This is a genomic window from Tepidibacter mesophilus, assembly GCF_002724055.1.
Taxonomy (GTDB): Bacteria; Bacillota; Clostridia; order Peptostreptococcales; family Peptostreptococcaceae; genus Tepidibacter_A; species Tepidibacter_A mesophilus.
On sequence record NZ_BDQY01000015.1, the window covers coordinates 1 to 85,327 of the forward strand.

At 28.8% G+C, this 85,327-nt stretch carries 67 protein-coding genes, 1 other RNA gene, 3 pseudogenes and 1 riboswitch; of the genes and pseudogenes, 15 read left to right on the forward strand and 56 right to left on the reverse strand.

Features of this window, described 5'->3' with window-relative positions; genetic code table 11:
- A partial coding sequence (locus tag Tmeso_RS10035; RefSeq protein ID WP_145993156.1) for an IS3 family transposase occupies positions 1-88 on the forward strand: 88 nt, incomplete at its 5' end.
- A gap of 58 nt (positions 89-146) precedes the next feature.
- Here the strand turns inward: Tmeso_RS10035 and Tmeso_RS10040 are convergent.
- The 5 genes from Tmeso_RS10040 to Tmeso_RS10060 form a co-directional block, all read right to left on the reverse strand.
- Positions 147-1,394: an HlyC/CorC family transporter gene (locus Tmeso_RS10040; RefSeq protein WP_099190776.1), complete on the reverse strand. Its 1,248-nt coding sequence runs from the start codon at positions 1,392-1,394 to the stop codon at positions 147-149.
- A gap of 222 nt (positions 1,395-1,616) precedes the next feature.
- Entirely contained in the window at positions 1,617-2,882 is a 1,266-nt protein-coding gene (locus Tmeso_RS10045) for an ABC transporter permease subunit (protein WP_099190778.1), read from the reverse strand.
- Between the two features lies 1 nt (position 2,883).
- Positions 2,884-3,924, reverse strand: coding sequence for an ABC transporter permease subunit (locus Tmeso_RS10050; RefSeq protein ID WP_242967910.1), 1,041 nt, complete (start codon positions 3,922-3,924; stop codon positions 2,884-2,886).
- On the reverse strand, positions 3,925-5,526 hold the full coding sequence (locus tag Tmeso_RS10055) for a sugar ABC transporter ATP-binding protein (RefSeq protein ID WP_207653851.1): 1,602 nt from the start codon (positions 5,524-5,526) through the stop codon (positions 3,925-3,927).
- 204 nt (positions 5,527-5,730) lie between these two features.
- On the reverse strand, positions 5,731-6,861 hold the full coding sequence (locus tag Tmeso_RS10060; protein WP_099190780.1) for a DUF3798 domain-containing protein: 1,131 nt from the start codon (positions 6,859-6,861) through the stop codon (positions 5,731-5,733).
- 310 nt (positions 6,862-7,171) lie between these two features.
- Between Tmeso_RS10060 and Tmeso_RS10065 the strand changes: the two genes are divergently transcribed.
- Complete coding sequence (locus Tmeso_RS10065; RefSeq protein WP_099190782.1) at positions 7,172-7,834, forward strand: nitrite/sulfite reductase domain-containing protein; 663 nt, start codon at positions 7,172-7,174, stop codon at positions 7,832-7,834.
- 36 nt (positions 7,835-7,870) lie between these two features.
- Here Tmeso_RS10065 and Tmeso_RS10070 read toward each other — a convergent pair whose 3' ends face one another.
- Both Tmeso_RS10070 and Tmeso_RS17190 read right to left on the reverse strand, forming a co-directional pair.
- A complete protein-coding gene (locus Tmeso_RS10070) occupies positions 7,871-9,316 on the reverse strand; it encodes an alanine/glycine:cation symporter family protein (protein WP_099190784.1) in 1,446 nt (481 codons plus the stop codon).
- A 177-nt stretch (positions 9,317-9,493) separates the two neighbouring features.
- A riboswitch (glycine riboswitch) is annotated at positions 9,494-9,587 on the reverse strand.
- Between the two features lie 130 nt (positions 9,588-9,717).
- Positions 9,718-9,864, reverse strand: a pseudogene (locus Tmeso_RS17190) (hypothetical protein); the annotation flags it as partial.
- A gap of 345 nt (positions 9,865-10,209) precedes the next feature.
- Between Tmeso_RS17190 and Tmeso_RS10075 the strand changes: the two are divergent.
- Complete coding sequence (locus Tmeso_RS10075) at positions 10,210-11,004, forward strand: methyl-accepting chemotaxis protein (RefSeq protein WP_099190786.1); 795 nt, start codon at positions 10,210-10,212, stop codon at positions 11,002-11,004.
- Positions 11,005-11,168: 164 nt separating this feature from the next.
- Here the strand turns inward: Tmeso_RS10075 and Tmeso_RS10080 are convergent, their stop codons facing one another.
- Together Tmeso_RS10080 and Tmeso_RS10085 are read right to left on the reverse strand one after the other, a co-directional pair.
- Positions 11,169-13,241 carry a DNA gyrase/topoisomerase IV subunit A gene (locus Tmeso_RS10080; protein WP_099190788.1) on the reverse strand — a complete coding sequence of 691 codons (2,073 nt, stop codon included), beginning with the start codon at positions 13,239-13,241 and terminating at the stop codon, positions 11,169-11,171.
- Positions 13,242-13,256: 15 nt separating this feature from the next.
- Positions 13,257-15,227: a DNA gyrase/topoisomerase IV subunit B gene (locus Tmeso_RS10085; RefSeq protein ID WP_099190790.1), complete on the reverse strand. Its 1,971-nt coding sequence runs from the start codon at positions 15,225-15,227 to the stop codon at positions 13,257-13,259.
- Positions 15,228-15,458: 231 nt separating this feature from the next.
- Here Tmeso_RS10085 and Tmeso_RS10090 point away from each other — a divergent pair, with 231 nt between their 5' ends.
- From Tmeso_RS10090 to Tmeso_RS10100, 3 genes are read left to right on the forward strand one after another with little or no spacing between them, the layout of a single operon-like run.
- Positions 15,459-20,315: a nicotinate-nicotinamide nucleotide adenylyltransferase gene (locus tag Tmeso_RS10090; protein WP_099190792.1), complete on the forward strand. Its 4,857-nt coding sequence runs from the start codon at positions 15,459-15,461 to the stop codon at positions 20,313-20,315.
- Positions 20,316-20,331: 16 nt separating this feature from the next.
- Entirely contained in the window at positions 20,332-21,585 is a 1,254-nt protein-coding gene (locus Tmeso_RS10095) for a lactate/malate family dehydrogenase (RefSeq protein ID WP_099190794.1), read from the forward strand.
- Positions 21,586-21,609: 24 nt separating this feature from the next.
- Entirely contained in the window at positions 21,610-22,656 is a 1,047-nt protein-coding gene (locus Tmeso_RS10100) for a flavodoxin family protein (RefSeq protein ID WP_099190796.1), read from the forward strand.
- A gap of 34 nt (positions 22,657-22,690) precedes the next feature.
- Here Tmeso_RS10100 and Tmeso_RS10105 read toward each other — a convergent pair whose 3' ends face one another.
- From Tmeso_RS10105 to Tmeso_RS10115, 3 genes are all read right to left on the reverse strand, one after another.
- Positions 22,691-23,173, reverse strand: coding sequence for a GNAT family N-acetyltransferase (locus tag Tmeso_RS10105; RefSeq protein WP_099190798.1), 483 nt, complete (start codon positions 23,171-23,173; stop codon positions 22,691-22,693).
- Between the two features lie 234 nt (positions 23,174-23,407).
- Positions 23,408-24,442 carry an FAD:protein FMN transferase gene (locus tag Tmeso_RS10110; RefSeq protein ID WP_099190800.1) on the reverse strand — a complete coding sequence of 345 codons (1,035 nt, stop codon included), beginning with the start codon at positions 24,440-24,442 and terminating at the stop codon, positions 23,408-23,410.
- Between the two features lie 74 nt (positions 24,443-24,516).
- Positions 24,517-24,996: a QueT transporter family protein gene (locus Tmeso_RS10115; protein WP_099190802.1), complete on the reverse strand. Its 480-nt coding sequence runs from the start codon at positions 24,994-24,996 to the stop codon at positions 24,517-24,519.
- A gap of 155 nt (positions 24,997-25,151) precedes the next feature.
- Here Tmeso_RS10115 and Tmeso_RS10120 point away from each other — a divergent pair, with 155 nt between their 5' ends.
- Complete coding sequence (locus Tmeso_RS10120) at positions 25,152-25,742, forward strand: 3'-5' exonuclease (RefSeq protein ID WP_099190804.1); 591 nt, start codon at positions 25,152-25,154, stop codon at positions 25,740-25,742.
- 122 nt (positions 25,743-25,864) lie between these two features.
- Here Tmeso_RS10120 and Tmeso_RS10125 read toward each other — a convergent pair whose 3' ends face one another.
- Positions 25,865-27,745 (reverse strand): thioredoxin domain-containing protein, encoded by a 1,881-nt coding sequence (locus tag Tmeso_RS10125; protein ID WP_334293202.1) that lies wholly within the window; start codon positions 27,743-27,745, stop codon positions 25,865-25,867.
- Between the two features lie 37 nt (positions 27,746-27,782).
- Positions 27,783-27,944 (reverse strand): DUF255 domain-containing protein, encoded by a 162-nt coding sequence (locus Tmeso_RS17085; protein ID WP_330400341.1) that lies wholly within the window; start codon positions 27,942-27,944, stop codon positions 27,783-27,785.
- Between the two features lie 639 nt (positions 27,945-28,583).
- On the opposite strand from Tmeso_RS17085, the gene Tmeso_RS10130 reads away from it, so the two are divergent.
- Positions 28,584-29,879, forward strand: a complete 1,296-nt coding sequence (locus tag Tmeso_RS10130) for a GIY-YIG nuclease family protein (protein WP_099190806.1) — start codon at positions 28,584-28,586, stop codon at positions 29,877-29,879.
- 283 nt (positions 29,880-30,162) lie between these two features.
- Here the strand turns inward: Tmeso_RS10130 and Tmeso_RS10140 are convergent, their stop codons facing one another.
- Positions 30,163-31,701 carry a recombinase family protein gene (locus tag Tmeso_RS10140; protein ID WP_099190808.1) on the reverse strand — a complete coding sequence of 513 codons (1,539 nt, stop codon included), beginning with the start codon at positions 31,699-31,701 and terminating at the stop codon, positions 30,163-30,165.
- 268 nt (positions 31,702-31,969) lie between these two features.
- Here Tmeso_RS10140 and Tmeso_RS10145 point away from each other — a divergent pair, with 268 nt between their 5' ends.
- The gene (locus Tmeso_RS10145; RefSeq protein ID WP_099190810.1) at positions 31,970-32,176 is read left to right on the forward strand and encodes a helix-turn-helix domain-containing protein; all 207 of its coding nucleotides are present in this window, start codon (positions 31,970-31,972) and stop codon (positions 32,174-32,176) included.
- Positions 32,177-32,626: 450 nt separating this feature from the next.
- On the opposite strand, the gene Tmeso_RS10150 is transcribed toward Tmeso_RS10145, so the two are convergent.
- From Tmeso_RS10150 to Tmeso_RS17195, 6 genes are all read right to left on the reverse strand, one after another.
- Positions 32,627-33,259, reverse strand: coding sequence for a helix-turn-helix domain-containing protein (locus Tmeso_RS10150; protein WP_099190812.1), 633 nt, complete (start codon positions 33,257-33,259; stop codon positions 32,627-32,629).
- A 710-nt stretch (positions 33,260-33,969) separates the two neighbouring features.
- Complete coding sequence (locus Tmeso_RS10155) at positions 33,970-35,502, reverse strand: hypothetical protein (protein ID WP_099190814.1); 1,533 nt, start codon at positions 35,500-35,502, stop codon at positions 33,970-33,972.
- A complete protein-coding gene (locus tag Tmeso_RS10160; RefSeq protein WP_099190816.1) occupies positions 35,499-37,124 on the reverse strand; it encodes a VPA1262 family N-terminal domain-containing protein in 1,626 nt (541 codons plus the stop codon). Before Tmeso_RS10160 ends, Tmeso_RS10155 begins: the two co-directional genes overlap by 4 nt.
- Positions 37,125-37,188: 64 nt before the next feature.
- Complete coding sequence (locus Tmeso_RS10165; RefSeq protein ID WP_187296309.1) at positions 37,189-39,210, reverse strand: hypothetical protein; 2,022 nt, start codon at positions 39,208-39,210, stop codon at positions 37,189-37,191.
- Positions 39,211-39,244: 34 nt separating this feature from the next.
- Positions 39,245-39,511 (reverse strand): hypothetical protein, encoded by a 267-nt coding sequence (locus tag Tmeso_RS10170; RefSeq protein ID WP_099190820.1) that lies wholly within the window; start codon positions 39,509-39,511, stop codon positions 39,245-39,247.
- 1,258 nt (positions 39,512-40,769) lie between these two features.
- Positions 40,770-40,865, reverse strand: a complete 96-nt coding sequence (locus Tmeso_RS17195; RefSeq protein ID WP_207653852.1) for an HNH endonuclease — start codon at positions 40,863-40,865, stop codon at positions 40,770-40,772.
- Positions 40,866-41,081: 216 nt separating this feature from the next.
- On the opposite strand from Tmeso_RS17195, the gene istA reads away from it, so the two are divergent.
- Complete coding sequence (gene istA, locus Tmeso_RS10175; RefSeq protein WP_099190822.1) at positions 41,082-42,338, forward strand: IS21 family transposase; 1,257 nt, start codon at positions 41,082-41,084, stop codon at positions 42,336-42,338.
- Positions 42,331-43,083, forward strand: a complete 753-nt coding sequence (istB, locus tag Tmeso_RS10180; protein ID WP_099190824.1) for an IS21-like element helper ATPase IstB — start codon at positions 42,331-42,333, stop codon at positions 43,081-43,083. Before istA ends, istB begins: the two co-directional genes overlap by 8 nt.
- Before the next feature lie 113 nt (positions 43,084-43,196).
- Here the strand turns inward: istB and Tmeso_RS10185 are convergent, their stop codons facing one another.
- The 3 genes from Tmeso_RS10185 to mreB form a co-directional block, all read right to left on the reverse strand.
- Positions 43,197-43,586, reverse strand: a complete 390-nt coding sequence (locus tag Tmeso_RS10185; RefSeq protein WP_099190826.1) for a hypothetical protein — start codon at positions 43,584-43,586, stop codon at positions 43,197-43,199.
- Positions 43,587-43,777: 191 nt separating this feature from the next.
- Positions 43,778-43,960: a DUF255 domain-containing protein gene (locus tag Tmeso_RS10190; protein ID WP_242967911.1), complete on the reverse strand. Its 183-nt coding sequence runs from the start codon at positions 43,958-43,960 to the stop codon at positions 43,778-43,780.
- 137 nt (positions 43,961-44,097) lie between these two features.
- Positions 44,098-45,093, reverse strand: a complete 996-nt coding sequence (gene mreB, locus Tmeso_RS10195) for a rod shape-determining protein (protein WP_099190828.1) — start codon at positions 45,091-45,093, stop codon at positions 44,098-44,100.
- 287 nt (positions 45,094-45,380) lie between these two features.
- Between mreB and Tmeso_RS16950 the strand changes: the two are divergent.
- Positions 45,381-45,959: pseudogene (locus Tmeso_RS16950) on the forward strand (endospore germination permease).
- Positions 45,931-46,464, forward strand: a complete 534-nt coding sequence (locus Tmeso_RS16955; RefSeq protein ID WP_099190832.1) for a GerAB/ArcD/ProY family transporter — start codon at positions 45,931-45,933, stop codon at positions 46,462-46,464. The pseudogene Tmeso_RS16950 and the gene Tmeso_RS16955 overlap by 29 nt, the downstream one beginning before the upstream one ends.
- 173 nt (positions 46,465-46,637) lie before the next feature.
- Here Tmeso_RS16955 and Tmeso_RS10210 read toward each other — a convergent pair whose 3' ends face one another.
- The 10 genes from Tmeso_RS10210 to Tmeso_RS10255 form a co-directional block, all read right to left on the reverse strand.
- A complete protein-coding gene (locus tag Tmeso_RS10210) occupies positions 46,638-48,146 on the reverse strand; it encodes a YfcC family protein (protein ID WP_099190835.1) in 1,509 nt (502 codons plus the stop codon).
- Positions 48,147-48,164: 18 nt separating this feature from the next.
- Positions 48,165-49,508 carry a M20 family metallopeptidase gene (locus Tmeso_RS10215; RefSeq protein WP_099190837.1) on the reverse strand — a complete coding sequence of 448 codons (1,344 nt, stop codon included), beginning with the start codon at positions 49,506-49,508 and terminating at the stop codon, positions 48,165-48,167.
- A gap of 118 nt (positions 49,509-49,626) precedes the next feature.
- A complete protein-coding gene (locus Tmeso_RS10220; protein WP_099190839.1) occupies positions 49,627-50,310 on the reverse strand; it encodes a Crp/Fnr family transcriptional regulator in 684 nt (227 codons plus the stop codon).
- Positions 50,311-50,472: 162 nt separating this feature from the next.
- A complete protein-coding gene (locus Tmeso_RS10225) occupies positions 50,473-52,695 on the reverse strand; it encodes a diguanylate cyclase (protein ID WP_099190841.1) in 2,223 nt (740 codons plus the stop codon).
- Positions 52,696-52,909: 214 nt separating this feature from the next.
- The gene (locus Tmeso_RS10230; protein ID WP_099190843.1) at positions 52,910-54,274 is read right to left on the reverse strand and encodes a diguanylate cyclase; all 1,365 of its coding nucleotides are present in this window, start codon (positions 54,272-54,274) and stop codon (positions 52,910-52,912) included.
- Between the two features lie 45 nt (positions 54,275-54,319).
- Entirely contained in the window at positions 54,320-55,351 is a 1,032-nt protein-coding gene (gene cheB / locus Tmeso_RS10235; RefSeq protein WP_099190845.1) for a chemotaxis-specific protein-glutamate methyltransferase CheB, read from the reverse strand.
- 87 nt (positions 55,352-55,438) lie between these two features.
- Positions 55,439-57,667, reverse strand: a complete 2,229-nt coding sequence (locus Tmeso_RS10240) for a hybrid sensor histidine kinase/response regulator (RefSeq protein ID WP_099190847.1) — start codon at positions 57,665-57,667, stop codon at positions 55,439-55,441.
- Positions 57,668-57,684: 17 nt separating this feature from the next.
- On the reverse strand, positions 57,685-59,727 hold the full coding sequence (locus Tmeso_RS10245; protein WP_099190849.1) for a methyl-accepting chemotaxis protein: 2,043 nt from the start codon (positions 59,725-59,727) through the stop codon (positions 57,685-57,687).
- 25 nt (positions 59,728-59,752) lie between these two features.
- Entirely contained in the window at positions 59,753-60,241 is a 489-nt protein-coding gene (locus tag Tmeso_RS10250; RefSeq protein WP_099190851.1) for a chemotaxis protein CheW, read from the reverse strand.
- Positions 60,225-61,649: a CheR family methyltransferase gene (locus Tmeso_RS10255; protein ID WP_099190853.1), complete on the reverse strand. Its 1,425-nt coding sequence runs from the start codon at positions 61,647-61,649 to the stop codon at positions 60,225-60,227. The genes Tmeso_RS10250 and Tmeso_RS10255 overlap by 17 nt, the downstream gene beginning before the upstream one ends.
- Positions 61,650-62,044: 395 nt before the next feature.
- Here Tmeso_RS10255 and Tmeso_RS10260 point away from each other — a divergent pair, with 395 nt between their 5' ends.
- A complete protein-coding gene (locus tag Tmeso_RS10260; RefSeq protein WP_187296310.1) occupies positions 62,045-63,064 on the forward strand; it encodes a 3-oxoacyl-[acyl-carrier-protein] synthase III C-terminal domain-containing protein in 1,020 nt (339 codons plus the stop codon).
- A 92-nt stretch (positions 63,065-63,156) separates the two neighbouring features.
- On the opposite strand, the gene Tmeso_RS10265 is transcribed toward Tmeso_RS10260, so the two are convergent.
- The 15 genes from Tmeso_RS10265 to rpoN all read right to left on the reverse strand — a co-directional run bounded on the left by Tmeso_RS10265 (position 63,157) and on the right by rpoN (position 78,941).
- A complete protein-coding gene (locus tag Tmeso_RS10265) occupies positions 63,157-63,714 on the reverse strand; it encodes a nucleotidyltransferase domain-containing protein (protein WP_099190857.1) in 558 nt (185 codons plus the stop codon).
- Between the two features lie 128 nt (positions 63,715-63,842).
- Positions 63,843-64,192, reverse strand: a transfer-messenger RNA (tmRNA) gene (ssrA, locus tag Tmeso_RS10270).
- A gap of 5 nt (positions 64,193-64,197) precedes the next feature.
- Positions 64,198-64,656 (reverse strand): SsrA-binding protein SmpB, encoded by a 459-nt coding sequence (smpB, locus tag Tmeso_RS10275; RefSeq protein ID WP_099190859.1) that lies wholly within the window; start codon positions 64,654-64,656, stop codon positions 64,198-64,200.
- Between the two features lie 104 nt (positions 64,657-64,760).
- Positions 64,761-66,881: a ribonuclease R gene (rnr, locus tag Tmeso_RS10280; RefSeq protein WP_099190861.1), complete on the reverse strand. Its 2,121-nt coding sequence runs from the start codon at positions 66,879-66,881 to the stop codon at positions 64,761-64,763.
- A 147-nt stretch (positions 66,882-67,028) separates the two neighbouring features.
- Positions 67,029-67,202 carry a LiaF transmembrane domain-containing protein gene (locus Tmeso_RS16450; protein WP_187296311.1) on the reverse strand — a complete coding sequence of 58 codons (174 nt, stop codon included), beginning with the start codon at positions 67,200-67,202 and terminating at the stop codon, positions 67,029-67,031.
- Position 67,203: 1 nt separating this feature from the next.
- Positions 67,204-67,614 (reverse strand): PspC domain-containing protein, encoded by a 411-nt coding sequence (locus Tmeso_RS10285; RefSeq protein WP_099190863.1) that lies wholly within the window; start codon positions 67,612-67,614, stop codon positions 67,204-67,206.
- Positions 67,615-67,714: 100 nt separating this feature from the next.
- Positions 67,715-69,733, reverse strand: a complete 2,019-nt coding sequence (locus tag Tmeso_RS10290; RefSeq protein ID WP_099190865.1) for a sodium-translocating pyrophosphatase — start codon at positions 69,731-69,733, stop codon at positions 67,715-67,717.
- Positions 69,734-69,910: 177 nt separating this feature from the next.
- Entirely contained in the window at positions 69,911-70,138 is a 228-nt protein-coding gene (gene secG / locus Tmeso_RS10295) for a preprotein translocase subunit SecG (RefSeq protein ID WP_099190867.1), read from the reverse strand.
- A gap of 195 nt (positions 70,139-70,333) precedes the next feature.
- On the reverse strand, positions 70,334-71,623 hold the full coding sequence (eno, locus tag Tmeso_RS10300; protein ID WP_099190869.1) for a phosphopyruvate hydratase: 1,290 nt from the start codon (positions 71,621-71,623) through the stop codon (positions 70,334-70,336).
- Positions 71,624-71,673: 50 nt separating this feature from the next.
- Entirely contained in the window at positions 71,674-73,203 is a 1,530-nt protein-coding gene (gpmI, locus tag Tmeso_RS10305) for a 2,3-bisphosphoglycerate-independent phosphoglycerate mutase (RefSeq protein WP_099190871.1), read from the reverse strand.
- 13 nt (positions 73,204-73,216) lie between these two features.
- Positions 73,217-73,963, reverse strand: coding sequence for a triose-phosphate isomerase (gene tpiA / locus Tmeso_RS10310; protein WP_099190873.1), 747 nt, complete (start codon positions 73,961-73,963; stop codon positions 73,217-73,219).
- Between the two features lie 20 nt (positions 73,964-73,983).
- Positions 73,984-75,183: a phosphoglycerate kinase gene (locus Tmeso_RS10315; protein WP_187296312.1), complete on the reverse strand. Its 1,200-nt coding sequence runs from the start codon at positions 75,181-75,183 to the stop codon at positions 73,984-73,986.
- A 142-nt stretch (positions 75,184-75,325) separates the two neighbouring features.
- Positions 75,326-76,330 carry a type I glyceraldehyde-3-phosphate dehydrogenase gene (gap, locus tag Tmeso_RS10320; RefSeq protein WP_099190875.1) on the reverse strand — a complete coding sequence of 335 codons (1,005 nt, stop codon included), beginning with the start codon at positions 76,328-76,330 and terminating at the stop codon, positions 75,326-75,328.
- Positions 76,331-76,383: 53 nt separating this feature from the next.
- On the reverse strand, positions 76,384-77,406 hold the full coding sequence (locus Tmeso_RS10325; protein WP_099190877.1) for a sugar-binding transcriptional regulator: 1,023 nt from the start codon (positions 77,404-77,406) through the stop codon (positions 76,384-76,386).
- A 197-nt stretch (positions 77,407-77,603) separates the two neighbouring features.
- A complete protein-coding gene (rpoN, locus tag Tmeso_RS10330) occupies positions 77,604-78,941 on the reverse strand; it encodes an RNA polymerase factor sigma-54 (RefSeq protein ID WP_099190879.1) in 1,338 nt (445 codons plus the stop codon).
- A 227-nt stretch (positions 78,942-79,168) separates the two neighbouring features.
- On the opposite strand from rpoN, the gene safA reads away from it, so the two are divergent.
- Entirely contained in the window at positions 79,169-79,789 is a 621-nt protein-coding gene (safA, locus tag Tmeso_RS10335) for a SafA/ExsA family spore coat assembly protein (RefSeq protein WP_099190881.1), read from the forward strand.
- A gap of 339 nt (positions 79,790-80,128) precedes the next feature.
- Here the strand turns inward: safA and Tmeso_RS10340 are convergent, their stop codons facing one another.
- The 7 genes and pseudogenes from Tmeso_RS10340 to Tmeso_RS16740 form a co-directional block, all read right to left on the reverse strand.
- On the reverse strand, positions 80,129-80,662 hold the full coding sequence (locus Tmeso_RS10340; RefSeq protein ID WP_099190883.1) for a YcxB family protein: 534 nt from the start codon (positions 80,660-80,662) through the stop codon (positions 80,129-80,131).
- A gap of 209 nt (positions 80,663-80,871) precedes the next feature.
- Positions 80,872-81,117, reverse strand: coding sequence for a hypothetical protein (locus Tmeso_RS10345; RefSeq protein WP_099190885.1), 246 nt, complete (start codon positions 81,115-81,117; stop codon positions 80,872-80,874).
- 516 nt (positions 81,118-81,633) lie between these two features.
- A complete protein-coding gene (megL, locus tag Tmeso_RS10350; RefSeq protein ID WP_099190887.1) occupies positions 81,634-82,836 on the reverse strand; it encodes a methionine gamma-lyase in 1,203 nt (400 codons plus the stop codon).
- 148 nt (positions 82,837-82,984) lie between these two features.
- Complete coding sequence (hslO, locus tag Tmeso_RS10355; protein ID WP_099190889.1) at positions 82,985-83,863, reverse strand: Hsp33 family molecular chaperone HslO; 879 nt, start codon at positions 83,861-83,863, stop codon at positions 82,985-82,987.
- 126 nt (positions 83,864-83,989) lie between these two features.
- On the reverse strand, positions 83,990-84,733 hold the full coding sequence (locus tag Tmeso_RS10360; protein WP_099190891.1) for a class I SAM-dependent DNA methyltransferase: 744 nt from the start codon (positions 84,731-84,733) through the stop codon (positions 83,990-83,992).
- 6 nt (positions 84,734-84,739) lie between these two features.
- Positions 84,740-84,922, reverse strand: a complete 183-nt coding sequence (locus tag Tmeso_RS10365) for a small, acid-soluble spore protein, alpha/beta type (RefSeq protein ID WP_099190893.1) — start codon at positions 84,920-84,922, stop codon at positions 84,740-84,742.
- 208 nt (positions 84,923-85,130) lie between these two features.
- Positions 85,131-85,327: pseudogene (locus Tmeso_RS16740) on the reverse strand (hypothetical protein); the annotation flags it as partial.

The following is an 85,327-nucleotide window of genomic DNA, read 5'->3' on the forward strand; positions in this document are numbered from 1 at the left end:
AGATTATTATAATAATTATAGATATCAATGGAATTTAAAGAAGATGACTCCTGTATCATTCAGAAATCATCTTCTATCTGCTGCATAGTCTTTTTTTATAATGTCCTTGACAAAGGGTACATTTTAATTCCCCTTGGCATTTTTTGTTAATTTGTAAAAAGTCTTATACTCTTTATTCTATTTTTATCTAGACTCTCCACAATAAATTTGGTATTATCGAATTTTACTTCTTCACCTTCTTCTGGAAGTCTTCCTAATTTACCTATTAAGACCCCACCTATTGATTCAAACTCTTCTGATTCTATATCTGTTCCTATAGTTTCATTAACTATATTTATTCTTGTACTTCCATCTATAATATATTCATTCTCATTTACTATCTTTATTTCATCATCTTCCTCATCATATTCATCTTCTATATCTCCAACTATTTCTTCTATCAAATCCTCTATAGTTATAATACCAGCCGTTCCACCATATTCATCTAAAACTATAGCCATATGAACTTTTTCTTGTCTCATTTCCTGAAACAATTCAGTTATTTTCTTAAACTCAAATGTATAATACGGATCTCTCATATACTTTCTTATATCAAATGTATCTCTATCTTTATCAACAAATGCTAAGTCTTTAACATTTAAAATACCTATTATATCATCTATACTTTCCTCATATATAGGCATTCTAGAAAAATGATCTTGTTGAAATTTTTCTACTATCTCATCATAAGTATCTTCTACATCAATACCTACAACATCAGTTCTTTGAATCATAGCATCCTTTGCTTGTAAGTCTCCAAATTCAAAAACATTTTGTATCATTTCTTTTTCCTCAACCTCAAGAACTCCTTCTTCATGACTTACATCAACCATAGTTCTAAGTTCTTCCTCTGTTATAAACGGTTGATGAGCATCAGGATTGCCTCCAAACAACGTTATTATGAATTTAGATAAATAATTGAATACAAAAACTATAGGACTTAACATAACAACCACTATAGATATAATTTTTGAAACCTTCAAAGATACACTTTCTGAATTTTGCGCTGCCAATGACTTCGGAGTTATCTCTCCAAATATAAGAACTAATATTGTCATAAAGGCAGTTGCAATAACCGCTCCATTTTCCTTAAACAAACCTATGAACAAAGATGTAGCAATTGCCGAAGCTCCAATATTTACAACGTTATTGCCCACCAGTATTGCTCCTAATAATTTGTTTGGGTTTTCGATTAATTTACTTACAACATCCGCTCCTTTAACATTTTCTTCCTTCATATGTCTTATTTTAATCTTGCTTAAAGACATTAATGCAGTCTCTGAAGCTGAAAAAAATGAAGATATACCTAATAATATAAATAATATAAAAAATTGCCACAAACTACTCGGATCCAAAGATCATCACACTCCTAAAAAATATATATGACTATTATTATATCATAGTACTAAAATTTTACTATATATATATATTATGAATTATAAATAGATTTTTAACCATATATATTTAAACGCTATTATCAATACAATTTCCATATAGCTTTAATACTATAATGAAATAATACCTTCTAATTAGAAGGTATTATTTCATTATAGTATTAAAGCTATAATTAAAACGATCTAAGCTTTAAGTTTATTTTTTGCCTGTATCTGTTTTTTCCAAGCATGAAGTCCAAGCGATAAACCTATTACTCCATAGGCTACAAAAACTCTAAAATATTCTCCTATTTGAGCACTACCCAATAAATTTTTACCAGCCTGTGGAGATACTATAAATAAAGTATGGAATAGTATAGTTCCTATTATAGCTTGAGATATAGTAGCTCTTGATACGGATGCTCCTCCTATTAACAATGCTGCTATAGCAAACATTCCGACCTGTTCATGACTTCCATAAGTATTTAGAGTTCCTAAATTTTGTAAAAATATCAGTTGACCCCATCCAGCAAACACAGTAGATATTACTATAGATATTATTCTAATTTTATTGACAGCTATACCAGATACCTTAGCTACATGATTGTCCTGACCCACTGCCTTAAAATCCTGACCTAGCTTAGTTTTCATTATAAAAACATTAAATATGCAAAGTAACATTACAACCAATATAGTTACAACTGGTAATTTTATCATCTTAAATATAGGTTGAGACTGTATTAATACAATAGAAACTATATCAGTACCTAAGAGTATAGATAAATTTATGATCTGTTTCTTAGTGAATTTTTTATTTCTAAACCCTTTAAATAAAATATATAAAATGCTTATAATAGATATTACTACTAAAACCTCAAGTATAGGAAACTGTACTATATTATCAAGTGAATACTTGATTCCTCCACTTAAATCTATAGTATTTTTTATGCCTACTCCTCCACTAAGAACTAATATTGGATTATCCATAGGAATTAATGTTCCAATCAAAAATAAGAATAATAATTGATATAATCCATTTGCAAAAAATCCTAGTATCATACTAGCTATCATTTCCTGTCCTTTAGTCTTATTCAATAACTTTCCTGTTAAATATCCAAATAAAACTGCTATTGGAACTGTCAATAAAGCACATAATAAAAATCCCTGTATACCACCTATTCCCCAATGAGTTACTGCTATTAAAGCTATTTGACCTGCCATTGCACCTATTACTATACCAAAGTTAAGACCCATCCCCGCAAGCACAGGAATAATAAGAGAAATTACTAAAAATGAATTTCTTGAAATTCTATCAATTAACTCATTTACTATAAATATCATAGGTTGCCCAGAATACTTAACACCTATAAGACAAAGAATTACAAATAATATAGTAACTATATTATCAAACAATAATTCTTTTAACTTTATGGATTTACTTTTACCTTTAATGGAATTTTCTTCATTCATTCTACTTCCCTCCTTCTACTTTTGTTAATGCATATAAAATAATTCCATACTGCACTACAACTCTTGCTACCTCCGATAAGTTTCCTTCTGTAATTATTTTATTTGCCACAGGAAGAGCTATTGTTAAAAGTCCCTGAAATAAAAAAGTTCCAAGTATAACATGTGATATTTTTGCGTTTTGAGCACTTGCTCCACCTATTAAAATAGCAGCTACAGCCGCAAATCCCATCATCATAGGTGCTTGATATAGTTGAAAAAATCCATAACTTTGAGCATATGCAATTATTCCAACAGCACCCAAAATAGTTGATAGCATAGTTCCTATTATTCTACTTTTATCAACATCAATCCCAGATGCTATTGCAAATTTAGGATTATTTCCTACGGCCTTCATAGTAATACCCACCTTAGTATTTAAGAATATATAAACTAATAAGCAAGATACTATAAAGAATATTAAAAGACCAGTGGGTATATTAACTTTACCCATGTTAAATGATAAAAAATTGTTTAATACTTTATCAAACCTTGAGCTTAAAGAAATCGTAGTTCTAAGACCATCACCTATTGGCCACTTTATCTCTGAACTAGTAAAAGGAAGTATAAGCCATCCTATACACATCAAAGATATGGCCGAAAATCCTACATATGTAGATACCATCATTTCAGAGCCTTTTACTTTATTAAGTAAAACTCCATAAAAATATCCTACTATAGCAGCAATTGGTATAGATATAAGTACAGCTATAAAAAATGCACTAAATCCCCTAAGATTCATTTCAATACTTATAAGCCCTCCTAAAATTCCACATACTATTCCTAAAGGTATACCAAAGTTAAGTCCTATACCGCATAATATTCCAGGCACCATAGCTAAAACTAATATTCCATTCATTCCTGTTCTAACTAAAGTATCAGACAATAACATATATATTGGAATTTTTAAAAAAACAGCCATAACACAAAGTATTATCAAAAAAGCTATTATAGTAGTTCTTGCAAATCCTAATTTTTTTGTAACATCCTTTATAGTTTCAACCACTTATATTTCCTCCTTTGCATGAATCTTTTTATATTCTCCAGCCATCATAAGTCCAAAATCTACATCACTATCTTGAGGATTTAATACACCCTCTATTTTACCTTCTGCAACTATAGCTATTCTATTGCACACAGACCTTAACTCTCCAAGTTCACTAGATGTTACTACAATAGTCATACCAAACTCTTTATTTAGTTTTACAAGTAAATCAAGAACTAATTTTTTAGCTCCTATATCAATTCCTCTAGTAGGCTCTGATACAAATAATACATCAGGATTTAAGGTTAAGGCCCTAGCTATACAAACCTTTTGTTGATTTCCTCCGCTCAACCTTCTAGTAATCTGAGTAGGTCCTGTACACCTTATATCAAGATCATTTATCATTTTAATAGCATGATCTCTTATTTCTTTTTTGTTTCTTTGATTAAATAACCCATAATTTTTAATAAACTCTCCTTTAATCTGCATAGCTGTTAATACTATATTTGTCTCTATAGAAGTATCTAGTAGCAATCCAATTCCTCTTCTATCCTCACTTACAAATGCAATCTTGTTGTTCAAAGGATCTTTAGGTGAATTAAGACTCAGATTTTTTCCATTTAATAATACTTCTCCTTCACTTGGATAAAGTCCCATTATTCCATTTGTAATACCGATTTTACCTTGTCCGGCAAGACCTCCAATACCTAGAATTTCTCCTTTTTTAATATCTAAATTTACGCCCTTTACATATTCTCCGGGCATAGAGACTTTTAATTCTTTAATAGACATAATTACTTCTTTGTTTTCAGTATTACTTTCTTCACTTGTATTTAAGCTTTCAATTTTTCTACCAACCATTAATTCTGCAAGCTGCATTACATTTGTGTCCTTTTTGCTAAGCGCTGCTATGAATTCTCCATCTCTTAATATGGTTATATTATCAGCAGCCTCCATTACTTCATCTAATCTATGAGTTATAAATAATATTGCAATACCGGAATCAGATATTCTTTTCATAGCCTTTAATAAATTATCTGCTTCGCTTTCTGTTAAAACTGCCGTAGGTTCATCAAATACTAAAAGCTTTATGTTGCTCTTATCTATTTCTCTAGCAATCTCTATAAACTGCATATAACCTACCGGCAGCCCCGACACTTTAGACTTTTCATCAATATCTATTCCTAATTTATCTAGATCTTTTCTTGCATCATTATTCATACTATCAAAATCTAGACTCTTTAAACTAGATCCCATAATTTTACTTAGCATATTGTGTTTAGTAGTTTCTCGATTTAATTTTATATTTTCAGTTATATTAAATCCAGGAATAAGCATAAATTCTTGATGAACCATTCCTATTCCCATATTCATTGCTTCATTAGGAGATTTAATATCAACTTTTTCACCATCTATATGTATTTCACCTTCAAAACCGCCAGTAGAATGGATGACCGGCATACCAAATAATATGTTCATAAGTGTAGATTTACCAGCTCCATTTTCTCCTAAAAGAGCATGTATTTCTCCTTTTTTAGCCGATAAATTTATTCCCTTTAAAACTTGGTTACCAAAATAATTTTTTTTAATGTTTTTCATTTGAATTACATATTCTTCGCTCAAACCAACCCCCCCTTATATCTAAAAATTCGTCTAATGCTACGCATTGACTCATGTCGCCAACGAGTCCTACGGTCTCTGTTGCTCAAAATAATTGATACTGTAGTACTTTCAGCAATATTATCCACAAGTTAAAAAATATTATAATTTTTTATAGAGTAAATCAAGGTTGCCATAAAAAGGCAACCTTGTGCTTAATATCCTTATTTAGAAAGTTATATAATCTGAAAGTACCATAAAGAAATTATCAAATGTATTTCCTGTGCTTTCATTCGTGAATGTACTTAATTTCATTTCTATACCTGATACATTTTTGAATATCTCCTCTATTTTAGCTTTATCTACCTTACCATTAGTATTTCCTTCTAAGAATGCTTTAGCATACTCAACTCCACCTTCAACAAACATCATATTAACCGGAACTGGCCATGTAGAGAATTTACCTGTTCCACCCTTTTCAGCTATCTTAGATTTAATTTCCTCAACTACATAATCAATATCACCTTTTTTGTCATCAGGTATTTGGATTCCTAATGCTCCTGGGAATGCATGATATGGAGAAGGGCAGCATGGTTGTGGATATATAGCTCCTTGGTCTAAAGCTGCTTTTATAAGTGGTTCTTGCATAGAGCAATTAGTGCTAAAGAATGCTGTATCTGTTCCAAGCTCAGCAACTTTTCTTGGAACATCTTCTAATATAAATTGTTGTGCTCCTGGAACTCCTGCATCTCCCGTTGGATCTGGAGCTGTTGCATCTATAAATTCCATATCTAACTTTTCACAAGTTTCTCTAAGCAAATCTCTTCTCATTGCAAGTAATTGATACGACATATGTCTTGGGAATGAATAGTGAACAAGTTTTGTAGCACCCATTTTTTTAGCTTGTTCTGGTATAGACATACCCATTCCAAGTTCATCTGCTTGAAGTACTACATCTGCTTTTGATGCTATCATATCTGGGTCTTCTCCTGGAACTCCAACTACAAATAACATGTCTGGTCTTATTTCTCTAGCTTTATCTATAGCTGCTGATACCCCTGGTATACCTTGAACTATAACAATTGCTTTAACTTGTGGATCTGTTGCCATACTCATAACATTTGCTATAGTTGTCTCTTGTTCTTTCATAAAATTATCAGGATAAGTTTGAAGAACTATCTTATCACCATATTTTTTCTTCATTTTTTCTGCTGCTCTATACTCCTCTTCACCTTGAGATACAGTACCTGTCATAATTCCAATTTTAGAAATTTCTTCTTTTTTAGCTACTTGACCACATCCAACAAGTCCTATAATCATAGCGGTTGCCATAAGTATGGCTAAAATCTTCTTAAACATTTTTGACCCCCTTTTAATTTGTTAATATATAGATATGCATGTACTATATGTTTTCATGCATATTTATTTCTTTTTTTTATCAATATTATAAATTTTTATGAATTTTTAATTTTCTTCTATGTATCCTATTCTTTTTTTTAAATATTCAATCTTTTTTATGTTGCATAGAATTATTTATTGATATTTTTCAAGAAAATTATTTCTACTTTTAAAATTATGTGTAAAGTTAAATTTTTGTGTTTTGCAACTAATTTTTGGGGAATAATATATTAAGTAGCATTTTTATTATTTATTTAGAAAGGGGATTTTTATGTCTAAAAAAGATTTATTAGAAAAAGGGGCTGTACTTCAAAGGGATAAAGAAACTTACGCAATAGCACCACACCTTCCTGGAGGAATCATATCACCCGACACATTAAGAAAAATTGCAGATACTGCTGATAAATACAGCGCACAAGCAGTGAAAGTGACATCATCTCAGAGAATCGCAATTGTAGGTATTAAAGAAGACGATATAGATAACGCTTGGAAAGATTTAGGAATGAAGCCAGGAGCTGCTATAGGACTTTGTGTAAGAAGTGTTAAATTCTGTCCTGGCACAACATTTTGTAAAAGAGGACAACAAGATTCAGTAGGAGTTGGTATGAAGCTAGATGAACTGTATCATGGCATGAACCTTCCAAACAAGCTTAAAATAGGGGTTAGCGGATGTCCAAATTCATGTGCAGATAATCATTTTAGAGATATAGGTATAATGGGTACTCCTAAAGGATTTAGAATACAAGTTGGAGGGAAAGGTGGCTTAAAACCTAGATTAAGCAATACTTTATTTGAACATGTTGATGAAGATGAAGTATTTACAATAATAGACAAGGTAGTTAAGGTATATTCTAAAAATGCACAAAGACATGAGAGATTAGGTGCATATATAGATAGAGTTGGATTTGAAGAATTCAAAAAAGAAATAGAATAATTAAAAGACCCCATATCTAGATATGGGGTCTTTTAATTATTTAGTAACGCTATCAGTAGTATTTTCCCAAAACTCTGCATTCTCTATTCCATATTTTTTAGAATTAAATACAGGGTCTTTTCCTTGTTTTTTCTGATCTTCATAGTCTTTAAGTGCTATAAGAGCTGGTTTTCCCATTATAAGTATTGCTATAACATTTAACCATGCCATGGCACCAACACCAATATCTCCTAAAGCCCAAGCTAAGTTTGCAGTTTTTATAGCTCCGTAGAAAGTTGCTCCAAGCATTGCAAATCTTAAAACATTTATTAATGATTTGTTCTTACTCTTTCTAATTAAGTAAGCAACATTAGTTTCAGCAATATAGTAATATGCCATTAAAGTAGTAAATGCGAAGAAGAATAAAGCTATTGCAACAAATGCACTACCAAAAGAAGGGAATAACGTTTCAACTGCTTTTTGAGTGTATATAGGACCTATTTCAACATCTCCTAAATTATTAGCTATAAATCCTCCAGCTCCATCATAAATATTGTACATTCCAGTGATTAAAATCATAAATCCAGTAGCTGAACAAACGAATAAAGTATCTATATATACTGAAAACGCTTGAACTAATCCTTGTTTTGCAGGATGTGAAACCTCAGCTGCAGCTGCTGCATGCGGGCTAGTTCCCTGACCTGCTTCATTTGAATAAATACCACGCTTAACTCCCCAAGAAATAGCAAGACCTAGTATACCAGCAAACGCAGGCTGTACTCCAAACGCACTTTTAAATACTAATGCTATAACTGCAGGTAATTGAGAAATATTTACAACTATTATAATAAGTGCAACCAATATATATCCTGTAGCCATAATAGGTACTATTATTTCAGCTGCTTTACTTATACGCTTAACTCCACCAAATATTATAAGTGATAAAAATACAACTAATATTATTCCTGTAGCTGTAGCACTTACTCCAAATGCATTATCAAGTCCTGCTGCTATACTGTTAGACTGAACTCCTGGTAAAAAGAATCCCATTGCTACTATAGTTGCAACTGCAAATGTAGTTGCATACCACTTGTTATTCATTCCTTTTTCTATATAATATGCTGGTCCTCCACGATACTCTCCATCTTGTTCAACCTTATATATTTGAGCTAAAGTAGCCTCAACATAAGCTGATCCCGCTCCTAAAAAAGCGATTGCCCACATCCAGAATAATGCTCCAGGTCCTCCCATGGCTATAGCAGTTGCAACCCCCGCTATATTACCAGTTCCTACACGACCAGATACCGATAGTGCAAATGCTTGGAACGAAGAAACACCTTTTTCTGACGATCCTCCTCCAAATAATAGTTTTACCATATCTTTAAGAAGTCTAACTTGTAAAAAACGAGTTCTAATAGAAAAGTATATCCCTGCTCCTAAACATAAAATAATAAGTGCTTTACTCCAAATTAAGCCATTTAATATACCTACTATATTTTCCATATAATTCCTCCTTTTAGATTTTTTTGATCTTTTGATGAAAAAACAAATCTTGAAATTATACAACATTGAAAAGTAAATCTAAATTCTAAAAATGATAATTAAAACGAAAAGCTATAAAGACATGTAATCAAAAAAGTCAAATCATACATGATTTGATCTCTGGGATTTATTCCAATAAGAATAATCTCTGTCCTTTTACCTGAGAGTTTGACTAATTCATATTAGCTTTCCCCTTCGGTGCTCTTTATTGAGTCTCTCCAGAGGCTCGTCTGATAACGATTTTTCATTATCTTCATCCGAACTATTCGATTAACTCTATTATACTCTAATATATATTCTAAGTCAATTCATTTTTCTTAATTTTCTAATTATTTGGAATTTTTATAATTTGTTAGTTTTTTTTACCATTCATATTTAACTCTTATTACAATATCAGCTAATATCCATATAATATCGAGCTTTAAAAAAAATCCTACAGCTACTAAGAATATATATATTACTCTATAATTATTTATTCCCTTTATACCAAATAGATATTCTGTACATCTTTTCCCATAATAATTTCAACCAAGAATTATAGTAAATGCAAAAATTATAAGGACTATAGTTACTATATACTCTCCAAATTGAGGTATTGAAATCACTCTTTAAAATGCAAATATAGTTATTTCATAGATACAAGACACTGTCTAACCCAAGAGTTTGTCTTTGCAGCTGCTGATATTGGAGCAAATATAAGTCCTGATTCATTTAAAGCTTGTATCTTATTTGTAAAGTCAGTTTATTTTTTTCGAAATATTCTCAATTCTTAAGCAGCATTGTATATTGCCTTATAAAGCAATATGCTGTAGAATTAATATGTTAAATTTAATTATACTTAGGAGGTTTTTATCTTGAATATAGCATTAATTGGAGCTGGATCAGGTGGCAAAAATATTATTCAAGCAATAAACGATACAGAATCTATAAATCTTTCTTTGGTTATAGATAGAAATTTAGATGCACCAGGCATAGTTCTTTGTAAAACTTTAGGTATAGATTATTCTCAATCTATAGATGATTTAAATCATCACAATATTGATTTAATAATAGAAGCTACTGGAAACAATAATGTTGCTAAATCATTGCAAGAAAAATTTAGTCATAAATGCACTATAATAGATTCTACTGGTGCTCTTTTAGTAATGACTCTAGTAGATAAAAATATAGATACTCTATCTCAACTCAATAACCATATTTCTATAATTAGAAATACTTCTAATATAGTAAAAAATGAGCTAGATGATATATCTTCGTCAATAAACGATATGCACGGTATAAGCGATATACTTTTAACTTCTACTAAAACTTCTATAACACACATACAAGATACTGATAAAATAATAAAATACGTAAATAAAATAGCTCATCAAACTAAAATACTTGGCATAAACGCTACTATAGAAGCTGCACGAGCTGGTCAAGCGGGAAAAGGATTTTCTGTAGTTGCAAATGAAGTTCAAAAACTTGCTGCAAACAGCGAAGGATTTGCTAAAGAAATTAATGAAATATTAGCAAAAATAACAGATGAAATAAAAACCATAACATCAGAAGTAGACAAATTAAAAAATCTTTCAAAATCTCAAACTAATTCTTCTAATAAAGTACAAGTTGCAGTTGATAAACTTATAAATGAAACTTCTATTTAAAATTCGCTTCATGCTAACGCATGGCTCATGTCGCCAACGAGTCCTCCGGACTTCGTTGCTCAAAATAGTTGCAAGTGCAGATTTTTACTCAATGTTATCTATAGATTCAAAATTCTATAATTTCCTTAGATATTAAAAAATACGCCATGTCCATGGCGTATTTTTTATTCCTTAATCTTCACATCAGTCATATAACTTCGCTTTCCAAGTTTTAGAACTTCTATACCCTTAGAATTTTTAGTAGATTGAATCTCTATATCCTTAGTATTTATAGTAGAGAATTTTTTATTATTTTTATAAAGTTCTAAATCGACATCATCCTTTATAAAAAGCATACGAACTAATTCTGATTTGTTAGAATAAGCCTTCACAAGCTTTCTTCTATTGGTCTTAGTCTTATAATTTTCAATATGAGTCTTAGCTATCTTCGCATCTTTAAAACAATAAAGCATATACCCTTCATAATTATTAGAAAGGCACATATATATAATATTCTCATCTTCCTTCAACTTCAATAAATTAGTCAGGTACTCACCTAAAGAACTAGCCTTGCAATCAGCAATCTCATAAACTTTTAATTTATATAAGTTCTGCTTATTTGAAAAAAGTAAAATTTCATCCTTATTATTAGCATCTATTTCGTGTATTATAAAGTCCTCATCCTTAAGTTTTTGCTCTGAAAAAGATCTAAGAGACGCAAGAGAGATTTTCTTAAAGTAATTTTCATTAGTTAAAAACAACTTAACATTATAGTCATCTATTAAGTGTTCCTCTTTTATTTCTTTTATATCATCTTCGCTTATTATCTCAGTTTTTCTAGATTTTTTATATTTTTTAGGAACTTCTTTTAGGTCATTTATTATTATATTCTTTATTTTTTTGTCACTTTGAATAGTTTCATTAAGATCCTTCAGATCGGACTTCAATCTCTTTATATTATCTAACTGTTTTAATATATATTCTTTATTTAAATTTCTAAGCTTTATCTCAGCTATATATTCAGCCTGAATTTCATCTATACCAAAACCCTTAATCAAGTTAGGAATAACCGCTTTATCCTCTTTAGTATTTCTAATTATATCAATAGCCTTATCTATATCAAGAAGTATCTTCTCAAGTCCTAATAGAAGATGTAGCTTATCTGTCTTTTTCTCTATATCGTATTGTAGATATCCTTTAATACACTCTACTCTAAAATTAATCCATTCTTTTAAAACTTGCTTTATACCTAATACCTTTGGTTGTCCATTTATTAACATATTAAAATTGCAAGAAAAGCTATCCTCAAGAGTTGTCATCTTATAAAGCTTATTCATAAGTAAATCTACATCTGTATTTCTTTTCAAATCCAAGGTCACTTTTAAACCATGTAAATCTGTTTCATCCCTGACATCTGATATTTCTTTAATTTTATTTTCCTTAACAAGATCTATTATCTTATCTATTATAGTCTCTATATTAGTAGTATAAGGTATTTCATATATTTCTATGCAATTATTCTTTTTATCATATCTGTACTTAGCTCTTAATTTGAAACTACCTCTTCCAGTTTCATATATCTTATCCATTTGATCTTTTGAGTATATTATATATCCACCAGTCGAAAAATCCGGTGCCTTTATATAGTCACTTATATCTATATTTTCATTTTTAATATAATTAATAGTAGCATTACATACCTCTTCCAAGTTAAAACTACATATACTACTTGACATTCCAACAGCTATACCTTGATTTGCATTTACAAGTACATTAGGATATGTTGTAGGTAAAAGTACAGGTTCCTTTAAAGTCCCATCATAATTATCTATAAATTTCACAGTATTTTTATCTATATCTTTAAAAATCTCTTTACATATATCATCAAGCTTTACCTCTGTATATCTAGGAGCTGCAAAACTCATATCCTTAGAGTACTTCTTACCAAAGTTTCCTTTAGAATCTATAAACGGGTGAAGTAAAGAATCATTTCCCCTTGTTAATCTAACTAGAGTCTCATATATAGCCATATCTCCATGAGGATTTAATTTCATAGTTTGTCCAACAACATTTGCAGATTTTGTTTTGTTCGAATTTAAAAGACTCATTTTATACATAGTATACAGCAATTTTCTATGACTAGGTTTAAAACCATCTATCTCAGGAATAGCTCTTGATACTATTACGCTCATGGCATACGGCATATAATTTTCTTCTAGTGTTTTTGTAATCCTTTGTTTTTCTATATTTTCAACCATAAATCTTCACTCCCCTTAACTAACATCTGTCATATCCATATACTTATGTCCATACTCAGCTATGAATCTTTTTCTTTCCTTAATATCGTCCCCTAGTAACATATCAAATACATCTTGTGTTTTCTTAACATCTTCAGGAAGAACTTGAATAAGCCTTCTGCTTTCAGGATTCATAGTAGTTTGCCACATCATCTCAGGCTCATTCTCACCAAGTCCCTTTGACCTTTGTATTGTATATTTACCTTTTATCTTAGATAATATATTATTTTTTTCCTTTTCATTATAAGCAAAATAAGTTTTTCTCGATGTATTTATTTCAAATAATGGTGATTCAGCTATATATACCTTTCCCTGTTCTATTAACATGGGTACCAGTCTATAAAGCATTGTAAGTATAAGCGTTCTAATTTGGAATCCATCTACATCTGCATCCGTACATATTATTACCTTATCCCAGTTTAAATTATTTATATCAAATGTATTCAAATCTTTATTATGCTTAGACTCTATTTGAACTCCACATCCTAATACCTTCAACAAATCTGTTATTATATCATTTTTAAAAATTTTATCATAATCTGATTTAAGACAGTTAAGTATCTTTCCTCTAACAGGTATTATAGCTTGAAACTCTGAATCTCTTCCCATTTTACACGAACCAAGTGCAGAATCTCCCTCAACTATGAATAATTCTCTCTTACTAATATCCTTTGTTCTACAATCTACAAACTTTTTAACTCTGTTTTTTATATCTATGTTTCCACCTAACTGCTTCTTAATATTTATTCTAGTTTTTTCAGCTCTTTCCCTACTTCTTTTATTAACTAAAACTTGTTCACATATTTTATTTGCCTCTAATTTATTCTCTATAAAATATATTTCTAGCTTTTCTTTTAATAAATCAGTTATGCATTCTTGTATAAATTTATTAGTTATAGACTTTTTAGTTTGGTTTTCATAACTTGTAATTGTAGAAAATGAATTTGTAACTAATATTAAACTATCTGATATATCTACAAAACTTATTTTTTTCTCACCTTTATTGTACTTATTATTATCTTTTAAATACTTATCTATCATATATATAAATGCATTCTTAACAGCTTTATCAGGAGATCCTCCATATTCTAAAAAACTCGAATTATGATAGTATTCCATCAAGTTGATTTCATTATTAAAACAAAATCCTACTTTAACCTTAACCTTGTATTCAGGCTTGTCCTCTCTATCTCTACCACGTCTTTCATCTTCATATAATTGTATATCAGTAAATCCTTTTGAATTATTTATTTCATATATATAATCTAAAATATCATTTTCATAGCAGTATTCATAATTATTATCAGTTTCTTCATCACAAATTTTGAATTTAAGATTTGAATTTACTATAGCCTGTTTTTTAATTACATCTTTATAATAGTCTATATCTATTTTTATATCAGTAAATACCTCTATATCAGGCTTCCACTTTATTATAGTTCCAGTATGTTCATAATCACACTTTTCTTTTTTAAGTCCTCCTACATTCTCACCTTTTTCAAAATGAAGATCATACTTATATCCATCTCTATAAACTGTAACATCCATATATTCAGAGCTATATTGAGTAGCACAACTTCCAAGTCCATTAAGACCTAAACTAAATTCATAGTTCTCACCCGAATTATTTTTATACTTCCCACCTGCATATAATTCACAAAATACTAATTCCCAGTTATATCTATCTTCTTTTTCATTGTAATCAAGAGGTATACCTCTACCTCTGTCTTTTATTATTATAGAATTATCAATACATCTTGTTATCTCGATTATATCTCCAAATCCTTCTCTTGCTTCATCTATAGAATTTGATAATATTTCAAATATAGAGTGCTTGCATCCTTCAATACCATCTGAGCCAAATATTACACTAGGTCTTAATCTAACTCGGTCTGCCCCCTTAAGAGATGATATACTATTATTTCCATAGTCATTATTTTTGTTCATATATACTACCACCTTCTATTTTTGATTTCCTATTTTACACTACACAAAACCTATGTTCGTGTCAAGATTATTATTTTGTATATATAATTTAAATTATATGAATTTAACTATATTTAGAGTCAATAATACATAGTATAATTATTTAAAATACATTTATACAAAAGTTAAAAATTCAGTTAGAGTAAAACTCCAGCTGAATTAAATTCCGCTTTATATGGAGGTGTTTCATTGATGAAAAAAGATATTGTAATAGATATACATAAAGAAATACTAGATGCTGTATTAAATCTAGATTTTTCAAACGAAATTTCACGTTCATCTTTAAAGAATAATATAGACAATTATTTATTTATAGCAAACATAAATAATTTGATAAAAAATGGAGACTATACATGCAAATCCATATTAACTGTTTGTCAAAGTCTATTAGATAATATTCATCCAAATTTAATTAAATCAGATTGGCTAAACTATACCTATAATTTGCTTTTATACAAATCATTTCCAGACTCTGTAGAAATAGACATACAAAATATTCCTGAAACTATAAAACTTGCCTGTAACATATACATAGAAATTATCAGAGTATTTTGCAAATACGAGAAACTATCTAATAATTCAAGTTTTTATATTCAATACCCTCTAAATTTTTTAGATACTCATGAAATTGATTCCCTTGAAATGCAATCAGAGTATACACGCTTTTTAAGATATTTCAATAATGAATACATCTATGAAATGATGAAATTAAACCAAGAAATACTAAATCACAATACACTAGATCACATATGTGGAGTACATCATTTAGCTCTTAATATAGCAAGGCAAATTAAAAACATGGCCATTCCTATAGATTTAGGAAGAGTTTCAGGAAGTGCTGCTGGCCATGATCTGGGAAAGTTCGGATGTAAAAAAAGCGAATCAAAAAGAGTCGCTTATCTTCACTATTATTATACTGATAAATGGTTTAAAAAACACCACATAACGTACATAGGTCATACAGCTTTGAACCACTCTGTTTGGGATCTTGAGCTTGAAAATTTATCTATAGAATCTTTAATACTAATATACTGTGATTTTCGTGTTAAAAACAACGATAAATTCCAAATGAGCATATTCAGTCTAAAAGAGTCTTTTAATATTATACTTCAAAAACTTGATAATGTAGATGATTTAAAGAAAAAAAGATACGAAAAAGTCTATGCAAAGCTTAAGGATTTTGAAGATTATTTAATTCATATAGGTATAGATTTAGGTTATCAAGATATAAAACATGATAAATCTAAGCAAGCATACTACTCTTTAATAAGTGGAAATGAGATAATAAGGAACCTAAAATACCTATCAGTTCATCACAATATAAATTTGATGCACAAACTTAGAAGTGAACATTCTCTTAATTATATATTAGAACTTGCTAGAAGCGAGAATGATGGAGATAATATAAGAAAATATCTTCAAGTTTTTGAAGAATATTCAACTTATTTAACTCAAAATCAAAAAATAGTAATGCTAAAATTTTTATATGAGAACTTAATCCACCCTGATGAGGATATAAGAAAACAGTGTGCCTATTTAATAGGCAACTTAATAGCAGTGTTTGATGAAAACTATAGAAAAGAAATTCCTAATGATGTTAAATTAAATAATCCTCTTACTACTAGCTATTCTCTTTTATGCGATTATTTGAATTTATTCATAAATCCAGATCATAAGATAATAGATATTCATCAGAAATGGATCGGATATAATATATCTATTATGATTTCTTCACTATTTAGTAATTGCAATGAATCTCAAATACAAACCTATAAAAACATAGTATTTAGTTATTATAAAAAATATTTTAATAAGAATAACAGCATTCAGCTTTATCTAATAAATTCAGCAAAATATATACCTGTAACAAGTGATGATTTTGTACTTTTAGATTACATATTATCTTCTTTAAACAACGATAATGATAATATAAGAATATCCGCCTTGAATATAATTTATATACTTTTGAATAAAGAGAATAATAATTTTAACTTAAACCAGAATATAAATGAATTTTTTGAAACAAATATATTAAAATCCCAAATACCAGCAGAAAATTTCCTGAAATTTAAGATTTCAACTAAATTAAATTTAAAAAATATTACACTAAACAAATATAGATCTTTTTATTTAAGTGATGAATCTAAAATAGGTAACATATTCTTAAGTAACCTAAAAACTTTAACACCTTGGATTATAAAAAAAATCAATATAGACTTATTATTTGAATACAATGTAAAAAATTTAAACAATATGGCCTATACAGCTATGCATTTTTGTAATCTTTTAAAAGTTAGTAGCATAGAAAGTGTTCGAAATGCTGCTGGAAAAAACATCATAAAAATAATGCCTTACCTGTCACTCGAAGAAAGAAATGATATTGCAATAGAGCTTCTTAGATCTCTTGAAATAGAAAAATACCAATTTAGTAAATATATACCTGATTATTTAGGTGAAATTATACTTTATCTTCAACCAATCGAGCTAGATGAGATTATAGATGATTTTATTCAAAAGATAAAGCAATCAAACAACCAAATAACGTCTTTAGTTCTTGAAACAGTTGGAATAACTTTAAAGAATTATCCTAAATACAAAGATAGATTTTTGGAAAACGAAGATGCATCAAATAAAAGACTTATAAAAATCTTAGGTATTTTATTAAGTGGACTTGCCCATTATGATTATCATGTTAAACAAACTTCATTTAGGGTTATAGGAAGGCATTTATTTGCATCTAAAAAACTTAAAATTGAAAATAAAAAAAACATATTTAAGCTTATAGCTAAAAAACTATTAGTTTTAATAGATTCAGTTGAATCAAAGGACATAGTATTTTTTACTAATGCAGCAGCATTAAATCAAGTGTATAGATTTATAAATGCATATACATTTGCAAAAAAAGATATATCTATTAATGTTCCTTCTAAAATAGCTTTTTTTCCAGGAACTTTTGACCCTTTCTCTATTGGTCACAAGGAAATTGCTAAAGCTATTCAAAATTTAGGATTTGAGGTTTATCTTTCTGTAGATGAATTTTCTTGGTCTAAGAAGGCTCAACCTAATTTATTTAGAAGAAATATAATCAATATGTCAATAGCTAATGAGCCTAATATTTACTTATATCCAGATGATATTCCTGTTAATATTTCAAATCCTAAAGATTTGAAAATACTAAGTGAGAGTTTTCCTGAATCTGATATTTCTATAGTCATAGGCAGCGATGTAATAATGAACGCATCTGCATACAAAAAAACTGCTTCTAATAATTCTATACATAATTTTTCTCATATAATTTTCAAAAGAAATATAAACGATTCTACTAGCCTTAACGATAAACTTAAGTCTCAAATTGATAAACTAGAAAAAAACGCTATAGTGCTTAATTTACCTGCCCAATACGAAGATGTAAGCTCTAGTCAAATAAGAAATTATATAGATGAAGATAGAGATATTTCAGAACTTCTAGATCCTCTTGCACAAAAATATATATACGAAAAAGGATTGTACCAAAGAGAACCGCAATACAAATCTCTTATAAAGACAATGTCTATAGATATAAATATAGTTACTGATATATCTGATGATTTAATAGACAGAATAGATTTAGAGTTTTTCAATGACAATAATTACAATATCAAAAACCTATATAATAACTTAAAAATGTGTAATACCAAAATATTATATATTCAAGATTCTAGTAAAAACAATAAAATATTAGGATTTTGTTTATTTCATCAACTAAATTGGAGTATGCTTTATAAAGAATTTAAAAACCATACTACATCTGAATACGTACGTCAAAATGTAATAGGAAAAGCAGTTGTAATAGATTATATGCACTGTATAAAAGATTACGAAATAGGAAGCCTAGATCAAATATTAATAACAGAAGTATTATCTTTTTGTATTAAAAGAGACTATACTTATGCTCTATATAAAGACACTGATAACTACAGTTTAACTAAATCAACTCACGATATATTGAAGCTTCAGGGATTTTTAGAAGTATCAGATAAAGATTTAGACTCTATTTATATAGTTAATATGACAAATCCTTGTGTATTGACCTTAGATGTTGAATCCTTTATAAAAGCTCCATTTGTAGATAGTAATAGCGTAAAAAAAACCATATTAAAATCCAGACAAAAACTACAAGAAACTCTTAGCTGTATTTATCCAGGTAACCTCGTGTTATCATTTGATAAAACAGTTTTATATGAGAATTTGATACGAAAAGTATGCAAAGAAAATAAAGTTCCATCTATAGTCTTAAAACCTAGAAAATTAGGTGATTCCATGTGTGTTCCATTTGGTAACCTATTAAAAGGAATTGTAGTTCCAAACACAGTTACCAAATCTCTTCATACAGAAAAATTATTTAATCCTAGCTTGACTGATTTTTCTATTGCTTCATATCCTTACTACCTTGATCTTCATAGTCAAATTAAAACAATAGCATCATTTGATAGAAATGTAATTCTTATAGACGATATTTTGAATAAGGGGTATAGAATAAAAGCTATAGACCCTATACTAAAAGAACAAAACGTAAATGTTAATAAAATTATAGTAGGTGTACTATCAGGTAGAGGAAAGGAACTTATGGATATTCAAGATAGACCTGTAGATTGTGCTTATTTTATTCCAAACCTACGACTATGGTTTAATGAAAATGCAATGTATCCATTTATAGGAGGAGATACTCTTTGGAGAGGGGTTGCTCCTAAAAGAAATTTAATTCCTTCTATTAATATGATATTTCCTTATTCATCTTTATCATTTGTCAAAAATGCATCTAAATCGTCTTTATACGAACTATCAAGAGTTTGTATCCAAAATTCTATAGATATATTGAAATCTATAGAAAAAGAATACGAAAGAATGCACAAACGCAAGCTTACTTTGAATCATCTAGGAGAAGTATTAAAATCACCTAGATACCTCGATCATGGAAAAAATATGAATTATGATTTAAATTTAAATCCATCTCATTATTTAGAAAACGACTTAGAACTCTTAAAACGTATGGAGAATATAATAATTTAGAATTGGAGATGATTAAATGTTTTTTTATAAATTAGACGATATAGTACTATTTTCAAACTTTAATTACGATTTAGATGAAATATCAGAAACTGAAGCCATGAGTAACGAAAATATTATATATTTTTTAAATAGATTAAATCCATTAAATTCAAGAAAAATGTTTTGTGTATCACATCCTAGTTTGCTTTATTTAGAAGAAGAAAATATAAATCTAATAAACATATCCAATAATTCAGAATGCAAAACTCCATTATGGATAATGGATAAAACAAACGATAGAAAAGTTATAGGTATAAATACAAATTACTCTAATTGGAAAGAATCAATAAATTACACTTTACCTGAATCATGGAAAGTAAATATAGTTGGTCTTGGTGATGTAGGCTCTACTCTTTTAATAGGTCTCAAACTTTTAGGTACAAATACTATAGACTCTATAGGTTTATACGGATTAAACAAAAACAATCTTCAAAGATTGGAATACGAGATGAACCAAATAATAGATCCATTTTCTAATGAACACATGCCTGAAATAAATATAGTAGAAGAAGATAAATTGTTTGACTGCGATATGTTCGTATTTTGTGCATCAAAAGGAATCCCTCCTGTAGGGTCAAATGTGTCAGATGTTAGAATGATCCAATTTCAAGAAAATGCAAAGATAGTCAGTCATTACGCAAGAAAAGCTCGCCATTCTTCTTTTAAAGGAATATTTGCAGTTGTATCAGACCCTGTCGACCCACTTTGCAAGGTTTCGTTTATATCAAGCAATAAAGATGAAAATGGAAATTTAGACTTTCTTGGTCTAAGCTCAGATCAAATTAGAGGATATGGTCTTGGAGTTATGAATGCTAGAGCTATATATTATTCTCAAAAAGATTCTAATACAAAAAATTATATAAATGAAGGAAGAGCATTCGGTCCTCATGGAAAAGGTCTTATAATAGCAAATAGTATAAATGACTACGATGAAGAATTGTCTTTAATTCTTACTAACAAAGCTATAAATGCAAATATAGATGTTAGAAACACTGGATTTAAACCTTATATTGCTCCAGCTTTATCATCAGGAGCCTTATCTCTTATAAATACCATGAAGGGCAATTGGAACTATAGCTCAACTTATATGGGTAGTATTTTTATGGGAGCAAAAAACAGATTGACAAAGTCCGGGGTAGAAATAGAAATGCTACATCTTCCAGAACAATTATTAAGCAAAATAGAAAATACTTACAAAGATTTAAATGATATAGATTGCTTTAAATTCTAATATTTAATCGAGGGAAGTGTTATTATGGATACTCTTTATATTGTAATGCCAAGTGCATCAAAAGAGTTTAAGTCATTTATACATACTTTAACGAACGATTTGAATACGGTATTTATTGAAGAAGAATCAAACTTACCCGATCTTAGAAATAAAAAAATATTATTTGCATTAGAGCTTGATGATTGTGGGTTTAACAATATTTTATTCGGTATAATATCTAAATTATATAAAAGAGGAAAACATTCTCTAAATAACTCAAGTGCTATACTTATAGTTCAAAGTCCTACTGAACTATATACAAAGAGTTCCTCACAAAATATAATATTTCTACTAAATCAAATAGGATGTTCATTTATAGGACACCCTTTAGTTGAAGCTACTAAAGATTTAAATAATTTCATGACATGGAAGAAAAGATTAGACCTTGAACTTGATAATGTATATTTCCATTTGTCTAAAAAATTAATTAAAAACTTTATGAAGAAGCACTACGAGCCGATAGAAACTCCTAATATACTAGCACTTCATGCAAGCTCTTATGATACATCTAATACATTGATGCTTTGGAATATGGTAAAAAAGCACTTAACCAACTGCACAATAAACGAATTTCATGTTGAAAATGGAACAATAACAGATTGCAAGGGATGTTCTTATATAGCATGTAAGCACTACAGCGAAAATAATAGTTGTTTTTACGGAGGAACTATAACTAAAGAACTCTTACCTAGTATAAAAAAAGCTGATTGTATAGTATGGATATGCCCAAACTACAACGATGCTATATCAGCTAAACTTATGGCAGTTATTAATAGACTAACCGTGCTTTATAGAAAAATGAAATTTTACGATAAAAGTATATTTTCTATAGTAGTTTCTGGCAACTCAGGTAGTGATTCAGTAGCAAAGCAACTGATAGGAGCTTTAAATATAAATAAAGGTTTTCATATGCCACCTAATTTTTCTTTAATGGCAACAGCTAATGATCCAAAGAGTATACTAAATGTAGATGATATAGATTCAAAAGCAAAAGAATTCGCAGATCATATTATTGATAATATAAAAAAATAATCATAAAATAGCAATAAAGCTAATAACTTTATTGCTATTTTAGAAATTTTTCTACTTCATAAACCATTTTTATATCTACCTCTTCATAGTGACTATCGTCTAGAGCTACTTTTTTAAAACCCAGTTTCTCATATAGTCCAATTGCAGCTTTTAATTTGCTATTTGTATACAGAACTATATTCTTGTATCCTAATTCATAGGACTCTTTAATAGCCTTTTCCATTAGTTTGCTTCCAAGTCCCAATCCTTTAAAGTTTTTATCCACTGCCAATTTTAAAATCTCAACAGTATCACTTGATGATGATTTTAGAGCAACTGTCCCTATTATTTTTTCATCTTTTTTTAATAAATAAACTTTTCCATTCTTATTCAAAATTTCTCTTTCAACATTTTGAATTATTATCTCATCCTTTTCTTCAAGTAAGCCATACTCCAATAACCATTTCATATTAAGATCGATGTATTCATCTTTATATTTTTTATCGTATTCAATAATTTCTATCGTATTATTCTTCATTAAATCCTCCTACTACCTATAAGTTTATATATTACATAATCCCTCTACTTATATTTGCCCGATTTAACAATTTTCACTCTATTTCCACCCATTTAATTTTTCATAAATACATCAACTAAATACACAGTTATATCTGGACTAAAAAATAAAGCCCATTAAAATATTAGCTACTTTCTGGTAAAACCAGTAGCGTTATTTCAATGAGTTTCATTTTTGGCTAAAGCACTAATATATTTAGTTTTTATAAATAAACTCATCATTTGTAAGTTCAAAAATATTCTTAAGCCCAGACGTTGTATAAACTTTTTTATCCTTAGTTACAAATATAGCCTCCACACGATCTAAAGACTCTATAAGTTTTCTACCTTCATCAAGTCCCATTAGGTAAACACTAGTTGATAGGGCATCTGCATCGATCCCACTTTCTGTTATTATACTTGTACCTATAAGTTCATTATCTGCAGGATATCCAGTTTTAGCATCTAATATGTGATGATATCTTTTCCCATCTTTTTCAAAATACCTTTCATAGTTTCCAGATGTAACTATAGATTTATTCTCTACACTTACAACTCCAAGATATTCACCTCTAGTATCTAAAGGATTTTGTATTCCTATTCTCCATTTTGATCCATCTACTTTAGTCTCATAAGCCATTACATTTCCGCCCAAATTAACAAAAGCAGATTTTATATCATTTTCTATGAAAATTTTCTTTATTTCATCTCCAACATAACCTTTGGCTATAGCTCCAAGGTCTATTCCTTGATTTTCTCTTTTCAAGTATATAGTATTTTTAGCTTCATCAAATACAATATCATTATAGTCTATATTGCTTATAGCTTGATCTATCTCTCTTTGAGACGGAACTCTGGCATTTTCAGTTCCTATACCCCAAATACTGACTAAAGGATATACCGTAAGATTAAATCTCCCATTTGTAATATTACTATATTCAAATGCTTTTTTAGCTACATACATAGTCTCATCACTTACTTTAACACTTTGTTTACCTGCATTTTTATTTACAATTACTATTTCACTATCCTCTATATTTGTAGACATTTTTTGCTCTATATCCTTTATTCTTTGTATACATTTATCTATAACTTCATTTGACTTATCTTGATCTTTATCGTAGATTTTAAAATCTATTATTGTTCCAAGCGCAAATGTCTCCCTTGATACAGGATCTATTTCTTTTTTAGAACAACCTGTAATTCCAAGTAGTAAGCTTATCGATAAAACAAATAATATTATTTTTTTCATATGTCTAGTCCTTTCTTATTGTTTTTCATTCTAAAAAAGAAACAATTAGCTTGCTCTAATTGTTTCTTTTTATATTATTCTAGTTTAAGAGTTTTTAAAAAACTCTCTTTATTTAAAATAGTTTTAAATACTGGATATCCCAGTACTGTCACCACTGCAAATTCTCCAATTAATACATACGCTGCTGAACTTAAATACGGTAAATTAAACAAATAATGGAGCTCCGCTCCTATTATTAACCCATTTATTATACTAGGCCAAAGACTTGCTATTAATAAATTTTTACTTTTACTTATTAAGTATACACTTATAAGTGTAGCTATACTTCCAACTACAACATCCACCATTCCAAGTGGACTAAATAGATTGGCTATGATACATCCTAAAACTAAACCTGGTATATAAATAGGATTTATAAATGCAAGTAAAGTTAAGATTTCTGATATTCTAAATTGAATTGCACCATAGCTTATAGGTGCTATAGCTATCGTAGCTACAGCATAAATAGCAGCAATTATACCTATAGTTGCTATTTTTTTAGAATCTAATTTCATATTATTATACCTCCTTGTTTTCTTTTAGAAGTGGTTATGCAAGGTGAACACTTCAGCAGCATTTCATTATATCATAAATTTCTCAATTCAATCAATCTCAAATATAGTGTATAATTATAATAATCGTAGTAATAGTTTTAAAAGGAGAGATTTTTATGAAGAAAGTTTTTATAGATACAGAAACAACAGGATTAAACCCAGGGCAAATATTACAACTTACATATTGCGTATGTGATATTAATGATAAAGGTGAAGAAAAAGTTGCATATTCTAAGAACTTCTTTTTTGATGTTGAATATGTAGAACCATCAGCACAGCAAGTTCACGGATTCAGTGTAGATATATTGAAATCATTATCAAATGGTCAAAAGTTTAAAGATGTATATAAAGAAGTCGCAAATGATTTACAGGGAGGTATTTTTATAGCCCACAATGTAAACTTTGATAAAAAATTCGTAGATGCAGAATTCAATCGACTTGGTGGTGTAGTGTGGTATCCCCATGATTTTTTCTGTACTATGGAATATTTCAAACCTATAATCAATCTTAAAAACAAAAGTGGAAGAATAAAAAAACCTAGGCTTGAAGAGTCTATGCAATTTCTTCAAATAAAACCTGATAAAGTTCTAGATGGAGCTAAAAGACTTTTTAACTGTGATGATGTAAACTTCCACGATGCAAGGTATGATGTTGCAGCACTTGTATCTTGTTACTATAAAGCAAAAAAACTTGGTTATAATCTGTAATACACATTATACAAGTTGTTAACAATACTTTAAATAATTATCAAGAGTAGATATATTATAATTAATATAAAAAATCAGGTGAGTTAGTCTACCTGATTTTTTATACTTAACTGAAATTTATATTATAGATAATTAGCATCGTTTAATAATTTTATAAAATGTTCTACATCTGAAGTAGGTTTGTTACATGAAAAATCTTCACATACATAAGCTGTTGTTTTATCATCAATCATACCTTGATTCTTTATAAAAGGTACTTGATTATATAACTCTGGATTTTCATCATTGAGGATAAAAGTTGTGAATGGTAAAAAACTATCATTGATATTCCTCAACATATTTTGTGTATCTTTATTCCCTCTATCTCCTGCTATAATAACTTCCTTTGTAGCTATGTTAGCAAATAGAAATGCGATGATGAAATAACTATATGAGCTTGGATTTTCCTGAACCTTTCCACTGAATACATTAAATTGTAGCATAGCTTTTTCCTCTAATTCTGCATTTCCTGTAAGTTTTGCTAATCTTAACATGTTCATAGTAGCTACAGAATTGCCTGAAGGAGTAGCTCCATCATAGATTTCTTTTGGCCTTATGACTAATTCTTCACTGTCTTTCCCAGTTATAAATAATCCACCTTCATTTTCATCCCAAAATAAAGTTATCATATCATTATTTAAGTCTATAGCATTTTGAAGATATAATATATCAAAAGTTGTTTCATACAATTCTATTAATCCCCAAATCATAAATGCATAATCATCAATTGTCCCTATATGAGCTGCTTCACCATCTCTATATCTTGCTAATAATCTACCATCTTCTCTTTTTAAATTATTTAATACAAAGTCAGCTGCTTTTTTTGAGGCGTTAATATAATCTAAATTATTTAGAACCCTTCCTCCATATGCCATGGCAGCAATCATTAACCCATTCCAAGAAGTTAATATTTTATCATCTTTATGAGGATGTATTCTATCTAGCCTATATCTAAATAATTTATCTATACATTTATCTAATTTCCCTTTCAACTCTATATTATTCTCAATTTTATCTAAAGAAGTATTTATTAAATTCGGTATACTCTTTCCTTCAAAATTCCCCTCCTCTGTTATATCATAATACTTACAGAATAATTCTTTATATTCTCGTCCCAAAACTAACTCTATTTCTTCTACGCTCCATACATAAAACTTGCCTTCTTCTCCCTCTGAATCTGCGTCTTCTGCAGAATAAAACCCACCTTCTCCCGAAGTCATATCTCTAATAACATAAGTAAATATTTTATCTACAATTTCTTTATATCTATTGTTTCGTGTCAGTTGATATGCTTCTAAATATGCAATAGCAATTAATGCATTGTCATACAACATTTTTTCAAAATGAGGTACTAACCATTTTTGATCTGTAGAGTACCTGGAAAAACCAAATCCTATATGATCGAAAATACCTCCTTTGTACATACTGTCTAATGTTTTTTCAACAATTTCTAATGCTTCTTTTTTTCCTGTAGCTTTATAATACCTTAATAAAAATGAAAGATTATGAGTAGTTGGAAATTTTGGTGCATTCCCAAACCCTCCATATATATTATCAAACATATCCTTCATTTCACCAAATATATCATTTATAACATTCTTTGGCATCTCACTTTTTTCATTTGTAAATAATGATTCCGAAACTACACTATAAATATGTTGACTAGATTTTTCAACATCTTCTCTTTTTTCACTCCATATATTTAAAACTTCTTCCAATATATCTATTAGACCAGGTCTTCCATATTTACTTTCTTTAGGAAAGTATGTTCCTGCATAAAAAGGTCTTTTTTGTGGTGTCATAATAATAGTAAGAGGCCATCCTCCCTGTCCTGTTAAGGTCTGACAAAATGACATATATATAGAATCAATATCTGGCCTTTCTTCTCTATCTACCTTTATTGAAATAAAATATTTGTTAAGAATATCTGCAACGTCATTATCTTCGAAACTTTCTCTTTCCATAACATGACACCAATGACATGTAGATATTTGTAAGTCCTCAAGAGTACCCAATAGACAAGAATATTGGTTTATCCTCTTTTCTAGCCTTTTCAAAGGCTTCTTCACTCCAGCTATGCCAATCTACTGGATTATAAGCATGCTGTAAAAGATAAGGACTTTTTTCATTTATAAGTCTATTGGGCTTTCTGTTTGGATTCATAATATCACCTCCCTAAGATTATATTCATCCTTATAATACCCATAATTAAAAAACATATTATATTATATTTGTATATATTGTAATCAAAAAAAATAGCAGGCTAATACCTGCTAAAGATAAATATTAATAATTTATAATGTCTAAATAGATTTATTTCCATAATCTCTATCCTCACTATTGAAGTTATATTTTTTGAACTCTATTCCTATTCTTGCATCTAATACATCACAATCTTCTTCTGTATGCCACAATATATCGTTGATAATAAATTTTAACTTAAAATTATTTTATTCTGTATTCAGAGTATCAAAATTTTCAATAGTATAATCCACCTCTTCTATCAGTTCACTACAATCAACTTTTTTTACACCTTCTATATCATCTTTTATGTTAGATTCTTATAACTCTTAAATAAACATTTATAAATACAAAAAATACTTAGAACAAATGCCCCAATTTCTAAAAATATATAAATAATAATTTTTCTTTTTTTTGTCTTAACAGGCTACTTCAATACTTATAGAATTTCTTCATTAGATTATAATTGTTATAAGTTGGTAAATAAAAGTTAATAATAACTATATATATAAATAGATATACAAACTATTATGATAATCTGGATAAGAGGGTGAAAGTTACATGGGTACATCAGTACAAAAGTTTATTCATTATATAAAGCTAGAGGAACCTGGAATATATATCTTCATTAATAGACATACCAAAAAGTTTTATGTTGGAATGTCATCTAACTGTATTTTTGATAGAATAAGGTCACATTTACGTGGAAGCCACAATAATCAGATAACAACATTAGCTAATGATATAGCTACAGGTCTATATATATTTACTATTGATGATATGAATTTTGATAATATTATAGATTTTGATAGCGAACTAAATTTTATTGAATATAGTTTTATTAGATATTTAACAGAAGAAGGATATGAGAGCATTAATAAATTAAGAGCTTTTTCACATAATATTAGAAATAAGTATGAAGAATGTGGGCGATATTCTAATATAGATAACATAATTAGCTTTGATGTTAATTTATTCAAAGGTGGCTTTAGAGAACTTATTGTAGATAGAAGTTGTGTAAATAGCTTTAAAAGAAAAAATGACACATTACAATCTAGGCTTTATTGGCAGGTAGAGGAAAATAAAAAATTAAAAGAAAAAATTATTTCTTTGAAAGACCAAAAAAACAAAGATAATTTTAACCAATATCTTAGTTTAACATCTAAAATTGAAAGTTTAGAAATTGAAAATAAACATTTACAAGACAAAATTAAAAATTTAGAAATTGAAAATGAACATTTAAAATACAAACTAGATAATAGTAATAAATTAAATACCTCATTATATCAAAAAAACAATGAGAAGATACAAGAAATAGAAGAAAAATACAACAAGGAAATGTATGAAAGTAATAAGCATATTGAAAAATTAAGATATAAACTTAATTTTAAAGAAAATACCCCAACGCTAAACAAAGTAGTGAAAAATTCATTTTTAGATTCAATAAAGAGAATCCATAAAAGATTTAAAGAAGCAGAAATTTTTCTGAAAAAACCAACTCATTATAAACATTATAATGATAAGAAAGTAAAAGAAGTCCATAATGAATATAGAAAAGAATTAAATCGAATTTCATTATCATTAGAAGATATTATTAAAGGAGAAAATATATATTTTAATTTATGTGAATATACAGAACAAAAACATATAGATAAAACTATAACATTTTGTATGCTAATGTTTAACCAAGCAGTACTATTAGAAGAACTTGTACAAACTTTTATAGAGCATAAAAACGATACTAATGGTAAGGAAATGATTATCATACAGCTTAAACCAATATATATTAGTAATTTAAATACATATATACATGAATTTAATTCACTAATACATAATTGGCAAGACAATGTAATTTAATAAATATCGTCACAAGTGGATGTAGCTAGTTAATATTAAACAGGATGAAGTTAAAAAGGTTACTACTTATCCTCCTAATGAACAAGAATATGGGTTTATACTCTTTTCTATCCATTTCGAAGGCTTCTTCACTCCAGCTATGCTAATGTAGTAAATTATACGCATACTGCAAAAGATAAGTACTTTTTTCATTTATAATTCTATTAGGCTTTCTGTTTTGATGTATAATATCACCTCCATAAATTCAATTTTCAATAATATAATACAAAAAAATAAAGAGATATCATAAATAAATTATCTCTAAATCAACTTCATCATCTTGCCTGTTATAATAGATTTTATTTACTATAGCTTTTAATAAGTCATTTTGTTCTTTTGGAGTAGTAGCTTTATTCCAATTATTTTTAAAATATTTTATTCTATCCTCTAATTCATCTGTATTTAATATTCTTATTTTCCCTATTTCTTCTTCCAAATTAATAACTTCATTTTTCAGTTTTTCAATATCTTTCTCTACTGGTTCTTTTCGATTTAAAAACTGTTCTAAAGTATATACTCCCTTTTCATAAGCTTCCATTATTCTCTCTAGTTTTTTCTCATTCTTACTTAAGTAGTTTTTCTTTTGGATTAATAACACTTTATTAACATCTATTTCTTTTGAACTTTTCTCCATCTCTGTTAGTTTATCATCTATCAAGTAATTGTTTATTACATTACTATATAATACATCAAATAACTCTTCTGATAATTTCACACCTCTTTGCACACACTTATTCCCATAAGGATCTTTATAAGTACATTGTAAATATTTAGCTCTATATCCTCTTTTATCTTCTTTTCCTATTACTATTCTCATACGCTTACCACATTTTTTACAGTATACTAATCCACTTAATGCAAATGTACCTTTTCTACTCTTTCTAGGTATCTTTTGATTTCTATTCATAATTTCTAGTATTTTTTTATGCTCATCTTCCGTTTTTAACTTTTCATGCTCACCTACGCCTGTGCTCCATTCACTCTTATCTCTTTGTTTAATAACCTTTTTACGTCCTTCTCTATCTTTTCTCCATTCATTTTTTCCATAAGTAACAATACCCATGTGCAACTCATGTAATAGTATTCTCTGTACTGTATTACTGCTCCATAGCTTACTGTTCGGTGAAGATATGTTTTGATTATTAAGGTAAAACGATATAGCCTCAAACCCATGAGTACCTGATAGATACATATCCTTAATTGATTCATATACTTTACGTTTTTCTTCATTTACTACTAGTTTACCCCAAATTTGCTCTTTTCCCTTTGCATCAATTGAAACCTTTTTAATATATTCATATGGATATGGCGGAGTTCCATTTGTCCAATTACCTTTTTTAGCTCCTGCCTTTTTTCCATTAATAAGTCGCTCTATAATTTTTTTTAACTCCATATGCGAAAATGTACCTTTGATTCCTAATAATGCATTTTCTCCTATATCACTAACATCATAAGTTTTTGTAGGAGTTATTATAGGTATATTAGCATAATTTATTACCTCTATTATCTCTCCCAATTCTCGCATATTCCCCCTTGTTAATCTATCTATATCCATTACTAATATACCATCATATAACCCCTGCTCTATTAAGTCTAATACTTTCTGCATTTTTGGTCTATTTGCTAACCTCTCTCCACTTACCACTTCCTCAAATACATTGTATTTCCAGCCATTTTTATTCGCATACTCAACCAACTCAAGTTTATGATTATCTAATACAGTCATATCATCTCCTCTTGATTTTCTTAAATATATAACTACATTATTAATTTCCCTTTCCATTACATCCCCTCTCCTTTATAGCGTTTTTTAGTTTTTTATAAACAATAACTTTTGCCATATGCTAACAACAAGTATTGAGATTATAACGCTCTTCGTCTTTCTTTAACCCTTATCCTTATGTTATTTAAATTTACATATATAACGGTATTCCGTATCATAATTATATTACGGAATACCGTTGCATTCAAGTTTTTTTTAATATATAGTAAACTTATAAAAAATGTCTACTTACTACTCTTAACCGAAACTATTGAAAGGAGGGACTCTTTTGCCTGTAAAACTTCGATTAAAAGAAATCTTAGAAGAAAAGGGAGTATCTCAAAGAGAATTAGCAAGAATGATGGATACTCGTCCTGCTACTATTAGCCATCTTTGTTCTGAAAAATCTAAATCTGTGTATTATGAAACACTAGACCAGCTTTGTAAAACTCTTGATGTCCATTTACATGACCTTATAGTTATGGAAAATGACTGATAAATCCTATCCGCCGCCTCAGGCGGAAGCGTGACTCTGATTAAATGATTCTATTTTCTTTTTATATGATTTTTATTATTGAATATTATTAGTGTCATGTTTTATGAGTTACTTTTATATTTTCTTTCGTTTTAAAAAATATTTTTTTCGATATAGCGAAATATTCTTTTACAACTGAAATTTTTTTTCGTTCATCACTTCAATAGAGCAATTTCGACTACTTAACGCAAATTATTTTTGCTATTTTTTGAATTTTTTTGTTATATATCAAATTCTATTTTTCTCCATCACCACGATATCTAGGTAGCACCTACCGAAATTAATAACAAAATATCCAACAATCATAAAGAAATTAGTTTTAGTTCTAACATGTAAATTTTGTACTTCAGGACTTCTATAATATCCTCCTTTAAAATTTCTATTTTAGGTTATCAGTGGATAGCTTATTTCTTATAATACTATTTCAGGATATTCCCTGTTAAATTCTTCTGTCACCGCTTCACTGAATTGACCGAGTATTTCTTGAAAAATTGTTAACCCATTTATATTGTTATAAAACTGTTGCATTCCCAAATAGCTTTTATATTCTTTACAAAGTAAATTCAATTTTTCAATGTAAATATTACTTTTTAAAATACTTCTTATAAACTCATTGCTTTGTCTGTCTGATAATAACCCTGTTTTACTTATTGTACCTCTAAATCCATGTAATACTTCTGATAGTAGAATATACGGATTCAACTCAAGTCCATCAGGCAAATAGTATGTATTGTTACGCCTTCTCTTAACAATGAGGAATTTCTTTGCTTCTAGCTCTTTCATGTTAGCTTGTACTGTTACATGGCTCATTCCACAATTTAAAGCTATATCATCAATTGATGGATAACTATAATATTTATTCCCCATATAACTCACTAAATCAAACAGTATTATTTTTGGTGTACTGCCTAGATTTAAGCATCTTGATATTTTATGAGGTATAGGTGTATAAAGTGTATGGTTCTCTATCAACTCATTGTTCTGTGCTAGTTCCTGCATATAATTCCATCCTTTATTTTTTGAGATTTCTTTATTTTGTTTCATAGTAACGCCTCCTAAATTATATTAATTGTATAATTTCCCTTACTATATGGTGAACGTGGCTAACCTTTTACATGTACCGTCCACAATCTATTTAAGGGTAATTACCTCTTACATGCTAAAGGTCGATCCTAACGTGTGTTTTGTTGCATTAATAATATTATTATTTTTAAATAAGTCGTTCTAATAAAAAATTATAAGCTTTACTAAAAACAAAGAAAACTAAATTTGATGAAAATAAAATCAACTAGGGAAGTACATAATACAATATTTACAAAAAACGTAATCCTAATAATACCTATTATGTAGGTATTATTAGGATTACGTTTATATTTGATGAGTTTAGTGTTCCATTCATCAATGGAGTATCTGTTACTATATAAAAAGACAGCTACCTATTATGGATAACTGTCTAAATATTAATACTCTAATATAAAGATATGATTTTTAAACTTCAGCTCTTAAATAAAATTTAATTTTTCAGACATATCAAAAATTACCTAACCTTCATAATTTAATTACTTACGATATAGCTTTACCACTCACTCCACGTGTGTTGACTGTTGTATGTAATCAAATCTTAAAAAATATAGTGCGACGGTATCCTCAAATATAATATTATATATTTGAACAAATAAATTTAATAATCATATGCTAGGTAACTAAATGTTGTTTGGATTGACTCTACTGGTTGTCTATACATTCGAAAAGCTTTAAAACGTTCTTTCAATACTTAAACAATCATATATTTCAGTAATAATTTGAGGAATTTGATTACTTCTAAAGTAAAGTATCCACGTTCTTTCATCTAGCAAATATCCATCCATCTTCTTTTTTAAATCTCGTCTATCAGTAAATACAAAATTATTTTCTCTAAATACAATACTAAGAAAATATAATTTAGTAATGTAAATAAAAAAATGTGTGGTCTCTACGCTAAAATTATCTTTCCAAACATATCTTGATTTTAATAAATTATTTATAGCATCTTCTAATTTTCGATGTGCCTCATCAACATCTTTTAACTCAACAATTAAATATGTTATTACTGAATTTAAACAACTACTATAAAGAATTTCATTTAAATACTGTCCTTCTGTTAATACTTTCTCATTAAGTTGTTCCCACTTTTCATATATTATTTTACAAAACAAATTAACCTTATCACTACCTATCGAATACTTATCTAAGTATATCAAGAATTGTTTATTATCTTCTATTGAATGTTTATATTGTGTAACCTCAATAGAGTTAGCATATATTTCAATAAAAGACTTATCTAGTCTTGACAATGTAATCCCCAAAGCTTTATGAAAATCTATAAATTTTTTATAATAAGTAAGAGACTGTATAAAAAATTGTTCCTCTACAATAGAAATTCGCTCTAGTATATTAGCTATTTTTTCTATATAATTTTCAGGCATTTCTTTGTTTTTATACTCAGACAATATTTGTCTGATAACCTCAAATAAAATCCATTTATTATTAATTCTATCATCTAGTCCCAATTTAAGTTGTTCCTCTAAGTTTAGAGAAGACAAATAAAACTTAATGTCTACAGGTTTCTCTTTACATTTAATAATATCAATAAGTGCATCATAATCTATAAAATAAAGAAACTCAATCAATCTATTATTTATTCCTCCAAAATAGATATCACGTCCTCTTTCCAATGCATCTATAAGGTTATATACTTTATTGATGTTATTTTCTTCTAATCCAATTATATACTCATCAATAAATTGTCTTTCAGAATAAGGTAAATCATCGTATTTAGAAACCTTTAATTGAAGGTTTCCTAGTAAGTTTTTCAATTTCGTAGAAACAACCTTTATTTGACTCTCATCAAAATCAGATTTACTAATTAGGTCGCTAAAATCAATATCAAAATAACTGATTACCAATAAAAACACTATAATAATATTTATATCCTCTAGAGACTTATTTATAATATCTACTAATTTATTCAATACATTTTTAGCGTGAATTATATCCTGTTTTTTTATTTTATTATCAAAATAACTATATTTATATTGGTTGATAAAACAGAGCTCTCGATTTAATAATTCATAACAATCTTGCAACACTTCATTATTGTTCATAACTATTGATTCTAAGCTATTTTTTCTTACACTATTAGTCAATTCTTTAAAAAATACCTCAACGGGAGTTTTAATTGACATATCGTTTTTTAAATTAATCACTTCACTCATAAAGTTTTCATATAATTTATTTTCATTTTTCATTTTTTCCTCCATACAATGCATTCTGGATTATTTAGCTCTTCCCAAAGTTCATCAAAAGCATCTAATATTATTTGCGCATTATCAACCTTTTGTAAAATATGATGTTCCTTACCTATGGAATTGACAGATGTTCCTAATGACCATGCCAAAGGGCGCCCATTTTTCGAAGGAAATATTAGAAATCTGTCATGAAATTTCCATCCAAATTCACTATGCTGACATCTAAACTCCATGTTAATACCTACGTTATTACTGTTACTTTCAAACCCATTTTCTTGGGTTTCTTTCCACTGTTGAAAGTCATTTTTACTATTTACAATATTGTTTTCTATATTTACAGAATCTAAATGAACTTTTTTTGTTCTTTTTACATAAGAGCCTATTGCTCTCAGTTTAACTCCTCTTATTTCTGAATAGTATAACGTATTTACAATATCTTGATAATCAAGAAAAGGGTCCCATAAATAAATTCCGTATGTTCCATGTTTTTTAATCAAAGTTCTAATATCATGCAATGCTTTATTTCTTTGATTAGCATTTTTACCGTATTGAACAAAAAATAGACTCCTTTCCAATTTTTTCTTCTCATTCTCGTAAACTCTATTTGAAATATGCGAAAAATAATCTTTTTTTTCACTACCTGAATCAATACCTAAAGATTGTAATTCTATTTGATCTTCATTTAAAAGATTCCCTTCTTTATCAAAATACTTTACTATCCTTTTTTCAGAATGTTGAGTAGACATAAAACCTTTAAATGAAAACCCCTTCATAAAACTACCAGACAAATAAGCTACTATTAATTGGTTTTGACAATTAAATATTATTATATCATTATTCATGTTTGAATTTCCTGAATGTATGTTATTGCTAGCATTAGTAATATCTCTACTATATCCAAACCCTATTATACTAGAATCAAATTCACTCAAAACTTTAATACAAAAGTTTGATTTATCAATAACTTTTGTATGCCATCCATTATCCACATGTATACCGTTCCATTTTTCTAAAGAACTATGGTCTATTATTAATAAATTACTGGGAAATTGAAATATTATATTTCCTATTCTATCTCTAATATAACCCAAATCAATAGGTATCAAGTTATTTACATGTACACATAATTGATCAATTTCATCCTTATCTAGTAAATGATTTAATATATATTTATCTTCATCAAAAAATTCTAATATATAAGAGCCACTATAATAGTTGTTTTTTAATATTGAATTAAGTGGAACATCAAGAGTTCCATTTGGTTTAATAAACTGTTTTGGAACTGGTTCTAAATTACTTATTTCTAATTCATTTCCTCCATGAGACCACTTATTTTCATCAAGTAAAATATTAAACATTTGACGACATTTTTCAATGTCCTCATAATATTTAATTATTCCCATTGATACATATTCATTAATTTTTATTAATTTATCTGTTAAAAAAGTTTCCTTATTGTTTTGAAAAGGTTTCTCTTCTAAAACTACACTTGTGTAAAAGTTGTATGTTTTCTTATTTCTTTTATCATACAAAAATATTGTTAAAATTTCACAGCTTTCATAAAACCCTAAATTACTGGGATTAATAAGCAAATTAAAGTCATTTATAATACTTTGCTTCATCTCTTCCCCTCCTCAAATAGTACATGAATTGCTATTTGACCTACACTTACAGTTTTTGTTCACCCTATTTTGTAGGATAAAAATTGTCAATAGTTGTATTAGCACTTAATATACAAACATTATAATAATTTACTGGAATTTCTTTTTCCACTATATCAGTTCGATATTTTTGATAACTAATTTGCATTGAATTTTCTATGTACGTCAATAATTTGTGCGTTGTCATCTTTCCTTCAAACACATGACTAAGGCTTTTTAGTACAATAACCTTTTTTGTTTCCCCTCCTCTAACTATTGAAGGCAGTTTTTTTGAAATACAATTCATTAATATACTATCATCTACTAAAGTTACATCATCCTTTTTTTCAACTTCTCCTAACTTACATGAATAAATTACAAACCTATATACACGTCTTGGTTTCCAATCATGTCCTAACTTTAATGCCTCTCTAACGTAATGTATGTTTCTATCATAAAACGTACTTATGCGTTTTATCTGAGCGATATCCTCTAACTTTTTATTCTTAAACTCAAATCTTTTCCTCGGTGTTAGAGGTTGAAAGTTTTTCTTGCACTCACATAGAAATAGGTCTTTTCCTATAACGAAAGCCAAATCACACTCGTATTCGTTTCCCTGTTCGTCATTCTTTTTGATTCCACTAGCAAATATTCCACTTTCTCTAAATTCCTTAATTAGTTCTTTTTCATAGTTACTACCTTTAAATGCAATGTTATATCCTTTTCTCGACATTAACGAAATTAAAGAAATTGAAGCTTGAATGCTACAAGCATATGATGGCATAGTCAACACTTTATTGTCTTCAAACTTTATAAATGGACTATCAAATAAATCTATTGAATCTTTAGTAAAAATAAAATCATTTATCATACGTCTAGCATTGTCAGAAGCTATTCCATATTTCATAAATTCATCAACCCACTCATCAATAGTTAGTATAAGAAACCACTCTTTAGGTTTCATTTCTTCTGAGAATGTTTTTTTATTCAAGAAATCTTCATTTTTCTTCTTTATAATAGAATATGCTCTAATCCACTGACTTAAGGGTATTCCATTACACATTTCTTCTAACGTTTCTGATGAAAAATATGTTCCACAAGTGTGGATATCTGCTAACTCAGCTTTATGTAAAGCTACATTAGGGGGTAATTGTTTAGTATTTTCATCAATTTTAATCTTCTTTTTCAATCCTTTGAACCCTTCTACAATTCTTTCATTTTCAAAACGTTGTAATTCTATATTTTTATTTAAAAATTCCTTTTTGTTTACAGGTAATATTTTAAATAGATTATTAGATTTTATTTCTATACTATAATCATCAAACTTCCATTGCTCAAATAAGTTAAATACAATCTCTCTTATATCTATTACCTCAATATGCTTAATTGAATTTATAATATATTCAGTCTGTATTTCTTTGTCAATTATGCAATGTTTAAATTTTCTATTTTTATATAAATATTTATGGAATAAAAGGGCTTGTAGTACTTTACACGATGATCTCATAATATGTTCTATCATGCTTGTAAATTCTTCAATAGATAAATCTTTCAAATTCTTATTACAGTCTCCAAATGCTCTCCCCATATCTATATTTAATAAATATTTATCTTTATTTCTAGAATTATTAATTTTTATATCGTTTAATGTCCTTATACAAGCTTCTAATATCAATAAAAATGAAAATAGTTTATACTCATCTGGTATATCTTTTAATATTTCAAATTCTTCTTTTGAATAAAAATCAGAAAACAGCAAGTTCAAACACTTCACTTGCTCGATATATTTATTTAAAATTTTTTCATTCTCAGTATCTTTCTCTACATATTTTTTTAATAAATCAATAGATTTTCTAAAAAGCTCCGTGTACCTTCCTTTTTCTCCATATTGATTTATACCAATACCTGTAGTCTTTAACGCTTTAGTTGCACTTTTAATTCCATAATTATCAACAGTTTCTTTTAATATTGTAAGAAACTTACATGTATCAGATAAATTATTTTCTAACTCTCTAAATATTCCATATATTTTATACATATTAACTATCATTCCTTCTTCTGTGCTCAAGGCACAAAAATTAATAAAATTGTTTAAATCACTTTTAACCTTCTTTACTTTCTCTATGAGTTCTAATGGCTATTCCATAAAAAATTATAAACCAGAAAATGAGACTTCCTATACCAATGTTATGAGGATCACCTTCAACAAACTCATTAATAATATAAATCACTGTTCCTATTGCAGTAAATACATTCAACAAAAATCCCCATAAGTTTTTTTTAAAAGACAGTATCCCACTCACTATAAATATCATAGCAAATATAACTCCATAAATATATTGTGACCTACCATCCCCTAATGCAGACAAGCTATCCTCTATAAAAAAGCCCCTATAAGAAGTGATACTATACCTGCTTTTTCCTTCATGTTCTCCCCTTCCAAAGATTACATTTCTAGTTTATACCAATAAGAATAAATCTTCAAGTTTATATAAAATAGCAAGATACAAGATTTTTCATTCTTATCATACTCCTCTATTTAGACAGCTTATTTTTTACGTAAAGCTATAAGGCACCTTTTAGAATAGGTTTTAATTATGTATGGTGATTGTTAAAGTGTTTTAGAGGTAATATGTGAGTGTTACAGCGAACGCCCTCCCCTATTAATTAATGGAATAAGAAAATAGGTAAACCTTGCCGAAGGCTAATCTTAATATATTTACTCTTAATATACTTCAGGGCAGAATTTGGACTTCTGATTTGAATAGGCATAGAGACAACAAACATAAGTAAAATTCATAGATTAATAAAGGTAACTGGTGATTTTGGTATTAATTATAAATCAAGAGAAGTTCCATAGATATACTTTTACTAGAAGTATATCTATGGTAGCTTATTTATATGATAAAATTCAATTGTTTGTATTTGTAAGTTCTCATAATATATTATTATGGGTACTGGTGTAATTATTTATAGTAGAAATTTCTGTATCAGCCTGTACTTAAACCGCCCACTCAATAATAAAGTCTTATATGGCACTTTAGAACCCTATATTTTGCCATATAGGGCTTTTATTTATATAGTGTATAGTATCACACCCCCTATTCAAAGCATTTTATACTTTAATACTCTTCAATACCTGATTTTACAAAGATTACAACCCCACCATTAATTCTATATTTTTGATTTCACAAAAATTTCTCACGGAGAAAACAAGGATTACATCCTAGAAAACAAGCGAAACTTTTTTACTAGGCACTGGGTCACCTATATACTAACTCTAAAACCTTTTTTAGTCTAAAGAATAATTCACTCTATTTAAATACTTTATTCTTTAACTAATTAAGTAATCTCTTAATTTTTCACAACAAAAAAACCCTTACAGCGACTTAGATCGTGAAAGGGGGCTGATTGTATGAATAAAATCAAGTTTAATATAAAATCTATAAATAATCCATCAACAGAATCTATTGAAACTTTGCATAAAGTTGTTATTAATATAATGACATCTAAAAAACAAACAAATTAATATAGAACAATATTAATTCAGTAAGAAAACCACGATTTTTTTGTGGTTTTTCACGTTTTATATCACCTATTAAAAATTGATTTATTATTTTTATATAATTATAGTAATAAAACAGTATTTCTAATACCAAAATGTAGTCGTCTATGGCAATTTTGACAAACTGCTATTCCATTCTCTACAGTATCATCACCAATTGTATTTTATGATGAGAATATATAAAATATATTACTCGAGAAAAGGAAATGAATGAACTTAATATGTATCCTTTATATGTATATAAAAAAGATAACCCTTATCAAAGTAAAGGGTTTATAAATGTTTAAATAAGAGTACCCAATAGTATGCACGTAACTTTCCCCAGTTATAATCTATAGGTACTCTTTTGTTATAATCATTTTGAGGTGATTATAATGACAGAAATAATTGTTAATAATATTGAAAATATAAATGATTTAGCCATGTTTGCTGATTCATTTAAGAAAGGAAAATTGAAGTTGAACATAACTAAGCTTGCTAGAGAATTAAATAAAGATAGAAAAACAATTAGAAATTATTTGAATGGAAAAACGCCATCTGCTACAAGAAAAAGAGTTAAATATCTAGATGAGTATAGAGATTTGATTATAAAACTATTAACTGATAAATACAGAACTTTTGATTATATAGATCATCTTTATAATTATTTAGTTAGAGAACATAAAATCACATGTAGTAGTTCTACTTTAAACAGGTATGTAAGAATGGATGATGAGATTAATTCATTATTCAATAAAAAGAAAACACAAAAATTTTATGAAAGATTTGAAACTAATGCAGGAGTACAAGCACAGTTTGATTTAAAAGAAAGGATAAAAATAATCTATGAAACCGGAGAAATTGTACGCGTAAATGTTGCTACTCTAACACTTGGTTTTTCGAGGTATAACGTTAGAGAAATTGTTTTAGACACTAAATACGAGACAATAGTAAATTTCTTAGCGAGTGCATTTGAAACTATAGGAGGTGTTCCAAAAGAATTGGTTATAGATAACATAAAGTGTTTGGTCGATAAACCTAGAACAAAAGATAGAGATGCTGTTCTAAATGTTAAATTCGAAGAGTTCTTAAGGGATTATGACCTCAAGTGCAAGCCTTGCATGCCTTATAGGCCAGAAACAAAAGGAAAAACAGAAACTCAAAATAAAAAACCATCACAATTAGAAAATTATAATGGGATATATATTGATCTCTTAGATGTTCATGATAAGTTGAAAATTATAAACGATGAAGATAATAAAAGTATTTCACAAGCAACAAATTTACCACGAATATTTCTATTAAATAAAGAAAAAGGTGAGTTTTCCAACCTTCCACCACGAAGAATAAGCGAAAATTATCACCTTTCAATAAACCAAGTTGCTGTAACTAAAGATTCTTTGGTTTCATATAAATCAAATAAGTACTCAGTACCTAAAAGATTAATAGGATTCAAAGTAAATTTAATAGTAAAAAACAGTCAACTACATGTTTATTATAACAATAAAATTGTAACTATACATAATATATCTAAAAATAAATTAAACATTAAGGAGTCTCACAATCTATATTATCCATCGAAAGATGTGAAAAATTGTGATTCAAAGCAAGACATTATAATTGAAGAAATGAGGAATATTATTTATGATTAATGACGTATTAGATCAACTTGTATACCTTAAATTAAAGTCTGCACATTCGTATCTTAAAGAGTTACATATAAATGATAGCACATCACAGAGCGAATTAAAGGGATTAAATAAGGTGCTCAGAAAGGAAGTTGAGGCCAAAGAAGAAAATAATAAATTATATAATGTAAAAGTAGCAGCATTTCCATTTATAAGAAAAATTGAGGACTATGATTTTTCATTTCAACCAAATATTGATGAAAATAAAATAATAAATTTAAGTGAATCAAATTTCTATCAAGATGCTACTAATGTAGTTTTTATAGGAAATCCAGGGGTTGGGAAAACTCATTTAGCCGTTGCAATTGGATACTCAGTAGCGATTCAAAGAAACAGTGTTTATTTCATAAAATTTTCAAAATTAATTAGAAATTTAAAACAAGCACATAATGAGGGCCTGCTTGAAAAAAGACTAAAACATTATTATAAGTATAAATTGCTAATTATTGATGAGGTTGGATTTAGTGAAATCTCAACACTGGAATCAAAACTTTTTTTTCAGCTTATTGATATGAGGTACACAAAAAGGTCTACTATATTCACAAGTAACATTACTTTTGATAAGTGGTCAAATATACTTGGACAAGATGAAATGATCACTAAAGCAATATTAGATAGGATATTACACTATTCCTATTTATTTAACATAACTGGACCATCATATAGAATTAAAGACAAGTTAAAAGTGCATGAAAGTGAGGAATCTTAATTGCAAAGAATTGGGGAGAATTAACTTGACATTTATAGGGTTATCTTTTTCATACTATATTCCTATTTATCTCTTAAAAATATATACGTATTATCTAAAATTTCTTTTATATATTATATAACACCCTGTTCTCTATATTGATCTATAAGATTATATAAAAACGTATTTGAGTTGCTTTTCATATAATCATAAGCATGTTCCGGAAGTCCTTCTGGCATAAATTTAATAGCAAAACCAAATGCACGTAATAAATAATCAATAGGGTTTTTTCTTAATATAAATTCTTCATTGAGCTCATTATAATTTTTTAATATAACATCATCCACTTCTTTTAAAGCAAAATACATGTAGTATTGACCATCGTAATTTTCTTCTACAAAGTTTAATCTGCTTTTGAGGTCTTTTATACCTCTTTTATCTAATTCATCTTTTATTTCATACACCTTTCTATTTTCTATTGTATAATTATCATTAAATTCTTCATAAGTCATTTCTTTTTTCATTTATCTCTCCCCCTTTCTATTATTCATTAAATATATATGTTTGTCCTACTTAACTTAGAACAAATCACCAGTTCTAAATTCTAGTAATATAAAAAGCACTTTTATTGCCTTTTAATTAATAGAATTATCATTTAAATATAACTTTTTAAATTTAAATCATTATGTACAAAATAATATTACTTACAATTACTTCATTGACACCAGTGGCAAGTGCTGTAACCTATACTTAGAAATATTGGTTTATCTTCTTCCTTTGCTTTTCTAAAGGCTTCTTCACTCCATGAGTACCAATCTACTGGATTATATGCATGTTGAAGCAAATAAGGAGACTTTTCCCTAGATAATCTATTAGATACTCTAGTATTTATTTTCATATTTATAACCTCCTAATTAAATTTTAAATATAAATCCTTTTTATATAATGCCCATTTTATACTTATATATTGTTTATAATAAATAAATTCAAAAATAAATAATACCTTGATATATCGTAGAATAAATTACAACTTAATTAAATTTTATCTATAATGTCCAGGCACATCCCAGCACCAAGAACGGAACAATCAAGTGGATCTTCTGCAATATACACAGGTATATTTATTTCACTATATATAAGTTTATTTAATCCTTTTAGAAGTGCTCCCCCGCCTGAAATCATTATACCCTTGTCCATTATATCAGCTGTGAGCTCTGGTGGAGTTTGTTCAATGACAGCTTTAATAGCTTCAATTACTGAATTTACTGGTTCTTTCAAAGCTTCCCTTATTTGACTCTCTGTAATAGTAACAGCCCTTGGAAACCCAGTTACTAAATCTCTTCCACTTATTTTCATATTTCTTTCATCTTCATCCGCATATACAGAACCCACCTCAATTTTAACCTTCTCTGCTGTTCTTTTTCCTATAATTAGATTAAATTCTTTTTTTACATATCCAATAATTGCCTTGTCCAGTTCATCCCCTGCCACTTTTAAACTTTTGCTTATAACAATTCCCTGAAGAGAAATAACTGCCACCTCAGTAGTGCCTCCACCTATATTAATAATCATGTTACCAACAGGCTCATTTACAGGTAGCCCTGACCCTATAGCTGCAGCCACAGATTCCTCAATTAACATAACCTTACGTGCACCTACTTGACTTATTACCTCATTAATTGCTCTTTTTTCAACTTCGGTAATTCCTGAAGGATGTGAAATTGCAATTCTAGAGCTTTTAAAAACCCCTTTGCCATTAACTTTATCAATAAACTTTTTCAACATTTGCTCCGTTAAATCAAAGTTCGCAATTACTCCATCCTTTAAGGGTTGGATAGTTTCAATACCTTCTGGTGTCCTACCTGTCATATTCTTAGCATCTATTCCAACTGCTAAAACTTGTCTATTTTTGGTATTTACAGTTACAACGGAAGGTTCTCTTAATAAAATTCCTTTACCTTTTACATATAAAAAGGTATTTGATGTTCCTAAATCTATTCCAATATCCTTAGAAGTTATAAAAAATCTCATTAATATTTCTCCTTTCAAATTTACAACATATCTTTTTTACAAAGTCACTACCAGGTTACTTTTCTACTGTATATATCTTGACTTAATTGCTTTTCAAAGCACAAATAATTTATATTAATCTTTAATTTGTAAAAGCATTATTATTTATAAACAGTCTATTATATTATATATATACGAGATGTGGTTTGTTTTTAGAGAGTTAAATAAAAGATATTCTTTCTTAGAATTAAGCTAACCTAATTTAGGTTAAACTATAATATAACTTTTAACTGTTAGGAGAACAAGTAATGAATAAAGAAGTTATTTCAAATAAACAAGGTATATGTCTTATAATATTATTTATAACAGGAAGTACCTTTGTAGTGGGTATTGGTAGTAAAGCTGAAAATGACTCATGGTTAGCTATTATATTGTCAACTTTGTTTGCATTTCCGATATTAATGATTTATGCTCGCCTCCTTTCTCTTTTCCCCCAAAAAGACCTATTTGATATTTTGGAAATAATTTTTGGTAAATTTATTGGAAAATTCATTAGTATATTATACATTTGGTTTTCATTACATTTAGGAACATTAGTTTTAAGGAATTTCGGAGAATTTATTGGTACAATTTCATTATCTAAAACTCCAATGATTATACCTATGATATTTATCATTTTTTTATCTACTTGGATTATAAAAGGTGGAATCGAGCTTTTAGGAAGGTGGTGAGAATTTTTTTTATTAGTAATCATATTTTTATTAATTGTAGCAGTCTTAATTATGCTTCCTAATAGTGATATAAATAATATTTTCCCTATACTATATAACGGAATAAAACCTGTAATTCAAGGAGCTTTTGGAGTTTTTTCATTTCCTTTTTGCTGAAACAGTTTTATTCTGCTTAGTTTTTTCACCATTAAAAAACAGTAAATCACCATATAGAGTTTATACATTTGGATTAATAGTTGGCATATTTATAGTATTTATAACTTCGTTAGGTAACCTTTTAGTGTTAGGAAAAAATGCTTACAGCACTCTATTTTTCCCGGGGGAGCATGCTATGTCTAGAGCAAATGTCGGTAATTTTATACAAAGAATTGAAATAATTATATCTACAGCTTTTTTAATTGGAGGGTTTATCAAGATAAGTATATGCTTGTTAGGTGCTTGTAATGGAACTACTAAATTGTTTGGTCTTAATAACTATAGATTTGTAGTAACTCCAATTGCATTGTTAATGCTTAATTTATCTTATCTAATATATGATAGTATTTTTGAAATGATTGAATGGAGTTTTACGACATGGCCCTACTATGCTTTTTTATTTCAAGTTATTTTGCCTATTATAATATGGGTTGTCGCAGAAATAAAACATAAAAAATTCGTCTAGTCGCTACGTACACTCGTGTCGCCAACAATCCCTTCGGGTTACGTTACTCAAAAACAATTACAAATATAGTTCTTTCATCAGTGTTGTCCAGAGAGCCAAAATTTTATAATGCCTTCATACATAAAAAAAGGTTATAATGATTAAAAAATCATTATAACCCTTTTGATTTTATTTTAAATTAAAGCCTGTACTAATAACATAATTCCTGAAAATGCTGCTATCATACCCATTAAAGGCATAATAAACTTCAGCCACTTATCATATGTTACATCTACCATAGAAAGAGTTACTAATATAAGTCCTGTAGGAGTTATAAAAGCCATTAACCCTTGTCCATATTGATAAGCACTAACTATCACATCTCTTGGAAGTCCAACAGTATCTGCAAGAGGTGCCATTATAGGCATCGATAAAACCGCAAGACCTGATGATGATGGAATAAAGAATCCAAGAACAGAGAATATAAACAGCATTAATATAGCAAATACTCCTCCATTCATTCCTTGAACTACATGAGTAGCACTATTAAGTATTGAGTCAGAAATAAGTCCATTGTCTAGTATTAAGTTAACTGCTCTTGCAACACCTATTGTAAGTCCAACACCTACTAAATCAGCAGCTCCTGCAACAAAGTTATGAACAGCTTCTTTCTCACCCATTCCAGAAATAGCACAAATAATAATACCCACTACTAAGAATAGCGTTGTCATTTCTAAGAACCACCATCCTTGAGATGAAACACCCCAAATCATAACACCAAAAGCAGCTATGAATAAAGCCAACATAAGTTTACGTCTAGCAGTAAACTCAGGAACTTCTTTATTTTGATTTAAGAATTTCTTATCTAATTCTTCTTTTTGACTAAATATAAGAGACTTTGATGGATCTTTCTTAATCTTCTCAGCATACTTGATAATATATACAACAGTTATTATAGTAGCTATTACAAGACCAGCCATTCTAAACTTAAGCCCATTTGTAAATGCTATCCCTGCTGCATTAGATGCTATAACTGAAGAAAAAGGATTCACAGTTGAAAACATTGTACCAATAGATGAACCCATATATAAAGCAGCTATACAAACAATTGCATCATATCCTGCTACCATAAATACCGGAACTAGTATTGGATAAAGCGCTATCGTCTCTTCTGCTAATCCAAAAGTTGTACCACCTAAAGCAATTAAGAAAGTAACTATAACTATTAATAAATATTCTCTTCCTTTTGTTGCACGCGATAAACTTGCAAAACCTGCATCAAAAGCACCACTGTTGTTTAATACTCCTATTATACCTCCAATTATAAATACAAACAGCATAATATCTTTTGTTTCATAAACACCTTGAATAGGAGCTTGAATAACCTCTTTAATTCCTTGAGGATTACTTTTAAGTTGTTCATATGTATTAGGAATTGCCACAGCTTTATAAATACTTCCATCTGTAAATTTAGAAACGTCTATCTTAATACCTAATTTATCAAGAGTTTCCTGTGTTCCCTCATACTCCTTAGTAGAACCATTTGGTGAATTAACAACAAACTTTTGTGTAGAATCATCATATAACAGTTTACCATAAGAACCAGCTGGAACTATATGAGTTAATATTGCTGCTAAAATTAAAACAATAAATAATACCGTATAAGCAGTTGGAAAACTCATTTTTTTCTTGGCTTTTTGCATTTTAAATATCCTCCTTTGTTATTTTAATAATTTAACTAAAGCTGATGAATAAACCTCTATTGCTGTTTTTATTTCATCTAGCTCAACGTACTCATTTGGTTGATGTTCTGTCTCTTTTGTATATGGAAAAGCTGGTCCAAAAGCCACACAATTATCCATAGCTCTTGCATAAGTTGCCCCACCAGATGAGATAGGCTGGCTTTTTGTATCTCCAGTAACCTCTACATAAGATTCCATCAAAGTTTTTACTAATTGAGAATCAAGAGGAGTATATATAGATCTTAAATAATCATTTTCCTCAATAACAAAACCATATTTTTGTGCTACCTCATTCAATCTTCTTACAACAAAGTCCTTTTCAACCGTTACAGGAATTCTAATATCTATATTTAAGACTTCTTTTTCTTCATCAATACATATCTTACCAATATTAAACTTTAAATTTCCTGAAGCTTCATCAGCACATTCACCAAATATCTTAGTTGCAAATGCATCTTCCATAATATTATCTACCACAAAGTCTATAGCTTTTGATTTAAGACCTATTTTATCCATAGCTATCAATAATCTAGTTATAGCATTTATACCTTTTTCAGAATCTTTAGCATGAACACTTTTTCCAATAATTGTTATGTTATTGTCTTCTCTTTTATATTCAAAATCTAACTCTTTAAGAGCTTCTTCCAACTTGCATGAATCTTTAGATTCATAAGAGATATTTGAAGGAACAGAATTATAGGCATCTCCACCTTTTAACCTTATATCTGTATCATTTTTAGCAACTAAATCAACTTGTAAAAGACCTTTTTCTGCATATATTAGTGGAAAACTAGCATCTGGAGTAAATCCATAATCAGGTATTTTTTCTTTTTTATTGTATTCATTGATTCCCTTCCAAAGGTTTTCCTCATCTGTACCATATATAAATCTTATCTTCTTGTTAATTGTAGCATTAGAGTCTAGTATTGCCTTAAAAGCATACATAGCAGCAAGAGTTGGTCCTTTATCATCTTGAGTTCCTCTCCCAAATAATTTTCCATCAACAATTACAGGATAAAAAGGATTAGTATTCCATTTTTTTAAATCTCCAGCTGGTACCACATCTATATGACCTAATACTCCAACCATTTCTTCTCCACTACCATATTCGGCATACCCATAATATCCATTAGGATCATAATATGTTTTAAACCCTAATTTTTCAGCGATTGATAACATTTGTTTTAAAGCATCGTCTATATTTTTTCCAAAGGGATAATTACTATTATCTTCTTCATATACACTTGGTATTTTTATTAAGCTCTGAAGATCAGCAACAAAATCATTAAAATTCAATTCAATTTTCTCTTTTATATTTTTCATATGAAATCCCCTTCTTATATTTTTTATGTACAATAAAAATTTTATATAAAATTTAAAAATTTTTCTGTTGTCTAGGGAACATTTTGTCAAAATAAAAACAATCATGACATAGTCATGATTATTCTTCTAATGGTATATTTGTTAAATTTTTAAGACCTTGTATATCTTTTATTATTAATTTTCTATCTTTTACTTCTATAAGATCTCTATCTTTAAAAATTTTAAGCCCATTTGTAACAGTAGTTCTGTTAAGCCCTATTCTATTGGCTATTTCTTCATGAGTTAATACTATACTTATATGGTTTTTGAACTTTATATTTATATCTTCTGTATAATAAAGCCGTACCAAAAAGTCTGCTAATTTCCCAATAGAATCATTAAATTTAAAATTACTAAGTTCAATCATAATCATTCTTTGCTTTCTTATTATACTTTTTAAAAAATAATTATACATAATAGGTATTTCTTTTAACTTAGCTTCTAAGATTTCTCTATTGACAATAGATATTTTGGTATTTTTTAACGACTTATACATAACAAAAGTTCTGCTATTGTCAAAAAAATCTATCTCTCCAAATATATCTCCAGCAGTCATTCTAAAAAAAATTATTTCATCTCCATTTTTTGAATACATAATTTGATTAAACTCACCTTCCAGAATAATATAAATATTATCTGGATTCTTTTGATTTATAATCTGACCTTTTTTTAAAGTTTCAATCTTACCATAACCTGATAAATTATTTATAAAAAAATCATCCATTTCTTTTTGTATCTCTTGATCAAAAATCTTTTCATACATAATAATACCTCTCAAAATAATATTGACACTACATTGTAAATATTGATAGCAAAATTCTTTGTCGTTTTATATCTAGCGGTAATTTCATTTTATCAGGTATTCACTAGAACGCTTTTATATTTTAACATGTTACTAATTTAGTTTTCAATAGTTTATAATCTTTTAAGCATATTCAAACCCAATATCCTCCTGAACTGTTTTTATAAATACTTCAACTAAATTAGGGTCAAACTGAGTTCCTTTGTTCTTTCTTAATTCCTCAAAAGCTTCATCTTGAGATAAAGATTTTCTATATGGTCGATCAGATATCATAGCATGATATGAATCTGCAACACATACAATTCTTGCATGTATAGGAATATCTTTTCCTGAAAGTCCATCTGGGTATCCCTTTCCATCCCATCTTTCATGATGATTTCTAACACAAGCAATAATTACAGGATTTTTTGCAATATGTTTTGCAATATTATTTCCCAATATAGTATGATTTTTTATTATATTATATTCCTCATCTGTTAGACTAGTTGCTTTGTGAATAATATCATCAGGAATTCCTATTTTACCACAGTCATGTAATAATGCCCCTATCCTTAATTCATATTTATCTTGTACTGACATCTGAAGTTGTTCAGCAAGCAAAAGTGAATATCTTGTAACCAACTCAGAATGTTTACCCGTATATACATCTTTAGCATCAATAGCTGCACTTATAGCAAATGCAGAATCTATTAATATTTCTTTTTTTACAAACTCATTAGAATTTTGTAGTATTATTTTATCTATATCTTCATTATATATACAACACTGATTGCGACCATTTTGTTTTGCAAAATACATAGCCTTGTCAGCTTTTTCTATTAAATCCTTTGCATCTACCGAATCCTCAGGATATGACGCCAAACCAATACTAATGGTGACTGATGCGTCTTCAGAATAATCTTGAATTTTTTTAGATTTCATAATATTAATTCTTATATTTTCTGCTATTTGAAAAGAACTTTCCAAATTATAATTATCAAGCATAACTACAAACTCTTCTCCACCATATCGAAATATCAACCCATTTTCTTGTGCTGATTCCTTTATAATATTTCCTACTTCTTTTAAAATCATATCACCTATAATATGTCCATGAATATCATTTATCAATTTGAATTTGTCAATATCGCAAAACAAAACTATTATGGGTCTACGCCCTAATTTTACTTTCTCGTTAAAACATTCATAAAAATATCTATGATTATATAATGAAGTCAAACCATCTGTATTAGAAATCAGTTTTAGATTTTTGTTTTCTTTTTTATAGCGGTAAATATTATCATTCATTTGATTTAGAGTTTTTGCAAGGTTATTAGAAAAATCAACAACTTCATTTACCCCGTTCGTCTTCATATATATTGGTAATTTTTTGTTTCCTGTTTTAGTAATTTCATTTTCAAGTTCCTTCATTGGTTTTATAATTATCTCTTTCAATCTAATGCATAATAGTAAACTTATGCTACAAGATAAAATAAAAATATAAAAAGCATTCTTATGTACTAATCTACGTGTTGATAGTAATATATCCCTAGATTCAACAATATATAGTTTTCCTATTTTTTCATCCGAAATATCTTTAACGGAGATACCTCCAACAATCTTTGATTTTCCTAGCTTAAATGTTTTTTTATCGTTTGCTTGTTTTAATATGTCAATATTTTCTTCAATTTCTTTACTTATTTCTGTATTTGAAACAAACTCGTCCCCATTGGAAAATAAGATATTATATCCAAACTTCTCTTGTATATTCTGAAGATATTCAGAATTTATTTTTTTACCAAATACAACTATTCCTCTTGAAGTTCCTTTATAATCTGATAAAAGAATAGGAGAAACTCCTATAATATACAAATTCCCGTCATACATTTTCATCCCACTTGGATAGTTCTTCTTCCCATCATACTTTCCATCTAATACACTACTAATTATATTGTCCTTAAGTAATTGTGGATCATCTATATATTTCAATCCGTATTGATCTATAATTTCTCTGTTTTTGTTAGCTATGACTATCAAATCTATACCAAAATTATCTGGGCTCCACTCAGAATAATTTTTTTTAAACCATTCAGTATCTTTTTCTTCTATCTTTTGATATAAAGTATCCCATATCCCATTATCTTTTGCTAGTACTCCCAACTCTAATCCCTGTGATTGAAAAATTTTATTTGCTTTCTCTGCTTTGTCTATTATATTTGTCTCCTCCATTGTTGAAAAGTATTTAGAAACAACTATGGTATTCAATATCAAGTAAGTGACTAATGGTATGATTGTAACAATTAACATATAAGCTCCCAATTTAAATCCTAAATTATTCAATAAACCTTTAATATCTATTCTCAGCATTACAATTCACCTACTCCCCCAGATATTATATATTTTAAATTTATTATGTAATATTTCATCGTAAAATGTTGATTATAAAAATAGTATAACAAATATCGGGTATACTATTAAGTGTTTTATCAAATTTTTTGAAAATCCAATGAATTCCATTTTATTTTTAAATAAAAAAACGCACTAGAGTATATCCAATGCGATTTTTTTGTATTTTTTATCCTTATATATTTCGTTTACTTTTCTTATACTTATACATTTTTTTATCCGCTCTAGCTATTAATTCTTTAATATCTATTGGGTTGTCAGGATCAAAATATGAGTATCCTATACTCATAGATATATTAAAATCATAACCATGTTTATTATTGAATTCACTTTGTCTATCCATAAGCCTATTTATTAGTTTTGCTCCATAGGATTCATCTACATTCATACATAGAACTGCAAATTCATCTCCTCCGATTCTTGCAAGTACATCGTTTTCATTAAAAGTATCTTTTAAAATCTTCGCAGCACCGACTAATGCACAATCCCCTTGATTATGAGATAAATTATCATTAATACACTTCATACCATCAATATCAATAAAGAATAATAGCATTCCTTTTTTGTTACGTTTTGCAAACTTAACCTTATGTTCAACTATATTAAAGAAACCTCTTCTATTATATAATGATGTAAGTTCATCTGTAAGAGACTGAACTTTTAATTTTTCACGAAGACGTACTTTTTCAGTAATATCTCTAATAGATAAAAGATATGCATCTTTCCCTTCCCAATCCGTTTCTGAAATACATACCTCCCCAATAATTTGATTGCCATTTATATCATTTATTTTAGTTTCTTCAATTCCATTTTCAATTTCATCAAAATTTAAAGTATCAAATATTAATTCCTCGTACTTTTCACCAAACAACTTGTTTGCTGCAGGATTAAGGTATAGTACTTTTTTATCGTCATTAATTACTATAAGAGCATCTGTATTACTTTCTAAAATCCCTCTGTAATTTTTTTCAAGCTTTCTAATAGTTTCAAATGCTTTTTTTAATTCATTATTTGCATTTTCAAGTTCTTTGCTTTTTTGAACAGCATTTTCAAAAGTAGATAGAAGCAGATCTATTATTTGTATTCTTTCTGAATTAATAAAATGCTTTTCTCCCGCAAAAAATACTTCAATACCCATCTCTCCAATTTTATTTTTTCTCAATTCTACATTAATAAGCATATGTTGGATTCGTGAAAGAAGAAATTTTTCATTATATGGTTTTGTTATAAAGTTATCTGCCTTAATCTTAAGACCTTTTATAACATCTATAGGGTCTGAAAGTGATGTAAGTAAAATAACTGGAATGTGATTCAACTTATCGTTCTCTTTAATTTTTTGACATAGTTCATAACCATCCATTTTAGGCATAAGTATGTCTGTTACTACTAAATCAGGCATAAATTCATTAATGTATTCTAAAGCCTGAATCCCATCATTTGCAATTATTACTTTATAACTTCTTTTTTCAAGAATAAATTTTAGTTGTTCAGCTTGAGTTAAACTATCTTCGACAATCAAAATTTGTATTTCTTTATTCATATTTACCTCCCCCTGTATATTAATAACTTATACTGTAATTTAAATTTATATTTTCCCAAATAGGTCTGCAATTTTTTCAGGCGGAAGGACATATGTAGCTGCATTAAGCTTTACAGCTTCTCCTGGCATACCATAAATCACAGAAGTTTTCTTATCTTGCGCTACAGTAATAGCCCCTTTATCTTTTAATAATTTTAACTCTTGAGCTCCATCTTTTCCCATACCTGTAAGAAGAATTGCCATTGAGTTTTTACCATAATGATTTAATACTGATCTAAACAGACATGAAACCGATGGTCTTAATCCATTTTCTTTTTCATCCGTATTTAAAAATATTTGTCCATTCTTTCTAATCTCCATATGAAACCCATCGGGAGCAAAATAAATATGTCCAGGCAGTGCATATTCTCCCTGTGAACCTATATGTATTGGATACTCTGTAGATTTAGAAAGCCATTCAATAAGTCCATCTAAAAATCCAGGAGCTATATGCTGTACAACAAGTATAGGAACCTTTATTTTAGATGGAAGTCTAGAAAATAAAGTTTGAAGAATAGCAGGCCCTCCTGTCGATACCCCTATAACTACTACTTTTATATTCAAAAAACCATTTTTCAAATTCATACCACTTGATAAACTCATTTTACTATTTTTATAATCAGCTTTACGCTTTACAACTTTCACTTCTGACATCAATTTGACCATATTAATAATATTTTGTGATATTTCACAAAAATCATTATGGTCTATGCCTTCTGGTTTTTCTATAACAGAAACAGCTCCAGCTTCAATAGCCTCAAAAGTTTTATCTATATCATGTGAATCAAACAATCCCGTTATTACTATAATAGGTATGGGATTTGTTTCCATTATCCTCCTTGTTGCCTCAAAACCATCCATTATAGGCATACTTATATCCATAGTTATTATATCAGGTTTATTTTTCTGTATAAATTTAATGGCTTCCTCTCCATTATTAACTACCCCAATTACCTCAATATTCTCATCAAAATTTAGTATATGAGTTATTAATTCTTGAATAGTTGGAGAATCTTCAACTACAAGTACTTTAATCATATTTCATGCTCCTATATAATTTTTTTATAATTTCCATTATGCAGTTCAAAAAAGCCTACATTTAAGATTTTCAAAATAAAGACTTTTTTATATTAATCTTTTTATAGTTTCTAATAAATTATTTTGTCTGAAATCACTTTTTACGATATACGCACTGGCACCAACATCTATACCTCGTTCCTTATCTTCTCTTGATTCAAGGGAAGTTACAAGGATAACAGGTATTTCACAGGTTTGACTATCATTTCTAATTTTTGATGTTAACTCGAATCCATCCATTTCAGGCATTTCAACATCTGTTATTACAATATCAAATTTTTCAGATTTTATCAATTCCCATCCTTTAAGCCCATTCACTGCAGTTTTTACAATATATCCATGACTTTCTAGAATATTTTTCAAAAGAGTTCTTGATGTAATTGAATCTTCTACTACAATAATCCTCTTGTTTTGAATAATATCTTTTTCACTCTCACCGACAATACTTAAGGATTTGTTACTATTCTTAAGGGATGATTTTATTAGGTCCTGTACTGCTAATATAGGTACCACCTGTCCTGAACCTAATATAGTTGCTCCTGCGATATTTCTAACTTTTTTTAACTGTTTATTAAATCTTTTTACAAGTACCTCTTGCTCTATTATTATCTCATCGACACTTAATGCAATTTTATTTTCCATATCATTTACCACCAAAATCGAAATAATATCACCAGAAGATTCTTCTATTCTTTTATCTTGTATCTCTAAAATATCTTTTAATCTAACAATAGGAATGATATATCCATCTAACGATATCGTAGCTCTATTTTCTATTATTCTGACTTCATCTTTTTTGACTCTCATAACCTTTTCAACTTTTCCAGTTGGTATTACAAAATCTTGTTTCTCCACTTTTAGAATTATTCCTCTATTAGTTGAAATAGTTATGGGAAGTATAATCGTGAATGTAGTTCCCTTTGCCTTTTCACTTCTTACAGTTATAGACCCTTCAAGTTTTTGTACTTTTTCATATACAATAGCAAGACCTAATCCTCTACCAGATATATCAGTAATTATATCACTAGTAGAAATACCTGATTTGAAAATAAGCATTTTTGCACTTTCATCATCAATAGCATTGACTTGTCCCTGCGTCAGAATATTGTTTATAATAGCTTTTTCTTTTAATTTTTCAATATCTATACCCACTCCATCATCAGAAATTTCAATTTTAACCGTATCACTACTTACCTGTACAATGTTCAAATTTATTGTTCCTCTGGAAGACTTTTCAATACCATGATCAATGCAATTTCTAATAATATGCATAAGAGGATCTTTCATTTCTTCTAAAATTCTTCTATCAATCTCTATTTCTGTACCCTCACTTATAAATTCAATTTCCTTTCCTATATGTCTAGATAAATCTCTAACCATCTTAGGAAACATTTCTATTATAGAATAAAACGGAAGAAGCATGATGCTTTTTATATCTTCTATAAAAGTATCTGTCATCATTTCTATTGTTTTTGCCTCATTTTCAGCAGATTTTAACAAAGCATCTACATTATTTTTGAGCATTTCAATAAAAGTATATTCTTTTTCTTTTTTCCATAAATCAATCAATTCCTTGATTTCTTTAATTTCCTTAGCAGTTTTAATAGATGAAAGTTTTGCATAAGCCATTTCTTCTCCCTGAAGTAATAAAGAATCCAGTTTAGATTTAGAAACTCTAACAATTTCACTTGTTTTACCTTCAGTAACTTTGACAGTATTTATATTTTGCATTTTTACATCTTCTTCATTTTTTATATTTTTAGAAGCTTTTATAATATTATTATCTTCTTGTGAATACTTAGGTTTTATATTTACATCTTGATTTATCCCTGTATCCAAATTTACAGTTTCAGTCTTTATTGAATCAATTTTTCCCAAATTACCACATTCTATTTTTTTCAAGTTTCCCATAATTACCGAAATATCTTTAATTTCACCTTCATGTGAGGAAAGAATATCTTCTATAATATCAATAGATTCATTGAAAATATCAAACATCTGTTCATTTAATTCTAATGTTTCTTTTTTTATTTTAGAAAATATATTTTCCATAGTATGACAAATACTCTCGATTTCTTTTATACTTACTGCTCTTGATGCACCTTTCAAGCTGTGAAATTCCCTATGTATTGTTTCAACAATTGTTTTTTTGTTTTCTTCAACGAACATTTTTTCTAATTCAATCAATGATAATGAAATAATTCTTAAATGCTCATAAGCTTCTATTGTGAAGGTAGAACGTAGCTTTTTAAAAAACTCAGCATCGTTTATATGCATCTTTATCCTCCCTTTCCTTAAACCTTGTATTCTTCAGTTAACTGCTTAATTCTATATCCCATTTCTTGAAGTCTATTCGTTGCCTCTTCTAGCTGTTTCATACTATCAACATTTTGAATACTAGCCTCATTTATCCCTTCCATTGCTATTGCCACCTGATCCATTCCAATCAATTGCTGCTGACTAGATGCTTCTATTTGTATCGCTGCCTGTGCAGATATATTTATATTTTCCATAAGTTGATGTATAGAATAACCCGCTTCACCTGCTTGTTTCATACCTGCATCGACAAGCTTTATCCCTTTTTCAGTTGTCATTACAGCTGTATTGGCAGCTTTTTGTATATCCCTTAATATATTTCTTATCTGCTTTGTACCTTGTTTTGATTGTTCTGATAAATTTCTAATTTCCTGAGCCACTATAGAGAATCCTTTTCCATGTTCTCCTGCTTTAGCTGCTTCTATGGAAGCATTTACAGCAAGTATATTAGACTGTTCAGAAATAGTATCGACACTCTCTATAAGTTCACTTATATTCTGGCTCTGTTCACTTAAAGCTATTATACTTTCTGCAATTTCTTGCATTTGGCTATTAATAACATTCATTCCTTCTAATGTATCTTCGGTTGCTTTGCTTCCTATTTTTGATATTTCAAGTGCTTTCTTTGCACTATTTGAAACATTTTTTGTTTTTTCACTTGATACATATACCGTCTGTTTTACCTCTTCAACAGTTGCTGTCGTTTCACTAACAGCTGAAGAAGTTTGAGCAGCCCCTGTTGTAACTTGAGTAAGTGAAACTGTAATTTCATTCACAGAAGCTGCAAGCACATTTGCTACATTCATAATCTCTTTTGTTTGCTCTCTAAGATTGTTTAGCATATTGCCAATTGATTTTTTCAAAATTCCTATTTCATCTGATCGTTGTTCTTGATCTATTTCAACAGTTAAATCTCCTTTAGATATTCTCGTAGCAATATTTGCCATTTTTATCAATGGAGTGACAATACCAGAAGATATAATAACTGAAAATATTATTATTAATATTACTGCAAATATTAAAATAATCATCATTAACTTTTGTAATTTATACACTGATTGAAATGCTTCAGCTTCATCTATTTTAACAAGTACAGACCACTTTAAATTATCAATATTTAATGGAGTATATGCTACAATTGATTTAACATTATGATAATCAGAGTATGTATCAACATCAGTTTTTCCATTCATCACAGCTTCAGTTCCTTTTGTTATTATTTCCTTCAAAAGGATAGCAGATTTTGCTGCCTTTATTTTTTCATCTTCCTCATTTTTTAAAAATCTAGTATTACTTCTCAATTTATAATCTTGTCCAATTAAAACTACTTCTCCACTCTTACCAAGATTTAGCGACTCCCATTTATCATTATTGGATACAATATCATCTATTTTATCTGTACCCATTTTAAAAATAAGAACCCCAATCTTTTCGTCGCCTTTATAAATAGGAGAAGCTATAGCTAGAATTGGCTTTTCATTAGAAGGGCTATAGAATTCATAGTCTGTAACTATCGTGAAATTTTCATCTCTACTGTTTGTTGTAGCTTCATATGCTTTTGCAATATTTGTATTTTTATAAGGTCCAGTCGAAAGATTTGTTCCAAAATCCGCTTCCTTAAATGCTGAATATAAAATATTTCCATTTAAATCTACAAGTAATATATCCCCATGCCCTAATTTTTCAATAAAATTTACGAATTTAGAATTATATTTTTCGTACACATCATTATAAAAATCACTATTCAATCCAAACTTAGTAAATTCTTCCATACACTCTATAACATATGGTTCCTGTGCCATGTAGGTAATTCTATCTTGATTAACTTTAAAATAATCTTCTATTTCTTTTTTCTTTGTATCTCTTATAAAAGTTAGTTGATCAGTAGCTCCTTTTTGTAATGATTTTTCTGAGTTATAATAACTCAATTCACCTATAATCAATGCAGGTATAATAGCTAGTATTAAAAAATATATTATTAACTTTCCTTTTAAGCTTTTAATAAGATCTTTCTTTATCATCTTTATCTTTTCCCCCTTCAAGTGGTTAAATTATGTCTTCATTAACAATAAATTTTTCATCCATAATGATATTTTTTATATCTAAAACAATACTTCGTTCTTTTGTTACTCCCTTAAAGTAGTTAGCATTAAAATTTGTTATAGTTGAAATATTTTTTTGTATTTCTGATAAAGAAATATTCTTACATCCTAAAATGCCATCTATAGCTATTCCAACCTCTATTTCATCCATATTTATAACAATTACTTTTTTTACATTATCTGCATTTATTTTTGCTACAGTAAAACCTAAAAAATTTCTAATATCTATTACAGATATTATTTTCCCTCTAAAATTCATTATTCCTACTATAAAAGCAGGTGTACATGGAAGCATAGTAACATTTTTTATAGAATATACCTCATTAACATATACAACTTCAACTGCATATTTTTGGCTTGAATCATCATCGTTTAACACAAATTCTAGAATTTCAGTACTTTCAAATATTTCTTCTTTATTGAACTCTTCCATAAACTTCTCCCTTATCAATTATATTTTTGATCATTTGCTTTAATACTCCCACTGTCATTTCTTCTGAATAAGGAATTATATCCTCATCATCAAAATTATCTAATAATTCAAGTGTATTTTTTAAATTTTTAAATGCTTCGGCATGTTTGCCTTGTTTTAAATTTAAATTCCCTAGGTCAAAGTAGGCCATAATGAAATTTGGATTAAGATAAACAACTTTTTTTAATGTCATAACAGCTTCGATAACATTCCCTTGTTCTTGCTGAATACTCGCTAAAAGGTAATAATAAAAAGGATTTATTCTGTCAATAAGGATAGCTTTTTTACAGCATTCAATAGCTTCTTCAAGCTTTCCCTCATTGGCTAGGGAACGAGCTATTATTTCAAGCTCTTGCGCATTTTGTTTGTCTTCCTTTGTTGATTTTTTTTCATCTTTTATTGTAACATTATTAATATTTAAATTTTTTTGGTGTTTTAATATATCATTTTGCATAATTAATTTTTTTTGTATAAAACTATTATCAATCAAACTATGGTCAAATAACTTTACTAAATTATTTTTTTTAATTCTTTTATTGTATAAAAACATGTCGTTAATATTTATAGGTGTAAAAGAAGTATCATTAAGAAATAAACTTTCAGTTGGTGCCACAACAAGCCAACCTCCATTTACAATATTATTATAAAAACGATCAATTATTCTACTAGCTTGATATTTACTAAAATATATAAGAACATTTCTACAAAATATAATATCCATATTTTTGATAATCTTCCCATCAAATATATAAGTTTGATCAGCCAAATTTAAACTTTCAAATTTTACAAATCGAAGGATATCCTCCTTAAGTTTATAGCTCATATCATCCATTCTAATAAAATACTTATTTTTAATGCTTGAATCTACACCTCTAAAGGACCATTCACTATATATTCCTTTTTTAGCCTTACTAAGAGATGAATGATTTATATCAGTAGCAATAATCTCTATATTCCAATTTTTATAATCAGGAATAAGCTCTTTAACTAAAATAGCTATTGAATAGGCTTCTTCACCAGAAGAACAACCACTACTCCAAATCTTCAAACTTTTACTAGAACATCTTCTCTTATTAATTATATCTGGTAATATTGTCTGTCTCATTGCATCAAATAATTTTTTATCTCTAAAAAAATAAGTTTCTCCAATAGTAAGACAACCTACTAAATTCTTTAAATCTTCTTGAGACAATTTATTTGAAAGTATTAATTTTATATAATCTTCAAAATCAATATTTTTTTGTTTTGCTGCATTAAATATACTTCTTGTAAGGTCATTAAACCTTTTTTCTGTAAAATATAACCCAAATCTTGTTTCTATATATTTATCTATATTATAAAGAATATCTTTAGAAATATTATTTGTCATTTTTATCCCTCTACTTAACTTTAAAATTTTCAATCTATATTCAATAATACATTTTATTATATATCATATTAAATACCTCATAAATGTTTTTTTAATGTTCTATAACACCTAAAAAGACCATACTAAATTACTTATAGTACGGTCATAAATTTTGCTTTACTTGACCTTCACATTTTCCTTTGTATTGAAATCCCTAATGCCCATCTGTTAAATTATAACATTTAAAATTCTATAATAGAATAAAAATTCTCAATTATAATTCACTTTTCTATTTCTTAACATATTATTGCAATTATAGTATACTTTAATTACAATAACATGTTTTTATGTAATATATTGTTATTTTATATATTTAATTGTTATTTTTATCAAAACAACTAAAGGGGATGGGGTATATGCAAACTTATATAAGTAAACCAGAAATAGGATTTCCTAAATCAGAAATTCGCAATAATACAGAAATGATGAATATTTTGGGATTACAAGATTCTAGAAAACTAAAAATCTTATTCAAAAAAGGTGGAGTAAATACAAAATTTTCTACATACAATTTCAAAGAAAATAAATCTAATGAAGATATGACAAAAATGTGTTTTGAATCAATAGAAAAGCTATTTATAAACAATAAGATTACAGCTAAAGACATTGATTGTATAATAACTTGTTATAATTCAACCGACCAACAATTACCAGGATTAAGTAGTAGATTGTTCTCAGAAATAGATTTCAATAAAAACATTCACAACTATCCTATATTCGGTTTGGGTTGTGGTGCATTCGTTTCAGCAATCAAATTATCAAACACATTATTAAAAGATGAAAATATAAAGAATATATTAGTTGTATGCTGCGAAGCTCAAACTCACATGTATTTTGAGAACTCAGATCCTAATGATAATGGACAGCTAATGTCAGTAACAATATTCGGTGATGGAGCGTCTGCCACATTAATTACCAAAGATAGCTCATTTAACTGTAATAAACTTCAGGTTATCGATACTAAAGTTTCAACTTGTTATAGTAATAGTATGTCAATGAAAAATAATATAGTTCATCTTGATGAAAAACTTCTCGAAAATATCTCACCACATATATACGACTTAGTTTCTTCTTTACTGGAAGAACACGGTTTAAAAAAAGAAGATATTGATCATTGGGTTATGCACTCCGGAGGAAAGAAAATTTTAGCAGGGGTAAAGAAATTATTCGATTTAAGTGATGATCAAATGCTACCTTCACTTCAAGTGTATAAAAATTACGGCAATATATCTTGTGCAAGCGTACCAGTAGGATTAAATAGATTATACACATTATCAGAAGATAACAAATATATGAAAAATCCAGGAGATCTGGGCATAATTCTAGGCTTTGGTTCAGGATTTTTCCTTGGTGCAAGTTTAGTGAAATATTTATAACCTTTTTAGTATATTAAAAAACCGTATAGATTTTTCTATACGGTTTTGTTATCTATTTTTAAAAACTATTCTCTAAAATAATACCCATATTTCTATTTTAATAATAATATATTTTCTATATCTAATTTAATATTATCTGGCAAATTCTGATTTAGATTTCTTTCTAATAAATTTCTATACTTTATTCCCGATTTCTTAAGGTATTCTTTTAATAAAGGAATTCTTTTCTTTGGATCTTTCATAACACTATATGCCACATACCAATCTTCTAGAGTAGTCAAATTTACTTTGATATTATCTATTATCATACAATCTTTAATAGCATCATCATCTAAAACAAACTCATAGATTTTACCTTCTCCTAAATCTATTTTAAAATCTCCAAGAAACTCAACCATAGTATCTTCCACTATATACCCAAAAAATTCTTTTGTTTTAAAGGGTTCTTTTGAAGGTAATTCTATATATGTACCTATAGTATCCATAAATTTTTTTATTTCATCTTTATGATTTGCATCTATTAATATATCAATATCATTTGGATTCTCTACTAAACCATAATGATTTAATACTACCGATCCCCCGATTGCCCAAGTACAATTCAACTTATTCAATCCCTCTGCTATTTTTCTTAATACATATTGATTCATATTGTCCTCCTATAGAAATCATTTCATTAATTCTATTTTATTTTCTACTAAATTTAATATCCCATTCTCCATTTGGATTTTTGCATTAAAAAACCGTACAAATTTCTCTGTACGGTTATAATCCCAATTGGTGGAGGCGAGGGGAGTCGAACCCCTGTCCGAAAGCCCTTTCCCTAAAGCTTCTACGAGTGTATCTACTATATTAGGTTCTCGTCTCTCCTAGTGCCTAGTAGCGGGCTCTAAGATTGACCAGCCTTAGTTAATCTGTCTTTAGTCAAGGCACCCTAAAGATAGGTCCCCACTTCAATGACGTTCTAGTCTAACTCGTGGGCAAGTTAGGTAGAACGAGCAGCTATATTAAGCCGCTAAAGCGTAATTATCGTTTGCGTTTATATTTAGTCCCCAGTTTTTACATGCTCCAGGGAAACATGACTCGCTACCTTAAGTTCCAAACCCCCGTCGAAACCTTTACGCCCCCATGTTTTAGTGTCTGCTCGACATTTCTCTTTGAATACGTCTTTGAGCATCTTTCTTAGCTAAATCATGGCGCTTATCATAAAGCTTCTTACCTTTAGCAAGTCCTATAGATACTTTAACCTTACCTCTTTTTAAATATACACTAAGAGGTACTAGTGAGTATCCTTGTTGGTTTATAAGTCCAATAAGCTTTCTTATTTCTTGTTTATGAAGTAATAACTTTCTAACTCTAAGAGGATCTACATTAAATATATTCCCTTGCTCATATGGGCTTATATGCACTTGTTTTAAGAATACCTCTGTATTCTCAACAGAAGCATATCCTTCTGCTAAGTTCAGCTTACCTGCCCTTATAGACTTAACTTCAGTACCTTTAAGTTCAATACCCGCTTCATATACTTCCTCTATAAAGTAGTTATGTCTAGCTTTTCTGTTTGATGCTAAAATTTTGCTTCCTTCACCCATATTCTCACCCTCTTAATACTTCAATACTTATTGTAAAAATAATGATACCATATATACAGTTAACTGTCAAGATTAAGACTAGAGCTTGAGCTCTAGTCTTTAAACTATACTATTGTAAGTTCTATTTCTTTAAAATCTATATTAACACTAGATACCTTAACCCTTAAACTATCTCCTATCTTATAAGTTTTTTTTGTGTGCTCTCCTATTAAAACATAGTTATCAGAATCAAATATATAATAGTCATCATTTAAATTAGAAAGTCTTATAAGTCCTTCTACAGTATTTTCTACTTCTACAAACATTCCAAATGATGTAACACTAGATATTCTTCCATCAAACTCTTCTCCAATTCTATCAGCCATATATTCTGCTTTTTTTAGATCTTCGACTTCTCTTTGAGCATCATCTGCTGCTCTTTCTCTTAAAGATGACTGATCTGCAGCGTAGGTAACTATATGTTTAAGAGCTTGAATTCTCTTCTCATCTATCTTTCCATTTATAGATTCCTTTATTATTCTGTGTATTTGAAGATCTGGATATCTTCTTATAGGCGATGTGTAGTGAGAATAATACTTTGCAGCAAGCCCAAAATGTCCCGAACAATCCGGTGAATATCTAGCCTGTTTTAACGATCTTAACATAAGTGTAGAAACAACCAATTCTTCATTCTTTCCTTTAATATCATTTAAAAGCATTTGTAAGCTCTTTGGGTGTACTACTTCCAAGTCTCCCTTTATATGATATCCAAATGTTGCCACAAACTTGTTAAATTGCTCTATTTTCTCTGCGTTAGGAGTTTCATGTATTCTATAAACGAAAGGTATTTTAAGCCAGAAAAAATGCTCTGCTACTGTTTCATTACTCACAAGCATAAATTCTTCTATGATTCTATTAGCTATTCTTCTTTCGTATTTCTTAATGTCTAATACCTTTCCATTCTTATCAAGGATTATTTTAGCTTCTGCAAAATCAAAGTCTATAGCACCTCTTGATGATCTTCTTTTCATAAGTATTCTTGCAAGCTTTTCCATTGTTCTAAAGTCTTCTACTAACTCTTTATACTTATTTATAAGTTCCTCATCTTCATTTTCAAGTATATCCGATACATCTGTGTATACCATTCTAGCCTTAGTATTTATTACAGACTCAACGATTTCATGATTTAAAACATTACCATTGTTATCTATTTCCATAAATATAGATAAAGTAAGTCTATCTACATTCGGATTTAAACTACATAATCCATTTGATAATTTAGTTGGAAGCATAGGAATTACTCTGTCTATTAAGTATACAGAAGTTCCTCTTTTTAAAGCTTCTTTATCAAGTTTACTTCCTTCTTTAACATAATGAGTTACGTCAGCTATGTGAACTCCTAATTTATAATTTCCACTATCAAGCACTTCTATAGAAACAGCATCATCCAAATCTTTAGCATCGGCTCCATCTATAGTGAAAGTAGTTATATCTCTTAAATCCACTCTTCTTTTTATCTCTTCTATAGGCAATTCATCACTTATTCTTTGAGCTTCGGCTAATACCTTATTAGGAAATTCTTCTGGTAAATCAAGTTCTCTAATTACAGATAATATATCTACACCTTTCTCACCTTTTCTTCCTAAGATCTCTATTATTTTACCTTCTGGATTTCTTCCTTTTTGAGGCCATTGAGTTATTTCACAAACTACCTTGTCTCCATGGCTTGCTCTTAAAGATTCTGCTTTTGGTATATATATATCTCTTGTAAACCTTTTGTTATCGGCCACTACAAATCCGAAGTTTTTACTAGATTCATACACTCCAACTACAGTCTTAATCGATCTTTCAACTATTTTTATAACTTCACCTTCTGCACGTCTACTCTCTTTTGCTATTTCCATTATTCTAGCTACAACCTTATCATTGTGCATAGCTCCATTTAAATGCTCTGCTGGTATAAATAAATCTTCTACACCCTCTTCGTTAGATACAACAAAGCCAAATCCTCTTTGGTGCATTTGAATTCTTCCAACAAATAAATTCATTTTATTAGGAAGACCATATCTATTCTTTTTAGTCTTGTATATTTCGCCTTCTTCTTCAAGTTCATCTAAAAAATTATAAAACATAGCCCTCTCAGCAGGGTGTATATCGAATATATTTGAAAGTTCCTCTTTAGTTAAGGGATTGTATGCATTTTCTTTCATAAATGTAAGTAACGTTTCTTTCATTCCTGGTACCATCTAATACCTCCTATTAAAATTAGAATTTTAATTATATTAATATCTTTTCCATTTATTATTATTTTAAATACTAATTATTAATAATTTATTAATAATGCAAATTTTAACACTAAACTTTATAATATCATTCTTTTCTATATTAATACATCATTTTTTTCTATTTTTGAAAATAATATCAATACCTATACATATTAATATTATAGGCCAAAATTTAACTAATATATCAATTGTAGATTCATCTATAATATTAAAATTTTCTAAAGTCCACCCAATTCCTAAAAGTATAAAAAAGATACCCCAAATCAACCCACCTTTATTCATATTAATCATCTCCCTGTTTTTTTACTATAATATATATTCCAATTATAATAAAAATTATAGGCCATAATTTCTCTATTTCTATCCAGTACAAATACTCATCTACCAAGCTAAAACTACCTATTAAAACTAATATACTTCCCAATAAAACTTTATTTTTCCTAGACTTATTATTATCATATCTTGATACACCTTCTTCATATTTGTGTTTATTCATATTATATTCACTAAAGCTTTCTTGTGGTATTATAACTGCACATATTATATAAGCTAAAATTCCTAATCCGCCTGCAAAAAATCCTAATATCCATAAAACCCTAACTATAGTTGAGTCAATATCAAAATATCTTGCCAATCCTCCACAAACTCCAGTTAAAACTTTATCATCTAAAGATCTATAAACTTTTTTATTCATAAAATCATTCCTTTCTTAATAGAATCTTACACTTTAGGCTTTTTATATAAAAAAAACTGTATATTAATATAATATACAGTTCCTTCTCATATATAAACCCTTATTTTAATAATTTTACTAATATTCCTCCATACTGAACAAATAATGGAGCAAATACCAAAGATACTATAGTCATAAGCTTAATCAAAATATTTATAGATGGACCCGATGTATCCTTGAATGGATCTCCTACTGTGTCTCCTACAACAGCTGCTTTATGAGGTTCACTTCCCTTACCTCCATGATGTCCTGCTTCTATATATTTTTTTGCATTGTCCCATGCTCCACCTGCATTTGACATCATTATAGCCATAAGTATACCTGCTACTAATGCTCCAGCTAGAAGACCTCCTAAGCCTTCTGTACCAAGTAATAATCCAGTTAATACAGGAGATAGTACTGCAAGAACACCAGGTAATACCATTTGTTTGAGAGCCGATGCCGTAGATATATCTACGCATTTTGCATAATCTGGTTTTGTAGTCCCCTGCATTATTCCAGGCATTTCTCTAAACTGTCTTCTAACCTCTTCTATCATCTCAAAAGCAGCTTTTCCTACAGCTTCCATAGTCATAGCCGAGAATAAAAATGGAAGCATACCTCCTATTAACATTCCTGATATAACCACAGGGTTAGTTAAGTCTATTCCGCTAAGATTTGCAGCCTCTGTATACGATGCAAATAAAGCAAGTGCTGCAAGTGCTGCTGAACCTATTGCAAATCCTTTCCCTATAGCAGCCGTAGTATTTCCAACTGAGTCTAGCTTATCAGTTATATTCCTAACCTCACTTGGTAGTTCACACATTTCCGCTATTCCACCTGCATTATCAGCTATAGGTCCATAAGCATCAACGGCTATTGTCATTCCAGCTGTTGATAGCATACCTACAGATGCTAATGCAATTCCATAAATTCCTGCAATAGAATAGGCTATCAATATTCCAAGGGACATAACAATTATAGGCCATAATGTAGATTTCATCCCAACTGCAAGACCTGATATTATAGTAGTAGCAGGTCCTGTTTCAGACTGATATGCAATTTTTTTAACATGAGAATAATCACTAGATGTATATATTTCAGTTAACTGCCCTATACATGTTCCAACTATTATACCTATTAACACCACCCAAAATCCCTTTAAGTCTCCTAATAAATTATTTGATAAAAAGAATCCGAAAGCCATAGTTAAAATTGATGATATATAAGTTCCCATCTTAAGCGCCTTATGAGGATCACTATTTTCATCTGCTTTTACAAAGAATGTTCCTACTATACTTCCTATTATCCCCCCAGCAGATAATAATAGAGGAAATATAGCTCCATTTATACCGTATGCTATAAGCCCAAGTGTTATAGCAGCTATTAATGATCCTACATATGATTCAAATAAATCAGCACCCATACCCGCAACATCGCCTACATTATCTCCTACATTATCGGCTATAACAGCAGGATTTCTAGGATCATCCTCTGGTATTCCGGCCTCTACTTTACCCACAAGATCCGCTCCTACATCAGCAGCCTTTGTATATATACCTCCTCCAACACGTCCAAATAAGGCAAGTGAAGAAGCTCCAAGACCGAACCCTGTAAGTATCTTTGCTGATTCAGATGGATTATTTCCTAATTTATAAAGAATTAAAAATAAAAATCCAATTCCCAAAATTCCAAGACCTACTACTGTCATTCCCATTACAGCACCACCAGAAAATGCAATACTTAATGCCTTATTCATTCCCTGTTCTTTAGCTGCATTTGCAGTTCTTACATTTGCTTTTGTTGCAACTTTCATTCCAAAAAAACCTGCTAATGTAGAAAATAAAGATCCTACTAAAAAACAAAATGCAGTAAGCGGGTTTATAAATAAATATAAAACTATAAATATAGCTGCTACAAATAAAACTAAGGTCTTATATTCTCTAGTTAAAAAAGCCATGGCACCTTCTTGTATGTATGAAGAAATTTCCTTCATTCTGTCAGTACCAACCTCTACTCTATTAATTTTATTCGCTAGTATAAATGCAAACAACAAGGCTATAATACCTGAAATTGCTGCAATCCCTGAATATGAGATCATTCCAACAACCTCCCCTTTAAAATTTATTTTAGCTTTTAAATAGCTATATTAGTTTTATATTATTTTATTCGTACTATTATGATATATATTTTCATTAGACATAAAGAAATGACGCTTATTAAAATATCTTTAAGATATTTTAATAAGCGTCATTTCTTTATTAAAAGTTATAAAAAATTATTGTATAGCAACAAGTGCTAATGCCACTATTATAAATAAAGTTGCAAAAACAGATGTTATTTTTGAAAACACAGCATCTAAACCTCTTGCTTTAGTTCCCATAACTTGTTCTGCTCCTCCCGCTATACTTCCAGAAAGACCTGCACTTTTTCCTGATTGAAGTAATACACTTACAATCAATATTATACTACTTATAAGCTGAATTACCATTAAAAAAGTTTTCATACTACACCCCCTTAAGTTTAAGGTAAATTAATATAGTTAGTTTAACATATATGAATTAATCATTCAATAAAAAATTCGTCTACTCGCTACGTACTAACTAATGTGCCCAACTAGTCTTACGTGCTCCGTTGATTAAAATAGTTGATACTACGTAAATAAAAATAGGAAGGATATATCCTCCCTATAATTTTTAGATTATTTTAAGTTAAAGAAAGCTTTCATCCCAGGGAATTGAGCTACATCTCCAACTATTTCTTCAATTCTTAATAATTGATTGTATTTAGCAACTCTATCAGTTCTACAAGGAGCACCAGTCTTAATTTGTCCTGCATTAAGTGCAACAGCTAAATCAGCTATAATAGTATCTTCAGTTTCTCCTGATCTATGAGATATAACAGCTGTGTATCCAGCTCTATTAGCCATTTGTATAGCATCTAAAGTTTCAGTTATAGTTCCTATTTGATTAAGCTTTATAAGTATAGAATTTGCTATACCATTTTCTATACCTTTTGATAATCGCTCAGTGTTAGTAACGAATAAATCATCTCCAACTAATTGAATCTTGTTACCTAATTTTTCAGTAAGTAACTTCCATCCATCCCAATCATCTTCATCTAATGCATCTTCAAGAGATATAATTGGATATTTTTCAACTAAGCTAGCATAGAAGTCTACCATTTCTTCAACAGATAATTCTCTTCCTTCTCCAGCTAATACATACTTCTTAGTTTCTTTGTTATAGAACTCTGTAGCTGCTGCATCTATAGCTATTTTAATATCTTTTCCTGGCTCATATCCAGAAACCTTAACAGCTTCAACTATTACTTGTAAAGCTTCTTCATTTGATGCTAGGTTTGGAGCAAATCCTCCCTCGTCACCTACTCCAGTTCCAAGTCCTTTTTCTTGTAATACTTTCTTTAAGTTGTGATATATTTCAGCACACATTCTTAAAGCTTCTTTGAAACAACAAGCTCCAACAGGCATTATCATAAATTCTTGGATATCAACGTTGTTATCAGCATGCTCTCCACCATTTAATATATTCATCATTGGCACCGGAAGCTGTTTTGCATTTACTCCACCAATATATTGGAATAATGGTAATCCTAATTCTTCAGCAGCAGCTCTAGCTACAGCCATAGAAACTCCAAGAATTGCATTAGCTCCTAATCTACCTTTGTTATTAGTTCCATCAAGCTCTATTAAAAGATTATCTATTCCTACTTGATCAAATACATTCATATCTTCAAGCTCTGGAGCTATTATGTTGTTTACATTATCAACAGCTTTAGTAACTCCTTTACCTAAGTATCTTCCTTTATCCCCATCTCTAAGTTCAACAGCTTCAAACGCTCCCGTAGAAGCTCCAGATGGAACTATTGCTCTTCCTATTTCTCCACTTTCAAGCATTACTTCAACCTCAACAGTTGGATTTCCTCTTGAGTCTAATATTTCTCTAGCGTATACTTCTTGAATAAAACTCATATTTGTTTCTCCTCTCTAAATTAACAAATTTATTGTAGTATTTTTATATTTTACTTTTTTATAAGAAGACTGTCTCCAGTCATTTCCTCAGGTTTTTGTACGTTCATAGTATCAAGTAAAGTAGGAGCCAAATCGCAAAGTCTACCTCCGTCTTTTAACTTAACATCTTCATCCGTTATAAATATACATGGAACTTCATTTGTAGAATGTGAAGTAACTGTGTTTCCATCTTCATCACACATATATTCAGCATTTCCATGATCTGCTGTTATTATAGCATTTCCACCTAATAAAACTATTTTATCTATAATTTTTCCAAGACATTCATCTATAGTTTCAACAGCTTTAACGGTAGCATCTATAACGCCTGTATGTCCCACCATATCTGGATTTGCATAATTTAAAACTATAAAGTCATACTTATGTTCATCAAGCCTTTGAAGTAAATTCTCTGTTACTTCATAAGCTGACATTTCAGGTTTTAAATCATATGTTGCAACCTTAGGAGATGGTATTAAACATCTCTCTTCTCCTTCATTAGGCTCTTCTACCCCTCCGTTAAAGAAGAATGTAACATGAGCATATTTCTCAGTTTCTGCAATTCTCAATTGCTTTATACCCTTAGAACTTAAATATTGACCTAATGTATTTATAAGTTTTTGAGGCTTAAATGCAACATTTACTTCTTTTATAGTTACATCATATTGAGTCATACAAACAAATACAGTATCTATATAGTCTCTTTTGAACCCATCAAACTCTCTTGAGGCTATACTTTTTGTTATTTGTCTTGCTCTATCTGGTCTAAAGTTAAAAAATACAATTGAATCATTTTCTTGTATTTTAGCTATCGGTTTATTATTTTCAAGTATTACAGTAGGAAGTACGAATTCATCAGTTTTATTATCATTATATGCTTTTTCAACTGCTTCTTTTGCACTATTTGCTATTTCTCCTTGAGATAAAACCATACTATTAAATCCAAGTTCGATTCTTTCCCATCTCTTATCTCTATCCATTGAATAATACCTTCCAGAAACAGTAGCTATTTTGCCTACACCTATTTCTTTCATGTAAGATTCTATTTCATCTATATATTTAATTGCACTTTTAGGATCTGTATCTCTTCCATCTAAGATTGCATGTAAATATACTTTATCAAGACCTTCTTTTTTTGCAAATTCTAAAAGTCCTTTTAAGTGGTTTATATGAGAATGTACTCCACCATCAGACAAAAGACCCATTATATGAAGACTTTTGTTGTTTTGTTTCGAATTATTCATAGCTTTTAATAATTCTTCATTTTCAAAGAAATCTCCATCTTCTATTGCTTTAGTTATTCTAGTAAGCTCTTGGTATACTATTCTTCCTGCTCCAATGTTTAAGTGTCCAACCTCTGAATTTCCCATTTGACCATTTGGAAGTCCAACGTATTCTCCACTTGTCTTTATTGAAGTACAAGGATATTTTTGTGCATATTTAATCATATTAGGCGTTTTAGCTTGCTTTATTGCATTTCCTAAATCTGAATTATTAATACCCCAACCATCTAATATGATTAAAGCTGTAGGCTTCTTCATGTCTATCAACTCCTTAGAAATTAACAAGTTCTACATAATCTTTTGGCTGAAGACTCGCTCCACCAACTAAAGCACCATCTATATCTGATTCGTTCATTATCTCTTCTACATTAGCAGGTTTAACACTTCCGCCGTATTGTATTCTAACTTCTTCTGCTGTTTGATCAGAATACACATTAGCCACAACATCTCTTATATAAGATATAACATCATTAGCATCTTTACTACTAGATGTTTTTCCTGTACCTATAGCCCATATTGGTTCATAAGCTATAACTATATCTTTTATGTCTTTTTCATGTATATTTACTAACGCTTCTTCAACTTGAACTTTAACTACATCCTTAGTTTTATCAGCTTCTCTTTGTTCTAAAGTTTCACCAACACAAATTATAGGATTTATTTTATATTCTAAAGCTTTTATAACTTTCTTGTTTACAGTTTCGTCAGTTTCATTGAAGTATTGTCTTCTCTCCGAATGACCTATTACAACATAGTCAATATCTAACTCTTTTAACATAAGAGGAGATATTTCTCCAGTGAAAGCACCTTTTTCTTCAAAATGCATATTTTGAGCACCAATCTTAATATTAGTATCTTTAGTAGCTTCTTTTAAATCTTTAAGTAAAGTGAAAGGAGCACAAATAACAGCTTCAACGTCAGTCCCTTTTATCTCAGATTTAATTTCATTTACAAATTCAACCGCTTCTTTTATTGTTTTATGCATTTTCCAGTTTCCTGCAATAATTGGTTTTCTCATAACTACACTCCCCTTTTAAATTATTTATTGTTTAAAGCGACTATTCCTGGAAGCTCTTTTCCTTCTAAGAATTCAAGTGAAGCTCCGCCACCAGTAGATATGTGAGTCATTTTATCTCCAAAACCTAATATATTTACAGCAGCAGCACTGTCTCCTCCACCAATTACAGTTGTAGCATCAGCATCCGCCATAGCTTTTGCAACTTCTATAGTTCCTTTTGCGAAGTTTTCAAACTCAAATACTCCCATAGGTCCATTCCATATAACTGTTTTAGCTTCTTTAACAGCATCAGCATATAATTTTGCAGTTTTAGGTCCTATATCAAGTCCCATAAATCCTTCTTTTATGTTCTGATCTTCTGTAACAACAGGAGCTGTTTCTTTATCAAACTTTTCTCCAGTAACGTGATCAACTGGAAGTAATAATTTAACTCCCTTTTCTTCTGCTTTTTTAACCATTTCCATTGAATAATCCATTTTATCTTCTTCAAGTAAAGAAGTTCCTATTTCATATCCTTGTGCTTTTAAGAATGTGTAAGCCATTCCTCCACCGATTATTAAAGTATCTACTTTTTCAAGTAAGTTGTTTATGACATTTATCTTATCAGAAACTTTTGCTCCTCCAAGTATAGCTACAAAAGGTCTTATTGGAGACTCAACAGCTTCTCCTAAGAATTTTAATTCTTTTTGAATTAAGTATCCACATACGCTAGTTTCTACAAATTCAGTAACCCCAACAGTAGAACAATGGGCTCTATGTGCAGTTCCAAATGCATCGTTTACGAATACGTCAGCTAAAGATGCTAATTCTTTTGAGAAGTTTTCTTCGTTTTTAGTTTCTTCTTTTCTATATCTAGTGTTTTGAAGTAAAACTACATCTGAGTTTTTCATATCATCAACTGATTTTTTAGCATTTTTTCCTACAACATTATCATCCGCTGCAAATACAACTTCTTTATTTAACATTTCTGATAATCTCTTAGCTACAGGCGCTAAAGAAAGCTCTGGCTTAGCTTCCCCTTTTGGTTTTCCTAAGTGAGAACATAAAATAACTTTTGCTCCATTTTCTATTAAGTATTTTATAGTAGGTAAAGCACCAACTAATCTGTTCTCATCAGTTATAGCTCCATCTTTTAAAGGTACGTTAAAGTCGCATCTTACTAATACTTTTTTTCCGTTCACATCTATATTTTCTATACTCTTTTTATTTAACATCGACATATTATACAACTCCTTTTCGCTAAAAGTATATCATATTTTCATAAAAATGCTATACTTTTTATGTTTAAATTTAAATATAAAAAGTCCTGAGTCCGTAGTATACACTACAAACCCGGACTTGTTTAAAACTCAAATTATAATATTATTTAGAAAGATTTACGAAATGTTGTAAAGTTCTTATTAATTGAGCTGTATATGACATTTCATTATCATACCAAGAAGCAACTTTAACTAATTGTTCCCCATTAATCTCCATAACCTTAGTTTGAGTAGCATCGAATAACGATCCGAAGTGCATTCCAATTATATCAGATGATACTATTGGCTCTTCAGTATATCCATATGACTCATTAGAAGCAGTTTTCATAGCTTCATTAATTTCTTCTGCAGTTACATTATTTTCAAGTGTACAAACAAGTTCAGTTAACGAACCAGTTATAACTGGTACTCTTTGAGCTCCTCCATCTAGTTTACCTTTAAGTTCTGGTATAACAAGACCTATAGCCTTAGCAGCTCCTGTTGATCCTGGAACTATGTTAGCTGCAGCAGCTCTAGCACGACGAAGGTCTCCTTTTCTATGAGGTGCATCTAATGTGTTTTGATCATTAGTGTAACCATGTATAGTAGTCATTAATCCTTTTGTTACCTTGAACTTATCGTTTAATACTTTAACCATTGGTGCTAAACAGTTAGTAGTACAAGAAGCTCCTGATATAACTGTTTCTGATCCATCTAATATATCATGATTAACATTGAATACTACAGTCTTCAAATCACCTGTTGCTGGCGCAGATATAACAACTTTCTTAGCTCCAGCTTTAATGTGTCCTTCTGCTTTTCCCTTATCAGCAAAGAATCCTGTACACTCAAGTACTACATCTACTCCCATTTTACCCCAAGGTAAGTTTTCTGGATTAGCTTCAGCAGTTACTTTTATTTCTTTTCCGTTTACAACAAAAGCTCCTTCTTTAACTTCTATTTCCCCATTGAAACGTCCTTGAGCTGAATCATACTTTAATAAGTGTGCTAATGTTTTAGCATCTGTTAAGTCATTTATTGCAACCACTTCAAATTCTGACTTGTCAAGCATTAATCTTAAAGCCAATCTTCCTATTCTTCCAAATCCATTAATAGCAACTTTAATCATGTTTCATTCCTCCTGGTTAATTTATATTTTAAATTGTGAAATAATTTATATGGTTAAATTATTTCACATATTTTATTTGCAGCACCTTCATCAGTAACTAACACTAAATCCTTTTTTATCTTTGATATAGCAAGTATAGCATCTGCTTTTCTACTTCCTCCAACTATTCCTATAGTATTTTTTATTGATTTGAAATTTTCAAGTTTTATGCCTATAGTACTAGTCTCGTATATTATTTCACCTTCTCTATTAAAGTAATATCCAAAGGATTCACCCACAGCTCCTTTTGACATTATATAATTATACTCAGAGTCAGGCATCTTTCTTCTTCTAGCCATATCATCTGCTCTTCCCACACCAAATACTAAAACATCTACATTTTGTATATGGTTTAATGTTTGGTTTATCTCAGGCTCTGATATCAAGCTATTTAAAGTTTCTTCGGTTACATTATCAGGAACATGTAAAAGCTTATAGTTTCCTCCAAGCTTCTTCCCAAGTATTGCAGCTATGTTATTTGATTGTATTTCTACCTCTTTGCCAAGTCCTCCTCTAGCTGGAACTACCAAAATATTTTCATATTTTTTTGTTTCATGACAGCAATTAGCAAACTCAAGCATAGTATTTCCACCAGTTACTCCTATTATATAGTCATTTTTTATTATGTTAGTAAGATATTTGTAAGTTGCTTTACCTATATCTTTTATAACAAGAGAGTCCTCATCAGCATTTCCAGGTAGTATTATAACTTTTTTTATACCTAGTTTTTTCTTTATTTTCTCTTCCAACTCAGAAATACCCATTATTTCACCCATAAATATCTTCAAGTCATTAAGAAGATTAATCCCATTTTCATTTATACTCATTCCAGAAGTATATATGTTTATAAGATCTTGTTTTTTTAAAAATTCAACCTCTGATCTTACTACTCTTTCACTTAAATCTAGTTTATTTGAAAGAGATCTTCTTCCTATGGATTCATTTAATGCTATCTGATTTAATATTTTGTATCTTCTATACATAATATCTAAAACTTCAGGCATTATTTTCTTTTGAAGTTGTATCAAATTTTTCATAATCTTATACCTCTTAGGTTTTTTAAGTCCCTATGTTTATTTTACGTCCCTATATCTTCATTTTTTTGGCGGGATCTAAAAAGTCCCTATGATTTTTTTTAGTCCCACCGCTTAATTTAATTCTATACCAACATAGAAATTTTTTCAATATTTTTTTGAAATAATATTATTTTTTTTATTTTATTTTTTAATTTTAATTAAAATTCTTTCCTCTTAGAAGACGAACCTATTCCTAATTCTTCCCTATATTTTGCAACAGTTCTTCTAGATATATTTATATCCTTCTTTTCTAATAAAGTGCATATTTTAGAATCACTATATGGTTTTTTCTTATCTTCAGAATTTATTATTTCCTTTATTATATTTTTTATACTAGTAGATGCTATATCTTCTTGTTGCTTTAACCCACTACTGAAGAAATATTTTAGTTCAAACATCCCATGTGGCGTCAAAATGTATTTTCCATTTACACCTCTACTAACTGTTGATTCATGTATTTCTAAATTTTGAGCTATATCTTTTAATATTAAAGGTTTTAGATACTTATTTCCATTTTCAAAGAATTCATATTGGTATTTTACTATTTCTTTCGAAATTCTAAGTATTGTATTTTTTCTACTTTCTATATTTTTTACCAAATTAAATGCAGAGTTTAATTTTTCTTTTATATACTGTTTCGCATTTTCATCATCTTGAGAACTTTTTAATATTTCTTCGTAAAATTTATTTATTTTTATATGAGTAGTATTTTTTTCATTTAAATATACCTCATATTCTCTTCCTATTTTCTCAACTATAACATCTGGTGTTATATAATTATTTTTAGAAGACGTATATTTATTTCCAGGCTTTGGATTTAACTTTTTAATTATATTTATTACTTCAATACATTTTTCCATGTTTATCCTATATTTTTTACATACTTCTTTATATTTTTTATCTGCTAGTAATTTTAAATCATTTTCGATAATATTTTCCAATAAATCATCTTGTATATTTTTTTCTTTTAATTGAATAATCAAGCACTCTTCTATACTTCTAGCTCCTATACCACTTGGTTCAAGAGTTTGGACTACTTTTAGATTTTTTATTAAATTTTCTTTAGTTGTTTTTAATATGTTTGCTATTTCTTCTATATCACTTTTAAAATATCCTTGATCATCTATTGAGTCTATTATGTATTCAACTATTTCTTTATCTTTTTTGTTTAGATTGTAATAATTTATTTGATTTTTCAAATATTCATATAAATTCATATTATATTTAATCATATTTTCTATATTGTAATCTTCATTGTCATAATTAACTGGATTTGTTTGATTATAGGTTCTATTGTTAATATTATTTATATATTTTTCCCAATCTATTTTATCGTTTTTATCTATTTCTATAACAGGATTTTCTTCTCTCTCTTTAGATATAACTTCTTCCAAATCGTGGGTGCTCATGTTCAATATATCTAAAGATTGTTTTAATTGTTTTGTAAGCACTAGTTTTTGACTTTGATTTAATTCTAAACCAAAATTTATTTTCATAAAAATCCATCCTTTACGTTAAACTCTTATTAATATTCTTATTATATCAAAAAAAATTTATTTAATTTTGATTTAATATTTAATAATTTAATTTTATTTAAATTTAATATCCATTTATTTATTTTTTTTCAAGTTTTTAATATATATATTTTAATATATAATCTACTTTTTTTGACATACTAATTAAAGGTTCAACATTGTTTTGCTTTTAATAAGGAGGTTCTATAATGAATAAAAAATTTAAATTTCATATTTTAAGCGTTGTATTTTTATTGATATTTAGCTGTGCAAGCATATCTTATGCCGATACCGTTTATACAGTGGTTAAAGGTGATAGTATGTGGAAAATTGCTGTAAGATACGAAATTGGATTATCCGAAATAATAAGTGCGAATCCACAGATTAAAAATCCCGCGCTTATATATCCGGGAAATAAACTTACTATTCCTCAAATCAATGATGTAAAAGCTATTGAAAATGAGGTTGTAAGGCTTGTAAATGTAGAAAGATCTAAAAATGGTTTAAGTCCACTTACTCAAAACTGGGAACTATCAAGAGTTGCAAGGTATAAATCTCAAGATATGATCAATAAAAACTATTTTTCTCATACATCGCCAACTTACGGAAGTCCATTTGATATGATGAAAAACTTCGGTATAAAATACTCAACTGCAGGAGAAAACATAGCTTATGGTCAAAGAACAGCAGCTGAAGTTATGAATTCTTGGATGAATTCTCCAGGACATAGAAAAAATATATTATCTCCTAATTTTACTCAAATAGGAGTAGGTCTTGCTACTAAATCTAATGGAACTAAGTATTGGACACAAATGTTTATAAGACCTTAAAAAATCTTAATGAATTTTAATTTTGTACTTTAAGCAAAAATAAAGGGTATTAAAATACATTTTAATACCCTTTATTTTATAAATCCTATTCTATCTCAAATAAATTTATATACGTATTATTTACTACTATTATTACTAATTACAACTACCCATTATAATCATTTCAGTACATGTAACCAACTTCATGTTATTAGCCTAATAAGAAGTTGGTATTATGAATAATGGGCAGTTGCAATCAAACTAAAATACTTGATATTTGCTCCTAGTTTTTGAGTACACTCACTAATTTTAAATTAATACCTACTTGAACATAATTCTAATTTTATGCCTCAAATATAATTATAAAATACTACTGTACTTATTTCCCATATTCTTTTGATATACGGATCTTAACTTATCACTTTTTTCCTTATCCATGTCTTTTTTTCTTATTAAAGATGCTTGGTTCATATTAAAATAACTTATAAAATAATCTTTCGACTCTAATACTTGATAAAATTGGCTATACTTAATCTTAGATTCACCTTCAAATACCGTACTTTTTATTATTAAAAAATCCTCATAAAAATCCAATGTTTCTTGTGAATTAAATACTCCCGTCTTGTCTGTTTTTATTCTTTGTTTATTTTTTCTTTCAACTTTAAAAATTATTACAAAAACAGCTACAATCGTTAATACCATCCAAAATATAAAAAATTTTATTATGTTGAATTGATGTTCACTATAAGCTAGGAATATAGCCATTAAAGCAGATAAGAAAAGTATAAATGGAATTATTATTTTACTTCTTAAAAATGTGGCAATATATAAAAATTTATGGTAGTCTTCTTTTTCCATAGATGTTTTTACTGTAAATAGTTTATTGTCATTCATATCCACCTCTCCATTCAATTCACTTTTATTTTAATTTATATAATATTTCTTTAAAAAGTATTAATTCTATCCTTGTTCTACAATAAAAGCTCTATACCAATTCAATATTTATATTTACTACTCTAATTGTTGCTTTTTACTATGTAGTTTATGATAATGGGAACTTCTATTACTCCTTCTATATTTTGGTTCAACATAAAGATAATTTTTTAGCCCTTATTTTTGTGTTCTCTATATTCCTCAAGTTCTTTTATCTCCGTAGCTTTAATATTGTCAAATTCTTTTCCAAGCATACCGTCTGGTATTTTACGTTCATCTAAAAAAGTTTGATGTAATAAGTTCCAGTATTTTAACCGAATACTTCTAAGTTCTGGATCTTTTATTCGGCTTATTTCTTCATTATTAAGGATTTCTTTAAATTGTTCTTCTTCACTTAAATAGTCATTATTACTCATAGTTCTACCTCCTTAACATTCTTCAAATTATTAGTTCTACTTTTCCAATAATCAACTTAACTACCTACTTATAGATATTATTCATAGTGTTAATTTTAATCATATAGGTAAATTACACCATAGAAATTAATCAAAAGGACTTTGAAGAAAAGCAGAATTTATAACAAACGAAATACAGAAGTGGGGGTAACAGATAAAAAGGTAAATTACCCTCCACTTTAACTTTTAAAAGTAGATATTCCAAAATATAAACAATTAAATGTTAGATAATTTTCATATACCTTCTACTATGAAACTTAGATTGTATTGTTCAAATACACGTTAAAAAACTTCTTTTGTTTGACCGTAGGGAGTTTAAGAAGTTTTAGTATATTTGATAAGATACAATCTATAGTTTTATTAGAAGGTATATTAATTATCGGTATTTAATTGTTTATATTTTGGGGCAAAAAAATAGACCTTAATCAAAATTAAAATCTATTTTTATTTACCTTTAATCAGCACATCTTTTCTGATTTATAATAATCTATCTAACCCTTGTTTTAAATCACCAATTATATCTTCTACATTTTCAAGTCCTACTGATAATCTTACAAGTCCATCACTTATTCCTGCCTGCATTCTTTCTTCAGGAGTATAAGGAGAATGAGTCATAGATGCTGGATGTTGAATTAAAGTTTCACAATCACCTAAGCTAACTGCTAATGTACAAAGTTCAAGACTGTTTATGAATTTTATACCTTCAGCTATTCCACCCTTAACTTCAAAAGCTATCATAGCACCTGGCATGTCCATTTGCTTTTTAGCTATCTCATATTGTTCATGCTCTTCAAACCCTGGATAATATACTTTCTCTATAGCTTTGTGGTTTTTTAAGAACTTCGCAACTTCCATTGCATTTTCACAGTGTCTTTGCATTCTCACATCTAAAGTTTTTAATCCTCTTATTATTAAATAAGCATCAAATGGACTAAGAACAGCTCCCGTCATATCCTTTACTCCAAATAATCTAACATTATTTATAAATTCTTGCTTCCCTACTACAAATCCGGCTATAACATCGCCATGGCCATTTAAATACTTAGTGGCAGAATGAACTACAACGTCAGCTCCAAGTTCAATCGGTCTTTGAATGAAAGGCGTACAGAATGTATTATCAATCATTAACATACAATCTTCTTTCTCATGAGTAACCTTAGCTACTTCTTCAATATCAACGACCTTTAAATTTGGATTAGCAGGCGTTTCTATGTACACAACTTTAGTATTATCCTTCATAGCTTTTCTAATATTATCTGCATTAGATGCATCTACAAAAGTAACCTCTACTCCAAATCTTGTAAGTCCATGATTTAAGAGTGCAAAAGTACATCCATATAAAGTTTCATCGGCAACAATATGGTCTCCAGCTTTTAAAGCTGTCCAAAGTGCAGATGATATAGCCCCCATTCCAGAAGCTGTAGACATACAAGCTTCACCATTTTCAAGTGCAGCTACCTTATCTTCTAATTGTGTAGAAGTAGGATTGCCAAGTCTTGTATATATATATCCCGGCTCCTCAAGTGCGAATCTTCTTCCACCTTGCTCTGCATTATCAAATACAAAAGTAGATGTTTGATATATAGGAGTAGTTAAAGCTCCTGATACAATATCTTTCTTATGACCAGCGTGAATAGTCTTTGTAGAAAAACCAGCTTTTTTTAAATTATAATTACTCATATTATATCCCCTCCATGTAATATTTTACATGTTAATTCATTTACTTACAAGGGAATTAGTATGTATTTTTAGATTTTTTTAAATTTTTCGAATTTTGTCGAAATATAAGAACCAGATAGAAAAATTCTATCTGGCTCAATATTTACTATTATATACTACTTATAAGTTTCTTTAAATCTACCTCATCAAACTGATGACTTGTATTACAGAAATGACAAGTAAGTTCTGCTTTTTTATCAGTTTCAAGTATCTCTTCTAAATCCTTCTTACCTATACTCATTAAAGCTCTTTCTAATCTCTCCTTACTACAATCACATTCAAATCCAACCTCATATTTATCAAGTATCTCATGATCAAGACCATTAAGTACTATATCTAATATATCCTCTGGCATTTTTCCATCAGCTATTAAAGTTGATATAGGCTTCATATCAGATAGATTCTTCTCTAATATTTGTATACTTTCCTCACTAGCATCAGGAAGAAGCTGAATTATAAATCCACCAGATGCTTTTATAGAATAATCTGTATCAACCAGCACGCCTAAAGCTATTGCAGATGGTTGCTGTTCTGAATACATATAATATGCAGTAAAGTCCTCTGCTATTTCTCCATTTACCAAAGGATACGAACCTATGTATGGCTTTTTAAGACCTAAGTCCTTTATAACAGTTATAGTTCCCTGAGTTCCAACAGCAGCCCCAACATCAAGCTTACCAGCATATTTAAGAGGAACATCAACAAAAGGGTTTGATACATATCCCTTTACCATTCCCTTTGAGTTACTAACTATAACTATATTTCCTAAAGGTCCATCACCCTTTATCTGAACTGTTAATTTATCATTTTCATTTTTCATCATAACACCCATCATAGATGTTGCAGTTAATGTTCTTCCAAGTGCAGCACTTGCAACTGGAGTTGTATTATGTATCTTTCTAGCAGTCTCTACCATATCAGTAGTATATGCAGCAAAAGCTCTTATACTGTGATTTCCAGCACTGGCTCTAATTATAAAATTTTTCATATTTGCCTCCTTATGAATATTGTCTATAATTGAAACTATTATAGTTTCTTATATCAAAAATCCCTGATATTTATTGTATCAGGGAAAAAGTATAGCATCCAAATAATAAGCAGTCAATTATGTCTATTATTTTTTACACACAAAAAATACTCTCTCGGTTTCTTCATCTGCTTCGGAAAAAGTAAAATCCTTATACACATTAATGTATTCAAATCCTGATTTTTTTAGCATCTTTATTATTTCATGATTTTTATAAGCTCTTTGATAGTGAGTTTCTTCAAATTTTTGATAATATTCTCCGTTTCGTGTAAAAAAAGCTAGATTCATCTCTACCATATCACTCTCATCATCAAAATAGTTTTCCCAAATATAAGTTATATCTTCTCTATTTTCTCCAAAAGTATTGTTACCAAGTATATTTGATAATTTATTATATGAACTTATATCAAATATAAATACACCTTTTTGTTTAAGCAATCCATATACATTGTCGAATATACTCTGTATGTCTTCATTTTCTAATATATAATTAAACCCATCACATGCACATAAAACACAATCTAAATTATAAATTTCAAAATCAAGTTCAGTCATATCTTGATTTAAAAATACAACTTCTATACCTTTATCTATACACTTTTCTCTTGCTACACTAAGCATCTCCTCAGATATATCAATTCCTAAAATATCGTAATTTTTTTTAGCAAAAGGTATAGTCAAATTACCTGTTCCACATGCAAGCTCAAGTATATTTTTAACCTGTACATCTTCTTTTTTTATTATTTTTTCTATATATTCTACCCATTTATCATAATCTACATTATCCATTAAATTATCGTATATGAATGCGAAATCGTTATACTGCATAATCTTCTCCTATTTCTTTTTCTTATTTTTTTTCCTAGCTGTGAGCATTCCACCAATTCTTCCAGCTTCCTTGGCTGTAAGCCCTGCCCAGCCTTGTTCATTTATCTTATCCATAAGCCCTATTTCACTGGCAATTTCATATTTCATTATATCATTTTCTGTAACTATTTTCTTCTTTTTATTTTTATCCATAACCAAACCTCCTTTTCACTTATTTTTACCATGTTTTCTCAAAATATTCTTCGACATTTTTTTACTTTTTTCTTGATTTTTATTGTATACAATGATACAATATATTTCGTTGTGAAATAATATTATTTTCCCACTCCCCCTTTAGTATAAGAAAGAGGTCAGCTAAATAGCTGACCTCTCAGTTTGAAGACAAAACTTATGTACTTAGCTATGCTATGCATAAGTTTTTCTTTATTTTTCCATAAATTGTATGAGGAATAGCTTTTATTTGTACAAACATACTCAAAAACAGCCTTTCAGGAGACTTATTCCATATCCAAAGGGCTAACTTTTTTAAATTGAGACATGTGAAAACAAGCAAAGCTTGCATTTTATTTTTTTTAAGACCTTTAAGTCTCGTATAAC

Excerpts from the sequence above, each read along its gene's own strand:
- Tmeso_RS10245 (WP_099190849.1), bottom strand. The coding sequence starts at position 59,727 with ATGATAAAGAAAGATCTTATTAAAAGCTTAAAAGGAAAGTTAATAATA.
- Tmeso_RS10115 (WP_099190802.1), bottom strand. The coding sequence starts at position 24,996 with ATGAAATTAGATTCTAAAAAAATAGCAACTATAGGTATAATTGCTGCT.
- Tmeso_RS10285 (WP_099190863.1), bottom strand. The coding sequence starts at position 67,614 with ATGAATAAAAAAGTTTATAGATCTTTAGATGATAAAGTTTTAACTGGA.
- smpB (WP_099190859.1), bottom strand. The coding sequence starts at position 64,656 with ATGGGTGAAGGAAGCAAAATTTTAGCATCAAACAGAAAAGCTAGACAT.
- istB (WP_099190824.1), top strand. The coding sequence starts at position 42,331 with ATGATTAATGACGTATTAGATCAACTTGTATACCTTAAATTAAAGTCT.
- Tmeso_RS10100 (WP_099190796.1), top strand. The coding sequence starts at position 21,610 with ATGGATACTCTTTATATTGTAATGCCAAGTGCATCAAAAGAGTTTAAG.
- eno (WP_099190869.1), bottom strand. The coding sequence starts at position 71,623 with ATGAGTTTTATTCAAGAAGTATACGCTAGAGAAATATTAGACTCAAGA.
- Tmeso_RS10230 (WP_099190843.1), bottom strand. The coding sequence starts at position 54,274 with ATGAATAAAGAAATACAAATTTTGATTGTCGAAGATAGTTTAACTCAA.
- Tmeso_RS10215 (WP_099190837.1), bottom strand. The coding sequence starts at position 49,508 with ATGAAAAATATAAAAGAGAAAATTGAATTGAATTTTAATGATTTTGTT.
- rpoN (WP_099190879.1), bottom strand. The coding sequence starts at position 78,941 with ATGAAAATAAATTTTGGTTTAGAATTAAATCAAAGTCAAAAACTAGTG.
- cheB (WP_099190845.1), bottom strand. The coding sequence starts at position 55,351 with ATGATTAAAGTACTTGTAGTTGAAGATTCTCCAACTATTCAAGAATTA.
- gap (WP_099190875.1), bottom strand. The coding sequence starts at position 76,330 with ATGATTAAAGTTGCTATTAATGGATTTGGAAGAATAGGAAGATTGGCT.
- hslO (WP_099190889.1), bottom strand. The coding sequence starts at position 83,863 with ATGAAAAATTTTATAATTAGAGCCAGTGCTGGAAATCACAGTATAAGA.
- Tmeso_RS10210 (WP_099190835.1), bottom strand. The coding sequence starts at position 48,146 with ATGCAAAAAGCCAAGAAAAAAATGAGTTTTCCAACTGCTTATACGGTA.
- tpiA (WP_099190873.1), bottom strand. The coding sequence starts at position 73,963 with ATGAGAAAACCAATTATTGCAGGAAACTGGAAAATGCATAAAACAATA.
- Tmeso_RS10315 (WP_187296312.1), bottom strand. The coding sequence starts at position 75,183 with ATGTCGATGTTAAATAAAAAGAGTATAGAAAATATAGATGTGAACGGA.
- Tmeso_RS10260 (WP_187296310.1), top strand. The coding sequence starts at position 62,045 with ATGCAAACTTATATAAGTAAACCAGAAATAGGATTTCCTAAATCAGAA.
- Tmeso_RS10290 (WP_099190865.1), bottom strand. The coding sequence starts at position 69,733 with ATGATCTCATATTCAGGGATTGCAGCAATTTCAGGTATTATAGCCTTG.
- Tmeso_RS10045 (WP_099190778.1), bottom strand. The coding sequence starts at position 2,882 with ATGAATGAAGAAAATTCCATTAAAGGTAAAAGTAAATCCATAAAGTTA.
- Tmeso_RS10110 (WP_099190800.1), bottom strand. The coding sequence starts at position 24,442 with ATGAAAAAAATAATATTATTTGTTTTATCGATAAGCTTACTACTTGGA.
- Tmeso_RS10120 (WP_099190804.1), top strand. The coding sequence starts at position 25,152 with ATGAAGAAAGTTTTTATAGATACAGAAACAACAGGATTAAACCCAGGG.
- Tmeso_RS17085 (WP_330400341.1), bottom strand. The coding sequence starts at position 27,944 with ATGAATCCAAACAGAAAGCCCAATAGACTTATAAATGAAAAAAGTCCT.
- Tmeso_RS10240 (WP_099190847.1), bottom strand. The coding sequence starts at position 57,667 with ATGCATATAAACGATGCTGAGTTTTTTAAAAAGCTACGTTCTACCTTC.
- Tmeso_RS10365 (WP_099190893.1), bottom strand. The coding sequence starts at position 84,922 with ATGGATAAAAATAAAAAGAAGAAAATAGTTACAGAAAATGATATAATG.
- Tmeso_RS10150 (WP_099190812.1), bottom strand. The coding sequence starts at position 33,259 with ATGAAACAAAATAAAGAAATCTCAAAAAATAAAGGATGGAATTATATG.
- secG (WP_099190867.1), bottom strand. The coding sequence starts at position 70,138 with ATGAAAACTTTTTTAATGGTAATTCAGCTTATAAGTAGTATAATATTG.
- Tmeso_RS10190 (WP_242967911.1), bottom strand. The coding sequence starts at position 43,960 with ATGAAAATAAATACTAGAGTATCTAATAGATTATCTAGGGAAAAGTCT.
- megL (WP_099190887.1), bottom strand. The coding sequence starts at position 82,836 with ATGAGTAATTATAATTTAAAAAAAGCTGGTTTTTCTACAAAGACTATT.
- Tmeso_RS10225 (WP_099190841.1), bottom strand. The coding sequence starts at position 52,695 with ATGCTGAGAATAGATATTAAAGGTTTATTGAATAATTTAGGATTTAAA.
- Tmeso_RS10060 (WP_099190780.1), bottom strand. The coding sequence starts at position 6,861 with ATGTTTAAGAAGATTTTAGCCATACTTATGGCAACCGCTATGATTATA.
- istA (WP_099190822.1), top strand. The coding sequence starts at position 41,082 with ATGACAGAAATAATTGTTAATAATATTGAAAATATAAATGATTTAGCC.
- Tmeso_RS10085 (WP_099190790.1), bottom strand. The coding sequence starts at position 15,227 with ATGAACAAAAATAATGACTATGGAAATAATAGTATATCATCTCTTAAG.
- Tmeso_RS10325 (WP_099190877.1), bottom strand. The coding sequence starts at position 77,406 with ATGAAAAATTTGATACAACTTCAAAAGAAAATAATGCCTGAAGTTTTA.
- Tmeso_RS10185 (WP_099190826.1), bottom strand. The coding sequence starts at position 43,586 with ATGAAAAAAGAAATGACTTATGAAGAATTTAATGATAATTATACAATA.
- Tmeso_RS10070 (WP_099190784.1), bottom strand. The coding sequence starts at position 9,316 with ATGGAAAATATAGTAGGTATATTAAATGGCTTAATTTGGAGTAAAGCA.
- Tmeso_RS10090 (WP_099190792.1), top strand. The coding sequence starts at position 15,459 with ATGAAAAAAGATATTGTAATAGATATACATAAAGAAATACTAGATGCT.
- Tmeso_RS10220 (WP_099190839.1), bottom strand. The coding sequence starts at position 50,310 with ATGTATGAAAAGATTTTTGATCAAGAGATACAAAAAGAAATGGATGAT.
- Tmeso_RS16450 (WP_187296311.1), bottom strand. The coding sequence starts at position 67,202 with ATGAATAAAGGTGGGTTGATTTGGGGTATCTTTTTTATACTTTTAGGA.
- mreB (WP_099190828.1), bottom strand. The coding sequence starts at position 45,093 with ATGAGATTTTTTATAACTTCTAAGGATATTGGAATAGATTTAGGAACA.
- Tmeso_RS10345 (WP_099190885.1), bottom strand. The coding sequence starts at position 81,117 with ATGAGTAATAATGACTATTTAAGTGAAGAAGAACAATTTAAAGAAATC.
- Tmeso_RS10250 (WP_099190851.1), bottom strand. The coding sequence starts at position 60,241 with ATGGAAGAGTTCAATAAAGAAGAAATATTTGAAAGTACTGAAATTCTA.
- gpmI (WP_099190871.1), bottom strand. The coding sequence starts at position 73,203 with ATGAAGAAGCCTACAGCTTTAATCATATTAGATGGTTGGGGTATTAAT.
- Tmeso_RS10095 (WP_099190794.1), top strand. The coding sequence starts at position 20,332 with ATGTTTTTTTATAAATTAGACGATATAGTACTATTTTCAAACTTTAAT.
- Tmeso_RS10125 (WP_334293202.1), bottom strand. The coding sequence starts at position 27,745 with ATGGAAAGAGAAAGTTTCGAAGATAATGACGTTGCAGATATTCTTAAC.
- Tmeso_RS10155 (WP_099190814.1), bottom strand. The coding sequence starts at position 35,502 with ATGAAAAATGAAAATAAATTATATGAAAACTTTATGAGTGAAGTGATT.
- Tmeso_RS10160 (WP_099190816.1), bottom strand. The coding sequence starts at position 37,124 with ATGAAGCAAAGTATTATAAATGACTTTAATTTGCTTATTAATCCCAGT.
- rnr (WP_099190861.1), bottom strand. The coding sequence starts at position 66,881 with ATGGTACCAGGAATGAAAGAAACGTTACTTACATTTATGAAAGAAAAT.
- Tmeso_RS10265 (WP_099190857.1), bottom strand. The coding sequence starts at position 63,714 with ATGAATCAATATGTATTAAGAAAAATAGCAGAGGGATTGAATAAGTTG.
- Tmeso_RS10065 (WP_099190782.1), top strand. The coding sequence starts at position 7,172 with ATGTCTAAAAAAGATTTATTAGAAAAAGGGGCTGTACTTCAAAGGGAT.
- Tmeso_RS10105 (WP_099190798.1), bottom strand. The coding sequence starts at position 23,173 with ATGAAGAATAATACGATAGAAATTATTGAATACGATAAAAAATATAAA.
- Tmeso_RS10080 (WP_099190788.1), bottom strand. The coding sequence starts at position 13,241 with ATGGTTGAAAATATAGAAAAACAAAGGATTACAAAAACACTAGAAGAA.
- Tmeso_RS10130 (WP_099190806.1), top strand. The coding sequence starts at position 28,584 with ATGGGTACATCAGTACAAAAGTTTATTCATTATATAAAGCTAGAGGAA.
- Tmeso_RS10140 (WP_099190808.1), bottom strand. The coding sequence starts at position 31,701 with ATGGAAAGGGAAATTAATAATGTAGTTATATATTTAAGAAAATCAAGA.
- Tmeso_RS10340 (WP_099190883.1), bottom strand. The coding sequence starts at position 80,662 with ATGAATGACAATAAACTATTTACAGTAAAAACATCTATGGAAAAAGAA.
- Tmeso_RS10255 (WP_099190853.1), bottom strand. The coding sequence starts at position 61,649 with ATGACAAATAATATTTCTAAAGATATTCTTTATAATATAGATAAATAT.
- safA (WP_099190881.1), top strand. The coding sequence starts at position 79,169 with ATGAATAAAAAATTTAAATTTCATATTTTAAGCGTTGTATTTTTATTG.